The 115,343-nt window shown below is 37.4% G+C and carries 114 protein-coding genes, 1 other RNA gene and 1 pseudogene (2 of these 116 cut by a window edge); 45 read left to right on the top strand and 71 right to left on the bottom strand.

Translation table 11 applies throughout. From position 1 onward, the window contains the following. Both QLG01_RS12470 and pcaU read left to right on the top strand, forming a co-directional pair. Positions 1 to 333 carry the 3' end of a LysR family transcriptional regulator gene (locus QLG01_RS12470; protein ID WP_282496556.1) on the top strand. Its footprint begins 588 nt before the window's first position, so 333 of the gene's 921 nt are visible here — the last part of the coding sequence; its start codon lies off the left edge, out of view; the stop codon is at positions 331 to 333. Between the two features lie 42 nt (positions 334 to 375). Beyond that, on the top strand, positions 376 to 1,188 hold the full coding sequence (gene pcaU, locus QLG01_RS12465; protein ID WP_000030964.1) for an IclR family transcriptional regulator PcaU: 813 nt from the start codon (positions 376 to 378) through the stop codon (positions 1,186 to 1,188). Positions 1,189 to 1,241: 53 nt separating this feature from the next. Here pcaU and QLG01_RS12460 read toward each other — a convergent pair whose 3' ends face one another. The 21 genes from QLG01_RS12460 to QLG01_RS12360 all read right to left on the bottom strand — a co-directional run bounded on the left by QLG01_RS12460 (position 1,242) and on the right by QLG01_RS12360 (position 23,355). Beyond that, positions 1,242 to 2,108, bottom strand: a complete 867-nt coding sequence (locus QLG01_RS12460) for an MBL fold metallo-hydrolase (protein ID WP_282496555.1) — start codon at positions 2,106 to 2,108, stop codon at positions 1,242 to 1,244. A 4-nt stretch (positions 2,109 to 2,112) separates the two neighbouring features. Continuing rightward, a complete protein-coding gene (locus QLG01_RS12455; protein WP_282496554.1) occupies positions 2,113 to 2,526 on the bottom strand; it encodes a DUF6691 family protein in 414 nt (137 codons plus the stop codon). Between the two features lie 4 nt (positions 2,527 to 2,530). Continuing rightward, entirely contained in the window at positions 2,531 to 2,944 is a 414-nt protein-coding gene (locus QLG01_RS12450; protein ID WP_224970901.1) for a YeeE/YedE thiosulfate transporter family protein, read from the bottom strand. Between the two features lie 135 nt (positions 2,945 to 3,079). Continuing rightward, the gene (locus tag QLG01_RS12445; protein ID WP_081399304.1) at positions 3,080 to 3,538 is read right to left on the bottom strand and encodes a DUF6438 domain-containing protein; all 459 of its coding nucleotides are present in this window, start codon (positions 3,536 to 3,538) and stop codon (positions 3,080 to 3,082) included. A gap of 650 nt (positions 3,539 to 4,188) precedes the next feature. Next, positions 4,189 to 6,618, bottom strand: a complete 2,430-nt coding sequence (locus tag QLG01_RS12440; RefSeq protein ID WP_282496553.1) for a glucose/quinate/shikimate family membrane-bound PQQ-dependent dehydrogenase — start codon at positions 6,616 to 6,618, stop codon at positions 4,189 to 4,191. 81 nt (positions 6,619 to 6,699) lie between these two features. Then, positions 6,700 to 8,019 (bottom strand): carbohydrate porin, encoded by a 1,320-nt coding sequence (locus QLG01_RS12435; RefSeq protein ID WP_282496552.1) that lies wholly within the window; start codon positions 8,017 to 8,019, stop codon positions 6,700 to 6,702. A 69-nt stretch (positions 8,020 to 8,088) separates the two neighbouring features. Further along, entirely contained in the window at positions 8,089 to 9,543 is a 1,455-nt protein-coding gene (locus tag QLG01_RS12430; protein WP_005306035.1) for a right-handed parallel beta-helix repeat-containing protein, read from the bottom strand. A gap of 19 nt (positions 9,544 to 9,562) precedes the next feature. Next, positions 9,563 to 10,390, bottom strand: coding sequence for a type I 3-dehydroquinate dehydratase (gene aroD, locus QLG01_RS12425; RefSeq protein ID WP_081402266.1), 828 nt, complete (start codon positions 10,388 to 10,390; stop codon positions 9,563 to 9,565). A 75-nt stretch (positions 10,391 to 10,465) separates the two neighbouring features. After that, positions 10,466 to 11,095: a protocatechuate 3,4-dioxygenase subunit alpha gene (pcaG, locus tag QLG01_RS12420; RefSeq protein ID WP_005306041.1), complete on the bottom strand. Its 630-nt coding sequence runs from the start codon at positions 11,093 to 11,095 to the stop codon at positions 10,466 to 10,468. Between the two features lie 14 nt (positions 11,096 to 11,109). Then, entirely contained in the window at positions 11,110 to 11,835 is a 726-nt protein-coding gene (pcaH, locus tag QLG01_RS12415) for a protocatechuate 3,4-dioxygenase subunit beta (protein WP_016137964.1), read from the bottom strand. A 10-nt stretch (positions 11,836 to 11,845) separates the two neighbouring features. Continuing rightward, complete coding sequence (gene pcaC / locus QLG01_RS12410) at positions 11,846 to 12,259, bottom strand: 4-carboxymuconolactone decarboxylase (protein ID WP_005306044.1); 414 nt, start codon at positions 12,257 to 12,259, stop codon at positions 11,846 to 11,848. Between the two features lie 15 nt (positions 12,260 to 12,274). Beyond that, the gene (locus QLG01_RS12405) at positions 12,275 to 13,630 is read right to left on the bottom strand and encodes an MFS transporter (protein WP_005306047.1); all 1,356 of its coding nucleotides are present in this window, start codon (positions 13,628 to 13,630) and stop codon (positions 12,275 to 12,277) included. A 42-nt stretch (positions 13,631 to 13,672) separates the two neighbouring features. Next, positions 13,673 to 14,458: a 3-oxoadipate enol-lactonase gene (gene pcaD / locus QLG01_RS12400; protein ID WP_282496551.1), complete on the bottom strand. Its 786-nt coding sequence runs from the start codon at positions 14,456 to 14,458 to the stop codon at positions 13,673 to 13,675. Further along, entirely contained in the window at positions 14,455 to 15,813 is a 1,359-nt protein-coding gene (pcaB, locus tag QLG01_RS12395) for a 3-carboxy-cis,cis-muconate cycloisomerase (protein WP_282496549.1), read from the bottom strand. Before pcaB ends, pcaD begins: the two co-directional genes overlap by 4 nt. A gap of 2 nt (positions 15,814 to 15,815) precedes the next feature. Beyond that, positions 15,816 to 17,027: a 3-oxoadipyl-CoA thiolase gene (pcaF, locus tag QLG01_RS12390; RefSeq protein ID WP_282496547.1), complete on the bottom strand. Its 1,212-nt coding sequence runs from the start codon at positions 17,025 to 17,027 to the stop codon at positions 15,816 to 15,818. A 12-nt stretch (positions 17,028 to 17,039) separates the two neighbouring features. Further along, complete coding sequence (locus QLG01_RS12385) at positions 17,040 to 17,693, bottom strand: 3-oxoacid CoA-transferase subunit B (protein WP_107972798.1); 654 nt, start codon at positions 17,691 to 17,693, stop codon at positions 17,040 to 17,042. Positions 17,694 to 17,711: 18 nt separating this feature from the next. Next, positions 17,712 to 18,383, bottom strand: coding sequence for a 3-oxoacid CoA-transferase subunit A (locus QLG01_RS12380; protein WP_013197667.1), 672 nt, complete (start codon positions 18,381 to 18,383; stop codon positions 17,712 to 17,714). Positions 18,384 to 18,723: 340 nt separating this feature from the next. Further along, the gene (gene ispD, locus QLG01_RS12375) at positions 18,724 to 19,440 is read right to left on the bottom strand and encodes a 2-C-methyl-D-erythritol 4-phosphate cytidylyltransferase (protein ID WP_282496544.1); all 717 of its coding nucleotides are present in this window, start codon (positions 19,438 to 19,440) and stop codon (positions 18,724 to 18,726) included. Continuing rightward, a complete protein-coding gene (gene ftsB, locus QLG01_RS12370; RefSeq protein ID WP_004643028.1) occupies positions 19,406 to 19,795 on the bottom strand; it encodes a cell division protein FtsB in 390 nt (129 codons plus the stop codon). The genes ispD and ftsB overlap by 35 nt, the downstream gene beginning before the upstream one ends. Before the next feature lie 267 nt (positions 19,796 to 20,062). Beyond that, positions 20,063 to 21,016, bottom strand: coding sequence for a helix-turn-helix domain-containing GNAT family N-acetyltransferase (locus QLG01_RS12365; protein ID WP_282496911.1), 954 nt, complete (start codon positions 21,014 to 21,016; stop codon positions 20,063 to 20,065). Positions 21,017 to 21,162: 146 nt separating this feature from the next. Continuing rightward, positions 21,163 to 23,355, bottom strand: a complete 2,193-nt coding sequence (locus QLG01_RS12360) for a TonB-dependent siderophore receptor (RefSeq protein ID WP_348994503.1) — start codon at positions 23,353 to 23,355, stop codon at positions 21,163 to 21,165. 425 nt (positions 23,356 to 23,780) lie between these two features. Between QLG01_RS12360 and QLG01_RS12355 the strand changes: the two genes are divergently transcribed. Continuing rightward, entirely contained in the window at positions 23,781 to 24,461 is a 681-nt protein-coding gene (locus QLG01_RS12355) for a hypothetical protein (protein WP_282496543.1), read from the top strand. Positions 24,462 to 24,484: 23 nt separating this feature from the next. Here the strand turns inward: QLG01_RS12355 and QLG01_RS12350 are convergent, their stop codons facing one another. Then, positions 24,485 to 24,862: a hypothetical protein gene (locus QLG01_RS12350; protein WP_282496909.1), complete on the bottom strand. Its 378-nt coding sequence runs from the start codon at positions 24,860 to 24,862 to the stop codon at positions 24,485 to 24,487. A 339-nt stretch (positions 24,863 to 25,201) separates the two neighbouring features. On the opposite strand from QLG01_RS12350, the gene QLG01_RS12345 reads away from it, so the two are divergent. Next, positions 25,202 to 25,879 carry a YetF domain-containing protein gene (locus QLG01_RS12345; protein WP_049836844.1) on the top strand — a complete coding sequence of 226 codons (678 nt, stop codon included), beginning with the start codon at positions 25,202 to 25,204 and terminating at the stop codon, positions 25,877 to 25,879. Positions 25,880 to 25,955: 76 nt separating this feature from the next. Here QLG01_RS12345 and eno read toward each other — a convergent pair whose 3' ends face one another. From eno to QLG01_RS12330, 3 genes are all read right to left on the bottom strand, one after another. After that, positions 25,956 to 27,245, bottom strand: a complete 1,290-nt coding sequence (gene eno, locus QLG01_RS12340; RefSeq protein WP_013197659.1) for a phosphopyruvate hydratase — start codon at positions 27,243 to 27,245, stop codon at positions 25,956 to 25,958. A 61-nt stretch (positions 27,246 to 27,306) separates the two neighbouring features. Further along, complete coding sequence (gene kdsA / locus QLG01_RS12335) at positions 27,307 to 28,164, bottom strand: 3-deoxy-8-phosphooctulonate synthase (RefSeq protein ID WP_003652054.1); 858 nt, start codon at positions 28,162 to 28,164, stop codon at positions 27,307 to 27,309. Between the two features lie 30 nt (positions 28,165 to 28,194). Next, the gene (locus tag QLG01_RS12330) at positions 28,195 to 29,832 is read right to left on the bottom strand and encodes a CTP synthase (RefSeq protein ID WP_004792002.1); all 1,638 of its coding nucleotides are present in this window, start codon (positions 29,830 to 29,832) and stop codon (positions 28,195 to 28,197) included. Between the two features lie 223 nt (positions 29,833 to 30,055). Here QLG01_RS12330 and QLG01_RS12325 point away from each other — a divergent pair, with 223 nt between their 5' ends. Together QLG01_RS12325 and QLG01_RS12320 are read left to right on the top strand one after the other, a co-directional pair. Next, the gene (locus QLG01_RS12325; RefSeq protein WP_013197658.1) at positions 30,056 to 30,529 is read left to right on the top strand and encodes a hypothetical protein; all 474 of its coding nucleotides are present in this window, start codon (positions 30,056 to 30,058) and stop codon (positions 30,527 to 30,529) included. A gap of 244 nt (positions 30,530 to 30,773) precedes the next feature. Further along, positions 30,774 to 31,619, top strand: coding sequence for a metal-dependent hydrolase (locus QLG01_RS12320; RefSeq protein ID WP_192835686.1), 846 nt, complete (start codon positions 30,774 to 30,776; stop codon positions 31,617 to 31,619). A gap of 63 nt (positions 31,620 to 31,682) precedes the next feature. Here the strand turns inward: QLG01_RS12320 and QLG01_RS12315 are convergent, their stop codons facing one another. The 4 genes from QLG01_RS12315 to QLG01_RS12300 form a co-directional block, all read right to left on the bottom strand. Further along, positions 31,683 to 32,777 carry an alpha/beta fold hydrolase gene (locus tag QLG01_RS12315; RefSeq protein WP_282496542.1) on the bottom strand — a complete coding sequence of 365 codons (1,095 nt, stop codon included), beginning with the start codon at positions 32,775 to 32,777 and terminating at the stop codon, positions 31,683 to 31,685. 19 nt (positions 32,778 to 32,796) lie between these two features. After that, positions 32,797 to 33,513 carry an SGNH/GDSL hydrolase family protein gene (locus tag QLG01_RS12310; RefSeq protein WP_282496541.1) on the bottom strand — a complete coding sequence of 239 codons (717 nt, stop codon included), beginning with the start codon at positions 33,511 to 33,513 and terminating at the stop codon, positions 32,797 to 32,799. Between the two features lie 38 nt (positions 33,514 to 33,551). Beyond that, a complete protein-coding gene (locus tag QLG01_RS12305; protein ID WP_130172514.1) occupies positions 33,552 to 33,959 on the bottom strand; it encodes a nuclear transport factor 2 family protein in 408 nt (135 codons plus the stop codon). Between the two features lie 71 nt (positions 33,960 to 34,030). Next, positions 34,031 to 36,055, bottom strand: a complete 2,025-nt coding sequence (locus QLG01_RS12300) for an NADPH-dependent 2,4-dienoyl-CoA reductase (RefSeq protein WP_282496540.1) — start codon at positions 36,053 to 36,055, stop codon at positions 34,031 to 34,033. A gap of 135 nt (positions 36,056 to 36,190) precedes the next feature. Here QLG01_RS12300 and QLG01_RS12295 point away from each other — a divergent pair, with 135 nt between their 5' ends. Beyond that, a complete protein-coding gene (locus QLG01_RS12295; protein WP_005306103.1) occupies positions 36,191 to 36,751 on the top strand; it encodes a PadR family transcriptional regulator in 561 nt (186 codons plus the stop codon). A gap of 2 nt (positions 36,752 to 36,753) precedes the next feature. Beyond that, entirely contained in the window at positions 36,754 to 37,671 is a 918-nt protein-coding gene (locus QLG01_RS12290; protein ID WP_111854097.1) for an alpha/beta hydrolase, read from the top strand. Between the two features lie 47 nt (positions 37,672 to 37,718). Here the strand turns inward: QLG01_RS12290 and QLG01_RS12285 are convergent, their stop codons facing one another. The 6 genes from QLG01_RS12285 to argC form a co-directional block, all read right to left on the bottom strand. Beyond that, positions 37,719 to 38,774: a 3-deoxy-7-phosphoheptulonate synthase gene (locus QLG01_RS12285; protein ID WP_005306109.1), complete on the bottom strand. Its 1,056-nt coding sequence runs from the start codon at positions 38,772 to 38,774 to the stop codon at positions 37,719 to 37,721. A 425-nt stretch (positions 38,775 to 39,199) separates the two neighbouring features. After that, the gene (locus tag QLG01_RS12280; protein WP_282496538.1) at positions 39,200 to 39,562 is read right to left on the bottom strand and encodes a YnfA family protein; all 363 of its coding nucleotides are present in this window, start codon (positions 39,560 to 39,562) and stop codon (positions 39,200 to 39,202) included. 3 nt (positions 39,563 to 39,565) lie between these two features. Next, positions 39,566 to 41,842, bottom strand: coding sequence for an ATP-dependent Clp protease ATP-binding subunit ClpA (gene clpA / locus QLG01_RS12275; RefSeq protein ID WP_005306114.1), 2,277 nt, complete (start codon positions 41,840 to 41,842; stop codon positions 39,566 to 39,568). A 9-nt stretch (positions 41,843 to 41,851) separates the two neighbouring features. Continuing rightward, positions 41,852 to 42,265 carry an ATP-dependent Clp protease adapter ClpS gene (gene clpS / locus QLG01_RS12270; protein ID WP_002121129.1) on the bottom strand — a complete coding sequence of 138 codons (414 nt, stop codon included), beginning with the start codon at positions 42,263 to 42,265 and terminating at the stop codon, positions 41,852 to 41,854. A 9-nt stretch (positions 42,266 to 42,274) separates the two neighbouring features. Beyond that, positions 42,275 to 43,033, bottom strand: a complete 759-nt coding sequence (locus QLG01_RS12265) for a DUF6776 family protein (protein WP_080645537.1) — start codon at positions 43,031 to 43,033, stop codon at positions 42,275 to 42,277. A gap of 75 nt (positions 43,034 to 43,108) precedes the next feature. Next, positions 43,109 to 44,164, bottom strand: coding sequence for an N-acetyl-gamma-glutamyl-phosphate reductase (gene argC / locus QLG01_RS12260; protein WP_081402179.1), 1,056 nt, complete (start codon positions 44,162 to 44,164; stop codon positions 43,109 to 43,111). A 184-nt stretch (positions 44,165 to 44,348) separates the two neighbouring features. Between argC and QLG01_RS12255 the strand changes: the two genes are divergently transcribed. After that, the gene (locus tag QLG01_RS12255) at positions 44,349 to 45,872 is read left to right on the top strand and encodes a hypothetical protein (protein WP_282496537.1); all 1,524 of its coding nucleotides are present in this window, start codon (positions 44,349 to 44,351) and stop codon (positions 45,870 to 45,872) included. Here QLG01_RS12255 and QLG01_RS12250 read toward each other — a convergent pair. Together QLG01_RS12250 and rpiA are read right to left on the bottom strand one after the other, a co-directional pair. Continuing rightward, positions 45,869 to 46,549, bottom strand: a complete 681-nt coding sequence (locus QLG01_RS12250; protein WP_282496536.1) for a SprT family zinc-dependent metalloprotease — start codon at positions 46,547 to 46,549, stop codon at positions 45,869 to 45,871. The genes QLG01_RS12255 and QLG01_RS12250 overlap by 4 nt on opposite strands. Then, a complete protein-coding gene (rpiA, locus tag QLG01_RS12245; RefSeq protein WP_192835693.1) occupies positions 46,549 to 47,220 on the bottom strand; it encodes a ribose-5-phosphate isomerase RpiA in 672 nt (223 codons plus the stop codon). Before rpiA ends, QLG01_RS12250 begins: the two co-directional genes overlap by 1 nt. 101 nt (positions 47,221 to 47,321) lie before the next feature. On the opposite strand from rpiA, the gene ilvA reads away from it, so the two are divergent. From ilvA to QLG01_RS12230, 3 genes are all read left to right on the top strand, one after another. After that, on the top strand, positions 47,322 to 48,869 hold the full coding sequence (gene ilvA / locus QLG01_RS12240; RefSeq protein WP_282496535.1) for a threonine ammonia-lyase, biosynthetic: 1,548 nt from the start codon (positions 47,322 to 47,324) through the stop codon (positions 48,867 to 48,869). A gap of 145 nt (positions 48,870 to 49,014) precedes the next feature. After that, complete coding sequence (locus QLG01_RS12235; RefSeq protein ID WP_005306134.1) at positions 49,015 to 49,665, top strand: TrkA family potassium uptake protein; 651 nt, start codon at positions 49,015 to 49,017, stop codon at positions 49,663 to 49,665. Positions 49,666 to 49,682: 17 nt separating this feature from the next. Then, positions 49,683 to 51,020 carry a TrkH family potassium uptake protein gene (locus QLG01_RS12230; RefSeq protein WP_192835695.1) on the top strand — a complete coding sequence of 446 codons (1,338 nt, stop codon included), beginning with the start codon at positions 49,683 to 49,685 and terminating at the stop codon, positions 51,018 to 51,020. Between the two features lie 41 nt (positions 51,021 to 51,061). Here QLG01_RS12230 and QLG01_RS12225 read toward each other — a convergent pair whose 3' ends face one another. The 3 genes from QLG01_RS12225 to QLG01_RS12215 form a co-directional block, all read right to left on the bottom strand. Then, entirely contained in the window at positions 51,062 to 52,213 is a 1,152-nt protein-coding gene (locus tag QLG01_RS12225) for a phospholipase A (protein WP_005306142.1), read from the bottom strand. A gap of 20 nt (positions 52,214 to 52,233) precedes the next feature. After that, positions 52,234 to 55,173 carry an insulinase family protein gene (locus QLG01_RS12220; RefSeq protein ID WP_282496534.1) on the bottom strand — a complete coding sequence of 980 codons (2,940 nt, stop codon included), beginning with the start codon at positions 55,171 to 55,173 and terminating at the stop codon, positions 52,234 to 52,236. Between the two features lie 248 nt (positions 55,174 to 55,421). Next, positions 55,422 to 57,515 carry a TonB-dependent siderophore receptor gene (locus tag QLG01_RS12215; protein WP_282496533.1) on the bottom strand — a complete coding sequence of 698 codons (2,094 nt, stop codon included), beginning with the start codon at positions 57,513 to 57,515 and terminating at the stop codon, positions 55,422 to 55,424. A gap of 237 nt (positions 57,516 to 57,752) precedes the next feature. Between QLG01_RS12215 and QLG01_RS12210 the strand changes: the two genes are divergently transcribed. From QLG01_RS12210 to QLG01_RS12175, 8 genes are all read left to right on the top strand, one after another. Continuing rightward, positions 57,753 to 58,757 carry an adenosine kinase gene (locus tag QLG01_RS12210; RefSeq protein WP_282496532.1) on the top strand — a complete coding sequence of 335 codons (1,005 nt, stop codon included), beginning with the start codon at positions 57,753 to 57,755 and terminating at the stop codon, positions 58,755 to 58,757. A gap of 16 nt (positions 58,758 to 58,773) precedes the next feature. After that, positions 58,774 to 59,082, top strand: coding sequence for a Rieske (2Fe-2S) protein (locus QLG01_RS12205; protein ID WP_003652095.1), 309 nt, complete (start codon positions 58,774 to 58,776; stop codon positions 59,080 to 59,082). 25 nt (positions 59,083 to 59,107) lie between these two features. After that, on the top strand, positions 59,108 to 59,716 hold the full coding sequence (locus QLG01_RS12200; protein WP_005306154.1) for an OB-fold-containig protein: 609 nt from the start codon (positions 59,108 to 59,110) through the stop codon (positions 59,714 to 59,716). A gap of 375 nt (positions 59,717 to 60,091) precedes the next feature. Beyond that, complete coding sequence (cydP, locus tag QLG01_RS12195; RefSeq protein WP_005306157.1) at positions 60,092 to 60,286, top strand: cytochrome oxidase putative small subunit CydP; 195 nt, start codon at positions 60,092 to 60,094, stop codon at positions 60,284 to 60,286. Continuing rightward, positions 60,286 to 61,872: a cytochrome ubiquinol oxidase subunit I gene (locus QLG01_RS12190; RefSeq protein WP_151822785.1), complete on the top strand. Its 1,587-nt coding sequence runs from the start codon at positions 60,286 to 60,288 to the stop codon at positions 61,870 to 61,872. The genes cydP and QLG01_RS12190 overlap by 1 nt, the downstream gene beginning before the upstream one ends. After that, positions 61,869 to 63,014 (top strand): cytochrome d ubiquinol oxidase subunit II, encoded by a 1,146-nt coding sequence (gene cydB, locus QLG01_RS12185; protein WP_151822784.1) that lies wholly within the window; start codon positions 61,869 to 61,871, stop codon positions 63,012 to 63,014. Before QLG01_RS12190 ends, cydB begins: the two co-directional genes overlap by 4 nt. 10 nt (positions 63,015 to 63,024) lie before the next feature. Next, positions 63,025 to 63,126, top strand: a complete 102-nt coding sequence (gene cydX, locus QLG01_RS12180; RefSeq protein ID WP_000270276.1) for a cytochrome bd-I oxidase subunit CydX — start codon at positions 63,025 to 63,027, stop codon at positions 63,124 to 63,126. Further along, a complete protein-coding gene (locus tag QLG01_RS12175; protein WP_282496531.1) occupies positions 63,127 to 63,426 on the top strand; it encodes a cyd operon YbgE family protein in 300 nt (99 codons plus the stop codon). A 12-nt stretch (positions 63,427 to 63,438) separates the two neighbouring features. Here the strand turns inward: QLG01_RS12175 and QLG01_RS12170 are convergent, their stop codons facing one another. From QLG01_RS12170 to QLG01_RS12145, 6 genes are all read right to left on the bottom strand, one after another. Next, positions 63,439 to 63,963, bottom strand: coding sequence for a GNAT family N-acetyltransferase (locus tag QLG01_RS12170; protein WP_282496530.1), 525 nt, complete (start codon positions 63,961 to 63,963; stop codon positions 63,439 to 63,441). A 78-nt stretch (positions 63,964 to 64,041) separates the two neighbouring features. Then, entirely contained in the window at positions 64,042 to 64,713 is a 672-nt protein-coding gene (locus QLG01_RS12165; RefSeq protein WP_199987652.1) for a DUF2057 domain-containing protein, read from the bottom strand. Positions 64,714 to 64,932: 219 nt separating this feature from the next. Next, positions 64,933 to 65,529 carry a nitroreductase family protein gene (locus tag QLG01_RS12160; RefSeq protein ID WP_009392698.1) on the bottom strand — a complete coding sequence of 199 codons (597 nt, stop codon included), beginning with the start codon at positions 65,527 to 65,529 and terminating at the stop codon, positions 64,933 to 64,935. A 188-nt stretch (positions 65,530 to 65,717) separates the two neighbouring features. Next, positions 65,718 to 66,830, bottom strand: coding sequence for a signal recognition particle-docking protein FtsY (gene ftsY, locus QLG01_RS12155; protein WP_004791946.1), 1,113 nt, complete (start codon positions 66,828 to 66,830; stop codon positions 65,718 to 65,720). Between the two features lie 120 nt (positions 66,831 to 66,950). Beyond that, positions 66,951 to 67,277 carry a hypothetical protein gene (locus QLG01_RS12150; RefSeq protein WP_005306180.1) on the bottom strand — a complete coding sequence of 109 codons (327 nt, stop codon included), beginning with the start codon at positions 67,275 to 67,277 and terminating at the stop codon, positions 66,951 to 66,953. 104 nt (positions 67,278 to 67,381) lie between these two features. Then, positions 67,382 to 67,741 carry a hypothetical protein gene (locus tag QLG01_RS12145; RefSeq protein WP_004791942.1) on the bottom strand — a complete coding sequence of 120 codons (360 nt, stop codon included), beginning with the start codon at positions 67,739 to 67,741 and terminating at the stop codon, positions 67,382 to 67,384. A 216-nt stretch (positions 67,742 to 67,957) separates the two neighbouring features. Between QLG01_RS12145 and QLG01_RS12140 the strand changes: the two genes are divergently transcribed. The 3 genes from QLG01_RS12140 (at position 67,958) to QLG01_RS12130 (ending at position 69,556) form a co-directional block, all read left to right on the top strand. Then, positions 67,958 to 68,191 (top strand): hypothetical protein, encoded by a 234-nt coding sequence (locus tag QLG01_RS12140; RefSeq protein WP_002121063.1) that lies wholly within the window; start codon positions 67,958 to 67,960, stop codon positions 68,189 to 68,191. A gap of 414 nt (positions 68,192 to 68,605) precedes the next feature. After that, positions 68,606 to 68,980 (top strand): DUF2750 domain-containing protein, encoded by a 375-nt coding sequence (locus tag QLG01_RS12135; protein WP_005306184.1) that lies wholly within the window; start codon positions 68,606 to 68,608, stop codon positions 68,978 to 68,980. 144 nt (positions 68,981 to 69,124) lie between these two features. Further along, the gene (locus QLG01_RS12130; protein WP_004791938.1) at positions 69,125 to 69,556 is read left to right on the top strand and encodes a CBS domain-containing protein; all 432 of its coding nucleotides are present in this window, start codon (positions 69,125 to 69,127) and stop codon (positions 69,554 to 69,556) included. Between the two features lie 51 nt (positions 69,557 to 69,607). On the opposite strand, the gene QLG01_RS12125 is transcribed toward QLG01_RS12130, so the two are convergent. Continuing rightward, positions 69,608 to 70,816: an aspartate aminotransferase family protein gene (locus tag QLG01_RS12125; protein WP_004791935.1), complete on the bottom strand. Its 1,209-nt coding sequence runs from the start codon at positions 70,814 to 70,816 to the stop codon at positions 69,608 to 69,610. A gap of 227 nt (positions 70,817 to 71,043) precedes the next feature. On the opposite strand from QLG01_RS12125, the gene grxD reads away from it, so the two are divergent. Then, positions 71,044 to 71,385 carry a Grx4 family monothiol glutaredoxin gene (grxD, locus tag QLG01_RS12120; RefSeq protein WP_005306190.1) on the top strand — a complete coding sequence of 114 codons (342 nt, stop codon included), beginning with the start codon at positions 71,044 to 71,046 and terminating at the stop codon, positions 71,383 to 71,385. Between the two features lie 47 nt (positions 71,386 to 71,432). Here grxD and QLG01_RS12115 read toward each other — a convergent pair whose 3' ends face one another. Beyond that, positions 71,433 to 71,756: a hypothetical protein gene (locus QLG01_RS12115; protein WP_013197636.1), complete on the bottom strand. Its 324-nt coding sequence runs from the start codon at positions 71,754 to 71,756 to the stop codon at positions 71,433 to 71,435. A gap of 243 nt (positions 71,757 to 71,999) precedes the next feature. Here QLG01_RS12115 and QLG01_RS12110 point away from each other — a divergent pair, with 243 nt between their 5' ends. Next, positions 72,000 to 72,899, top strand: a complete 900-nt coding sequence (locus tag QLG01_RS12110) for a LysR family transcriptional regulator (protein ID WP_192453955.1) — start codon at positions 72,000 to 72,002, stop codon at positions 72,897 to 72,899. A gap of 43 nt (positions 72,900 to 72,942) precedes the next feature. Here the strand turns inward: QLG01_RS12110 and map are convergent, their stop codons facing one another. Next, positions 72,943 to 73,737, bottom strand: coding sequence for a type I methionyl aminopeptidase (map, locus tag QLG01_RS12105; RefSeq protein ID WP_282496529.1), 795 nt, complete (start codon positions 73,735 to 73,737; stop codon positions 72,943 to 72,945). A gap of 354 nt (positions 73,738 to 74,091) precedes the next feature. Between map and brnQ the strand changes: the two genes are divergently transcribed. The 3 genes from brnQ (at position 74,092) to QLG01_RS12090 (ending at position 76,525) form a co-directional block, all read left to right on the top strand. Further along, a complete protein-coding gene (gene brnQ, locus QLG01_RS12100; RefSeq protein ID WP_049836864.1) occupies positions 74,092 to 75,393 on the top strand; it encodes a branched-chain amino acid transport system II carrier protein in 1,302 nt (433 codons plus the stop codon). 190 nt (positions 75,394 to 75,583) lie between these two features. After that, positions 75,584 to 75,997 (top strand): heme-binding protein, encoded by a 414-nt coding sequence (locus QLG01_RS12095; protein ID WP_192835703.1) that lies wholly within the window; start codon positions 75,584 to 75,586, stop codon positions 75,995 to 75,997. Between the two features lie 273 nt (positions 75,998 to 76,270). Next, a complete protein-coding gene (locus QLG01_RS12090) occupies positions 76,271 to 76,525 on the top strand; it encodes a hypothetical protein (RefSeq protein WP_004791919.1) in 255 nt (84 codons plus the stop codon). 25 nt (positions 76,526 to 76,550) lie between these two features. On the opposite strand, the gene QLG01_RS12085 is transcribed toward QLG01_RS12090, so the two are convergent. Continuing rightward, positions 76,551 to 77,006, bottom strand: a complete 456-nt coding sequence (locus QLG01_RS12085) for a hypothetical protein (protein WP_282496528.1) — start codon at positions 77,004 to 77,006, stop codon at positions 76,551 to 76,553. Between the two features lie 141 nt (positions 77,007 to 77,147). Here QLG01_RS12085 and QLG01_RS12080 point away from each other — a divergent pair, with 141 nt between their 5' ends. The 4 genes from QLG01_RS12080 to QLG01_RS12065 all read left to right on the top strand — a co-directional run bounded on the left by QLG01_RS12080 (position 77,148) and on the right by QLG01_RS12065 (position 83,850). Then, entirely contained in the window at positions 77,148 to 78,005 is an 858-nt protein-coding gene (locus QLG01_RS12080; RefSeq protein ID WP_282496527.1) for an alpha/beta fold hydrolase, read from the top strand. A gap of 321 nt (positions 78,006 to 78,326) precedes the next feature. Next, positions 78,327 to 81,182 (top strand): phosphoenolpyruvate--protein phosphotransferase, encoded by a 2,856-nt coding sequence (gene ptsP, locus QLG01_RS12075; RefSeq protein ID WP_282496526.1) that lies wholly within the window; start codon positions 78,327 to 78,329, stop codon positions 81,180 to 81,182. A 15-nt stretch (positions 81,183 to 81,197) separates the two neighbouring features. Further along, positions 81,198 to 82,145, top strand: a complete 948-nt coding sequence (gene pfkB, locus QLG01_RS12070; RefSeq protein ID WP_282496525.1) for a 1-phosphofructokinase — start codon at positions 81,198 to 81,200, stop codon at positions 82,143 to 82,145. After that, a complete protein-coding gene (locus QLG01_RS12065) occupies positions 82,132 to 83,850 on the top strand; it encodes a fructose-specific PTS transporter subunit EIIC (protein WP_282496524.1) in 1,719 nt (572 codons plus the stop codon). Before pfkB ends, QLG01_RS12065 begins: the two co-directional genes overlap by 14 nt. Before the next feature lie 105 nt (positions 83,851 to 83,955). On the opposite strand, the gene QLG01_RS12060 is transcribed toward QLG01_RS12065, so the two are convergent. Continuing rightward, positions 83,956 to 84,459 carry a hypothetical protein gene (locus QLG01_RS12060; protein ID WP_013197626.1) on the bottom strand — a complete coding sequence of 168 codons (504 nt, stop codon included), beginning with the start codon at positions 84,457 to 84,459 and terminating at the stop codon, positions 83,956 to 83,958. Positions 84,460 to 85,218: 759 nt separating this feature from the next. On the opposite strand from QLG01_RS12060, the gene QLG01_RS12055 reads away from it, so the two are divergent. The 4 genes from QLG01_RS12055 (at position 85,219) to QLG01_RS12040 (ending at position 89,361) form a co-directional block, all read left to right on the top strand. After that, on the top strand, positions 85,219 to 85,683 hold the full coding sequence (locus tag QLG01_RS12055) for a MarR family transcriptional regulator (RefSeq protein WP_004791909.1): 465 nt from the start codon (positions 85,219 to 85,221) through the stop codon (positions 85,681 to 85,683). Positions 85,684 to 85,863: 180 nt separating this feature from the next. Continuing rightward, positions 85,864 to 86,079, top strand: a complete 216-nt coding sequence (locus QLG01_RS12050) for a hypothetical protein (protein ID WP_005306224.1) — start codon at positions 85,864 to 85,866, stop codon at positions 86,077 to 86,079. Between the two features lie 601 nt (positions 86,080 to 86,680). Continuing rightward, positions 86,681 to 88,777, top strand: coding sequence for an EAL domain-containing protein (locus QLG01_RS12045; RefSeq protein WP_282496523.1), 2,097 nt, complete (start codon positions 86,681 to 86,683; stop codon positions 88,775 to 88,777). A gap of 140 nt (positions 88,778 to 88,917) precedes the next feature. After that, positions 88,918 to 89,361, top strand: a complete 444-nt coding sequence (locus tag QLG01_RS12040) for a universal stress protein (RefSeq protein ID WP_004791904.1) — start codon at positions 88,918 to 88,920, stop codon at positions 89,359 to 89,361. A 56-nt stretch (positions 89,362 to 89,417) separates the two neighbouring features. Here the strand turns inward: QLG01_RS12040 and QLG01_RS12035 are convergent, their stop codons facing one another. Next, positions 89,418 to 90,857: a glucose/sorbosone family PQQ-dependent dehydrogenase gene (locus QLG01_RS12035; RefSeq protein WP_192835707.1), complete on the bottom strand. Its 1,440-nt coding sequence runs from the start codon at positions 90,855 to 90,857 to the stop codon at positions 89,418 to 89,420. Between the two features lie 393 nt (positions 90,858 to 91,250). Between QLG01_RS12035 and QLG01_RS12030 the strand changes: the two genes are divergently transcribed. Both QLG01_RS12030 and QLG01_RS12025 read left to right on the top strand, forming a co-directional pair. Next, the gene (locus tag QLG01_RS12030) at positions 91,251 to 91,883 is read left to right on the top strand and encodes an SOS response-associated peptidase family protein (RefSeq protein WP_192834556.1); all 633 of its coding nucleotides are present in this window, start codon (positions 91,251 to 91,253) and stop codon (positions 91,881 to 91,883) included. 225 nt (positions 91,884 to 92,108) lie between these two features. Next, positions 92,109 to 93,563 carry a SulP family inorganic anion transporter gene (locus QLG01_RS12025; protein ID WP_282496522.1) on the top strand — a complete coding sequence of 485 codons (1,455 nt, stop codon included), beginning with the start codon at positions 92,109 to 92,111 and terminating at the stop codon, positions 93,561 to 93,563. Positions 93,564 to 93,609: 46 nt separating this feature from the next. Here the strand turns inward: QLG01_RS12025 and QLG01_RS12020 are convergent. From QLG01_RS12020 to kynU, 6 genes and pseudogenes are all read right to left on the bottom strand, one after another. Further along, a pseudogene (locus QLG01_RS12020) lies at positions 93,610 to 93,726 on the bottom strand (peptidase, S8/S53 domain protein); the annotation flags it as partial. A 248-nt stretch (positions 93,727 to 93,974) separates the two neighbouring features. Then, positions 93,975 to 94,088 carry a hypothetical protein gene (locus QLG01_RS12015; protein WP_225623321.1) on the bottom strand — a complete coding sequence of 38 codons (114 nt, stop codon included), beginning with the start codon at positions 94,086 to 94,088 and terminating at the stop codon, positions 93,975 to 93,977. Positions 94,089 to 94,281: 193 nt separating this feature from the next. Further along, positions 94,282 to 94,566 (bottom strand): DUF6527 family protein, encoded by a 285-nt coding sequence (locus QLG01_RS12010; protein WP_111854118.1) that lies wholly within the window; start codon positions 94,564 to 94,566, stop codon positions 94,282 to 94,284. Positions 94,567 to 95,123: 557 nt separating this feature from the next. Continuing rightward, positions 95,124 to 95,870, bottom strand: coding sequence for an alpha/beta hydrolase (locus QLG01_RS12005; RefSeq protein ID WP_282496521.1), 747 nt, complete (start codon positions 95,868 to 95,870; stop codon positions 95,124 to 95,126). A 7-nt stretch (positions 95,871 to 95,877) separates the two neighbouring features. After that, positions 95,878 to 97,284, bottom strand: a complete 1,407-nt coding sequence (locus QLG01_RS12000; protein ID WP_282496520.1) for an amino acid permease — start codon at positions 97,282 to 97,284, stop codon at positions 95,878 to 95,880. A 40-nt stretch (positions 97,285 to 97,324) separates the two neighbouring features. Beyond that, positions 97,325 to 98,575: a kynureninase gene (gene kynU, locus QLG01_RS11995; protein ID WP_282496519.1), complete on the bottom strand. Its 1,251-nt coding sequence runs from the start codon at positions 98,573 to 98,575 to the stop codon at positions 97,325 to 97,327. Positions 98,576 to 98,722: 147 nt separating this feature from the next. On the opposite strand from kynU, the gene gigD reads away from it, so the two are divergent. Continuing rightward, positions 98,723 to 99,172 carry an Lrp/AsnC family transcriptional regulator GigD gene (gene gigD / locus QLG01_RS11990; RefSeq protein ID WP_004791887.1) on the top strand — a complete coding sequence of 150 codons (450 nt, stop codon included), beginning with the start codon at positions 98,723 to 98,725 and terminating at the stop codon, positions 99,170 to 99,172. 29 nt (positions 99,173 to 99,201) lie between these two features. Next, entirely contained in the window at positions 99,202 to 99,741 is a 540-nt protein-coding gene (locus QLG01_RS11985; RefSeq protein WP_282496518.1) for a GNAT family N-acetyltransferase, read from the top strand. Here the strand turns inward: QLG01_RS11985 and QLG01_RS11980 are convergent. After that, on the bottom strand, positions 99,723 to 100,016 hold the full coding sequence (locus QLG01_RS11980; protein ID WP_151768749.1) for a hypothetical protein: 294 nt from the start codon (positions 100,014 to 100,016) through the stop codon (positions 99,723 to 99,725). The two genes, QLG01_RS11985 and QLG01_RS11980, sit on opposite strands and share 19 nt — an antisense overlap. A 401-nt stretch (positions 100,017 to 100,417) precedes the next feature. Between QLG01_RS11980 and QLG01_RS11975 the strand changes: the two genes are divergently transcribed. From QLG01_RS11975 to QLG01_RS11960, 4 genes are all read left to right on the top strand, one after another. Beyond that, the gene (locus QLG01_RS11975) at positions 100,418 to 101,104 is read left to right on the top strand and encodes an HAD-IA family hydrolase (RefSeq protein WP_151989163.1); all 687 of its coding nucleotides are present in this window, start codon (positions 100,418 to 100,420) and stop codon (positions 101,102 to 101,104) included. Beyond that, a complete protein-coding gene (locus QLG01_RS11970; protein ID WP_282496517.1) occupies positions 101,088 to 101,516 on the top strand; it encodes a S4 domain-containing protein in 429 nt (142 codons plus the stop codon). Before QLG01_RS11975 ends, QLG01_RS11970 begins: the two co-directional genes overlap by 17 nt. 145 nt (positions 101,517 to 101,661) lie before the next feature. Continuing rightward, on the top strand, positions 101,662 to 102,708 hold the full coding sequence (recA, locus tag QLG01_RS11965) for a recombinase RecA (protein ID WP_049836882.1): 1,047 nt from the start codon (positions 101,662 to 101,664) through the stop codon (positions 102,706 to 102,708). Between the two features lie 59 nt (positions 102,709 to 102,767). After that, a complete protein-coding gene (locus tag QLG01_RS11960) occupies positions 102,768 to 103,250 on the top strand; it encodes a regulatory protein RecX (protein WP_005306262.1) in 483 nt (160 codons plus the stop codon). Positions 103,251 to 103,264: 14 nt separating this feature from the next. Here the strand turns inward: QLG01_RS11960 and ffs are convergent. Then, positions 103,265 to 103,361, bottom strand: an RNA gene (ffs, locus tag QLG01_RS11955) — signal recognition particle sRNA small type. Positions 103,362 to 103,678: 317 nt separating this feature from the next. Here ffs and QLG01_RS11950 point away from each other — a divergent pair. Further along, on the top strand, positions 103,679 to 104,542 hold the full coding sequence (locus tag QLG01_RS11950) for a YbgF trimerization domain-containing protein (RefSeq protein ID WP_282496516.1): 864 nt from the start codon (positions 103,679 to 103,681) through the stop codon (positions 104,540 to 104,542). Between the two features lie 57 nt (positions 104,543 to 104,599). On the opposite strand, the gene lpxA is transcribed toward QLG01_RS11950, so the two are convergent. The 11 genes from lpxA to pyrH form a co-directional block, all read right to left on the bottom strand. Further along, on the bottom strand, positions 104,600 to 105,388 hold the full coding sequence (gene lpxA, locus QLG01_RS11945; protein ID WP_003652175.1) for an acyl-ACP--UDP-N-acetylglucosamine O-acyltransferase: 789 nt from the start codon (positions 105,386 to 105,388) through the stop codon (positions 104,600 to 104,602). After that, positions 105,385 to 105,870, bottom strand: coding sequence for a 3-hydroxyacyl-ACP dehydratase FabZ (gene fabZ, locus QLG01_RS11940; protein WP_003652176.1), 486 nt, complete (start codon positions 105,868 to 105,870; stop codon positions 105,385 to 105,387). The genes lpxA and fabZ overlap by 4 nt, the downstream gene beginning before the upstream one ends. A gap of 6 nt (positions 105,871 to 105,876) precedes the next feature. Beyond that, positions 105,877 to 106,947, bottom strand: a complete 1,071-nt coding sequence (gene lpxD / locus QLG01_RS11935; RefSeq protein ID WP_049836884.1) for a UDP-3-O-(3-hydroxymyristoyl)glucosamine N-acyltransferase — start codon at positions 106,945 to 106,947, stop codon at positions 105,877 to 105,879. A 4-nt stretch (positions 106,948 to 106,951) separates the two neighbouring features. Beyond that, the gene (locus tag QLG01_RS11930; protein WP_049836885.1) at positions 106,952 to 107,452 is read right to left on the bottom strand and encodes an OmpH family outer membrane protein; all 501 of its coding nucleotides are present in this window, start codon (positions 107,450 to 107,452) and stop codon (positions 106,952 to 106,954) included. A gap of 40 nt (positions 107,453 to 107,492) precedes the next feature. After that, entirely contained in the window at positions 107,493 to 110,015 is a 2,523-nt protein-coding gene (bamA, locus tag QLG01_RS11925; RefSeq protein ID WP_174765175.1) for an outer membrane protein assembly factor BamA, read from the bottom strand. A gap of 36 nt (positions 110,016 to 110,051) precedes the next feature. Continuing rightward, positions 110,052 to 111,407 (bottom strand): RIP metalloprotease RseP, encoded by a 1,356-nt coding sequence (rseP, locus tag QLG01_RS11920; protein ID WP_282496514.1) that lies wholly within the window; start codon positions 111,405 to 111,407, stop codon positions 110,052 to 110,054. Between the two features lies 1 nt (position 111,408). Further along, the gene (gene ispC, locus QLG01_RS11915; protein ID WP_282496513.1) at positions 111,409 to 112,605 is read right to left on the bottom strand and encodes a 1-deoxy-D-xylulose-5-phosphate reductoisomerase; all 1,197 of its coding nucleotides are present in this window, start codon (positions 112,603 to 112,605) and stop codon (positions 111,409 to 111,411) included. Further along, a complete protein-coding gene (locus QLG01_RS11910) occupies positions 112,606 to 113,430 on the bottom strand; it encodes a phosphatidate cytidylyltransferase (RefSeq protein WP_013197487.1) in 825 nt (274 codons plus the stop codon). Next, a complete protein-coding gene (gene uppS, locus QLG01_RS11905; protein ID WP_004791854.1) occupies positions 113,430 to 114,182 on the bottom strand; it encodes a polyprenyl diphosphate synthase in 753 nt (250 codons plus the stop codon). Before uppS ends, QLG01_RS11910 begins: the two co-directional genes overlap by 1 nt. Positions 114,183 to 114,187: 5 nt before the next feature. Next, complete coding sequence (gene frr, locus QLG01_RS11900; protein WP_192836903.1) at positions 114,188 to 114,742, bottom strand: ribosome recycling factor; 555 nt, start codon at positions 114,740 to 114,742, stop codon at positions 114,188 to 114,190. An 85-nt stretch (positions 114,743 to 114,827) separates the two neighbouring features. Beyond that, on the bottom strand, positions 114,828 to 115,343 hold the 3' portion of the coding sequence (gene pyrH / locus QLG01_RS11895; RefSeq protein WP_004791851.1) for a UMP kinase. 213 nt of this gene lie beyond the right edge of the window; the window shows 516 of its 729 coding nt (coding positions 214-729); its start codon lies off the right edge, out of view; it ends in the stop codon at positions 114,828 to 114,830.

Genomic DNA, 115,343 nt, shown 5'->3' with positions numbered 1-115,343 from the left:
ATTAATGGACGACACATTGGTGTTTCATCACGCCGTACGGGCGCTTTGCTTGAAGATATTTATTTAAACCAGCATCAAAAAATTTCAAGAAATGTATTTATGCGCTGTCAAAACTACTCAACGGCATTACAAGTTCTGGCAGCTCAAGCCAACGCAATATTGACCATGCCTCGTATGATTTTGCAGCATTTGTCTTATAGTCCTGAAATTTACCTACATTCTCTGCCTTTTGAGATAACCAATATTAAAATGGGTATGTTTTGGCACGAAGATTTAAGGGATAATTTAAGACATCAATTTTTGCGACATGAAATTATTAAACTTTTTCAATAAAGCAAATTGATCTACTAAGCTTCTATCGTACAAGGACCAGTAATGAGTAAAGATGAACGGATAATCCAGAATCAGGACAACAAAAAAACGATTCGTCATGAAGATTACATTGCTGGCATTGGTAAAGGCATGGCGATTTTAGATAGCTTTAGCAGTAATCAACATCGTTTAAATATTTCTATGGCGGCTGAAAAAACCGGGCTCACCCGAGCGGCAGCAAGACGTCATTTATTAACTTTAGAATATTTAGGTTATCTTGAGTCAGATGGTCACTATTACTATTTAACCCCGAAAGTTCTTAAATTTTCAGGAGCTTATTTAGGTGCAGCTCAGCTTCCAAAAGTGTCTCAACCTTTATTAAATCTGTTAACGAACCAAACTTCACTTATTTATTCAGTGATGGTACTTGATGGTTATGAAGCCATTACCATTGCCCGTAGTGCTGCCCACCAACAAACTGACCGTGTAAATCCATACGGCTTACATTTGGGTAACCGCTTACCTGCACATGCGACATCGGCAGGTAAAATTTTACTGGCACATTTAAGCCAAGAAGAGCAATTAGATTGGCTTCAAAAATATCCTCTTCAGCGTCTAACTAAATATACGCATGTCGAAAATGATAAATTTTTAGAGTTACTACAAGAGATTCGAGAACAAGACTGGTGTTATTCACGTGAAGAACACGAATTAGGCGTTCATGCGCTCGCCGTACCAATTTATGGACAAGACTTTAAAGTTGTTGCAGCTTTAAATATTGTCTCTCCGACTATGAAAACAACTGAAGAATATTTAGTTCAACATATTTTGCCGCTATTGCAAGAGACTTCTCGGGACTTAAGACAAGTTCTTTAAATCTTGCTTAGGCTATTTTCATAAGATAATTTTATCATTTGCTTAGGCTATTTCTAGAAGTAGTTGAAAGGAATTTTTAAATAGCGGATGCCATTCGCTTCAGGTTCCGGAAAGTTTCCACCGTTCATATTAATTTGAATTGAAGGCAGAATTAATTTTGGCATTGTCAAAGTAGCATCTCGTTCTTGGCGCATTTTTATGAATGATTCTTTGGAAACTCGTCGATTTAAATGAATATTGCTTTGCTTTTGGGTTCTAATATCTGTTTGACAGACATATTCATCACGACCTTCGGGCTTATAGTCATGACATAAAAACATACGCATGTTGTCAGGAAGTGTATAAAGTTTTTGTACCGAATCATAAAGTGCAGCAGCACTTCCCTTAGGAAAGTCGCATCTGGCCGAACCATAATCAGGCATAAATAAAGTATCACCCACAAAAACAGCATCACCAATCACATAACTCAAGCAAGCGGGTGTATGCCCTGGTGTAGGAATGTTATAGGCTTCTATATCCCCTATTTTGAAATGTTCATGATCTTCAAATAAATAATCAAAAGGTTGATTTTCATTGAATTTCTTAAAATCAAAATTATAGATAGCAGAAAATGTTTCTTGTACGATTGAAATCTTCTGACTAATTGCAATGTCACCGCCCAATTTAGATTTTAAATATTGGGCAGCAGTCATATGGTCGGCGTGGACGTGGGTTTCTAAAATCCATTGCACTTTAAAGTTTTGAGCCAAGACATAATCGACAATCAGATCAGCATTAGTTGTTTTTGTAGTCGCCGAAGCTGCATCGTAGTCAAGCACACTATCAATAATCGCGCATTGACGAGTCGCTAAATCCGCAACAACATAGCTAAAAGTATTGGTATTTTCATCAAAAAAATCTTTTACTAGAGGTTGTTGCATAGGTTTAATTTCCTTTATTTAAGACTCGGTAAATAAACATTCCTACTAACATTGCCACAAGAAAATAAAGCGCTTCAAAATGTCCTAATCCAATAAGAGTTAAAGCGGGCGCTGGACATATCCCTGCTATTCCCCAGCCTATACCGAAAATAAAAGCACCAACAATTAATCTTTGGTCAATCTGTGTATTCATTGGTAATTGAATTTTCTCATTAAAAAGCGTTTTAGGACTTTTTATAGCCTTTTGAAATGGAATAAATGCCACAGCAATTGCGCCTAACATTACAAACATTAAGCTGATATCCCACTGCCCAAAGATATCTAAAAAACCTAATACCTTTTCAGGATTAGACATACCCGAAATCATTAAGCCTAATGAAAACAAACCACCAAATATAAAAGCAAAAATGTTTTTCATTGGATTACCCCAGCACATGACGAATAATATAAACGGTTAACATGCCAGCAAACATAAAAACTGCTGTCGCTATCATCGAGCGTTTTGATAGCCTGCTCATACCACAAATGCCATGGCCGCTTGTGCATCCAGAGCCTAGCCGTGTTCCAAAACCAACGAGTAAACCTGCTAAAATAAGTGCAAATGTATTGGCTTTAATTTCAATTTCAGGCTGATAAAAATAACCATATATGAAAGGTGTAATCACGAGTCCTGCAATGAACCAGAATGCAGAACTTTTAAAAGTATCTTTAGTAGGATTAATGATTTGAGCAAGCAATCCACTAATTCCGGCTATACGACCATTTATATATAAATATCCAACTGTTGCGATGCCGAGTAATAAACCACCCAAAAAGGCATAGACAATATTTGACATATAACCACTCTTGACAATATATGTTTTTATAATCTGTATTATACGCTGATTCTTTTAGAAATACTTAATATAAAACTTTTGAGTTTATAATTCTTCTTAACAAGAAAAAGCCCCAAAGTTTTGGGGCTTTTGTCATTAAATTAGATCTTTAATGCCTAATTGTTCAGGCAGTTTTTCCATGACCTTATTCAATCTAGTATTTGCCGGAGAGATACAACCTGTGTAATGGCTTAATTTTGTTTCCGTGCCATTTGGTTGAATCCATGAAATGTAATAGCTAGACATGTCAGTTGCCGTTTGCTGACAACCCGCAGTTTTAGATTGTGTACCTGTTTCAGGACGATAAGCTTTTAGATCATCTGCAAGTTTTTTATAGTCTTTTACGCTACCTTGAATTTCTTTAACACCGATAGCTTTAGTGTATTGCTTGCCTTCAAAACGAATTAGACCCGTAGGTGTTACTTCTACTGAATAGATCGGGCATGCGCCAAAGCATGGACTAGAAGCATAACGAATTGTCTCTTGTGTATTCGGTGCTTGCTGAACAGAAGCACAACCCATCAAAGCTAAACCAGATAAAGTTGCAAGAACCAAAAATCTCATCGTATCACCTATTATTATCAAGTGGCTTTAATTTATCAAATCATACACTTCTTGTCATTAAAGACTATTTTTTGTGATTGTTTTCATCAATTCATACAGCTTGCTGCTTAGGCTATTTTTATAATAATTAGATGTTATGATCGAAAGTGCATAAAAAAAGGCCCATCTTGCGATGAGCCTTAAGCCAATAAAAGCTTAAATTCCTGAAATACAAATTATTACTGGGTAGTAATAACCTGCGACGACCATTCTAACGTAATGCTATAAATTATATAAATATAATATAAATATATATTTACGCTTGTTTTTGCAGCAAAAAAATCCCACTTTTAAGGACTAAAAAGACAATAATGTTTATTTCTAATTAAAATTCACAACTTTAAGTTAAACAAAACTTAATAAACCAATCAGTTTTATTTATAGGTAAAACATTGTGAAAAATATCTAATCATTCGTCCACATCTATGGTTCAAGTATTCTCAATCTTAAGAATATTTTAGGTTTTGCAATGAGTTAAAGCAATTTTTTACTATTTGGTAAATCTATCTAATTAAAACAATAGAATTTACCACAGTACTTTAATATAAAAAACATATTAAAATTAAAGGCAAAAGAGAATTGCTCTCTTTTGCCTTATTTAATTATTGTTCTAAGCTATAAGCGATTACATAATCACCATGATCAGGTGATTGACGTGCTCCGCCTGCCGTAACAACCACAAATTGTTTACCTGTTTTCGGTGAAACATAGCTTATTGGAGTTCCTTGGCTACCCACTGGCATGCGTGATTTCCACAGTTCCTTACCTGTAGATGAATCAAATGCACGTAAATAGTAGTCCTGTGTTGCAGCAAAGAAAACCAAGCCACCTTGAGTTGCCATCGGCCCGCCAATTGTTGGCATACCGATTGGTGCTTTTAAGCCCATTTTGATGCCCATAGGTCCAGTGTCTTCAACCGTACCCAGTGGTACTTGCCATGCGACTTGACGAGTTTTCATGTCAATTGCAGTCATAGTACCAAATGGTGGTTTCTGACAAGGAATACTTAAAGCCGACATAAAGCGGTTTTTATTCACTTTATATGGTGTACCTTTCATTGGTACAGCACCCATACCTGTATTTACTTTTTCACCGCCACTCGCCTGAATCTTGATGTCTTCAGGTGTTTGTTCCATTAATTGAACCCATAAGCCAAGACGCATATCGTTCACGAACATATAACGATGAGTCGGATCAAAAGCAATGCTACCCCAGTTCATGCCACCCAAAGAACCTGGGAAGCTTAATGAAACGTCAGTACCCGGTGCAGTAAATAGACCTTCGTAACGCATTGACTTGAAGTTAATACGGCACATGAGCTGATCAAACGGCGTTGCACCCCACATATCTGATTCAGTTAAAGTCTGATTACCAATTTGAGGCATTTCAACTGAACGTGGTTGAGTTGCACTGTATTGCTCACCCGGAATATTGGCAGGCTTAACTGGCTGTTCAATTACTTTAGTCAGTGGTTTACCCGTTACACGGTCAAGCACAAAGAATTGACCTGATTTGGTTCCAATCACAACAGCAGGTTTAGTCGTACCATCTTTCAATGGGAAATCAACTAGACTTGGTTGCATTGGTAAGTCAAAGTCCCATAAGTCGTTATGAACAGTTTGATATACCCACTTTTCTTTACCTGTTGTCGCATCAAGTGCCAAAACAGAAGTATTGTATTTATGATCTAACGGATTACGGTTACCACCCCAAATGTCGACAGATGAGCTACCCATAGGTAAGAACACCGTATTCATTTGCGGGTCATATGACATTGCAGCCCAAGAGTTTGCCGAACTACGTTTATAAGTTTCACCTGGTTTAAGAACATAGTTAGGATCTGGATTACGTGCGTCAAATGCCCAACGAAGTTTACCAGTAATGACGTCATAACCACGGATAACACCACCCGGCATATCTGCTGCCACGTTATCGGCAATACGGCTACCCACTACAATGGTTGTTCCAGCAATAGTCGGAGCAGAAGTCACTTCAAAACGTGGAGCTTTAGTTCCAGCTCCCAGACCTTCTAACAGATCAACTGTTCCATTTACACCAAAATCAGCACAGCGCTGACCGTTATCTGCATTCACTGCAATTAAACGACCGTCAGGTGTATTTGTATATAAACGACGCGGACATGCTGTATTGGTTGCAACTGTGGTTACTGCATTTGCACCAGCCAAAGTTGGTTGTACAAGTGGTTTGGTCGAATCAAAGTATGCGACCCCACGGCAACGTTCCCAAGCATCAGCTTTAGAGTTCACTTCAGCTTTCCAGAGTTGTTTACCCGAGTCAGCATCTATCGCAAAAATGTTGTTATGTGGTGTACATAAAAAAACTTTGTTTCCAACTTGTAGTGGGGTCATTTGGTCTTCAGCACCATTACCACTACCTGTTGAAAAATCACCTGTTCTAAAACGCCAAGCTTCTTTTAATTTATGAACGTTATCTCGGTTAATTTGATCGAGAGCAACAAAGCGACTACCACCTGCATCATTTCCATAATTTTCCCAATTCACCTGTTTTTTAGCAGGGTCAACTGGTACTAAAGGTAGCTTTTCACCTGAACTTGCTACTGTTGGATGCGGTTGGAACATTTGATAAAACGCAATCAACATACCAACAACAACCAACCCACCCGCTGCATAGGATGAAGAAGCCAAGCTAGTTTGAAATTGGTAACGTCGAATTGAAGGCAAGGTAAATAACAGTGCAGCAAAAAGACCAGCAGGAAACATTAACCGCGAGAATAACGGCCAGAATTCCCATCCTGCATCAACAAATGACCAAATGACGGTGCCAACAAAAACAGCTGCAAAAATCCAGACACCAAGTGCCTTTTTACGAAAAATACTAAATGCAGACATGGTAATTAACAGTCCTGCGACTAGGAAATACCAAGATCCACCTAATGAAACTAGCTTGCCACCGCCTACGATGTAAAAAACACCAGTAGCCAATAAAACTAGGCCTAATAGAAAACACCATATTTTGAATAAGATATGAAACTTAGAATCTGACTCAGACATAGATCCTACTCCACATATACTGAACACAATAGTTCAAGCATTTGGGCCAGTTAAACTATGTCTAACCAGCCATCAACATTGTTAAAAATTGACTTTAACGCTTAAGCCTGCCACCCAAGCATCATCGACCGCTTTTACACCAGCAGGTTGATGGATATATTGAATGTTTGGACGTAACATAACGGCCGGAGACCATTGATAGGTATAGTTCAATTCGACATTTAGCTCGTCGTCTTGAATTGGAATATAGTCAGATGCAATCGCATCATAGCTATAATATCCACGGCTTTCGTTTGTTGCGATTTGCTTATCTTTAGCACGATCATTGACCAAATAATTGGCAATACCAAAGCCAATCGAATCATTTGGACGGCTATCAAATGGCCCTTTATACCAAAGAGCAAGTTGTTGGGTACTTTGAACAAAGGTCGTTGCCTTATCATTTACAACGCCATTAAAACTTACATATAAACCGCGTTTCGGATCTTGGCCGTTATTCGTCAGTTGTTGTTGTGCATTAATCCAGAAACTTTGTTTTCCCTCATGAACTTTACCCGCGGTTTTAATATCATTTGCTTCTGCGGTTGAATACAGCGCACCTACTTTATATTCACCCGGTAAACCATTAAAAGCAGCAAGTTTTGGTTTCCATGCGAGCTCAACTGGTATGGTTGCACCCTTCACGTTGTTCATATCCAGATTAAAACCATCACTATTTGATTCGGTTTTAATGTTGTCTGGATTTACTTCATAAACACCGACACCCAAAGTCCACTCAGGCGCAAATTGATATTTAACGTTTGCAGCCCAAACACCAACTGGTGAGTTGTACCAAATTGAACCGATTGATTTTCCTAACTGTCCACCGCAAAGTAATAAGTTTTGAAACTCACATTGAGAACTATTAAAGTCTTCTGACATGCCCATACGGCCAACTTTGGCCTGTATAGTATTATCAACAAAGCCTTTCTTTACCCATGCTTGAGACAGACGCCAGATTTTACCGCGACCATAAATCTCTTGAGCATTACCTAATTGGCTAGAACGCGGGTCTTTAATACGCTCCAAAGTAAGCGCATTCCCGTCACGTTTAGTCACGATCAGGCTCGCTGTTGTATCTTTCCACCCAGCAATCTTTTCTAAATCGAAGTTTGCACCTAAAGAAAGTTGCGCAGCATTTTCAAAAGTATTGCTGTCGTTGTAACCACCATCTAAATTTGTGGCACTTTGGCTCATGATAGAAGCTGTAAATTTATAGCCTTGTTGCTCTAGCTGTTGGCGCTCACCATTCCAGTCGCCTAGCAACCATTGACGATCTTGTGACCAAGGCTCATTAGCAAGCGCAAGTTGACTGCCTAATACAGCGATTGTTAACACACTCAGTTTCATTATATTTGGCATTTCAAGTCCCTTTTATCATTTCTATATTTCTATGCTGCGCCTCGGTTTGAGGCGCTTCCCTTATTGTTATTATTTAGTTTGTACGGCCGAACTAAGTTCAGACGTCGCGCCAAAACGATCAGTTACATTCGCTGTAATTGAAGCAACTTTGAGAGTTGGCTTCCAATTCGCTTTTGCATTGCCTTCAGCATCTGTGGCAACGGTAACCGCTCCTAAATATTGCTCAGCTTCTTTTGATGCCGCATTTTGATTTCCAAAGAACTCAACTTGATAGCGTTGGTTTGGTAATCCATTAATTTCTACAGCAACTGAACCTTTATTAACGGTTAACTTAGGTGCTTTAATGCCCTGATTCGGCTGAGCATTACAGTTTTGTTGATTTGGTTGAGTACATGTTTTTTGTTGCTTAGATGGATCAACCACTACGCCACCACCACGAGAACCGACAAAACCTTCGTGTTCAAGTGCAGGTACACCAAATACAATTGCACCTAAACGCTGATTTGGTACACATGAACCACCTGCTTCACAGCGTTTAATATCTTTACCATTGTCCCAAATCAGGTTTTTAGTCAATGTAATTTTTGCATTTGCATCTTTTTCCGAACGAATAGCAACACCAATACGGTTACCATGCACCCTATTGCTATCAAGAATGTTGCCATCGCCTGTCATGTTGAAGCCAATCGAGTTATTGGTCATTTCGTTGTAGGCAATATAGTTACGCTTGCCCCAGTTAATCTGTAAGCCATCCGAATAGTTTTCGAATTTATTACCGACTACGGCATTGTCATTACCCCATAAAATTTCAATACCTTGTGATGGCTCTGGGTTCGCTTTCGTTGAAACAAAATGGTTATTTGCAATTAAGTTAAACGCAGCACCACGTGTCAGTTCTAAACCATCACCATTGTCTTGGAAAATATTGTCTAAAACTTTGTTGTTATTGGTCGTGGTTGCCGTTGGGTTGCCTTGCCCGTCATCACCAGTAAGCATGACACCGGCACCACCATAGTTATTACTAATACGGTTATGTTGAATAAGGTTATTGCTTGAACGGTTTACCAAAACACCAATACAGAAACGATGAATGTCTAAACCTTTTAAAGTGACATTGTTGACGTCACGTAGTACCAATCCCGGTAAAGTCATAGTACGTACATTGGTGCCGTACTGCTCAGGGTTTGCACCGGGACAAGCTTTTGCACCTTCGCCTTTAATATAGTTTGAACCATCAATTGCGATGTATTCGCCAGTTTTATCCCACTGTGTACCAATAATTTTGATGGGTGCTTTAATTTCAGGAAGTGCACTATTTAATTTAATCGCATAAGGCGCTTTGCCTACCGCCTGAATCAAGATCTCGCTAGCTTCGCTTGGGTTTGCATTGGCTTGTTCAATTGCCCAGCGTAAAGAGCCTTTATTGCTATCGTCTTGATAACGATCAACAACATAAGTTTGTGCTGCAGTTATTCCTGAAACCATCAAACCTAATGCAAGAGTAGTTAAACGTAATGTATTCATTTCATCATATCCTTATGATTTATGGGTTTGTTGGTTGAACGGTTTTTAAAATCTGTTTGAGCTTAGTCACATCAATTTGTCCTGGTGCAGAAGCCTGCCCAATCATGCCAAAGCTATAACTTCCACCCATATTGGCAGTCGCAACACGAGAAATCGTACCAAGTTGTCCCATTGACATCGTTAACAATGGTTTAGTGGTTTGCTGACTTACTTTTAAAGTTGCGTTCATTAAAGTGAAAACGTCTTGTTTAGATTTTGGCATTACGGCAATTTTTAGAATATCTGCGCCCATTTGATCTTGTTTTAACAGGCGTTTTTCAATTTCATCTTGGCTTGGCGTTTTTTGGAAGTCATGATTAGACATCACAATCAGCACTTTCTTTTGATGTGCTTTTTGAACAATATCTGAAACTACTTTTTGATCACGGAACATTTCAACATCTAACCAGTCCATGAACGGATTTTTTAAATAAGCCTGATAAGTCTTACCATAATCAACATCGCTAATTTCAAGCTGACCACCTTCATTTTTAGTGCGAATTGTGGCGATTAGCGGCTTATTACCTAAAATCTTTTTTAATTCATGCCCCAATGCAATCACTTGTTTCGTATCACTCGCAAAACTGAGTAAGTCGATACGGAACTCTGCCAAATCAGCATCTGCTGTATTTGCAATCACTTGAGCTTGCGCTAAAGCTTGTTCTTTGGTCTTTGCTGTAATTGGAACAATTGTTTTAACTGCTGTAGTCGCAGGTTGTGTTTGAGTAGCTAAAGCAACAGGTTCAGCATTCACCTGTGCTGTAAAAAATGGGAGTGCAAGCAAACTTAAGCTTAATAATGTTTTCATTTTCATCTCTGTCATACCATCCTTTAAAAAGGCTACACGCATCCATGGACAATCATGTGTAGCCTTAGGTGTTTCTTAAATATCAAAAAATACTGTTTCGTTATCGCCTTGAATACGAATATCAAAGCGGTAAACAATTTCACCATTTTCTTCAAAACGTTTTGCAATAAGCGTTTGGCGACGCGGTGCCCACTCAATGCTATTTAAAATTGGGTCATTGCCATTTGCCTCGGCTTCATCTTCAAAATAAACACGTGTATGAAGACCTAAGTTAATACCGCGAGCGAAAATGACTAATGCAATATGCGGTGCTTGAGTTGAACCTTTACGACCGGCTGTAGCACCTGGCTTAATTGTATTAAAGCTCCAAACGCCTGTTTCAAAGTCAGCGCCAGTACGTCCCCAACCCTGAAATGCAGGATCAGCTTTTTGCTCACGCGTATCTGCCTGACTTGGGTAAATACCATTCGCATCAGCTTGCCAAATTTCGATCAGCACATCGCGCAGCGGTAAACCTAATCCGTCAAATACCTGACCTTCAAGACGAATACGCTCGCCTTTGGTTTGGTCTTGTACTAACTGGTTATTAAAGTTGTTTTCAAACACTTCAATATTTGCTTGTTGTGGCAATAAACCAATGTGGACGTAAGGACCACCTGTTTGAGATGGAGTTTCTTTTAATTCCTGAAAATTCCAGTTATTCATGCTCGTGCTCCCGATTAAGTCAAATCATTTTCGAAGTAAGTCGCTCGACGACCACGTAAAGTGATGTCAAAACGGTAACAACGGCTATCTGCTTCGATAAAGTTGTTTTTATCTTCTAGTGCAATCAATGCACGACGTTGATCTTCAGAAGGAATCGTTTTTAAAATCGGGCAAGTGTCAATGAGCGTATCGCCTTCAAAATAAAACTGCGAAATTAGGCGCTGAGCCCAACCATCAGCAATTAAAGAGAAGTGAATATGAGCTGGACGCCATTCATTGATACGGTTACGCCACGGATATGGACCTGGTTTAATGGTACGGAAAATATAAAAACCATTTTCGTCAGTTAATGTACGACCACAACCACCGAAGTTAGGGTCCATTGCACCAATAAATTTGTCGTTTGGATGGCGATAACGACCAGAAGCATTGGCTTGCCATACTTCTAAAAGTGCATTTTTTACAGGACGGCCAAACTGGTCACGGACATAACCATGAACGATGACACGCTCACCAATTGGTAAACCATCTTTGGCATAGTTCAAAATCAAATCGTTATCTTTTGGGCCAAACAAGTTTGAAGAAAAATGCGGTGAAGTAACTTCAGTTAAAGTCTCATTAATAGAAATCAATGCATTTTTTGGCGAACGTAAAACACTTGTCTTATAACCTTCTGCATATGCAGGTGGATGGTCTTCTGTATTACGTTGGGCGTAAGCACCCCAGCTATGTTGTGACATCTTTATCTCCTTAATCCTGTTCTTTTGCTGCAACTGAGTTGACTTCTATTCCCAACTCTTTAAAGACTTCTTCGGCCATATGCATTGCAGCATTTGCAGCAGGTAAACCTGCATAGAGCGAGCTATGTAAGATCAACTCTTTTAAATCTTCTTTAGTGACACCATTGTTGAAACAAGCACGTAAATGCATGCGTAGTTCATCTTCGCGGCCAAGCGCCAATAAAATTGCGATCGTCACTAAACTACGTGTATGACGCGGTAGGCCCGGACGAGACCACACCTCACCCCATGCGTAACGGCTAATAAAGTTTTGAAAATCTTGGTTAAAGTCATTTAAGTTTTGCAAAGACCGACCAACATGCTTTTCACCCAAAACTTCAGTCCGCACCTCAATGCCTTGTTTATAGCGTTGTTCATCATTCATTGTGATAGACCTCTATTAAGTTGCATCGGTATGCGCAACAAGTGATTTAACAAATACAGCAACAGCCGCAGCAGTCGCTGGAATTAGTAATAAACTGAGAATGGCAGTAAACGACCAATCATTACCAAGTAGTACGGCACCAATCCAAGCACCAAATACCGCACCGAAACGTCCAATACCTGTCATCCACGACACACCCGTTGCACGGCACTGCGTTGGATAAAAACGAGCACTTAAAGCTGGCATTGAAGATTGCGCACCATTAATCGCGATACCTGCGCAAAGAACCAATACAGCAAGTAATGTTGAGTTTCCTAAACTTTGACCAACAGCAATCGCAAATAGACCCGCAGCAAAGTAGAAAATGGCAATAACTCGGTTCGGGTTAAATTTATCCATCGCCCAACCAATGAATAATGCACTTACCACACCACCAAACTGGAACAATCCACCAATAAATGCAGCACGCTCCATTGAAGCACCTGTTTCACGCATCAGTGTTGGTAACCAGCTTGTAAGCAAGTAAACAACCACTAAGCCCATGAAATAGGTCAACCAAAGTAAAAGTGTTCCTTTTGCATATGGTTTAGAAAACATAATTCCAAAGACATTTTTCTTTTGAGCTGTTTCAGTTTTCTCTTCAGGTACGTGGAATGCGGTGGCATTTTGAACTTGAGTTGGCGCGATATAATTTAAGATCTTACGTACTTTTTCTGGGTTCTTACCTTTAACAATTAAAAAGCGGTAAGACTCAGGTAAGACAAAAATCACTAAAACCATTAAGATCAAAGGTGACCAGCCGCCAAGTAAAAATAGACTGTGCCAACCGTAGGTCGGGATGAGCCAGCTACTAATAAAGCCTCCTGTTGCCATACCTAGGTTGTAGCCACAGAACATGCATGTCACCAGCAGTGAACGAATACGTGTTGGACAGTATTCAGAGAATAATGTGGTGGCATTTGGCATCGCTGCACCCAAACCAATACCTGTCAAAAAGCGTAAAACGACAAGGCTATCTAAGTTAGTTGCATAAGCAGATGCTAAAGTAAAACCACCAAACACAAGCATCGAAAAAGCTAAAACGATTTTTCGACCAAAACGGTCAGCTGTTGGGCCAGAAACCAAAGCTCCAATAATCATTCCACCAAGTGCAGCACTCATCACTGGGCCTAACTGAGAGCGATCAACACCCCAGTCTTGAGCCAAAGCTGGAGCGATAAAACCCATTGCAGCAGTATCGATACCATCAGTAAAAATAATTAAGAAACAGATGATTGCAATCATCCATTGATACTTACTGAGTGGAGCATCATTAATTAATGCTTGAGCATCGATACTTTTATTTGGTGCAGCGTAATCCTGAGACGCCATATTTGCCTCCTTAAGGCCAATTCCTTTTAAACTACTAAGCTATTAGATTTGCTGAATAAACCTAGTCAATTCCTGAGTAAATCTTTGTGGTTGCTCAATATTAGAAAGATGAGATGCTTCCAATTTAGCAATTTGACTGTTCTTAATAGCATTCTGCATAAACTCAGCATCTGCTACTGTTGTCACAGGATCTGCCGTTCCTGCAATGAGCAATACCGGTACTTGGATTTGCGTAATTTCATTTCTTAAATCAGCATGTGCTAAAGCACGGCACGCATTGGCATAACCTTGTGCTGGTGTGTTTGCCAGACTTTGAATCGTCGTTTGTGCAACCACATTATGTTGATAGTCGAATTTTTCGCTAAACCAACGTGTGTGCGTGGTTTTAACCAATTCAGCCAGTCCATTTTGTTCTACTGATTCTGCGCGACTCAACCACGCCTCAGCCTGTCCAATTTTTGCCGCCGAATTTGCGACAGTAATACTTAGAAAGCGCTCTGGGTAATGGATAGCTAACCAAAGCCCTGTAATTCCGCCCATTGAAATGCCACAAAAATGAGCTTTTTCAATATCTAAGGCATCTAAAATATCAGCAACATCTTCACCTAAATTTTGTAAAGATGTTTCAGCGATCACATCACTTTCGCCATGACCACGTGTGTCGTATGTAATGACATTAAAATGACTTTTAAGCTCATCTACTTGCGGCTGCCACATTCCATGATCTGTTCCTAAGGAGTTAGATAACACAAGTGTTGGAGCATCTTTTAATCCGTCAGTGTATACAGCGAGCTGTTTACCTTGTCGATTGGTTATAAGCTGTTTCACTTTATGTCTCCTCCTTGTGCTTCTTGCAGAACAGCATCAATTTGAGCTTGAATGTTGCCCAAATAGTTTTCTGCTTTAAATATTTCCAAAATTTCTGTTTCACTAAAATGTTCTTTTACTTCATCTAACTGACTAACAACTTCAGATAAATGCTGCTTTTGAGCCACGGCTGTTTTACAAGCTGCTTCAACAACATGATGTGCATTTAAACGTCCAATTTTTGGAGCAAGCGCCATCATCACAGCTTCTGCCATAATCAGCCCGTTGGTACAGTCAAGGTTCTGCTGCATATGCTCAGCATTAACTTCAAAACCTTGTAAAACTTCACCAGTACGAGTTAATGCTCCAGCACAAAGCTGAAAAATTTCAGGGATTGCTAACCATTCTGCATGCCATGCACCTAAGCTACGCTCATGTTCCTGCACCATGCTTTGATAGATGCTAGACATAAGTGCTGGTACACGATTTGCTGCTGCAAGTACTGAAGCTGCTGCAACTGGATTCCGCTTATGAGGCATGGTTGATGAACCACCACGGCCCTTTGCAGTTGGTTCAAAAAATTCGGCAATTTCAGTTTGCATCATGAGTGACCAATCACGTGCCATCTTGCCCGTATTCCCAACAATCATGCCAAGCACACTTGCGATTTCTACAATACGGTCGCGCTCACCATGCCATGTGCTTGTCGGTACAGTCAGATTCAGCTGCTGAGCAAATGCACTGACCACAAGTGAACCTTGATCTTGCAAAGATGCTAATGAACCCACAGCGCCACCTAACTGAGCAGTAAATACACGTGATTTCATAGCTTGTATACGGTCTAAATCACGTTTAAACGCAGAAGCCCAGCGAGCGAGTTTATGCCCTAAAGTAATTGGCAAAGCTTGCTGTAACCATGTACGTCCAATCATGACTTGATAGCGATATTGCTTAGCTTGTTGTAATGCAGTGCTGTAGCACTGTTGAAGTTGTGCTTCGACAATATTTAACGCATCGCGGCATTGCAAAATGCAGGCTGTGTCTAAAATATCCTGACTCGTTGCACCCCAATGCACATAACGTGAAGCATCTTCATCTACATCTTTAACAATTGCCGTAAGCTGTTTTACAAATGGAATTGCGATATTTCCAGCTAAGCCTGTTGCTACAGCCAACGCTGGAAAATCAAACTTTTCTATTGCCTGCTCAGCTACTTGAGCAATGGTATTAGCCGCATTTTGAGGAATCACGCCAACTTTTGCCTGTGCTTGAGCTAACGCAACTTCAACCTGAATCATGTATTTGATTAAAGATGAGTCACTAAAGATGTCAGTGACGTCTTTTTGATAAAACAAGCTGGCATATAACTGGCTCATGATTAAACTCTCTCAATAATCAATGCGATGCCTTGACCTACACCAATACACATTGAACACAAAGCGTAACGACCATCTGTCTGTTCAAGCTGGTTTAGGGCTGTAGTCACTAAGCGTGCACCTGATGCACCAAGTGGATGACCCAAAGCAATTGCACCACCGTTTGGATTTACCTTGTCAGAATCGTCTGGTAAGCCTAAATCACGGGTCACGGCCAAAGCTTGTGCAGCAAAAGCTTCGTTAAGCTCAATCACATCCATCTGATCTAAAGTCAGGTTGGCTTGTTTAAGTAGTTTTTTAATGGCTGGTGCAGGAGCAAAACCCATAATGCGTGGTTCTACACCGACTGCTGTTGAAGCAATGATTTTGGCACGTGGTTTTAGATTGTAGGCCTGAACTGCCTCATCAGAAGCAATCAGTAGTGCCGCTGCACCATCGTTAATACCTGAAGCATTACCCGCAGTCACAGAACCATTCGCTTTGACAACCGGTTTAAGTTTGCTTAAAGCTTCAAGTGTGGTCGATGCACGTGGATGTTCATCGGTATCAATCACAACAGCATCACCCTTACGCTGAGGGATTTCAACTGCCACGATTTCTTTAGAAAAAAAGCCTTTGGCTTGCGCGCTTGCGGTGCGTTGTTGGCTCACCAAGGCAAACTGGTCCTGATCTGCACGATTAACGTTAAATTGTTCAGCTACGTTTTCGGCAGTCTGGGGCATGGTGTCTACACCATACAATTCTTTAAGTTTTGGGTTAATGAAGCGCCATCCCATGGTGGTATCTTCAATCTTCTGGCTACGGCCAAAAGCACTGTCAGACTTACCCATCACATAAGGTGCACGGCTCATGCTTTCTACACCACCTGCAATCACCAAGTTTGCTTCACCTGCTTTAATGGCACGAGCAGCAATGGCAATTGCATCGAGTGAAGAACCACACAAACGGTTAATGGTGGTTGCTGGTACTTGATACGGTAGACCTGCAAGCAGTGCTGACATACGGCCAACGTTACGGTTATCTTCCCCAGCTTGGTTGGCACAGCCATAGATCACATCATCGACCTGTTCCCAATCTACATTCGGGTTACGCTGCATGAGAGCTTTGATCGGCACAGCACCAAGGTCATCGGCACGGACAGGTGCAAGACCACCTGCATAACGGCCGAATGGAGTACGGATGGCATCGATGATATAAGCGTTTTTTAATGTCATTTCCCTACTTCCTTACCCTTGAGTCGCATCAATCAAAGTTGCACCCGTTAAAGCCTGTAACTCTTCAAAGCTAAGACCTTCCACTTTCTCAATCACCTTTAAACCATCTTTGGTTACATCAATTACGCACAAGTCGGTGTAAATACGATCAACACAGTGTTTACCCGTAACCGGATAGCTCAGCTCAGCCACAATCTTTGGTTCACCTTGCTTGGTCACATGATCTGTGGTGATAAATACTTTTTTAGCACCTACAGCCAAATCCATCGCACCACCCACCGCAGGAATCGCATCCGGTGCACCCGTGTGCCAGTTGGCCAAGTCACCATTGGCTGCAACCTGAAATGCGCCAAGCACCGCTATATCAAGGTGACCACCACGCATCATGGCAAATGAGTCGCCATGGTGGAAAAAGCTGCCGCCTTCAAGCATGGTCACAAATTCTTTACCCGCATTAATCAGTTCAGGGTCTTCTTCACCTGCCGCTGGTGGTGGACCAAATGCCAATAGGCCATTTTCAGAATGAAGGAAAATATCTTTATCGTTAGGTAAGTAGCTTGCAATCTTGGTCGGTAAGCCAATACCTAGGTTCACATAGGCACCATCTGGAATATCTTGTGCCACACGTTTTGCAATCTGGTCACGGCTGAGTTTCTGATAGCTCATGTTATTTCTCCTTATTGCTTACTGTGCGGGCTGTACTTGTACAACGTGCTGTACAAAAATACCTGGGGTGATGATGTGCTCTGGATCTAATCCACCTAGCTCAACCACTTCAGAAACCTGAACAATCGTGACATCCGCCGCCATGGCCATAATCGGGCCAAAGTTACGGGCAGATTTACGGTAAACGAGATTGCCCCAGCGATCGCCCTTGTAAGCTTTAATCAAGGCAAAGTCAGCCTTGATTGGATACTCAAGCACATAATCTTTCCCATCAATCTCACGGGTTTCTTTGCCTTCGGCTAAAAGTGTTCCAAAGCCTGTTGGGGTAAACACAGCGCCTAGGCCCATACCAGCTGCCTGAATACGGCAAGCCAGATTACCTTGCGGAACGACTTCAAGCTCGACCTTTCCAGCACGATACAACTCATCAAAAACATAAGAGTCTGATTGGCGTGGGAAAGAGCAGATTACTTTTTTAACTGAACCAGCTTTAAGCAGTTTAGCCAGACCATAATCGCCATTACCGGCGTTATTACTAACAATCGTTAAATCTTTAACACCGAGTTCAATAAGACCATCAATGAGTTCAGCGGGTTGTCCTGCGGTACCAAAACCACCAATCAGAATGGTCGCGCCATCTTTAATCTGCGATAGTACCTCGCTTAGAGAGGACTTACTTTTGTCAATCATTAGACAACTCCATTGTGCTCATTCAGGAAGGAATAGATAAGAGATTTAGGCACACAGAGGCAGAATGAACAGATAGATATTTCACTCAATCCCGAGTGTTTCCCTTAGATTTCCTTTTAAACATTCTTGATAATTTTTGTAATTTGATCTAGTTATCAAACCATGGTTTTGTTCGGTATAAATATTTTTTGTTCGATGATCGAACATTATCTAGTATAGTTGTACGATCTTGATAAATCCTAAAACTTATCAATGTAAAAGAATATGAGTGCTTATAAATAGATATGTAGAAAACTTACTTAGATGGGCAAATTATCCAAGCAAGTTAAAAATAATAGAATTAAGACTGAGATTGCAGAATCAAACGTGCAAGTTCTAAATCATCAGGATAGGTAATTTTTATATTATCCGAACGACCCATTACGACCTGTACAGTTTCACCCATATACTCGAGTGCACTTGCCTCATCGGTAATAATGACATCATTTTCTAAAGCATGTTCAATTGCTTTTTTTAGTTTACCGATTTTAGTAATTTGAGGCGTTTGAGCTTGCCATAATAAATCTCGGCTGACTGTTTTATCAATTTGATTGCCTGACTTAACCTGCTTTAAAGTATCACGAACAGGAATTGCTAAAATAGCGCTCTCATTTGATTCAATTGCATTTGCCACAAGTGCATTTAAACAATCAATGGTTACACAAGGGCGAGCCGCATCATGCACAAGGACCCAATCATTTTCATCGGCAAAATTTAAAAGATGATTTAAAGCATTTAAAACTGAATGAACTCGCTCAGCTCCACCAATGCAAAAATGCGCCTTATCTATATTTTGAAATGCTAGAGTCTGGGCAAAGGTATCTTGTGTACCAATTGCCAAAACATAACCATTTAATGGAAGTTGGCTTATACGGCCAATCGTATGTTCTAAAACAGTCCTATTCTGAATATATTGATACTGCTTCAATTCAGTTTTAGAAAAACGACTTCCTGATCCTGCAGCTGGAATCACTGCCCACAATTTAGTCTGGGATATCTGGGGATGCCGGTGTCTCATTCGTTTCCAAATCAACTTTAGCGTTCGGGTCAATATAAATAGGTTTGTAATGGGTACTGATCGTACTCATTTGAACAAATGTCTCGTGAGGTTTAACCAAACCAAGATCAAGGCGGGCATGTTCTTCTATTGCTTCTGTACCATTTTTCAGGTCAAAAACCTCTGCTGCCAAAATACGGTTTCGTTCTTTAAGCTCTTCATTTACCTCAGCTTGTTGCTGAATTTGTTGCATGAGAGCTTGATGAGGGATATAGCCACCCTCACCTAACCAAAATTGATATTGCAGGATAGCTACTAAAACAATAACAAGTAGCAATATCAGTTTGCTTGAAGTGGATCGAAATACTTCTAACATATCATTAAGATTTTTAATTAAAAACTTTCGTTAAGAGATTGTATTGTATAGTAATTAACAAGTAGCATGCGCAATTCCTGCAAAAATTTAAGCAAAATTATTAATGGGCATATTACTTTAATTGACCATTGTGACATGTTTCATTTTGTCAAAAATGAATAGAATTTGAAAGGGAAATAATATTTATAAGTACAACTGTTTATAAATCAATCTACCCACAAAAAATCATTCTAAGTATAAGAAATTTATGTCGAGAAAAGCTTATGGTTAATTTCCATTATTTACCCGTGTAAATTGTTGCTCTAACATGGTGTTGCCCCATTGGTCTCCTTCCCATTCATTCGTCAGCTTAAAACCAAAAGTTTCATAAAGTTTTCTTGCGGCGCTAAGGCCACTAAACGTCCATAATTGAACAGCAGAGAATTGCTTTTGATCACAAAAGTTTATTGCTTCTTTTAATAGCTTTTTGCCGATTCCCTGTCCTCGACAATCGTCACTTAAAATAAACCACCGAAGATGAGCCTCGTTATTTCCTAAATCTTCACCATCAATCGCAACAGAACCCACAATCTTATTATTTTTTATTGCCAACCAAATATTATTAGAGTCTTTATAAAGACGGTTAGAGAACTCAGCTAAATTGGTAGCCACTTTTCCTTCAAAAAAAGGTCCAAAATTATAATTTTCATAATAATAAGTACCATGCATTTCTGCGATTCTGCCAATCATACCTGCGCGGTAGCCACTCACAATTTCAATAGTATTGTTATCTATAAGATCTTTATTACCTCGACAGTCTACTAAAGATTCAGCATAGGCTGTCAAACCTTGAGCAATAATAAGTTGTTCAGAAGAGTTTAACTTTTCAATGGCTTGAATAACTCGCATTTCTCCATAATTATTAATTTTTCTTACAGTATCCACTCCTTTCGGTGTAAGTTTAATCACTTTTAGTCTGGCATCATTCTTATCTTGTTCCTCTTTAATCTCACCAGCCTTAATGAGTTTAAGCAACATTCTACTCACACTCGATTTCTCTAGACCTAAAAGCTGTCCTAATTGTACAGCGGTTAAAGAACCTCTATTTTCAAGCTCAAGTAAAGAATGAACAGCTGACGGAGAATAATCAGTAGCAGCAAGAGTTGAACTCATAAAACCTAATTCACGAACCATGATTCGAGATGAACTACGGATTTCATCAATAATTTTTTGGTCAATCATCACTGCACACTCAAAATATAGTTGTATAATACAACCATATTTATAAAAAAGAAGTCAAGATTTTCTTCTCTTTTAAAACCAGCTTAAAAAGAATAAAAGCCCTCTTTCGAGGACTTTTATAAATCGTTTTCTTATGTGAGTTTAAATCAGAAATTATAACGAACACTCAACGTTGCATTCCGTGGTATGCCCCAATTCATTGAGTTAGCACCAATACCTTCATAATATTTTTCATCAAAAATATTATCGATATTCAATTGAAGTTTGATATTTTTATCCACTTGATAGCCAAGCATCGCACTTGCTAAAACATATGCATCTTGCTCAATACGAGAGCTTCCACTACCCGTATAGTATTTACTCTTATAATTTAAACCAAGCCCTGCACTCCATTGATTAAGTTTGTACTTAATAAATAGATTCGAGGTTGTTCGAGAGTTTGTCGTATTAACCTTTGTGCCTTGTGCATCTTTTGCTTCAAAATTAGCAATACCAAAGTTAATACCCCAATTGTCATTAATCTCGCCATCAGCTTCAAACTCAAAACCTTTACTTTCAACCCCATCTACAGCACGATAGGCCTGCTCTGTGGTTTTTATACCATTGCGAATAATAAACGTGTCGGGTATCGATTCAGCAAAATTAGATTGTTCTATTCGGAATACTGACAATGCTGTATTTAAACGCCCTCCAAACCATTCGCTCTTTAAGCCAGCCTCATAACTCTTACCAGTAATCGGATCTATATATTGATCATTTATATCTTTACGTTCTTGAGGTTTAAAAATTTCTGTATAACTTGCATACACAGAATGATCTTGAGCAAAATCATAAATAGCGCCAACATATGGTGCTAATTCATTGTTAAATTCACGGTTACCTTTATCATTTTCAGACTTATACTCCCAGTTAGATAAACGTGCCCCAGCAATAATTTTCAAAGGATCCAAAATTTGAAATTTACCAGCAACATAAGCAGCAGTTTGTGTGGTTTTATTCAGCGCATTTTTACCATTTAAAACAACAGGCTGAAGCAACTCTTGAGCCATATTATTATAGTTAAGTGGTCCACCTAAATACTTTTCAATGTCTTGGTTTGTGTTAGATCCACCAAAAATATCCCTTGTTTTCTCATTTTTATTCCACGATCCACCAATAATGATTTCTTGTGGACGATTAAAAATCGTAAATGGAGCATTGATAAAAACATCAATATTGTTTTCTTCATTTGCAGCTTTTGCACCATATACAGAAACATAATCAGGTTTATTCTCCTGATTATCATTTTGATTTTCTAATGGACTTGTATTGGTTGCCTTGTCTACTTTTCCAGCTGTATATAGCAACATAGAAGCTGTATCCTCTTTACGGAAGGTATAAGCAATATTTAAATTAACGTCATTAAATAAATTCTGTTTTAAATTTGCAAATACTGCCGCTGTATTCACATCCCAATAAGTCCAAGGTGCACTTACTGTTAAGCCTCTGGAAAAATTGGTACGAGTCCCATCAGTATAAAAAGCAGGTGTACCGCCCCAACGAATACCATCGCGATGTAACTCTTGATAAGTTGCACCAAGCGACATGCTTGTTTTATCACTCAAATCATAATCAACCGCACCATAAAATACATTACGTTCTTTCTCATAGAAATCCATAAATGATTTTTCATCAGAATGTTTTACAAACATTCGGCCACGCAATGATCCATCTGCATTAAGTGGCGTGGAAACATCTGCTGAGCTACTCCAAGAGTTCCACGAGCCTAAAGATGTACTGACATTACCAGTGAGTTCTTTTGAATTTGCATGTTTCCGAATCATGTTCAGCGCCATCGCTGGGTTTCCCGCACCTATGGTTAGTCCATTGGCACCCTTTACGACTTCGACACGATCATAAATATCTAAATCTAAATCTCCAGTACCTAAGTTTGTAGTACTAGGTATCCCATCAATTAAGTAATAATCCACCTCAAAACCACGTGCATAAACTCTTTGACGTTCATCGGTACGTGAGGTTGAAACACCCGTAATATTATTCATTAAATCTTGAAAGGAATCGATTTTTCGATCATCTAAATATTCACGGGTTAATACTTTGACCGATTGAGGAGTTTCACGAAGAGATAAATTTAATTTTGTAGAAGTATTTGTGCTTTTTGCTGTATAGCTCCCTGAACCTTCTGTAACGGCCGGATTTTCTTGTTCTGCTTGTACTTTTATCGTTGCTAAAGTGGTTGTTTCGGTTTGTTCTGCATAAACAAATGAAGGTACCGTTAAAGCCATAGAAATTGCTAAAGGGTGAACTCTAAATGCTTTTCTAAAGGGCGGATTGTACATAAGAAAATTCCATAATAACCAATGTGCTGAACTATATTTTTAGCCTTCCACTACCTTGTTCCTTGTTACACAGTAGTAAAAGTTCGGCACAAAAATTAACACGAATGATAATTGTTATCAACTTTAAGTTAATAATTATTCTTATTTATTTAATTTAAATTGCTAATGCATCATTGCCTTAAAAAATCACTATCCACGCATCAAAATTTGGATTTCTAACAGATTGAATGTTGATCTTGTTGAAGCATAATGCTGAAACCACAGGCTTTATATTATTGATTCAAAAATATATAAACCAATTTTCAAATTCAAATTGACTGTCGAACTGCTCAAGAACATGAGAAATAAAAAACTACACAGTATTTTCTTTTATATTTTATTATTCTTCATAAATCTCATGAAAGAGAATAAAGGTATAAACTGTAGTGCACAAAATTTTAGCGTTTTCTTTAGTAAGCTTAGGTTTAAGTGCTTGTGATCACCCTACTGATGATAGCCCTTCAAAAATAATTAATATGGAGAGAAATCATAAACAATATACACCTTCTAACCCTTATATATTTGAGTATAATGATATTGTTTACAGTCTAAAAGCTGGGCAACCCCAAGATACTTCCTATATAAAATTTAAGAACTTATTAAAAAAAATTCCCTCTAATGATAATAATTTAGATATTTTAAAAACCAAACGCAAGGTGCTTATTCACTTAGGTTGCCTTAAAGAGGCATATATAGTTACCGAAAAAATTTTAAATAAAACAGATAGTTCACAACTACAAGAGATGCAATGTATTTTCTTAAGAAAAATGAAAAAAGATGCTCATGAAATAAAAGAATGTTATGAAAAAACGGCTCATAGCTATTTAAACGAAATAAATTTAATTCCAAAGGCAGCCATACGATATCAATATGCACTGTGGGGCCATTATGCAGCGATGTTTCATGCGGGACATATAGAATATAAAGATAAACTTCAAGAAATCGTTGATTATCATCATATTGAGGATCATAAACGAACATATCAACAAATGTATGAAAATATACTGAATCCAAATGTTTTTCAAAAACGTTTAGACGCTATTCCCTACAGTCCTGATTGCCACTGAATCATATTCGCAATTATTTATAATTAATCATCGTAGCTCAGTTCATCCTCCTCAACATTAATATAATCTGGTTGAGGGTCTTTATCAAATCGTACAGCACATATTTTAACCTTACCTAAAATTTTTGCTTTCCCTACCCTATGCATACCATCCATTATTCTTTCCTGTGAACATAGTATTATTGGATAAGACAAATCTGTTTCTTGAATTAATATCATATGATCAATGATATCTTGAGTGGTGGGATAAGAATCTGGATACCAGTAGGGTTCATTTAATTCTTTTATTTCTGATAGCAAAATTTCTTTTACTTTAAAATTTCTAGTTAATGCTACTAAATTATCTACATCCCAAATATAAGTATCATTTTTAACTTTTCTAAAATGATATTGCTTTCTCATCATATGAAATTCTCTTAAAAAACAATAATATTAAAATATATCATATACATATTAAGACCAAATATTATAAAAATAGAGAGGCTAAATTTAGCCAATACAGATCAAAATTTTTTATTTTATTTGATAATTTTAACAATCATTTTTCTTGCTGTTTCATATACAACTGAAGCTCCAACTATATGTTTATTTTATTAAATATTTTAAATAGTGGAATTTATACAAAATCACATAAAGTTCGAATTTTTAACCAACAACAACTTAAAAAGTATATTTTTTCTATTTTTAATTTGCTAAGAATTTTAGAAAGACTTCCTCTACCTATTAAAAAGGGAGAAAAAAATGGATTTTTTTAATATTTTCATAGGTGATACGACTTGGCCCTTTATTTTGGAAATTTTGGTTCGATGTTTCGTCATGTTTATCATTATTATTAGTTTTTTAAGACTATCAGGTAAACGGGGTATTCGCCAACTTTCCCTTTTTGAACTCGCAATTATTTTATGTTTAGGTTCCGCAGCTGGCGATCCCATGTTTACTAAGGATTTACCTATTGCACATGCTTTTGTCGCATTTATTGTTATTCTTTTTCTCTATCGCCTTGTAACTTGGGCGATGGTGAAGCATAAGAAAATTGAAGACCTATTGGAAGGAAGAGCTCTCTGTGTAGTCAAAGATGGACTTTTGGTTTACAAAGATTTCCAGAAACAATCATATTCACATGATGAGTTTTTCTCAGAGATGCGCCAACAAAATGTTGAACATTTAGGTCAAGTAAGAACAGCTTTATTAGAGTCTGACGGTATCCTGAGTTTACTTTACTATGAAGATGAAGAGGTAAAATGGGGACTCCCCCTATTCCCAGATGCTTATTGCAAAGCTGACGTACTTAAAATCAATACTTTTTATTCATGTATGAAATGTGGTGAAACGAAAATTCTAAATACACTCGATCAAGAATGTTCTCGTTGCAAACACCATAGTTGGGCTAAGTCGTTAAAAACCCGTCGTCTAGGATAATAAAAAAGGTGCTATTTTTTATTAAAAATAGCACCTTAAAATGTTAAAAAACTAATTTTAACTTTTTATTTAAAGATTAGTTTAAACCTTTAAACTCAGCTTTACCGCGGTAAGCAGCTTTAGTCAATTCTTCAATACGAAGCAATTGGTTGTACTTAGAAACACGGTCAGAACGGCAAAGTGAACCAGTCTTAATTTGACCAGCCGCTGTCCCTACTGCTAAGTCAGCAATAGTTGAATCTTCAGTTTCGCCAGAACGGTGAGAAATTACAGTTGTATAACCATTTTCTTTAGCAAGGTAAATTGCATCAAGAGTTTCAGTCAACGTACCAATTTGGTTGTATTTGATTAAGATAGAGTTACCTACTTTCTCATTAATACCACGTTGTAAAATCTTAGGGTTTGTAACGAACAAGTCATCACCAACCAATTGGATTTTGTCACCAAGGATAGATGTCAAGTAAGACCAACCTTCCCAATCTGACTCATCTAAACCATCTTCAATTGAGATAATTGGATATTGGTTTACAAGGCCTGCTAAATAGTCAGAGAACTGGTTGCTTGTGAATGCTTTATTGCCTTCACCCGCAAGAACATATTGACCATTTTTGTAGAATTCTGAAGATGCACAGTCAAGCGCCAACATAATATCAGAACCAGCTTTGTAACCAGTTTGACCGATAGCTTCAAGAATAACAGTGATTGCTTCTTCATTTGAACGCAAGTTTGGTGCAAAACCACCTTCATCACCTACAGCAGTGTTTAAACCTTTTTTGTTTAAGACTGATTTTAGTGAATGGAAGATTTCAGCACCAGCACGTAATGCTTCAGCAAATGAAGTAAAGCCTACTGGCTCAATCATAAACTCTTGAATATCAACGTTGTTGTCTGCATGTGAACCACCATTGATGATGTTCATCATTGGTACAGGCATAGTCAAAATCTTTTGACCACGTAAGTCAGCGATGTATTGGAAAAGAGGAATTTTCTTTTCATCAGCAGCAGCGCGCGCAACAGCTAGTGACACAGCCAAAGTTGCATTTGCACCCAATTTTTCTTTGTTTTCAGTACCATCAAGTTCGATCATCGCATTATCGATGTCTTTTTGTTCAAATACTGATTTGCCCACTAAAGCGTCACGGATAATCGTGTTTACGTTGTTAACCGCAGTTTTAACGCCTTTACCTAAGTAACGTGATTTATCACCGTCACGTAGTTCTAAAGCTTCACGAGAACCAGTTGAAGCACCAGATGGTGCACATGCACGACCAACAACCCCAGATTCTAAAATTACGTCTGCTTCGATGGTTGGGTTACCACGAGAGTCCAAAATTTCACGTGCACGGATGTCAACGATTTGGCTCATGAACAATTCCTCTGTTGAATGAATATGAGCTGCGATTAAAGCAGCGTAAATGAGTAAAAACTCAATGGGTGTCTAACTTTTTGAATCCTTTAACCAAAGTATCCAATTCTTTTATTTGTGCCAAGAATGGCTCAAGCTGTGACATGCGTAATGCACAAGGTCCATCGCATTTTGCATGTTCTGGGTCTGGATGACCTTCCAAGAACAATCCAGCCAAGCCTGTTGCCATTCCAGCGCGTGCTAAAGTTGTAATTTGAGCACGACGACCACCTGCCGAGTCAGCACGACCACCAGGAGTTTGCAACGCATGTGTTACATCGAAGAAAACAGGAACATTCATTTCTTTCATGATGTCAAAGCCAAGCATGTCTACAACAAGGTTGTTATAGCCAAATGCTGAACCGCGCTCACAAAGAATTAGTTTATCGTTTCCTGCTTCTAAACATTTATTCAGGATATGGCGCATTTCATGAGGTGCCAAAAACTGAGCTTTCTTAATGTTAATAATAGCCTGTGTTTTTGCCATCGCTTCAACAAGATCAGTTTGGCGACTTAAGAAAGCCGGTAACTGAATAATATCAGCTACTTCTGCAACTGCTTCAGCTTGGTGCGGCTCATGGACATCGGTAATGATAGGAACATTAAAATGTTTTTTAATATCGCCTAACCATTCAATACCTTTTTCAAGTCCAGGACCACGGAACGAATGCAGACTAGAACGATTTGCCTTATCGAAACTCGCTTTAAATACATAAGGAATGTCTAAGCGTTTGCAGATATCAACATAAGTTTCTGCAATTTCGAAAGCTAAATCTTTTGATTCAAGTACGTTCATTCCGCCAAATAATACAAATGGCAAATGATTTGCCATTTGTATATCGCCTAAACGTACAACTTCTTGTGGTTTTAATTGTGACATTTAAACTTTCCCAGTTTATTTAAAATCGCATTATTTACTTTTTTGATGCTGTGTTTTCGCAGCGTCAATAAAACTAGCAAATAATGGATGTCCATCACGTGGTGAACTTGTAAATTCCGGGTGGAATTGTACAGCAATAAACCAAGGATGTTCAGGAATTTCTACAGTTTCAACCAAATGTTGAGCCGAAGAGTAACCAGAAATCTTCATACCAGCTTGTTCAATCGCCTCAATGAAACGGTTATTCATTTCATAACGGTGACGATGACGCTCAGTAATTTCTGCTTTACCATAAACTTCACGTGTTTTAGTGCCTTCAACCAATTCAGATTTTTGTGCACCCAAACGCATAGTTCCGCCTAAATCAGACTCAACGCTACGTTGTTGTAACTCGCCACGCTCATCTAACCATTCAGTAATTAAACCAATCAATGGATACTTCGTAGAACGGTTAAACTCTGTAGAAGATGCTTCTGGCATTGCTGCAACATGACGTGCATATTCGATTACAGCCAATTGCATGCCTAAACAAATACCCAAGAATGGAACTTTGTTTTCACGTGCATATTGAATAGCTTTCATTTTGCCTTCAGTACCACGCTCACCAAAGCCACCTGGGACTAAGATTGCGTCAGCTGTTTGCAAAATAGAAACGTCTTGGCTTTCAAGCTCTTCAGCATTGACATAGTCAATCTGTACTTTCACACGGTTTTTGATGCCTGCATGTAATAATGCTTCATTAACAGATTTATAAGCATCTGGTAATTCAACATATTTACCAACCATAGCTACACGTAAAGTGTATTCAGGATTGAGTAATGCTTCTACTACATTGTCCCAATCTTCTAGGTTTGCTTCTGGAAGATCATTAAATCCAAAACGCTCACAGATCAAGTCATCAACGTTTTGTTCATAGAAAGTACGTGGAATTTGATAAATCGTTTTCGCATCTTTACATACCACAACGGCACGCGCTTCCACGTTAGTGAACAATGCAATTTTGCGTTTAGTATCAACATCTACATCATATTCAGTACGGCAGATTAAAATATCTGGCTGAATACCAATTGAAAGTAATTCTTTTACAGAATGCTGAGTTGGTTTCGTCTTAAGCTCTGCTGCCGATTTAATATATGGCAACAAAGTTAAATGCATAAGCATGGTACGTTTATGACCAAGCTCAACCATTAACTGACGAACTGATTCCATAAATGGAAGTGATTCGATATCACCTACCGTGCCACCAATCTCAACGATTGCAACGTCGTAACCTTCACCAGCGCGAAGTACACGTTCTTTAATATTATCAGTAATATGCGGAATAACTTGAACCGTACCACCTAAGTAGTCACCACGACGTTCTTTATTTAGAACATCTTGATAAACACGGCCACTCGTAAAGTTATTCAGTTTGGTCATTTTCGCACGACGTAAGAAACGTTCGTAATAACCCAAGTCTAGATCAGTTTCGGCACCATCCTCTGTGACAAAAACTTCACCATGTTGGAAAGGACTCATTGTCCCCGGATCGACATTAATGTAAGGATCCATTTTAACCATTGTGACTTTTAAGCCACGGGCTTCCAAAAGTGCAGCAACTGAAGCAGCAGAAATACCTTTACCTAGCGATGAAACCACACCACCAGTAACAAAAATAAAATGGGTCATTAAGTTTCTCGTACAATCAAGCCGAAATCGGCCTACAATGTTGGGCAATTTTACTGTACTCTGCCCCTATAAAGCAAAGTCAAACCGCACCAATTCAAAGATCATTAAACAACTGGCTATTCTATCAGCATTTTTAATAAAAAATTAGGTCAATCTCACATGATTTTTTCATTCTCTTTTGCTGTTATAATGCGAGCTCCTCAATTAAATGTTGTTTAGGACAATGGCAAATAAAAAACTTTTAATCTGTGCTGCTATTGCGGCTGGACTATTGTTAACCGCATGCGTCAAAAAAGAAACACCAGAAGAAGAGCAAGAAAAGGTTGAAACAGCTGTTTCGGAACCTAAACCTGCTGAACCTGCAAAATTTGAGTCTTTAGAAAGTGTTAAAACTGAAGAAGCTCAAACTCAGGAACCAACGCAAGTCGAAGTTCATCACGAAGAAACAGCGAATACTACAACTGAAATTCGCCGTGAAACTCGTCCTGCCCATTCTGAGCAAAATTCACAAACAACTGTTTCTGAACAACCTAAAGCAGAGCCGAAGCCTAAGCCAGAACCTAAACCTGAGCCAAAAGCAGAACCTAAGCCTGAGAAAGCTCAGTCTAAACCTGCTAAGCCAGCAGAACCATCTCAAACTGAAGATGATGCTGTTGCCGCTGCAATTGCTGCTGCTACACCAGCGCTTAAAAACTAAGTTCTCGTATGAATATGCCCAAATTAAACACTTGATTTGGGCTTTTTAATTATTATTAAAATTATCAACTCACTCATCAGTTTTACTTTTTTTATTCCAATTTGTCTTTAAAGTTTTTCTAGATATCAATTTAGGACAACCTACCCCTTTCACTTGAAAAAGCATTGACGTTCCCTATTCTGAGATGTAATTTTTAATCAAGTTCCTTTTTGGAACTTTAATTAAAAGAAGATTGGAGCTTAAAATGAATACCGTATCAAATCGCGTGCCTGCCTCATTTCCAGTCCGTCGTATGGACTATAATTTTGAAAATGTACCTCGCTATTGGTGTAATAACGAACCCACTTTTACACATTATTTTACGGGTTTATCTACATTGTTCCCCGAGGGTGAATCATATTTTGTTCGTTCAGTTCGAGCATTACGTGCAAAAGCAAAGTCAAATGAACTTCTAGATCGTGAAATTAGTGCTTTTATTGGTCAAGAAGCAATGCATTCTAAAGAACATCATGCTTTTCATGTGAGTGCACAACAACATGGTTTAGATCCAGAATCTTTAGAAAAAGTAACGGGTATTGTTTTAAAGAGTATTGAAAAAGTTTTTAGTAAAAAATGGAACCTACTTGTAACGGTAGGCCTTGAACACTACACCGCTGTACTTGTAGTAAGCATGATGCAGTCTGTTAATGAACTGATGACGGACTCAACTATTCGTAACTTATGGTTATGGCATAGTATTGAAGAAACTGAGCATAAAGCTGTGGCCTTTGATCTTTATGAACACTTGTATGGAAGTGGGCTAAGCGCATATCTGCCACGTATCACCGTCTTCACTTTAAGTTTATTTTTAATTACGGGCTTCTCAACAATCTATCAATTCGTTCTTATGAACCGAGATCGCCAACTACTTAATTTTAAATCTTGGCGTAAGTTCTTTAGTTTTGCTAATAAGCAATACAGAACATTGATTCCTAAATTTTTTGACTATTATCGATTTGATTTTCACCCTAACCAAACAGATGAAAAAGACCTCGTTGCTAGTACCAAAATCAAAATTGAACTGAAAGATCCGAAATTGCTTTTATCCTGATCCAATAAAACCATAAAGCCCATCTATTGAATGGGCTTTATGTAATCAATTACGGCAATACCGTCACTTTTTATGATCAACCATAAAATAATTCGATATTAATTTGGCTGCCCATGAAGTACTTTTCCAACCTTCGTAAAAACCACAATGACTTCCCTTTTTAGTGGTTACCACTGCAATATTACTCATTTGCTGAATAGTTTCTTTATAAGGCTCTAAATTTTTAATAGAGCATACTGGATCATCTTCAGCATTAAGAATCATTAATGGAATTTTGACATTTTCAAATACATAAATTGGATTAATTGCCTGACAATAACTTTGATAGTCCTGAAAGCCTGCCATTTCAAAGTATTCTTTTTCAAACTCTTCGAGACTCGTCGTTGCAAGAACTTTTTCTAAAGAAGCAATCTGATTCCAAGTACTTTGATAAGGATGAATAAAATATTTAAATAACTTTTTGGTCATCATTTTGCTATAAAACGGGTGAACATTTTTAAAGCCAATCTCCGTGTTGTAGCCTGGGCACATTGCAAAAGCAGCTTTAAATGGTGTGTCAGTGCCTTGCTCACCCAAATAACGAACTAACAATCCTGTGCCAGCAGAAGAACCAACTGCATACAAATCCGATTCAGGAAACAAACTTTGAATATGCGTAAGCTGCTCTTTAAGATCACTTGTTGATCCGAAAAGAGAAATCTGTGGTACAGGCATAGGTAAACCCGCATGCCCACGGCGTAAGCATAGTGCTATTCTCCATCCCGTATATTGATGAATATCTCTCACCAATTCACGCATACTTTCAGGTGTTCCTGTAATGGTGTGCATGATAACCACCGTGGGAGTATCTTTCGGAAGATTATAGCCATACCATGCAATTGCAGTTACGCCACCATCTTTCATGCTGAGTTGCTCAATACGGTCATATTCAAGCTTGATGGTTTTTTTTCTAATAATATCGAAATATAAAAGATGGACATGATTGTTAGTTAACCATGGTGTAGGACGATATTTCTGCTTAAGTTGGGGCAACTTATCCAAAACATCTTTAATTTTCCCTTGTGGGTCATAATAGATTTTTGGCTGTTCAGCACCGAGTACTGAGTCAAACAATTCCGAACCGAAAGCTTTAATTTTATTTAAAGTAGATATGCCCATATCCAATCACGACCTCTGATTATGAGTTAAATGATTGCCGCACTAATGCTGCAACCTGCTGTCCCCAAATTGCATAAATTTCTTTGCTTGGATGAAAGCCATCACTTGCCATAGGCAGATTCAAAGCTTGAAAACTTTCAATATCATATTGAATGAATCTAAATTGATTTTGTGCTTCTACCCATTTATATAATACTTGATTCATTTGCTCCGCGTATTTTCCAAACAACCAAGCCAATGGATTGGGTAAAGCTGGAAAATGTTGCATGGGCGGAACGCCTGAAACAATAATGAGTTTAGGCTGAAAACGTGCTTGTATATATTCAAATAATTGCTTTTGTTGTTTTATCCATGAGTTCGCCGACGTCAATTTTGTCACATCATTAACACCAATAGATGTAACAACAACATCATAATTTTGCGGCTCTAAATACTGTAAAGCTTGAAAAACCTGCTTAGTAGTATCACCTGTTTTTGCATGAAGTTTCCAATTTATCAAATATTGATCTTGTAACTCAGAAATAATTGCACCAGATAAAGCGTCTTGTTGTGTTTCAACGCCAACTCCCGCTGCGGCAGAGTCTCCTACAATAAGCAGAGACAATGGTCTGCCCTTACCAACCGTGCCTTCTCTTTCACCACTGGCCTCTAGCAAGCGTGGTGTATTCTTACGAACCTTTGTTCCCTGCACAAAAAGTACAGGTAACAATGCTAAAGTTGAAAGTTTTAACCACATTCTATTAATCTCTATCTTACTTAGGCTATTTACTAAAATTATTGTGGTTGAAACTTGGCAATTCTTATACCCATTTGTTCAGCCAGCGCAGCTAAGCCACTCATTGGACGAATCATTACTTCAAAATCAACAATTTTGCCTTGTTCATTAAAACGAATCATATCAATACCTTTTAATGATTTACCACTGACATTAGCGCTGAACTCAAGCACTACATTCTCGCCATCTTCAGTATAAAACTCACGATGATAAGTAAAGTTTTCGAACACTTGGATGACATTGGTAAGAATGAAGAAAACGACCTGCTTTCCTTCATAAGGTTTATAGGCAACTGGTGAACGAAAAACTACGTCATCTGCCAGTAAATCATTTAGATCGGACAAGTTACCTGCCTGAACCATGTGATGCCATTTTTCTAAAGACTGTTTTGTAGTTTCAAGTGTCATTGTTATTTTATCCTGTAATTTAACCAATAAAGTTAGGGGCATTTCTGTATAAAGAAATGCCCCCACAAAACTTATAGTAATGCTGCTAGTTCAGCACCTTGACGTATTGCACGTTTTGCATCTAGCTCCCCTGCCTCTTTAGCACCACCAATTAAATGAACATTTTTACCTTCTGTTTTTAATTGGTCATACATTGCAGTGAAAGATTCTTGACCCGCACAAATCACAACATGATCAACTTCAAGCACACTCGGTTGCCCATCTATAGTGATATGTAAGCCCTGATCATCTACTTTGTCGTATTGAACGCCTGCAAGCATTTTAACTTGGCGATTTTTAAGGCCTGCACGGTGAATCCATCCTGTAGTTTTACCTAAACCAGCACCAACAACAGCGGTCTTACGTTGCAATAAATAGATTTCTCGTTCACAAGTCTCAACTTTTGGCTGTTTTAAACCACCTACATGCTCATATTGAGTGTCAATTCCCCATTCTTCATAAAACTTTTCTGGGTTTAAACTGCCACTTTCACCTTCGTGAGTGAGATATTCAGCCGTATCAAAACCAATACCACCTGCCCCAATAATGGCTACACGTTGTCCCACTGGCACACGTTCTTTTAAAACTTGTAAGTAGCTAAGTACTTTAGGATGATCAATACCTTCAAATTGTAATTGACGAGGCGTTACACCAGTTGCAACCACAATTTCATCAAAATTTGCTTGGCTCAACTCTTCATAAGTTGCTTTATGGTTCAAAATCAACTCAATGTTTGGTCGTAACTCAATTTGGCGAGCAAAGTAACGTAAGGTTTCATAGAATTCTTCTTTTCCAGGAACAGTCTTTGCAATATTAAATTGGCCACCAATTTGATGACTAGCCTCAAAAATTTTAACTTGATGTCCACGGTCAGCTGCATATACAGCAAAACTTAAACCCGCAGGTCCTGCACCAATAACAGCAATATTCTTTTGAACTTGTGCATCTTTAAAAATAAGTTCAGTTTCATAACATGCACGCGGGTTCACTAAACAAGTTGCGATTTTCATTGAGAAAATATGATCTAAACAAGCTTGGTTACAGCCAATACATGTATTAATTTCATCACTACGGCCTTCACTTGCTTTTAAAACAAATTCAGCATCCGCTAGCATTGGGCGTGCCATAGACACCATATCAGCATGACCAGATGCCAACACATGCTCAGCCATTTCTGGTGTATTAATTCGGTTAGAAGTAACTAAAGGAATAGAGACTTCACCTTTAAGTTTTTCAGTAACCCATGTAAACGCAGCGCGAGGAACTTTGGTCGCAATTGTTGGGATACGAGCTTCATGCCAGCCAATCCCTGTATTAATAATAGTTGCACCTGCTTTTTCAATTTCTTTTGCAAGCTGAATCACTTCTTCAATACTTGAACCACCTTCAACTAAATCAAGCATCGATAGACGATAAATAATGATAAAGTTTTCACCCACTAAAGCACGTGTACGTTTTACAATTTCAATAGGAAAACGAATACGGTTTTCGTAACTACCGCCCCATTCATCATCACGATGATTCGTACGTGCGGCAATGAACTCATTAATTAAATAACCTTCAGAACCCATGATTTCCACACCATCATAACCTGCATACTGAGCAAGTTTGGCGCAGTTTGCAAAGTCATCAATGGTCTGCTGCACTTCGGCAGAACTTAAAGCTTTTGGCTTAATTGGGTTAATCGGTGCTTGAATTGCTGAAGGAGCAACGTTATTTGCCTGATAAGAATAACGCCCAGTATGTAAAATCTGCATAGCAATTTTACCCCCAGCTTCATGAACAGCTTGGGTAATCACTTTATGTTTTTCAGCTTCTTCAACTGTATCTAACTTCGTACCATGGCTAAATACAACACCATCATCATTCGGAGAAACACCGCCAGTTACAATTAAACCCACATCACCTTTTGCACGCTCAGCATAAAACGCAGCCATGCGTTCATATCCTTGTGGTGCTTCTTCTAAACCAATATGCATAGACCCCATAAGCACACGGTTTTTTAAAGTAGTAAAGCCTAAATCAAGTGGCTTCAATAAATGCGGATAAGCTGACATATTTTCTCCTTTGGCTAGCAATAAGCTTGCTAATGCAACTTGTTGCATTAATTTATAATCAAATTTTGACTTTTATGCAACATGTTGCATAATCTCATCAGTCACACTTTACTTTTGCTTACAAACCGGATTGCTATGTCACTTCCTCATGTTTTATTAACCAGTTTGCTTGAACGACCAAGTACAGGGTTCGAACTTGCCCGCCGGTTTGATCGTTCAATCGGTTTTTTCTGGAATGCTACCCATCAGCAAATTTATCGTGAACTCAACCACATGCTAAAAAAAGGTTGGGTTTCAACGTTAGAAAATGAAATGGAAAATAGTCGGAAAAAAACCTATCAAGTTGAGCAATTGGGGCGTATTGAACTAGCTTCATGGATGACACAACAAAGTGAACCCGCGCAGCTTCGTGATGATTTAATGGTTAGATTGCGTGCTGAAGCACAATTGAGCAATAATCAGATATTACCTGAGCTGTTAAGGCATCTTGGTTTACATCAAGAGAAACTAAAACTTTATCAAAGTATTTATGATAAGGATTTTAAAGATAACGATGATCTAGATAACCGTGTGTTATACATTCACAAAATGATCTTAGAACTTGGGATTACGATGGAAAGTGAATGGATCAAATGGTTGGAACAAGTCATCCCTCAATTAAAACGCTTTGCTCAAGATAGCGTAGCCGGAGAATAGTCATGCCATATTACACCATGCCCGATCGGGAAAATTTATTTGTTCGTCGTGTTGGTCGTGGTGAACCAGTTTTGGTTTTATCTGGTCTTGGCATGCAAAGTTGGCAATGGCTCCCTTTTATTTATGCAAACCGTAAAGATTATGAGTTTATCATTCCAGATTGGCGTGGTTTCGGTGGATCAAAGAACTGTGCAATCCCTGAACAAGATGCAATTTCTAGCCACTGGCAAGATGTCGCCCATTTAATAGAACAATTAAAACTCGATAACTTTATCTTAATGGGTTATTCAATGGGTGCTACAACGGCCATGCATGGTATGAAGCATGCTCATCTGGCACAGCAATTAAAAGCCTATTTGCATATCGATCAAACACCAAAAATATCTGTGGATTCAACATGGGAATATGGCCTATTCGGCCCTCTACACCCTCAGTTCAAACAATTATTAAATGATATCTATCAATTATTATCAAAGCATAAAAATGCCAAATATCTTTATGAATTAGCGCTTCCAGATCGACAAGAACTGGTTCGTCTTTGGGTAGATTTTATTGAGTTACAAAGTAGCAATCCATTTAGCCCTTTAGTTTTTAAAACAGCGCTCAAACAGCCTTTTCTACAAAAATACTTATTACCAATTCAGCGTTTAGATTATTTGTTTTGGTATGTCGAAAATTATCTTTATCACAATGAAGATTATCGTGAAGCCATTCAACAATTACAGTGCCCAACAACCTTCTTTATTGGTCGCAACTCGACGCTTTATCCAGAAACTGGACAGACTCTTATTGCTCATAGTGTTGAACACGCAAAAGCAATATATTTTGAACGCTCAGGCCATACCCCCTTATTAACCGAGCCGAAAAAATTTGGGCATGAAATCACTACATTCTTATCAGAACTAAAACATGCTTCTTAAAAAATAAAGGGATCTATTCGTAGATCCCTTTTTAAGTCGAAAAATGATTAAGCAGAATGAGCTAACTCTTTCACTTTTAATTGCTCAGAAACACTTAACAAAAGTTGCTCTGTTTTTTCCCAACCTAAACAACCATCAGTTACTGACTGCCCATAAGTCATATCACAAGAAATCTTTTGGCTACCATCAACCAAATGACTTTCAATCATGACACCCTTTACTTGTGTTTTTAAACGTTCAGCAACAATTTGCTGTAAAACTTCTGGCTGACGCAACGGATCTTTACTGCTGTTGCCATGACTACAGTCAATAACTAACGCAGGGAGATTTTGTTTGTGTTTTTCTCTTATTGCCTGAATTGAAGCTAAATCATAATTTGGTCCATGATTCGCTCCACGCAAGATCAAGTGTGGTAATGGATTGCCAGCGCTCTGAATCACTGAAGGCAAACCTTGTTGATTCATTCCTAAAAATTGATGCTCATTTTGTGCTGACTGAATTGCATCTAATGCAATCTGAATTGAACCGTCCGTACCATTCTTGAAACCAATACTGTATGGCATGTGGCTTGAGATTTCACGGTGAATCTGAGACTCGCTGGTACGAGCACCAATTGCACCCCAAGCCAATAAATCATCAAAATAACCAGTTGCCATTGGGCTTAAAATTTCACTCGCAATGGGCAAACCCTTTTCAATAATTTGCAGGTAAAGTTCGCGAGACTTTTCTAAACCAAGTTGTAAATTTGATGAACCATCTAAATTTGGATCGTACATGAAACCTTTCCAACCCACAGTTGTACGAGGTTTTTCAATGTATGCACGCATCACGATAAAAATCTGATCTTTTACTTTTTCTTGTAATTTTTGCAATCTTTCAGCGTATTCAAGTACTGCAACCGGATCATGAATTGAGCAAGGCCCTGTAATTACCATTAACCGAGGATCGTTGCCGTTAAGAATATTTTGAATAGTTTGGCGATGTTCGGCAATTTGACGCACGAAAGAGTGTGCAAGCGGATATTTTGCTTTTAACTGGACAGGTAAACTAACTGGTGTTTCTTTTGTATTGCTTTGTGTCAATAAAGTATTTAGGGCATTCATTGGTTTTTCCTTGGGACTGCAATCTATTCAGTCCGATCATTTATTTGAGCGTTTTGGATCTATTCGTTGGTAAAGGTAAGCAAAAGTAAAACCAATAAAAGTTGCTAAAATACGAATAAGTCATGTTGTTCATTTTAAGTTCCTCGATTCAAAAAAGATAAAGCATAAAAAAACCTGATCGGGGTTGCCGATCAGGTATTAACTGTGATGGGCAACTTTCTCATGCCCGAATACGCTCAGGCAACTATCTAAATTGCCAAAAGTAATAGTAAGCGTTAGTGTTCACAGATAGATTTAACATCTTTATCTCAAATATTAAAAAATGTTCCTTAAATCTAAAATACGCATTGTTGAGAGCTTTGACAAGTCTTTTTTTAGAAAAAACTTCTTATTTTCACCCTTTAAGATTTGATTCACTCATTGTATTAACGAATCAGCGCTTGAGGTTGTAAAATAATTAAGCCAGCTCCACAAAGCACGATTAGACCACCCAATATATCCCATCTTGTTAATCCGACCTGATCCACAAAACGCAACCACATCAGAGCAGTAAAAATATAAATACCGCCATATGCAGCATAAATGCGGCCAGAAGCTGCTGGATGTAGAGTCAGCAGCCAGACAAAGACAGCCAGACTTAAAGCTGTAGGTAGCCACAGCCAAGCAGACTTGCCTTCTCTTAAAATCAGATAAGGGAAATAACAACCAAGAATTTCAGCAATTGCTGTGATAATAAATAACCCGAATACACTCAGTATTCGGGTTATAGCAAGACTATCAATTAACATAAGTTACGCTGGTTCTGCCGTATGATGATCTTCAAAAACTTCAAGTTTTAAGCCTACAGCTTTGCCATCTTCATTTTTCACTGATACAGCCACATTACCACCATGATCTGCAAGTTCGCCAAACAGAATCATTTCAGCTAGTGGTTTCTTCAAGTGTTCTTGAATGAGACGTTGCATTGGACGTGCGCCCATCAAGCGGTCATAACCATTTGTTGCCAACCAATCACGAGCACTTTGATCTACATCAAGTACAACTTGTTTGTCATCTAGTTGTGCTTGCAATTCTGTTAAGAATTTATCAACCACAGACTCAATCACAGTTGTTGGTAATGACTTAAATTGGATAACACTATCTAGACGGTTACGGAACTCTGGTGAGAAAGCACGTTTCATTGCTTCTTGGTTATCAGAACTATGATCTTGTTCAGTAAAACCAATACTCGCACGAGAAATACTTTCTGCTCCAATATTCGTAGTCAGGACAATAATAACGTTTCTAAAGTCTGACTTACGTCCGTTGTTATCCGTTAAAGCACCATGATCCATGATTTGTAGCAACAGATTAAACACATCTGGATGTGCTTTCTCAATTTCATCTAGCAATAAAACACAGTGTGGGTTTTTATGAATCGCATCAGTTAATAGCCCACCTTGGTCATAACCCACATAACCCGGAGGTGCACCAATCAAACGTGAAACTGCATGACGTTCCATATATTCAGACATATCGAAACGCACAAGCTCAACACCTAACAGCTTCGCAAGTTGCTTAGTCACTTCGGTTTTACCGACACCTGTTGGGCCAGCAAAAACAAAACTACCTACTGGCTTATCTGGTGATTTCAATCCAGCACGAGACAACTTGATCGCTGAGCCTAAAGCAGTAATCGCCTCATCTTGACCAAACACAACGCGTTTTAAATCACGCTCAAGATTTTCAAGCACAGACTTATCGTCTTTAGAAACAGTTTTAGGCGGAATACGAGCAATCTTAGAAACGATATCTTCGATATTCTCTACCGTAATCAAACTATCATCGCTTTCAGCTTTCAAACGACGCTGAGCACCAGCTTCGTCAATCACATCAATTGCCTTATCTGGCAAGAAACGATCATTAATGAATTTAGCAGAAAGCTCTACCGCTGATACCAATGCCTTATCGTCATATTGTACGTGGTGGAAATCTTCAAATTTAGATTTTAAACCACGCAAAATATCAATTGTTTCAGCAATACTTGGCTCATTGACGTCAATTTTCTGGAAACGACGTGATAACGCATGATCTTTTTCAAAAACCTGACGATATTCTTGGAACGTCGTTGAACCGATACAACGTAAAGTACCATTAGCCAAAGCCGGTTTGATCAAATTCGAAGCATCCATTGTGCTACCCATACTTGAGCCTGCGCCAATGATCATATGAATTTCATCAATGAATAGAATCGCATTTGGATTTTTCTTCAAAGCATTAAGCAACTGTTTTAAACGTTTTTCAAAGTCACCGCGATATTTGGTCCCAGCAACTAATGCACCAATATCTAAGCTATAGACTTCAGCCTGACTTAAAGGTTTAGGCGCCTTACCATTCACAATTAACCATGCTAAACCTTCAGCAATCGAGGTTTTACCAACGCCCGGATCACCGACAAGCAATGGGTTATTTTTGCGACGGCGGCACAGAATTTGAGCTGTACGTTCAATTTCTTTTTCACGGCCAATGAGTGGATCAGTTTTGCCTTTTTGCGCTTCAACATTTAAGTTCAGCGTATAAAGCTCTAATGGTCCTGCATTGCCCGCGCTAGTTTCACCCTCAATATCTTCAACTTCTTCTTCAACTTGCACTTCATCTTTACGTGTCCCATGAGACAAGTATTGAGTCAATGTCAATCGATTGATTTGATGACGTTTAAGCAAATACACAGCAAAAGAATCACGCTCTGAATACATTGCGACCAAAACATCTGCGCCTTCAACAGTACGATCGCCGCCACTTGATTGCACGTGGAAAATAGCACGTTGCAAAATGCGGTCGAAACTTTCTGTTGGATGAGGCGCTTGCTCGCTATTTTCGCCAAGCTTAGGAGTATGCTGTTCTACATATTCTTCTAATTCTTTACGTAAAGAAACTATATCGGCCCCACATGCTTTTAAAGCATTCACGGCCGAATCGTTGTCGAGTAGTGCTAATAATAAATGTTCAACTGTAAGAAACTCATGTCTCTTTTGACGAGCCATGCTAACAGCCAAACGTAATGATACTTCTAATTGACGACTGAGCATGTAACCCCCTTATGCTTTAGGCTCAATCTGGCAAAGTAATGGATGACCTTGCGATCGAGCGTAATTATTAACAAGGTTTGCTTTGGTCTCCGCGATGTCTCTTGGATATACCCCAGCAATACCTTTACCTTCATAGTGTACTGTTAGCATTACTTGAGTTGCTTGGTCAAGATTCATTGCAAAGTATTGTTGTAAAATTTCAATTACAAAGTCCATCGGCGTGTAATCGTCATTCATTAATACGACTGCATACAATGGCGGACGCTTGAGTTCAGGAGGTGCTGTTTGTACAACAACCTCTCCGTCATGATCTTCGTTTTGCGAATCACTTAAGCGTGGATGGAAGTGCCAATCGACATAACCAGACTGCTGAAAAGAAGCCTTAATATCTTTTAAGTTTGTTTGACGCTTATTTGTTCGCATAGGATGTTACTATTGTGAATTTGCTTCAGCTTGAGGAATTTCTGCCACGAAAGCAGAAGATGTTTCGACAGGTTTACCGCGCTGCCAACTAAAACGTTTAATAACTGGTGTATCAGAGCCGCCTGTTAAACGTACCTCAATAAATTGAGGTGTAAAACCTTTAGGCATCGTCCAACGACCTGTTAAGCGCTCGAAGTCAGTAAAGTTAAAGCTTTTAGCTTCAAGTGGTACAACTAAAACTTCTGTATCTTTAATGAGTCTTATCTCAATTGATCCTGAAGCACGGCGCTTACTTGGGCTTACCTGTACTAGATCCAACTGATATTCATAAGCATTTTCAGGCAAAGGTTTGATTGCCAAATTTTGAATGGTCAAACTTAAACCACCACGCTGCCTCAAGATATCTCGGTAGATATTACTCATACCTTCTTGCTGCGTTTTATCAGCGTTGGCCTGATTAAGAGCTTCAAACAGATCATTTGCATTTGTTACAGCAACATCACGCTCTTGTACCGCAGCGTTCAGGCTTTTATTAACCGCATCTAAAGCTGTTTTCTGCTTTTGCACCACTTCAACCAATTGCTCTGCATCTGCATCGTAACCTACAACAGTTAAACCTTGACGGTGCCCAATTGTATAGCCGAGCGCAAGACAACCACTCATTAAAATAGCCGCACCAATAAACAAAGGTTTATTAGTATTTAAAAAATTTTTCTTTTGCAACGAACTTTCTGCTGAAGTCGTCTGTCCAGAGTTTTGCATCGTCATCTCAGTGTTTAAGATCAGAGTCAAGACACACATTTAAATCGAAATTTAAATGTGTGTGAAGCAAAAAAGAGTTTTTTATGGTAATAAACCAATCCCTTGTAAGCCTTCATCTTCATCAAAGCCGAACATAAGGTTCATATTTTGTACAGCTTGACCAGATGCACCCTTCACAAGGTTATCTTGTACCGCAAGAATAATAAGTTTATTCGGCTGCGGCTTATATAAAGCAATACGAAGCTCATTCGCACCGCGCACACTACGTGTTTCAGGCGAACTGTTAGCAGGCATCACATCAACAAATTTTTCATTTGCGTAAAATTGCTCATACAATGCCTGAATATCAGTTTGTTTTCCAGTTTCTGTCAAATCGACATAAATTGTGCTGAGCATACCGCGAATCATTGGAACTAAATGAGGAACAAATAAGAGCCCTTCGAAGCCACCTTTTTGTCCAGAAATATTTTCTAATGCTTCAACAATTTCCGGATGGTGACGGTGACCCGCAACGCCATAAGCCTTGAAGTTATCAGCATTTTCACTATAGATCATGCCTAAGCTTGCTTTACGGCCAGCTCCTGAAACACCTGATTTCGCATCAATAATAATATTTTTTGTTTCAATCAATGCTTGCGCTGATTTCAAAAGTGGCGCCAAACCTAATTGGACTGTAGTCGGGTAGCAACCAGGGTTACCAATAACTTGCGCCTGTTTAATTTTTTCGCGGTTTAATTCAGCCAAACCATATACTGAGTTTTCTAGAACGTCTGGGCACGCATGCTCCATGCCATACCATTTCTCAAACTGCTCAAGATTTTGCAAACGAAAATCAGCTGCCAAATCAATCACTTTAGTGCCTGCCGCAATCAATTCTTTTGCATGCTGCATCGCAACACCATGCGGTGTAGCAAAAAATACAACATCACACTTTTTTAAATCATCAATATTTAAATCAGAAAATTGAAGATCAGTATGTCCACGTAAATTAGGGAACATATCTGCAACTGGTTTGCCCGCTTCTGTACGTGAAGTAAGAACTCGAACCTGCGCTTTAGGATGTCGTAATAAAATACGTAATAGTTCAACGCCTGTATAACCCGTTCCACCAACAATTCCGACAGAAATCACGTGCATTACCTCAATTTTTGAATCTATACTTGTGCTGTAGTATGACAGGATGTCCAAGCTTACAAAACCATTTCATGCTTGGTAATTTTAATTTTTTTAATTTTAGCGACAATTAGATAGCACTTATTCAACTGTCAGAACTAAACAAATATCAGCAAATAAATATCAGATTTAATTTTGGAGAGCTAGGATGCTTCATCAATCAAAAGAAACAAAATTACGCACTTACCTTGGTTTAAGCACATTAATTTTAAGTGCTGCTCTTGTTGGTTGCGGAGGTGGAGGTAGTAGTAGTGGTAGTTCACCAAGCACTCCAACACCTGTTGATCCTACTCCAGAGGCAACAACTGATGTTACTGTTAAATCTCCCGTAGAAATTCGTAATATCCAACTCAAAGTATATGACAACACCACCAACTCTGTTTTAGTCGACACTTCAATTGCGAGTTTAAACAGCTTTAATGTCAAAATTCCTACTGCTAAATTAAGCCGTTTATATCGCGTAGAAATTACGACTCAAAATTCATCTCAAGTATTTGATCCGATTACTTCAACATACCAAAATTTCTCTGGCGTTTATCATGCGTTTATTACACCAAACAGTGTAAGTGGCAGAACCCTATTCATCAGCCCAAGCAGTGAAGCAGTCTACCAACGGGCTGTGATACGCTCGGGACAACTCCCTCAAGAAACGATTGACCCAACCCGCATTGAGCAATTGCATGTAGATTTAGCTTCTCAAGATGTTTATAGATCACTTCTTAATGCATTCAAAGATGCCGATATTCCAAGTTTAAGTCCAGCCAATCCTCTTACAGTTTTAAATTTATTGCAGTATTCAACTAAAAAACCTAGTACATATGTGGATAGCTATCTTAGCTTTGGCTACTTACAATATTGGTCAACTTTTCATGGTGGAACAACCACATACCAAGAGCTTATTAAAAGTTTGGCAACCGATTTAAAAGATGGCTTTTTAGATGGGAAAAAACTTCAAGGTGATCAAACAACATTTACCCCTATTTTCGCATCTGCTCCAGATAATATTGATCCAGTTAAAAATACACTGTTAGATATCGCAGCTAATCAAAAAGCTACACGCGATAATTTTGCAACCAATTTAAGAACTGCTACTTTTAAATTAGCAGATGCCCAAAGCCAATCCTCTCTAGATCAAACAGGTTATGATCTACTGGATAAAAAACAATATTCAGGGATCGTACCTGTCGGAAATACGACTGACTTTTTCCGCATAGATGGTGCTGGTGATTATCGTCGTGCTGTAGGTTTTAGTGGCATTACAGCCACCTGCAACGGTTCTGCGTATCCTTGCAAACAAGGTTTGACCAGCATTAATCTTTCCGACCCAAAACTGCCTGCTACAGACTATCTAGTGGGTCATTACGAAGACACTGCAACAGGTTGCCAGCTTAATTTCCGTGCGAATGGACAAATCGAACTTATTAAAGGATCACAGACTTATCGCTCTGCATTAAGTGCGGATAGTACAGATAATTTATTGCAAACAGATGCTGCAAGCTCAAGTTATTTACTCAACTCAAGTTCCGCCGAACCCAACAACTCAACGCAGCAATACAACTTTATACAACTATCAATTAAAGCAAATAAAATCGTGAGTGCTAAAGCAGGTTTAGATAGCCGAAAAGCACCAGATAACTTACAAACACCACAACTAGAATGTAGTTTTAGTTAATTTGAGACATACCACCATGCAGGCAACGGATTTGATTTAAGTTGTCTGCGGTGTTTTTGAAAATATGGATCGTATTTTTCAACTTCAGCCCAAAAAGCTGGGCTATGGTCAAAATGTTTAGTATGAGCTAATTCATGAATAGCCACATAACGAGCAATGTCGTGTGGCATCAATACTAATCCTGCATGTAGCATAATATTATGCTGACTGCTACAACTTCCCCAACGAGTTTTCGGACGGCGAATTGTGCATTCCCTATAAGCCAAATGAGTGTGTTCACTTAACTCTTTTAAAAGTTTTGGCAATTCTTGTTTTGCAAACGCAATCACTGCACTTTGTAATGCCAAATATGGCTGCGTATCTTTAATAAATAGACAGTTATTTTCCCAATCAAATTGGAAAACTCGATGCTGCTTTTGAACAATAACCTGAAATGGTTGCTCTTTATTAAAAAAATAAATCTCGGAAGGAATATCAATCGATGCCGATTGGACGTTTTGTTGCTTATTCCACGTCTCGGTCAACCATTGTTCAGACTGAGCCAAAAATTGCTGAATTTGTTTTTTACTACAAAACAAAGGAACTGTGAGACGGATTGAAGCAGGCTCAACACGTAAGCGCAATTTTCTTGCTCTTACGTGTCGAACGATTTTAATTTCTGGCATTTCCGCAGACATTACTGTGCAGTACGCTCTTCAATACCATTATTTGTTGCAACAATTGCAATTGTTGCAGGGTTTAACGCAAAAATACCGTTAGTCACAACACCTGGGATATTGTTGATGGTCTTTTCCAAATCAATTGCATTTAAAATATTAAGATTAAATACATCTAAAATCACATTCCCGTTATCTGTTACTACACCTTCACGATAAACTGGGTCACCACCTAAAGCCACTAGTTTACGAGCAACTGCCGAACGGGCCATTGGAATAACTTCTACTGGGAGTGGAAAATCACGACCAAGTTGATCAACCCACTTTGAATCATCAACAATACAAACAAATTTCTTAGCAATTGAAGCTACAATTTTTTCACGTGTTAATGCAGCACCACCGCCTTTAATCATATGCATATGACGGTCAATCTCATCTGCACCATCAACATAGGCATCTAAACCACCTACATGGTTCATATCTACAACTTCAATGCCTAATTTTTTAAGGCGATCAGCAGTTGCTTGAGAACTTGCCACAGCAGCTTCTAATTGCAATTCAGGCAATAAATCAATTAGAAAGTTTACTGTACTTCCAGTCCCAACCCCCAAAATGCCACCTTTGGGTAAGTGTTTTAAAGCAGCTTTCGCAGCAGCTTGTTTCTTTTCATCTTGGGTTGCGTATAGACTCATGACATCACTCAACTATTTTTTGACATTTATGCACCAATAATCGGCGCAAATGCACAAGGGTTTGCTACAATAATTTCCTATTTTAAACTGTTATAGGGAAGATGAACATGCTGTCTCGTGTGGTACGACAAATTTTACAAGCAACGGTTTATGATGTTGCAATTGAAACGCCTCTCGAAGCAGCTCCACGAATTAGTCAAAAATTAAATAATACAATTCGTTTTAAGCGCGAAGATTTACAGCCTGTTTTTTCTTTTAAATTACGTGGTGCCTATAACCGTATTAGCCAGCTACCTAAAGAACAACTCGAACGTGGGGTAATTTGTGCCTCTGCTGGCAACCATGCTCAAGGTGTAGCATTATCTGGTCAACGCTTAGGAATTCCAGCAATTATTGTTATGCCAAGTACAACGCCTGACATTAAAGTTCAAGCAGTTAAACGCTTGGGCGGTCAAGTTGTGTTACATGGCGATAGTTTTGATGTAGCAAATAAATATGCACAACAACGTGCCGAAGTTGAAGGCCTTGTATTCATTCCACCCTACGACGATGAACTTGTTATTGCTGGCCAAGGCACAATTGCAAATGAAATCTTACGTCAGTGGCGTGATGTAGAATATGTGTTTGTTGCTGTAGGTGGCGGTGGCCTAATTTCAGGCGTAGCAGCTTACCTTGGTGAAGTTGCACCCCATGTAAAAATTATTGGGGTTGAATATGAAGAGTCTGCATGTTTAAAAGCAGCCTTAGAAGCAAACGAGCGCGTAATCTTGCCACATGTAGGCTTGTTTGCAGATGGTACCGCTGTTGCACAAATTGGTGCTTTACCATTTGATATTATTCGTCTGCGCAAATCTGATAACTCAGGTCCAATTGTTGATCCAGATATTGTGACGGTAAATACAGATGAAATCTGTGCTGCTATTAAAGATACGTTTGACGAAAATCGCAGCATTGTTGAACCATCTGGTGCAATGGCCCTTGCTGGTATCAAGAAATATATTACCGAACATAAAATCAGCAATAAAAATATGGTATCAATTGTATGCGGTGCCAATATGAACTTCGACCGCCTACGTTATATTGCTGAGCGCACTGAGTTAGGTGAGCAACGTGAAGCGATCTATGCGGTTACTTTATCTGAAGAAAAAGGCGCATTCTTAGGCTTCTGCCGTGCTTTACAAGGTCGTAATATTACCGAGTTTAACTACCGAGCAAACAATACAGATGAAGCGCAAGTATTTGTGGGTATTAGCCTAAAAGGTGGTGATGCAGAACGTCATGAAATTTTAGAACAATTAAAGCAACAAAATTATGTAGTAGATGACCTATCTGATGATGAGGTTGCCAAACTACATATCCGTTATTTAATTGGTGGTCATGCAAATCTAGATGATGAAAGATTGTTCCGCGTTGAATTCCCAGAACGTCCAGGTGCCCTATTAACCTTCTTAACTCGTTTAGGCCCAACCCATAATATTACGTTGTTCCATTACCGCAATCATGGCGCAGCAGAAGGACGTGTTTTAGTCGGTTTACAAGCAACCGATGCGAAGCAGAACCCTGATGGTCTAATTGAAACTCTTGAGCAGATTAGTTATCCGTATGCAGAAATTACGAATAATGTTGGCTACAAACGTTTCTTGAAATAATCTTCAATTTTGATGAATAAGCCGACAAATTTGTCGGCTTATTCATATAATTCTTTTAATATTCCCCTCATATTTACATTGCCTCTCTTTATCTCAAAGAAAATATCCTTAAAAATAAACGTCTAATCAGGAAACAAGGATCAATATGGCACAGTTTGCAGTCATTGGCTTAGGAAGTTTTGGAGCAACTGTTGCTCAAGAGCTCACAAAATTAAATCATGATGTTATTGGCATTGATACGGTAAAAAAGAATGTTGAAAATCTTGCCGACGTTTTAACTCATGCCGTCATTGCCGATGCGACTGACGAACACGTACTTGATGAACTTAACATTCAAAATTGTGATGCAGTTGTAGTCGCAATTGGTGAAGATATTGAAGCAAGTATCTTATGTGTACTCAATTTAAAAAATTTAGGTATAGACAAGATTTGGGTAAAGGCGAAAACCAAAGCACATCACACCATTTTGTCTCACCTCAATATCAATAAAATTATTCATCCTGAAGAAGATATGGGGGTACGAGTTGCCCAAGCACTGAACTATCCAATGGTTAGTCGCTATATGTCTTTAGAAGACGATCACTACATTATAAAAATTGAAATTCCTGACAAGCTTAATGGCATTAACTTATATGGCATTATGCAGCAAGCGCCACAGGTTAAAACATTGCTCGTAAAAAGACAGCAGCAAATTTTGTTTGAAACCGAAGAAAATTTCACCTTGCAGACGCATGACATTCTTATTTTAGAAGGTCATTTACCGCAATTAAAGAAACTTTCTCATTGCTTCACATAAGAGGCGAAATCTAGAATATGTCTATATATCCCAAGCCCAATAAAACATTAAATTTAAGCCCTCCTTCACTCTTGGCACTGGGTTTTTTGGGCTTTATTATTTTTGGTACTTTATTATTAAAACTGCCATTTGCCAATACAGGTCATGTGAGCTGGATGGATGCACTCTTTACAGCCACCTCAGCAGTCACAATTACTGGTTTATCTGTTTTAAATATTCATGAGTCTTTTACCTTGTTCGGACAAACCATTATTCTATTGCTGATTCAATCAGGTGGTTTGGGTTTCATGACTTTTGCCATATTGGCTGCATTAAGTTTGTCACCCAAAGTTGGCCTTAAACAGCAAATGATGGCACAAGATAGTTTAGGTCAAACGAGCCTCTCAAAAGTTACTTTTGTTGCTAAAGGAGTTGTTACTTACACTCTTATTTTTGAGCTTATTGGTGCAATTATTCTCACTACTGCTTTTACACCGACTTACGGCTTTGCACGTGGATTGTACTATGCGATTTTTTATAGCATTTCGTCATTTAACAATGCTGGTTTTTCATTATTTTCTAACAGCTTAATCAGTTTTCAAAGCAATTATATGATTTGTATAACTGTTAGCATACTTTACACGTTGGGTGGCCTTGGCTTTTTAGTTCTCATGGACATTAAGCAAAATAAAAAATGGAAAAAACTCACCCCGAATAGCAAGCTGATTCTTACAACTATTACAGTGATTAACCTGATTGCCTTTATTTTAATTTGGGCTTTAGAAGCTCAAAATCCTCATACCCTAGGAATGCTCAGTGTAGGTGATCAAGCATTAAATGCTTGGTTTCAAGCCACTGTTCCGCGCTCATCAGGATTTAATACCATTGATACAGGTGCAATGACCAACAGCAGCTCGTTACTCATGATGTTGCTTATGTTTATTGGTGGTGGCTCACTCAGTACAGCTGGTGGAATTAAAGTTGGGACCTTTGTTATTTTAGTGCTCAGTGTAATTTCATTTTTACGTCGCACAGATGAAATCCGAATATTTAATCATTCAGTCGCACACGAAACTACTTATAAAGCTTTAGCTGTAACTGCAATTACAAGCATACTCATTTTCATGGGATTCTTTATTATTTTGCTTTTAGAGCCTAAAGCAGACTTTATGAACTTGCTTTTTGAAGTTGTTTCCGCAGCTTGTACAGTGGGGCTTTCTCGTGGAATCACGCCAGAGCTGCATAATGGCAGTTTATTCATTTTAAGCCTGCTCATGTTTGCTGGACGACTCGGTCCATTAACACTGGCTTATTTAATTGCAACACCGAAAAAAAGTCGGCTCAAACATCCCCAAGCCAACATTCAAATTGGATAATAAAAAAGCCGCGTTTAAAGCGGCTTTTTTACTTATAAAACTTAGTACCAGTTCATGAGTGAAACACCCAAGCCCGCGTAGGTTGCTCGGTGGTTATAGTCGATTAAGCTTTCACCATAACCATTAAACAACTGGAAGTGACCACGCAGTTTGCCACTGATTGGAAAAGCCCAATCAAATTGAACTGCGCCATGAGAATCATCACCGCCTTTCAATGAATGACGCAGCATTAGAGAGAAATCATTCTGCTTCCACTTATAAAATGCTGTTAAATCACCACGACCAACGTAATCTTCAATATCTGGGTTATTATCATCTTTGCTGTCTTCTTCCAGACGAATCCATGGACGAAGCATTACAGCAAAGTTACCGCGCTCTAACCCAACGTTAAAAATCACACGGTTCCAGCTACGAGATAATGGATCTGAACGACCATTTGATTGGTGGTTTAAAGTAACCCCAAGCAGACGACCATCTAAACCAAGCAATTCATAGTTTGTTCTAAACATTAAACTTGCTTCAGGCTCATAATTCGTTTCACGGAAAGGACGAGACTCTTCAGCATTAAATGTCTGCCAACGTGAAGATTGGGTATAACCTACCCACAAATCACCATTATTACCAAAAATATTTTCCCAAGCTTTGGTCTTTAAAGAAATCTGAAATTTACTTTCTGTTGATTTCAGATTTTGATCTTCTGTCACCGTATTATTTGGGTTTGGACTATGTGGCAACTCATTTTTGTCACTGGTCCAGAATACAGGTAGTAAATAGACGGGCTGATAAGCACGAATATTCCAAACCCCTAGTTTACTTTTTTCAGACAACTCCCAACGTTGATCTAGCAAAGAAGTAGTAGGTTCAATTTTCGGTGCTTTACCAATTATTTTGATATTACTCACTGTGTCTACCACCTTCTCTTTAAAGGTTTCAGGTGGAACAGCAGGTGCATCAATTTTTTTAACAGGCTCTGGTACAGCCGCAGCTTGAATAACTGGTAAAGCTGACGGTTTAAATACAGAGTCATAACAAGCCAGACGATCGGCATTCGAAGCAAGAGCAACACATGCATCTACTGTCGCGGGGGTTACAGGTGCCAAGGTGTCAGCATATGTCACAGACGCACACAAACAGCTAAGCACGATTCCCATGCTTAGCTGTAAAGATGTGCGTTCAAATTGTCTGAACGCCATGTTCATCTCCAATTTTTATTTTAATTAACTTGTTGAATCGTAAAACCTAATTGCTGCAATTCATCACGTTTAGCAAATGGTGCAACTACAGCTTTTACAGGAGTTTGCTCAACCAAATATTGACGAGCAACACGTTGTAAATCATCTAAAGTTACATGCAACAATCTCTCACGCAAAAGACGGCGGAAAGCTGGCGTTCTTGCATGTAACAAGGCATAACACGCAGTAATCGCCTCGCCCGCTGGTGAACCTGGCTTATCCATACTTGCAACTAGTCCAAGAATCGCTTCTTCAAGCTGATGAGGCTGTTGTTCCGTATTTAATAACCATTGCACACTTGCTTCAAAGTCTTTAAAAGTTTCTGCTAAACGTGGGTCACGGTAACTATAGAAACGGAATGAACATGCATTCCCATCATAACTTGCTCCACCACCGTACGCACCGCCTTTCTCACGAATGGCACTGTGTAAGAACCCATTACGTAAATAAGCTGCCAATACCATTAACGGAGCTGCATCTGGATGCGACACGTCCACCGCCTGATAAGCTGAAGCACAGAACTGAACATTTGCCTGAATTAACCATGCTTCATGATTATTGTCATTTGCTTGTTCTACGTGAGTTAATTCTGTTGCAGTTGCATCAACATTTAGTTTATCCCAAACATTTTGAACTTCTTCAACCAAACGCTCAGACTGATGTTCTTCACATACAAGCAAGAACTGTTTAGGTGCTTGCAATAATTTACGATGAATACGCTTTAATTCTGCAATCAAATCATCATATGCAGCAGAATCTTGAGTAATCTTATTAACAAGCTCACCTAACCAGTTTAATGCACCTAAACCAGTGTTTTGATAGTCGCGTTGAGCCAATGCACTCATATTACGTGACGCGATTTGCATTGCGTAGCTATGACCTGCTCCAGATAAGCGAGATTGCCAACGTGTTTTACGTTGTTGCAACAATTCAATAATTCGTTCTTTCTCATCAAATCGAAGCTGTTCAAATGCTAATTTTAATAAATGAATTGCATCGAACTTCTGAGTTAATGATTTAGTCGTTAACGTTAGCCAAGCACTAATTTTATCTTTGTCATCAACTTTACTACGTAATGAAGCGCCCATTCCTAAACCACCACTTACAGCTGTTTGTAAGTTTTGTAGTTCAAGATAGTCATATTCACCTGCACCCACTTCGCCCATTAAGATAGAAAGCAAATTGAAGTAAGGTGACTTTACAATATCATCAGGAATCTGAATGAGTACTTGTTGATAGTAAATACCGTTCGTACCAGCATGGTACAAATTCAACGGCGTGTCCATACGATTACAAAGAATTTCACGTAACTGCCCCTGCACAATATGCAAGTCAGCAGGTACATCTTCCAAACCTACTTTTGGTAATAGTTCAAGGTTGTCTGGAGTATCCTGACGTTCCTCTAGTGCCTTGGTATTAGCGATAATTTCAGCCTTATCAGCATCTGTTAACTTTTCACCAATAGCAGCTAAACGTGCTTTTTCTGCTTCTTGCTCTTTTACAGACTTAGTTGGGTCTGGAACTAGAGTCATCTGCACACGATGTGGGTTATCGAGCAAATGTGTTTGAATCAGATTTGATAACCACATTGGGTCTTTCAACTCTTCTTTAACTTGTGCAATTGCGCTATCAACATCCCAAATTTGAATTGGGTCATTATGGTGAATCGCACCACTTAAGCCATTTAAAATTAAACTTAAGCCATAAGGTGTACCGTCACCATTAATTTCACGCTGATGCAACTCAATCTGATGCAAGATTGCATCGACTAAATTACTGTCAATTGGTTTTGCAGCAACATCACGCAGAATATTTAAAACACCTTCTCTAAAGCTTTGTGCATGTTCTGGGTTTGAACCTTGAACACCGCAGTAGAAAGTCATTTCAAAATTGCTATCGTCTACGCCCATTAATGGACCTGTTGATTGAGCATAACCACAAGTTTCTAGGTAATGACGCAGTGGTGAAGCTGAATTTTCCAACAAAATCCCTTCAACCAAACGCATTCCCAAACGCAATTTCACATCATTTGCTTCTGGTAATAACCAAGATAGAACATGATAAGTTTTATCTTTTAAATCATCACTATCAACACCATAATTTTCTGTTACTCCAATTGGTGCTGCTAAACGTTTTTCGGGCTTAGAATATAGAGTTTTTCCAGCAGAAAACTTATGTAGAGCTAGTTTTTCAAATTGCTCTTGCAGTTCATATGCTGTTTGATTACCAAAAGTCATGAATACAGCATTACTTGGATGGTAATGTACTTTATAAAAATCGACTAACTGCTCATAGGTTAAATCAGGAATATCTTTCGGGTCACCGCCTGAGTTGTAATGATAGGTCGTTTCAGGAAATAAATGATGAGCCAACTGATGATAAAGTTGGTCAGACGGTGCACTCATCGCACCTTTCATTTCATTGAAAACAACACCCTTATAAACAGGTTGCCCATTTTCTAGTTCAATACGAATACCTTCTTGAGCAAAATCAAGCGGATTCAAATTAGCAGCAAATGCCGCATCAAGATAAACAGAGAGTAAGTTTTGGAAATCTTTTTTGTTTTGAGTAGCAAATGGATACGCAGTCCAATCTGCTGCTGTAAATGCGTTCATGAACGTATTTAAAGAACGGCGAATCATTAAAAAGAACGGATCACGTACCGGAAACTTTTCAGATCCACACAAAGCGGTATGTTCTAAAATATGTGCCGTGCCTTTAGAGTCCATGGGCTGTGTTCTAAAAGCAACAAGAAATACATTTTCATCATAATCAGTTGCCAAGTGATAATGCACCGCGCCTGTGACTTTATGCTTATATTCAGACACTAAAATATCTAATGCTTCTACATGGTGCTGACGTAGCAACTGAAACGCAGGGTGAACAGTTTGAGAAATGGTTTCAGTGACATCTACAGTCATGTGATCTCCTAACATATCGGATAAGTGAATAAGTCTCATTATAGCCTGAGTCAGCTTGAGATTGGCGAACAAAAGCCAAGTAAAATACTATGTTTTTGTTGAGTATTAGTTTTCACTGGCAGGGCTTTGATATCAAGCACATAGCCATGAACGTTTTATCCTACCAGAACAAAAGCTTTTAATTCTATTTATATTAACCAATAAATAAAAAAGCCCATCAAGTCGATGAGCTTTTGAAAAACTTTTACTTAAAAGCGATAACGAAGTGCAATTTGAGCATTCAGTGGATCGCCCATCATGTTTGAATCATTGGCCCCACTATGTCCTGAAACAAAGTAATCACGATCAAACAGGTTATTTAAGTTGAAGTTCACATCGTAACGTTCACTTTGATAACCTAATGCTGCACTTACAACAGCATAGCCTGGTAAAACATTCTTGTTGTCTGGCGCACTAAAACGTGATGATTCACCACGTCCGCCTACAGCCGCATACCAATGATCATTAATTTGATATTTTAACCACAAGTTAGCCGTGTTATTTGGCGTAAGCGCAGAATGATTACCTGTAAATCCAATGGTCGATTTTTCAATCTTACCATCCATATATGAATAGCCAGCTAATACTGATAATTGATCAGTTAATTGTCCTGTTAATGAAAGCTCAACACCCTTGGTTTTTTGCTCACCTGCTAATACTGCTAGTGTTGAATCTGTAGGGTCTTGATTTTGAATATTTGTTTGGCTCATTTCAAACAAAGCCAAAGTTACATTCAATTGATCATTTACATCCCATTTTGCACCAACTTCAATATTTTCGGTTTTTGTTGGACTCAAATCATCACTGTTTTTATATAAAACAAATGAATCAGCCAAAGGCTGGAAAGATCGATTATAAGAAGTGTAGAGTGAAATATTGTTTACTGGCTGATAAACCACCCCGATTCTTGGAGAATAGGTGTTATCAGTTCTATTTAATATTTGAGACTTTACTTTATCATTACGATCTTGTGACAAATTATCATAGCGCAGACCAACTAAAACTTTCAGCTGATCTGTAACTGTCATTAAGTCTTGTAAATAGATACCGTAGTTTTCAAAGGTATTACTATTATTATTACTTGCAACTGTTGTCCCTGTATTAATAGGCGCCCAATATTCTAATTTAGGGTTATACAAATCAGTGATTGTTTTAGCACCTTGCCAAAGTATTTCATCTTTGTGCTGCTTACTATACTCCGCACCAATTAAGGTATTGTGCTTTAAGAAACCAGTATTAAATAAGCTACTTAATTCTTGCTGAACATATACGCCATCTTCATTACGCAAACGTTTATTTTGAGTCAATTGGATTTTATCAGCTGGTAATTTTTGATGTGAATCAACACTATATTGGCGGTCTAATGAATAGTTATAGTGACGAACTGCGCCATGATATTTTAGATTATCGTTAAACTCATGATCTAAGCTTATGGTTTGGCTTGAAATTTCAGTATCAACATCACCAACCTCTTTACCGTTTAATGCACCATAAAAAGTTTTAGGGTTTGTTTTAACGGGTTTACCTGTAATTGGATCTGTCGGAAAACCTTGATCTGCTAAACGGTCATCATGCAAATAGTCAGCCTGAATTAAAAGCTTCGTCTTGTCTGAAATATCCCATTGTAAAGATGGAGCAATGGCTTGGCGTTTTAAAAAAGCCTGATCACGATAACCATCTGAATCTTCAACTGCGCCAGTTAAACGAACCTTAACATTCTCTGCTACTTTTTCATTCACATCGACTTCTGCACGGCGTTGCCCTGTTGTACCACCAATAAGACTGACTTCATGCAAAGATTCGTCCATTGGTTTTTTATTAATTTTATTAACTAATCCACCCGCAGAACCACGTCCATATAATACAGAAGCAGGCCCTTTTAATACTTCAATACGCTCAACATTCGACATATCGCGAAAATACAATGCATCATCACGAATACCATCTACATAGTTATCTGTGATTGCAGAGAAACCACGAATCATAACCTGATCACGTTGCCCATCACCCACACTAAAGCTTAGACCAGCAACGTTTTGCAAGGCACCTTGCATAGAGGTCACAGTCTGTTCTCTTAAAACTTGTTTAGGCACCACATTTACGATTTGAGGAACATCTTTTAATTGCATAAGTCCTTTAGTTGCAGTTGATGCTTGTCCCACTTCTTGTTTTAAGCTTTTTTCCTTTTCAGCTTTTACTGAAATTGTTGGAAGATTCGTTACAGCCTGTTGCTCTGCCTCGACGGCATATACATGGCTCGTCATAACCCCAACTGATGAAATAAATAAAATTGAACGCTTCATGTAAGTTCGCTATGAAAAATTTCATGCGAAGTTTCAATGAAGTACACTGTATTTGTAAATATTAGCAAGAATCATTATTAATTGATAATATTTATTAAAAGTAGCATTTCAATAGCTTAGTTAAACAATAATTTTCCATTAATCGCTGAATTAACTGAATTTTATTCAACAAACTACAGCAAATCCAAGCAATGGTGTAAACTTAGCAACCTGATTTTTTTATTTGTGACAACACATATGGCAACTGTAGATCTTTTTGCAATTGGTAATGCATTAATCGACCAAGAATTTAAAGTGTCTGATGATTTTCTGAATCAACAAAGCTTGCAAAAAGGGACAATGCAGTTGTCCGATGGTGACACTCAATCTGCTCTTTATGCAGAGTTAAAACAGCACCAAGACTACAAAGGTCAAGCGAGTGGTGGTTCAGCAGCAAATACGACCGTGGCTTTTAGTGCATTAGGTGGAACTGCTTTCTATGGTTGCCGTGTTGGTAACGATGATTTAGGTTCAATCTATCTGCAAGGTCTAAATGAAGCTGGCATTAAGACTACTCCAAAATCGATCAGTGAAGGTGTGACAGGTACTTGTATGGTACTCATTAGCCCTGACTCTGAACGCACAATGCACACCTATTTAGGTATCACTGCTGAACTCTCTCAAGATCAAATCGATTTTGAACCATTAAAAACAGCAAAATGGCTTTATATTGAAGGCTATCTTTCTACAAGTGAAACAGCGCGTAAAGCTGTAAAACAAGCAAGAGAAATTGCAAAAGCAAATGGTGTTAAAATTGCCCTGTCTCTTTCAGATCCTGCGATGGTGCAATACGCTCGCGAAGGCTTGGAAGAACTTATGGATGATGGCGTAGATTTACTATTTTGTAATGAACAAGAAGCCTTAATGTATACCAATACAACATCTGTAGAAGATGCTCTTGCTCAATTACGTTTTAAAAATCATACAGTAGTCATTACACAAAGTGCTAAAGGTGCTTTAGTTTCTAACCCTACCCAACATTTCCATGTGGCAGGCCGTCATGTAGAAGCCGTTGATACAAATGGTGCAGGCGATGCATTTGCAGGCGCATTCCTTTATGCCCTCAATCATCATCAAGATTTAAATGCTGCTGCACAGTTAGCTGTCTTAATTTCGAGTGAAGTTGTTTCTCAATTTGGCCCACGTTTAGCAATTAATGATTATGCTAAACTTCTTGAAAATTTTCAGAAGGAATGTGCTTGAAATGGAAAGGATCTGTATGACGGAAGAAGTTCCTGAGCGTGAAGCTAGAGCTTTTGACACTTTACAAGGAACGACTATTTTCGTTACGCAACGTGACGGCGCATTCTATGCTTATCAGAATTTATGCCCTCATTTGCAAACTGAGCTTGAATATTTAGAAAATCAATTTCTTGACCAAGATCAAGAATACATCCAATGCTCTACTCATGGTGCTTTATTTACCGTGGAAACAGGTGAATGTATTTCTGGACCATGTTTAGGCGATTTTTTAAATAAAGTTGAGCTTAAAGTACATTCAGATGGCGGTATCTATATCGTAGACTGAAGCTATAAACATTAGAGTTTCTGCCATGGCTGATTTCTTTTTCAATTATTATCTTATGCCATTTCACTTAAGTGTAGTGGCTTTGATATTGCTCAGCGTGGTAGAAACCATTGGTATGTATATTGGACTCCGTCCAAGTCAATTACTCAAAAAAATTGCACCCGATTGGCTTTCTAATTCGCCGCTACTTAATGTTAAATTTTCTAAAGCTCTAATTTTCGTTTTTTTACTCATCAATTTCAGTTATGCAGGTTACTTTTTACAACTCTCTTTCTTCGCAATTCAGCATTATTTTATTTCCCCATTTTATTTAATCGTCCCTGCACTTGTGATCGCAATCTTTTTTACTGTGTTCATGATTCACTGCCTTGACCAAGTGATTAAGCCCAAGCTCACTCATACCAACTATAACCTTTTAGGCCGATTAGCAACCATTTCTAGTGGTAATGCCAGACCTGGATTTTCTGCCCAAGCCCGCGTGCGTGATGAATTTGGTCAGCTACATTACGTTCAAGTAGAACCAGAGTACGGCGAACTCGAATTATACTCTCAAGTTATTCTTGTCAGAGTTCATAAAAGTCATTATGTAGCTAAGAAAATTTCTGTATCTAACGATCTTTTTGCACCCGATTAACTCTTAATTATTCTTGTAGTTTCCTATCACTTTTTGCAGGCTTCATTACGCCTGCATTTTATTATTTTTCTTTTTAATTAATTATTATTCCGAGCACCTTAGTTGGAAATAAAGTTAATAAATATTATATACAACCATTTTAGTTGGTATTAAATAAAAACAAACTATTTTAATAAACTTTATATTTTTATTTACAAGTGTTTTAGTAGGAATTAATAATCAATTCAAACTATTTTAGTATGATATTTATTTTAAAATAACAAGCTATTGTTTTATATGAACTAATTATTTAAATATTCATTTTAAATATATTTAATGTTTATTTTTATTATGTTTTGATTAATAATAAAATTATTATCAAATGAGGTTTAATATATGAGCCTTTATTTTAAAAATCTTAATAGTCGTTTAATTAAAGAAATCACTATTATTCTAATAATAAAAATAGTGCTTCTTTTAACGATTAAACATATTTGGTTTGATGCTCCCACCATCCCCAAAAATTTCGACAATCAGGTCGCTGAGCATATTGCTGGCGATAACATTTCCAACATTAAGGAGACACGTTGATGATTTCTGAAAGCGTGGTTGATCTTTCGCGGTTTCAATTTGCAATGACCGCAATGTATCACTTTCTTTTCGTCCCTTTAACTTTAGGTTTGGCATTTATTCTTGCCATCATGGAAACCACTTATGTCATTTCTGGTAAAGAAATTTACAAAGATATGACTAAATTTTGGGGAAAATTATTTGGTATTAACTTTGCTTTAGGGGTTACGACTGGCCTAACAATGGAGTTCCAGTTTGGAACAAACTGGGCTTATTACTCACACTATGTAGGTGATATTTTCGGTGCACCATTAGCAATTGAAGGCCTTATGGCATTCTTCCTTGAATCGACATTTATAGGTCTATTTTTCTTTGGATGGGACCGGTTAACTAAGGTTCAGCATCTAGGCGTAACATGGTTAGTCGCTCTAGGTTCCAACATGTCAGCGCTCTGGATTTTAGTGGCGAATGGTTGGATGCAAAACCCTGTAGGTGCTGCATTTAACTTTGAAACGATGCGTATGGAATTAGTTGATTTCGGCGCGCTTATCTTTAACCCTGTAGCTCAGGTTAAATTTGTACACACTGTATCTGCGGGATATGTAACTGGTGCAATTTTTGTACTTGCTATCTCAAGCTACTACTTGCTTAAAAAACGTGATCTACCTTTTGCACGTCGTTCATTTGCAATTGCTGCAATTTTCGGTCTTGCATCTACACTTTCAGTGATTTTGTTAGGCGATGAATCTGGCTATGAGCTAGGTGATGTTCAAAAAACTAAACTCGCTGCAATTGAAGCCGAATGGGATACTCACCCTGCTCCAGCTCCATTTACCTTGTTTGGCGTACCAAATCATGAAGAAATGCGGACAGATTATGCAGTTAAAATTCCATATGCATTAGGTTTAATTGCAACTCGCTCAACAACCAAAGAAGTTACTGGTCTTAAAGACCTCATGCAGCAGCACGAAGTTCGTATTCGTAACGGTATGCTTGCCTATGCTGAACTTGAAAAATTACGTGCAGGCGATCGCTCACCAGAGTTATTGGCTTCTTTTGAGAAAAATCAAAAAGATCTAGGTTATGGCCTACTTCTTAAGAAATATGCACCAAATGTAATTGATGCAAGCGAGCAAAATATTAAAGCTGCTGTAAAAGATACTGTTCCAAATGTTACAGCGCTATTTTTCTCTTTCCGCGCCATGGTTGCCTCTGGCTTCTTAATGCTATTACTTTTCATTTTAGCGACTTGGGCGGTAGCAAAAAGAAATGCTGAAAACAAACCTTGGCTACTTAAATACGCATTGTTTGCTCTGCCGCTTCCTTGGATTGCTGCACAAACTGGTTGGTATGTAGCAGAAGGCGGTCGTCAACCATGGTCTATTGGTGAAATCTTACCAACCCACCTCTCTACTTCTAGTTTAAGTACTGGTGATGTATGGGGTTCGATTCTTGCCTTAGCAGCGTTCTATACAGCTCTTTTAATTATTGAAATGTATTTAATGATCAAGTTTGCTCGTTTAGGGCCAAGCTCTCTGCACACTGGCAAATATCATTTTGAAAAGCAAGAACCAAAAGCAGCTGTTAATGGGGAGGCCTTATCATGATTGAATATGAATTATTAAAAATCATTTGGTGGGTGTTAGTTGGCGTACTACTGATCGGCTTTGCTCTGACTGATGGCTTCGATATGGGTTCTATGGCTCTCATGCCTTTCGTTGGAAAAACTGATAGCGAACGCCGTGCTGCAATCAACACGATTGCACCACACTGGGATGGTAATCAGGTCTGGTTTATTACGGCGGGCGGTGCCCTATTTGCTGCTTGGCCAATGGTCTATTCAGTTGCCTTCTCTGGCATGTACTGGGCACTGTTATTAGTTTTATTCGCCCTCTTCTTAAGACCGGTTGGCTTCGATTATCGTTCTAAACTAGATAATACCAAGTGGCGTAATTCTTGGGATTGGGGCCTGTGCATTGGTGGTGCCGTTCCAGCGCTTGTGTTTGGTGTAGCGTTCGGCAACTTATTTCTGGGCTTACCATTTAGTTTAGATGACACGTTACGCTCTGAATATACTGGCAGTTTTTTTGCTCTTCTCAACCCCTTTGCCCTAGTTTGTGGTGTTGTGAGTTTATCTATGCTTTGTGCACATGGTGGTGCATGGCTCATGTTGCGTACAGATGAAGCTTTAAAACAACGCTCTGCCAAAGCCACTCAAATTATGGCAATTATATTTTTAATTTGTTTCCTTGTGATTGGAGCGTGGCTCTATTTCGGGCAAGTGCCAGGTTATAGCTATGCTGTTGCCATAGATCCAAATGCTGCACTCAACCCTTTAGCTAAAGAAGTGGTGACTAATAGCAATCCTGGTTGGATGAATAATTACAGCACCTATCCAGTGACTAAAGTTGCTCCAGTTCTTGCAATATTAGGCGCTATCATTGCAATTTTTGCATCTTCAAAAGCAAAAGCGGGCTTAAGTTTTACTGGCACAAGTTTAATGATTGTTGGAGCAATTTTAACTGCTGGCTTTGCCTTATTTCCGTTCCTGCTTCCATCTAGTATCAATCCAAACTCGAGCTTGACGATGTGGGATGCTGTATCAAGTCACCTTACGTTAGGCGTTATGACTGTCGCAGCTTGTATTTTTGTTCCTCTTATTTTGATCTATACCAGTTGGTCTTATTACAAAATGTGGGGAGTCATTACCAACAAACACATCGAGTCAAACTCGCATAGCTTGTATTAAGGAGAACACAATGTGGTATTTCGCATGGATCCTAGGCATTTTGATGGCATGTTTTGCGGGTGTACTCAGTGCACTTTATATCGAACATCATCAAAATTTAGATGAGGAATAAATGATGGCAAAAGCAATGACAGCATCAAATCATCGAAAAGCTCAAGCATTTGCAATGGCCCTTTCTTTTCTGTTGGCATTGCCTCTTGCTGCAATTTTGTTGGTTTATCCTTCACTCATGCTAGATGCTAACGGACACTACAATCATAGTCAGCTCATGCTGGTGATGATTGGTATTTCTGGTGGCTTTATTTATGGAGTGGGTTTCGTACCCAACTTCTGGCTATGGAAATGGCTATTTTGCCCATGGGTGGCTTGGCCTCTCATGCTTTTAGGCTATTACATCTGGTTTCTAACCTAAATCAAAAAGACCTCAAATGAGGTCTTTTTTCATTTCAACTAACTTAATAGGCACCCTTGGCACACCTACATTTGCATCAACTGGATATGACTGTTCATTTCCCGTTTTCACATATCCACGTCTTTCATAATAAGCTATCAACTCAGAACGGACATCAAGTACATACATTACAGCGTTAGTCAGATGTGGATCTTCTTTCAATGCATATTGCTCTGCATATTCTAAAACAGACCGACCTACTCTCATATTTTGAACTTGGGGATCCGTACAGAATGTTCCAATCTCAACCTGACTATTTTCAAATGTGAGCCCAACACATGCAACAATTTTAGAAAATTCAGTTTCCGCTACCAATAATGTTGAATTCCCAAGTTGTAGTTGTTCTTCTAATTGATGCTCTGTGATACGTAGTCCTTTTACCCACCCGAGCTCTGTTGTCCAACTTCGACCCTGCTGTTCTCGATAAGACTTATTAATTAAATCTACAAGCTGTGGAATATCCGCAAATGAAGATAAACGAAATTTTAAATTATTCATAAAGTATACTTAGGCTATTTATAAAAATTCTAAAAATAAAGCCGATATTAAATCGGCTTTATTTCAAATAGCAATTAATTAATTTGATTGTTCAGCTAACCATGCCATGAATTTTTGACGCTCAGCTTTAGAAGCCTTCTGCCAAGTTTCAACTAAACGTTGATCATTCGTTTGCGCTCCACCTGTTACTGCCATAGACGTTGCAGTTGGCACAACAACTTGAGCGGAAGTAGGTTTAGCCGATGCATATACTGCTTCAGGCTGTGGTTTAGATGATCTAGTTGTAAAGTCAGTTACTTTACCCAACAAGCCAGTTGCAAACCATGGTTTTGCTTCATTGTTTGCGCCCGTTTGTTTCACAATTAATTCATTATTTGCACTGTACAAAGCAACTGTTGGTTGTTCAGCATATTTTTTCGCATTTTCATAATCTTTAGGTACATCTACCATCGAAAGCTTATAAGTTTTCCCATCTTGCAATGCAGGCGTTTGAATTGTAACTACGCCAGATTTAACAATGTCATGTTCACCATTTAAATGTTCAAAATATTCTTGATAGCGCACGCTTAAGCTAGTTTCACCCGCATCAACTTTATAATTATTTTTAGATGAACGAAATAACCCAGAATTGACTTCTTGACCATTCACAGCAAGGATTACAATTTCCTCTGGCGCTGTAATTGTAACTGCTGAAAATACCGAACTACTGAGTAATAAACCAATTGCAGCAACACCTAATCTTAAAGTCATCTGTCTATTTCTCTATATTTGATAAGCTATTAAATCATGAGCAATATGCAATATGATTGTGACTATTTTATGACAGTGCAGTGATCCATTAATTTTTCGATTTATTATTATTAAATATACATTTGAATTTTATCAATTTGTGTTGGTTTAACCTTTTTATTAATTCAAAAAACACATAAAAAAAGAGTACCTAAATAGGTACTCTTTTTTAGCTTTCAATTAGTTGAAAGTTTTGAAACGATCAGCATCATTAATAAATGCTTTTTCGCCTGCTGGTGCTTCAACTGAACCAAATACTAATTGAGCACGTAGTTTCCAAGTTGCAGGAACATCAAAAGCTTCAGCAGCTTCTGCATCAACAATCGGGTTATAGTGCTGTAAAGATGCACCTAAACCAAGCTCTGAAAGCGCAGTCCAAGTTGCAAATTGAGCAATCGCACTTGAGTGTTCAGACCATACTGGGAAGTTATCTGCATATAATTCGAATTGCTCTTGTAAGCTTTTAACAACTGCTTGGTCTTCATAAAATAAAACCGTACCAACGCCAGCTACAAAGCTATCAATTTTTGTGTTTGTACCAGCAAAAGCTTCAGCAGGAACAATTTTACGTAATGCTTCACGAACCAAATTCCAGAATTTAGCATGTGATTCACCGTATAGTGTCACCACACGTGAAGATTGCGAGTTAAAAGCTGAAGGACTATGTTTAACCGCTTCACGAATAGTTTCTTCGATTTTTGTGCGATCTAATGCAACATTTTTACCAATTGCATAAATAGTACGACGATTTTTAATTTTATCTAAGAAAGTAGACATTTTGTTATTTCCTACCTATTGATTGACCAAGGGCCGTTGTTTGGGAATGAATACAGTGTATTAAAGTCATTTTTCATAATCAGCATTAAAAATATGACAGTTCGTTTTATTTTCGCAACAATAAAAAAAGATATACATATAAAAAAAGCTTCACGTTTTAGTGAAGCTTTTGAATGCTAACAACCGTTTTACTTATCAGTTTCAAACAGCGCCGCAACAAATGATTTAGCCGAGAATGGTCTTAAATCATCAATTTTTTCACCAACACCAATAAAACGAATTGGCACATGGGTACGACTTGCAATATTAAAGAGCACACCGCCTTTTGCAGTCCCATCCAGTTTGGTAATGGTAATCCCAGTTAAACCTACAGCTTGGTCAAACTCTTGCACTTGGTTAATCGCATTTTGCCCTGTACCCGCATCTACTACCAACATAATTTCATGGGGTGCAGTTGCATCAATTTTTTGCATCACACGTTTAACTTTTTTGAGTTCTTCCATCAAGTTACTCTTATTATGTAAACGACCTGCCGTATCTGCGATTAATACGTCAATTCCTTTAGCACGAGCACTTTCAAAAGCATCAAAAATAACAGAAGCACTATCAGCTCCGTGACCTTGAGCTACCACAGAGATATCATTACGTTCACCCCAGATCTGTAATTGTTCTGTCGCTGCGGCACGGAACGTATCCCCTGCAGCCAACATCACTTTTTTACCTTCACCTTGCAAACGTTTCGCTAATTTACCAATCGTTGTGGTTTTACCAACACCATTTACCCCAACCATTAAAATCACATAAGGCGATTTGTTAGGATCAATATGTAAAGGTTTAACACGTGGGGCCAACAAAGCAACCAACTCTTCTTGCAACGCTTTATATAAAGAGTGGGAATAGATCAAATCACCACGAGCTGTACGCTCTGTTAAATTGGTAATAATCGTTTTAGTAGCTTCAACACCAATATCTGCAACTAATAATTGCTCTTCGACTTCTTCGAGTAACTCATCGTCAATTTCTTTTCCGCCAATCAAGATATTGACCATACCATCAGCGAAATTACGACGAGTTTTGGTTAAACCTTCTTTCATCCGGCCAAAAAAACCAGTTTTTGGTTGTTCAACCGCAGTTTCTGTAGAAGCTAATTCAACTTTGGCTGCTTCAATATTTTCTTGCGATTTAACAGGAGATTCAACGATGGGAACATCGATAGCAGGTAAATTAGGTAATGTGACATCGTCATCACCGATCTCAGCATCTATCAAGAATTTATTTTGCATATTCGATTGTTGCTCCATGCGGATTCCTTGAAAAGCAGCGCGTTTAAAAAGATAAAGTTTAGCATAAATTCAAAATTTTGCCTGCCACAATAGTGCTCAAAAAGCTTTGGAAACCAAGATTTAGCCTGATTAATCCAATTACTGGGTATCTTCCTGAGCGAGTGCCGGATATTGCTTAATATGAGCACCCTCAAATTGGTAAGCATGCATTAACTTTAAATAATCTGCTCGATGAATTTCTGACTGAGCTATAAGCAACTCAGCCATGTCTTGAGTTCTTGGATAAGTAGCCTGATGAGAAAGTTGTATAATTCGTTGATATTGATCCGGACTAATAGGCCGAAGTAATGCTAAATATGACAGCACAAAAATACAGCCAATGACAATAACCACAAATAGGTTAAAACATTGATCAACTTTTAACTCAGACTTTAATTTAAGAAAATTTTGTTTGAATATGAGCATGACCTACCTCGAATTAGTGTAGTGTAGGGTTCAATACTCATAAGTACAAGATCAAACATCCAGTAAGGTTAATAATCATACCTTACTGGATAGTATGAATATGCTTAACTTATTAGTGAACGAATGACGGAAAAGTATAAAATTGCCGCAATAATCACTAAGACTAAAAACATAGCAAAAATACTTAACCCTTCTTCTGCATCTGCTGGATGCAATTCGTCTTCATCAGCAATTTTTCGAAGTTCCCCATCATAAACTTGATAAAACCAGTTTTTTTGGGCGGGTTCCAAATGACCAGCAAAATCAAACACCCTTTTGCGCTGTGCAAGACAGTAATCCCCTAAATGGATTTCCTCATGAAAAATAGCTTCATCTAATAATTTACGGTGATAATGGGCCAGTTCTATGATTTGTTCCTCTTTAGGAGGCGTGTCAAAAACAAAGCCGTCGATTGTATTTGTCATATTTTATTCTCCTTGTCTTTTATTCTCATATTGATTTTAATCAAAATTATTTGTGAATAATGTTTAATCATGTATCCTAATAGTGAACTAAACGAAATGACAAATAGTTGACAAATCCATCAATTTGTAATATTAGTTTAATAATTCTAAGTTAAATTAATTTAAAGGCACTAGCCTTTATAAAAAAGTAATCATAATTACAATAAGGAGTTTTCTATGATTCAACGTATCTCTCATCATGATTTAGAACATGTATATGCAACTGCAGTAAACACAATTCACTCTCAAATGAATTTCCAAGATGCGGTTGCACAGTTAGAAGAAGTTGCTCGCGCTGGGCATGGTAAAGCCGCTCTATTCTTAGCAGAATTGTATTATCAAGGTTTCCGTGTTGAACGTGACTCACTTAAAGCACAATATTGGCAAAAGTTAGCCACAATGCAAGCATAAAAAGACGTCACTTAGGTGGCGTTTTTTTATGTCCGTAAAAATTTGATATAAACCAATTCATCCCTATCTCTTCTTACGCTTTACTAAAGCTTTAATCGCTTTGTTTTGCTCAGGTAGCGTTTTTTGTACCCGTAAAGACCCCAAAGTTATCAATTTATCTAAAGCCTTACTTCGCCACTTCAGTCATGGCTCAGGTGGCGTTTTTTTTACATCCGTAAAAATATTCTATAAATATAATTCGCTATGCACTTCATTTGTCTTACGCTAATGTCAACGCCTTAATCATATTGACGTTCTCAAGTGACATTTTTTATAGCTGGGAATATTTGTTTACGATTTGATACCTGTTTAAACTGAAATGTCATCTGATTTTTCTATAATAAGCAAGATAAGTTAAGAACCATTAAATTGACAATGAATAGTTTAAGCAATCTGCAACCGGTTTCAAAAGACTTGATGATTAAAATTTATATTTTAAGAACTATGATGTATTGCGGAGTTCTCTGGGGATTATTTCATCAGGGCTGGGCAATTAAATCAGATCAAGAAGACTTTATTTTTCCTTTTTGGCTCAATGGATTGCAAGCTCACCGCTACGCTAAAGAACATTGGCCACATTACAAACCTAGAAGAATTACTCCTAAAGATTTTCACGAGTCTTTATTACCAACTTTAACTCGACTCAACGTTACACCAGCTTTGTTTAATTCTTCTCATCGCAAGTTGAAATTATCTACACAACAAATGCAACATTTCTTTTTTAAACAGCCGCACTGGCAAGGAGCCTAAAGTTTTCTTTAGGTTCTTAATCTCTATTAGAATGCTTTTTGAACGCTTGAGTGTAAAACTTGTATTTGAATGACTATCAAGTCTTTGCATTTTTATAAAATCAAGCTAATTTAAAACAAAATGATAAAACACAGGACAGAAGAAATGACAATCGTTGCACAAGTAATCAAAAACAAATCAGAGCAAGATATTTTTACAATTTCTCCTGAAGCCACTGTCCTTGAAGCAATTAAGATCATGGCTGATAAAGGAATTGGTGCGTTAGTGGTAGCCGAAGGTGAAAAAGTTGTCGGAATTTTATCTGAACGTGACTACACACGAAAAGTGACACTGATGGAACGTTCTTCATACAGCACTACAGTTGCTGAAATTATGACATCTAAGGTGCTTACAGTAAGTCTAAACAACACAGTTGAAGAGTGCTTACAGCTTATGACAGATCGCCACTTACGTCACTTACCTGTATTAGACAATGAAAAATTAGTTGGTTTTATCTCTATTGGTGACTTGGTAAAAGCAGCAATGGAAGACCAGAAAAATTTAATTGAACAGTTAAAGCAGTATATTTCTGGTTAATCATTCGAAATAAAAAATGGGCATATAGATGCCCATTTTTAATACTGAAACTTAAAGATAATTATTAATCAAAGCGACTAAACGTTCTAATAAGTCATCAGCCTGTGCTTGAGTCATATTAATAGGTGGTAAAAGACGAACTACAGAACCTGCTGTAACGTTGATAATAAGCTTGTGTTGATCACGAGCAATGGCAACGAGTTCAGCACAGTCTTTAGGTAATTGAATACCAATCATCATACCAAAACCACGCACCTGAACATTCTTGTCAGCTAACTGTGTGCGAAGTTGATCAACAATATAGCGTCCTACTACTGCCGCATTTTCTACAGCATTTTCTTTTTGAATTGTATCGATTACCGTATAAACCACACGAGAACCTAATACAGTACCGCCATAGGTAGAACCATGGCTACCAGGTCCTAATAGACCAACAGCTTTGCCTTGTGTCATTACTGCTCCTACTGGAAAGCCATTTCCAAGTCCTTTCGCAGTCGTCAAAACATCAGGCACAATGTTGGTATGCTGATATGCAAAATATTTACCTGTACGACCATTCCCTGTTTGAATTTCATCCAACATCATTAGCCAGTTGTGCTGATTACAAATATTACGGACTTCTTCAAGATAGCTAAAGCCTTGAGGAGCAGTATTAATACCACCCTCACCTTGAATTGGTTCAATCAAAATTGCAACAATATCTGGATGCTGCAATGCAGCTTCTTGAATTGCTTCTACATCACCAAATGGCACACGAATAAAATCATTGGTTAAAGGAGCAAAACCATCTTGTACTTTCTTATTACCAGTTGCTGAAAGTGTTGCTAAAGTACGACCATGAAAAGATTGTTCTGCCACAATAATCTTTGGTAAACGTACGCCTTGTTGAGTACCAAATTTACGAGCAATCTTAATCGCACCTTCATTTGACTCAGCACCACTATTTGAAAAGAAGATTTCTTCCATACCAGAAACCTCTGCAAGCTTCTGGGCAGCAGCAGTTTGCCAAGGAATTTCAAATAGATTACTGGTATGCACAAGGGTTGCAGCTTGTTCAGCAATTGCTTCTGCAATAACTGGGTGTGCATGACCTAAACCACATACAGCAATACCCGTTAAAGCATCTAGATATTCTGTACCATCTTCAGTATATAGATATGCCCCTCGGCCTCGTACAAAACTGATCGCTTGGCGACCATAAGTAGCCATTAAGTGTGATGGTTGATCAGGTTGTATTGGAGCTAGGGTAATATCAGTCATAACGAACTCTGTCTGTATGAGGTTTTTAGAAGGGTTTATATAAACAAAAACTGGCTCTGATGAAAAGTCTCATCAATCATTTATCTAAAATTTCGTCCGCTTTTCGCTATCACTTCGGTTTATACAATAAAATATTGAATATTCAATGCAACTTTAAGCATTAAGGTGGTTTGCAAAGCAACATAAACACCCCCTATAATGCTGCTAGATTAGTTGAGGATCTATTTATGACTGAACAAGCACGTGATACTGAAGCGTTAATCCGCGATCAAATTGCGAAGCATCCCGTTTTACTTTACATGAAAGGCACTCCACAGTTTCCACAATGTGGTTTCTCTGCACGTGCTGTAGAGGCGCTCAGTCAAATTGGTCGTCCATTTGCATATGTAAATATTCTGGAAAATCCTGATATTCGTGCAACTTTACCAGCAATTGCGAATTGGCCTACATTCCCGCAACTTTGGGTAAATGGCGAACTTATTGGCGGTAGCGATATCATGCTTGAAATGTTCCAAAATGGCGAATTAAAACCATTAGTTGAACAATATAGCGCTGCACCAGAAGCGTAAATAATAAAAAAGCCAATCAATAGATTGGCTTTTTTATGTTCTTAATTTTAAAGATCGCTTACCCCAACATAGCGGAATAAACCTTCCACACCTAAATCAGATTTTAAAACAATCAAATTTTCATAAGCTGTTGTAGTCAAAGCTTCAAAAATATTCATGTTTGGATCTTCGTGTAACTCATCCACGCTCTGGCTCATACACTCTTCAAATCGATCTGCAACAAATTCAAAGCCCAAGTCCATCGCAATAAATAAAGTATGTTCGCATGGCTGAACATACTGTTCTTGTGCCCAGTCAATTATCGCTTGTTTGCAAAATGGACACTCAATATTTGCAGAGGCATCGTTAAGTTCTATCAGTTGATAAGGCATCAGATTTGAAAAGTAGAGAAAAATATAGTGTAGAAGAAAATGATGAATACTTCTATAACAATGTCTAAAGCTACTTGAAATACATACGTTAAAATTACAACGTAATTACAATATAATTTCAAAAAGCTATTTCTAGCAATGAGTAATGAATTTATTCCCCACTTACAAAAAATTTAGTTTAAGAATTATCGTTGCAAAAATAATAATGTAAAATCATGGTTGTTGCAGAAATAGGATATTTTAATGCTCACCGATCTTGATGATTTTTATTGTTTTGCTCTTGTTGTTGAGCATGGTGGCTTTAGTGCTGCTGAGCGTGTAACGGATATACCAAAATCAAAATTAAGTCGCCGCGTTTACAGCTTAGAGGAAAACTTGGGGGTCCGCTTAATCCAACGTAGTTCTCGTCATTTTGCTGTTACAGATATTGGGATGGATATTTACAGACATGCTCAAGTCATGATGAATGCCGCTCAAGCTGCCCATGATTTGGTTGATCATTTAAGCATTCAACCTAGAGGTGTAGTGAAGGTTAGCGTTCCTGTTGATATTGCTCAAAATCAACTTCCAAAAATCCTACCTGCTTTCTTAAAAAAATATCCAGAAATTCGTTTGCAACTTATGGTCAGCAACCGTCGAGTTGATGTGATTAATGAAGGGATTGATATCGCTTTACGTATTCGCTCAAAACTTGATGACGATCCAAGTTTAGTTCTTAGACAGTTTGCCCTTATACAACAAAGCCTATTCGCAAGTCAGGCATATCTAAATGAGTTTGGAGATATAAAAAATCCAGAACAACTTAGCGAACATCGCATTTTAAGTTTATCTGAAGAGCATCTTGATCAACAATTCATCCTGCATGGACCTGACAATCAACAGAAAAAAGTGAAAGTTAGCCCAACAGTAATGGGCACAAATATTCACATGTTAGCGCAATTGGCTAGTCAAAGCTGTGGTATCGCTTTATTACCTGAGAGCGCAGCACAAGATTTCGTAAAATCTGGGCAACTCCTACCAATCTTACCCGAATGGAAAGCACCACATGGTGTATTCCATGCAGTTTATCCATCACGCCGAGGGTTACTACCTGCTGTTCGAGTATTTATTGATTATTTAGTAGAAAATCTTTCTGAGCGTTAAAATAAAAAAGTTCGATAATTTATCGAACTTTTTTTTATATTTTTCAAATTGCAGGATAGCTTCCCACACCTTCAGGCCATGGGGTTAATAGTTCAAAACCAGTATCTGTTACTGCAACCATATGTTCCCATTGAGCAGATAATGAATGATCTTGAGTAATGACGGTCCACCCATCATTTAACTCTTTCACTTGCGGTCTACCTGCATTTACCATTGGCTCAATGGTAAAAACCATTCCTTTCTTTAAGACCAAACCTTGCCCACGCTGCCCATAATGCAAAACATTAGGTTGTTCATGATAGACCTTACCAATCCCATGTCCACAATATTCTCGAACAATACTATAGCCTTCTCGATGAGCAACCGACTGAATAGCATAACCAATGTCACCTAATGTAGCTCCTGGCTTAACAGTGTGAATACCTGCAACCATGGCCTCATAAGTTGTATCAACTAATTTTTTTGCTTGTGGATTTACATTACCCACAAAATACATGCGGCTCGTATCACCAAAATAACCATCTTTAATAATTGCGACATCAATATTAATAATATCGCCATCTTTTAAAATTTTATCCGGCGATGGTATGCCATGGCAAACAACTTCATTGACTGAAGTACATATCGTTTTTGTAAAACCGTGATATCCCACATTAGCAGGAATAACTTTTAAATTATTTACAATATAGTCATTACAGAGGTTATCTAAATACTCAGTAGATACGCCCGGTTTTATATAGGCCTCTATCATTTCTAAAACTTGTGCAGCCAAGCGTCCAGAAACTCTTAACTTTTCCAGATCTTGTTCAGTTTTAATGGTAACAGTAGAAGCTCTCATTCAATTCTATCCTCGCAGACAAGAAACATGCCCTTCCCTACAAAAACCTAAGGTAATTCAAAATATTTTAGGATGAATATAAGTCAGACCAAAAGCCTAAAATGCTTAAATATTCGGCATTCACAATAAAAATTTATGTTTTTATTCTTACATATTTTTTATAAAAAGTCAGAACTTAAAAAGAAGTTCTTTTCTCCTTTTTATGGCTTTTCAAGTACATACTTTAACCAAACAAACGCTTATAACACTATATATGGTTTTAACCACCTGAAAAAAAGCTTTTTCACTTAAATTAGCCCTTGAACATGATTACTTTTGCTCTAAAATTCCTTCTTTTTTTATTAACTTTAATTTATGCAACATCTTCGTACCGGAGATATTATTGCCTTAGGTTTTATGACCTTTGCCCTTTTTATTGGGGCTGGCAATATTATCTTTCCTCCCATCGTTGCTCAACAAGCTGGTGAGCATGTATGGTTAGCTGCACTAGGCTTTTTAATTACGGCTGTCGGCTTACCTGTAATTACCATCATGGCACTCTCTCGTATGCAGGGTTCCATTGAAATTATTAGCTCTCCCTTAGGTCGAGTAGCAAGTCTGATTTTAACTGTTGTTTGTTATTTATCAGTCGGCCCTCTATTTGCTACCCCACGTACAGCTACTGTTTCTTATGAAATTGGTTTTTCCTCTTATTTTGGAACCTCAAGTAGCAGTCTTTTAATCTATAGCGCAATTTATTTTTCATTTGTAACTGTAGTTTCACTTTATCCAAACAAGTTATTGGATACTGTAGGACATGTACTTGCCCCGCTAAAAATTATTGCTTTAGCAATTTTAGGTATTGCAGCAGTGATGATTCCAGCAGGTTATGTACCAGCTCCGATCAATCATTACGTCACATCTCCGGTTTCAGAGGGTTTCGTAAACGGTTATCTCACTATGGATACGTTAGGTGCACTAGTATTTGGTATCGTTATTATTCAAGCGATTTACTCTCGCGGCGTTACTGATAAAAAGTTAGTCACCAAATATGCAATTATTGCCAGTCTCATTTCAGGTGTTGGCCTTACTTTAGTTTATTTAAGCTTATTCAAATTAGGTTTAGGTAGCCATGAAGTAGCACCAAATGCAGCAAATGGCGCAGTAATTTTACATGCATATGTACAACATGCTTTTGGAAATATGGGTTCATTATTCTTAACTGGACTAATCTTTTTAGCATGTATGGTTACAGCAATTGGCTTAACTTGTGCGTGTGGTGAGTACTTTGCTCAGTTAACGAAATTACCATATAAGCTTTTAGTGTTTATTTTAGTTGGTTTCTCTTTCATTATTTCGAATCTTGGCCTAACTAAACTGATTGCTATTTCAGTACCTGTCTTAAGTGCAATCTATCCACCAGCAATTGTAGTGATTATGCTGAGCTTCTTCTGGAAATTTTGGCATAAGCCTTCTTTTATTGTCGGTTCAGTAACAAGTATTGCTTTAATTTTCGGTATTATCGATGGTCTTAAAGTTGCAGGCTTCAGCAATTATTTACCTGAATTCCTTCAACATTTACCATTAAATGAACAAAACTTAGCTTGGTTGATCCCATCTTTAGTTGTTCTTGCAGTTACCGTAATTATCGACAAAGTTAAATTCAAAAGCATTTAATCTAGTGACTTTTTTGAAATCGAGTTTTATCCAAACATGATTTTATATATTGAATAGAATGCTGTGTTTACCCAACCAGCATTTTATTTCCACACTAGTTTTTGATGACAAATCAACTATAGATATAATTAATTTTTACTGTAAAATTACACTAAAATAATTTTTAGCTACTCAGGAAAGAAGAGCAACAATGAAAACTAAATATTACCTAACATTAGCAGATGCAGAGTTTTTAATGGAAGAAGCTCAAAAATATGCAATTGAACACAACTTTAAAGTCAGCATTGCGATTGTTGATGAAACAAGCTCTCTATTATTCATGAAACGATTAGATGGTGCTTCTCCTCTAACTACACATCTATGCCTAGAAAAAGCAAAATGCGCTGCAATATCAGGTAGACCTTCAAAATTTTACGAAGAACTTCTAAAAAGTGGGCGTCTTGGTTTCTTAAGTATGCCTAGTGCTCAAGGGATGTTAGAAGGTGGAATACCGATTATTTATGAAGGTGAAATTTTAGGTGCTATTGGTGTATCGGGTGTCCAATCTTTTGAAGATGCAGAAATTGCTCAACATGCAATCGATATTTTTTTAAAAAAAATATAATAGCTAAAGCAAAATCACAGGAAAGAGAAATTAATACACTTTTCATTTAAATAATTTCTCTTTTCTAAAAGAATAAGTATTTCATACAAAAATATTAAACATTTACTTTTTTAATACCTTAAACCTTTATAAATATAGAGGTTTTTATAAAACTGCTCAAAAAATTTTCTATTTGCTATTGAACTGAATCAAAAATAGCAGTACAACATTAAACTTAAAACTTATTCTTGACTAAAACATTAGGTTTTAGCGCAACCACAAGGAGGGATGGAGATGTTATCATTACATTTCAACAAACAAGTCTTCATTAACACTCTGAACAGCAAAGATTCAGTTGTTTATGGAGTAACACCGCTTGCTCTTATGCTGACTTTACTGTTTCAAGGTATGATTAAAGGAAATCTGAAACCCGAATACTTTATGTATGCGATGGTCGTTTCTTTCATATTTTGTGTGTGGGCCTTTGTCGATCATAAGATGCGAAAACTAGCTAAAAGACGTCTTAGTCAACAAAATTTGAATTCTTAAAAAATGGATGAGTAATCATCCATTTTTATACACCTATAAATAAAAAAATTGTTCCAATAACTAAAATAGCTGTAGCCAATAATTCAGTCACAATTAATCCCACCATCATTAAAGACATTATCCACGAAGGTAAATTAAATCTGCCCAACCGATGGGGAGTTTTGAATTGATTTGTCGTGTCCTGTAAACATCCATGTATGATATAAACCAATATTGAAAAGCTAAAAAAGAAAATATTCGCTAACACACACCACAAAGCAATATTTTCATTTAAAACAGTAAAATAGCTCAATACAGCAAGAATGAGACTAGCAGCCGCATACAGCAAGCTACTACGATGAGCAATGTCAACATAATAGTGAGCACGATGTAACTCTGAACGGCGTATTTGCCAATACTTCCAAACCCCTGTGAACATTCCTATCCATAAAAATATGCCACTAAACACAATTGCTAACTGTACAGCTTTCGATAAATCCATCTTTTTTCCAATTATTCGTTTTATTAAAATTTAATGAGCTGTATAGCACAAATCTTGACTTTATAGTCACATTTTAATCAAGTTTCGTTTTGGAACTCATGTAAATTAAAGTCATTAATAAGCTAATCATTACGTAATATTATGGATAACACTTTTGAATCATTTTGGATGACCTGCGAAGACGGTTATCAACTTGCTGCACAATTTTATCCAACTCAATCAAAGAAATCGGTACATCCTGTTTTGATTTGTCCAGCAACAGGTATTACCAAAAACTTTTATCATTCTTTTGCTACATGGTTAAGCCAGCAAGGCTATGATGTATTAAGCTTTGATTTCCGTGGAATTGGAGATTCATTGCATGGGCCGTTAAAGCAAAGTACAGCGAGTATTAATGATTGGGGAATGCTTGATATCCCTTGCGCAATTGAAACTTTATTAGAAAAAACCCAAGCAGAAAAAGTTACTCTTCTTGGCCATAGTGCGGGTGGGCAACTGCTAGGGATTGTGCCAAATTTTCATAAAGTAGCAAAAGTTGTTGCAGTAGCAGGTTCTACAGGCCATGTAAAAGGACTTAAAGGTAAAACAAAATTTCTAGCCCCTGTCATGTTTAACGTTATCTTTCCAATTTCGAGTACTTTAAAAGGCTATGGTGCTACTCAATTTATTGGAATGGGTGAAAACTTACCTAAGAAAGTCGCACAACAATGGAGAGAGTTTTGTAGTCACCCAGGCTATGTGAAAAATGCTATTGGTAAAACTATTTTTCATGACTTTCATAGTGAAATTATTTGCCCTATTACTTCAATTTGGGCAAGTGATGATGAAATTGCCACTCAACACAACGTTGCAGATTTATTAAGTTTATACCCGAATGCATCTACTAAAATGCTAGAACTGAACCCGAAAAAACTCGGCTATAAATCAATTGGGCATATGTTAATGTTTAAAAAATCACATCAAAAGCTGTGGTCAGTCTTAGAGCAAGAAATTCAATAGTAATTTAAATTCTATCCTTTAGTTTTTGCCTCTATGCCCGTAATCCGGTGTAGAGGTTTTTTTATTATTAGCAGTCCCCTTTTATAAAATAACTTTATTAAATTTATAGTTACTATAAGAAACTAAAATATATTAAGTCGTGATTCCTTTGTATTTTTAATAAGCATTATTTACGTAAATACGTCGATATAAACTTAAAGTTCTGCTATGGTAATTTGTCTGAAGCTGTTGTTTAAAAACAGGTAAACCAACCTATTTTAATACAAACAGCTTCTTTTTTTCTGTTTTAGTTAAAACCTAAGAAATTGTTCAAGGATAAGTATGCTAGCACTCGAGCCTCGACATATTCATATGAATCAACATGCTGTTGATAAAAAGCATGCATTACAGTGTCTAGTAGATATATTAGTAAAAGATGGGTTAGTTACGCCTGAATATATAACAGGACTCATCAATCGTGAACAACAAAGCGCTACCTATTTAGGCCAAGGTATTGCTATTCCGCATGGTACGCCACAATCTCGTGAATTTATTTTAGAAACAGGTATTCGGTTAGCTCACTTCCCTGAAGGAATAATCTGGGATGGGGAAAACACGATTTATTTAGCTGTTGTTATTGCAGCAAAATCTGATGAGCATTTACAAGTACTACAAATATTAACTAGAGCGTTAATGCAGGATGTAAGCGAACAAGTAAAAAATGCGACGCAACCTGAGCAAATTATTGAACTATTACAAGCTCAACCTCTATCCTTAACTCTGCACGAAAATTTAATTCAAACTGAAATTGAATCTCAAGATATCGAAGACTTATTGTGGTCAGCCTCTCAAATTCTCAAAAAACATAATTTCGTAAAATGTGGTTTTTTAAGCTCACTTGAACCAGATCAAGTTATCCAGTTACAAGACCAGATCTGGTCTATTTCTAGTAGTAAGTTTGTTCAACAGCCAGCAATCAGTATTGTAAAGCCACGCCATGCTTTAGATGTAGGTGGGCAAAAACTGAATACACTCGTCTGTATTGCTGCCAATGAGCAGTTAGATAGCCAAAGATTTAACCGACTTATTGATATTTTATTTAACCCAGAACAAGTCGCACAGCTAGATCAAACACAAGCACCAAATGAGATTGCTAAAATTATTGGTGCAGATGTTATTCCAGATTGGCCTCATCGTTCGGTTGTATTAGCCAATGCCCATGGATTACATGCTCGACCAGCGACTCATTTGGTGAACTTAACTAAAAGTTTTAAAGGTGATATTCAGGTCGCAGTAGACGATGGTAATTTTGTTTCGGCCAAAAGTTTAACGCGCCTCTTGGCTTTAGGATGTAAACGTGGCCAGACTTTACGTTTTATTGCCGAGCCAGAAACAGATGCTGTTGAAGGTTTAGATAAAGTTATTCAGGCCGTGCAACAAGGCTTAGGAGAAGAAGTTGAACCTATTCAATCTTCAGATACCCAAGAAGCTCAATCACTTCAAACAGTAAAGTCATTACCGAAAACATTGAGTACAAATACAGGTATTCCAGCTTCTAGTGGTCTAGCTTTTGGCCCCGTGCATGTCATCAAACCTAAGGTTTATCAATATGAACGTATGGGTTTAAGCGTTAAAGCAGAAAAAGAAAAACTTGATATTGCTCTTCACGCAGTTAAAAACAATATTCACCAAGTTATTGCAAAATCTGAAGTAGCTGAAATTAAGCAAATTTTCCAAGCGCATTTGGAAATGCTAGACGACCCAGATCTTATTAATGGTGTTTATCAAAAGATTAACTTAAACCTTTCTGCTCCTGCTGCTTGGCATGAACATATTGAAGCAGCAGCTAAAGAGCAAGCAGCTTTACCAGACCGATTACTGGCTGAGCGTGCTACAGACTTACGTGATATTGGCGATCGGGTTTTAGCACAGCTCTGTGGTGAAGTTATTATCGAAGAGCCTAAAGAGCCTTATATTTTGATCATGTATGATGTGGGCCCTAGTGATGTGGCTCGCCTTAATAAAGATCGAGTAGCGGGCATTTTGACAGCTGTAGGCGGTGCAAGTGCACATAGTGCTATTGTTGCTCGTGCTTTAGGTATTCCTGCAGTTGTTGGTGCTGGTGAGCAAGTACTAGAGATTGAACAAAAGAGTTCTCTTTTAATTAATGGAGACACAGGAACTTTTGTATTAAACCCTAACACTCAGCAAATCGAACAAGCAAAACAAGAACGAGAGCTTCAACAAAAAATTCGTGAAGAGGCTGAACGTCACAGCCAAGAACCTGCGATTACCGTAGATCAACACCAAATCGAAGTTGCTGCAAATTTAGGAAAAGTTCAAGCTACAGCTCATGCAGTTGAATGTGGCGCAGAAGCAATTGGCTTACTTAGAACAGAGCTTGTTTTTATGGCTCATAGCAGTGCTCCAAATGAAGCTACCCAAGAAGCAGATTATCGTGTTGTGCTAGATGCCCTCGCTGGTCGCCCACTTGTAGTACGTACTCTTGATGTAGGTGGTGACAAACCACTTCCTTACCTTCCAATTGCTGAAGAAGAAAATCCATTTTTAGGCCTAAGAGGTATCCGTTTGACACTAAGACAGCCAGAGCTGTTACGTCAACAACTTATCGCTTTGCTTAAAGCCGCAGATGATCGTCCTTTACGAATCATGTTTCCAATGGTTGGCCGTGTGGAAGAATGGCGTGCTGCCAAAGCTATTCTTGACGAAGTTAAAACTGTACATCCATGCGCCAACTTACAAGTTGGTATTATGATAGAAGTTCCTTCTGCTGCTTTACTTGCTCCTATTCTTGCTCAAGAAGTGGACTTTTTCAGTATAGGAACAAATGACTTAACCCAATATACTTTAGCTATTGACCGTGGTCACCCTATCCTATCGGCTGAAGCAGACGGCCTTCACCCTAGTATTTTGCAATTGATTGATCACACTGTAAAAGCTGCACACAAACATGGCAAATGGGTGGGTATATGCGGAGAACTCGCAGCTGATCCAAAAGCTGTACCGATTCTTATGGGATTAGGCGTAGATGAGCTCAGCATGTCTCCAAATAGTATTCCTTTAGTAAAAGCCCAAATTCGTACACTTAACTACAGCCAAGCTCAAGCGCTTGCAAAACGCGCACTAGAATGTGAGAGCGCCACTGCTGTACGTCAGTTATCCGAACAAGAAATCTAAAGATTAGGAACAGTAATGGCTAAAGTTCTAACAATTACTTTAAATCCTGCAATTGATGTAACGATACAACTCAATGAGTTACAGGTTGGTGAGGTAAATCGCCAAGAATCTGTAGAGATACATGCAGCAGGCAAAGGATTAAATATTGCACAAGTTTTAAAAGATTTGGGGCATGAAATTATCGTTTCTGGCTTTCTAGGAACAATGAACAAACAAATTTTTGATGATCATTTTAAAGAAGCTCAATTCCAACCTGAGTTTATTTATATTGAAGGCGAGACTCGTCAAAATATAAAAATTGCTGAACATTCTGGACGTATGACAGATTTAAATGGAAAAGGTTTCTTAGTTTCTGGACTAGATAAAAAGAACCTCTTTCAAAAAATTGAAATGATTTTGCCACAGGTAGATGTAGTTGCAATTGCTGGGAGCCTTCCACAAGGTTTTAGTGTTGATGAATTACAGCAACTTATTAAGCTCATTCAGCAGCAAGGGAAAAAAGTTGCACTTGATACAAGTGGTAAAGCATTGGTCGCTGCAATTGAATGTCAACCATGGATGATTAAGCCAAATACAGATGAGTTAGTAGAAAGTTATCAACTTCCTGCAGAGACTTATGCTGAACAAAAAAAGCTTTTTGAAAACTTAGCTAAAATTGAGCATGTCGTTATTTCGATGGGCGAAGACGGTGTAAACTGGCTACACGACACTCATCCACTTCATGCCAAAGCCCCTAAAGTAGTAGTTAAAAGTACTGTTGGTGCAGGTGACTCTCTTTTAGCAGGTATGATTCATGGCTTAATAAATGGCTTCTCTGATGAAGAAACATTAAAAACTGCTACCGCAATCGCAAGCCATGCCGTCACACAAATTGGCTTTCGTATTCCCAATGCTGAAACGCTAGACCAGTTAAAAGCCCAAACTACAATCAATTCATTGAGTGAATCTGATGCTAACTGCTAAACATTTATTATTTGTCATTAATAGTCCGCAACAGCAAGTCAATGCTTTGATTTTAGCTCGAAAACTTGCACAAGTCGCATCCCAACAGGGTTATCCAAATAACATTATTTCGCTTGATGAATTCGAAATAAGTGAAAACTTTGATCAAGTCATTGTTGTTGGACAACGCCCGAAAGATCTTAATAGTTTTGGTACACATCCATTATCTTTCATTAGCATTGAAGAGATAAAAAATGATGCTCACACAGCTTTCCAAACTGCCTTAGATCACTTTAAGCTAGCTCAAGATTGGCTAAGTGATAATAGCTTGGCAGTAACTACTACTAAAAAGTTTGTAGCAATCACTGCGTGTCCTACGGGTGTTGCCCATACTTTTATGGCTGCCGAAGCTTTACAACAAGGTGCAGAAAAGCTTGGGTATGAGATTGAAGTAGAAACACAAGGTTCTGTTGGTGCAAAAAATATTTTATCAGCTCAAGCTATTACTGAAGCGGACATTGTGATTCTTGCTACTGACATTGAAGTTAACACAGACCGTTTTGTAGGTAAGCGTGTCTATCGGTGTGGTACTGGCTTTGCTCTAAAGCAAACAGATAAAGCCTTTGCTGAAGCAATCAGCAATGCACAAGTTTTAGAACAAAGTAAGCAACAAGCATCGACAGAAAATAAAGATAAAACCGAAAAAGTTGGCGTATATAAACATCTCTTAACTGGTGTTTCTTTTATGCTACCTATGGTGGTGGCTGGAGGTCTGTTAATTGCTCTCTCCTTATGCTTTGGCTTAAATGCTGCTGAGCAAGCTGGAAGTTTACCAGCCATATTAAAACAAATTGGTGCTGCGGCATTTATGCTCATGGTTCCGATGTTATCGGGCTATATCGCCTACTCAATTGCTGATCGCCCTGGTCTTGCACCTGGTTTAATTGGAGGGTTACTCGCCTCTCAGCTACAAGCAGGTTTTTTAGGCGGTATTGTTTCAGGTTTTCTTGCAGGTTATATCGCACTATTTATTGCTAAAAAACTTAAACTTCCTAAAAGTTTAGAGGCACTTAAACCGATTTTAATTATTCCATTATTAGGTACATTATTTGTCGGTCTGATTATGTTCTACGTGGTTGGACAACCTGTAGCACATATTTTCGAGCTAATGAAAGACTTCTTAAATAACATGGGTACAACAAATGCTGTGTTAATGGGAATTATATTAGCCAGCATGATGTGTATCGATTTAGGCGGTCCAATCAATAAGGCAGCCTACGCTTTTACTGTCGGATTGTTGACAACAAATACCTATATGCCAATGGCAGCAACAATGGCGGGTGGTATGGTCCCTGCAATTGGTATGGCCATTGCGACTTTCATTGCTAAAAATAAATTTAGTACAGGAGAGAAAGATGCAGGTAAGGCTGCTTTCGTATTAGGTTTATGTTTTATTTCAGAAGGTGCTATTCCCTTTGCGGCTAAAGACCCAATGCGTGTTATTCCAACTTGCATTTTAGGTGGCGCTGTAACTGGAGCACTTGTTGCATTATTCCATTGCGAATTAGTTACTCCTCACGGCGGTGTATTTGTTCTTTTAATTCCTAATGCGATTAATCATGCTTGGTTATATCTTGCTGCCATTGCAGCAGGTAGTATTGTTACAGGCATAAGCTATGCCATTGTTAAGAAAAAAATAGAAGAAAAAATTGTGACCACTGCATAATTAAAAAAGGGAGAATATAAATTCTCCCTTTTTTATAAGTTTTATATGCTTAATTAAAAATCTTAAATTGAAGAGTATTCAATAATCAATTTTATATTATTCATATCACTTAATTTGAATAGCTCTTGCCATAATCTGTGTTGGCATGTCCTCTGCCAACATTACAGTTAAAGTAGGCTCTTTTTGCGATTTAGAAGATAAATTCTGAGACTCTAAAACTGTATTTACATCTTTTGGAGCTAATTTAAACATTGCACCCGTTACAGGATCTACAATTAAAATTCCAATTAAACCGCCAAAAAGAATATTACCAAAATACCAACCACTTAATGTCCCAGTAACCTCTACAGTTTTACTTTGATAACCTGCTTTACTAAAACTCACCTGATAGCTTTCAGGTTTAAAATAACCAGCTCCTTTTTTCAAGCTTACAGTGGCTGGAGTTTGACCAGTATGGATTTTTACTCCTTTACGATTTTTAATCTCAATTGTTGCAGACTCTGGAACACTAGTGAAAGTGACTGTTTGTGAAGAACCAGAAACAATAGTTGCACAACCATTAATTCCCAAAGTTAAAGCAATCAACGAAGTAAGTAATAATTTTTTCATGATTAAGCCAAAAGTTTTATCAGTATTTATTGGAATGCGCACTATAGTAAATGAAACAAAAAATAACAATTAAAATACAATTTATTAGAGTAACAATTAAGCAATCATCTAAAGTAAGAGTTATTAAAAATATAATTTATAGACAAAAAAGCTAAAATATATAAGGTTCCCATTCCACCAGATATTTAATTTTATATATAACAATCAATAAGTTAATAAATAAATCAAATTTATTTCACTAAATAATAGATGATTCATGTTAAATGTATGGTAAATTCCACACACCATAAAACAAAATAAGTTATTGATATTTGTAAATATTTATTATTTAAATATCTTGATTTTTCATAATTATGACTTTAGAGACAAAAACTATCTCGTTCAATGCCACGTTCAAATCATAATTTTTTTTCTACGATGCGCTTGTAAGCCAATATCGTTCAATTAACGATCAAGCAAGCCTAGATGCAATCTTGTATATCTGTTCAAAGATTTTAAGGAATTAATGACTATGACTCATCAAGTCACATTAACTTTCAACAAACTTTGACTATAGAAGAAGAGTATTTTTAGTTTATGCAAAGTATAGAGAAACTTATCAATATAAGGTCCTTTAAACCATGTCATTGTTAAATTTAGCTATATAAATTTTGCTCACCAAGTAAAGTCCTGATATAACTTGCTTGATGAAACTATATTTTTCAACTATTAACGATAGTTCACCAGAAATGCGATCCACCAAGGTATGGGGAAAAGTCAATGACAAAGAAGTATGCGCGTTTTTTACCTACAACAGAATCTTTTACTCTTGAAGATTTTCCATATTATTGGATTACTCAAGTACATGCTCAGTATGTACAAAATATTGATAATGCTTTGAAAAAATATGGTTTAGATAACTCACGTCGACGCATTATGTTGGCTTTAAGTAGTAAGCCCCATGCGAGTGTTTCTGAACTTTCGGATATGATTATTTCAAAAATGTCGACGACCACCAAGATTGTTTATCGTTTAAAAGATGAAGGTTTGGTGGAAACTTATTCTTGTCAGACCGATGGTCGAATCACCCGCGTAGTACTTACAGACAAAGGTACTGAAATGATCAATAAGATTAATGATTTAACCAGCGTAGTACTCGAACAATCTTTCGAAGGTATCACCCCTTTGCAATTAGAAAAAATGATGGAAAGTTTAAAATTACTTTTAAAGAATCTTTCTCGTTAAAAATAGCATAGATATCTTATTAAGCTCTCTTAGGAGAGCTTTTCTATTTTAAGCTCTCGTCTGGGTATTGATAGAAACAACACATCACATAAAATAAGCAATTAACTTCTCATCTGTTGACTTGAGTCCTTAACTCCAGTAGAAATTCTCTTTCAATAACTGCATAGCAAATTTTTGAAAATGGCTAAAAGAAAATACAAAAGTGACAAGTTTCAAGTGCGTCGTATTAACCGTCAATGGTGGGTACTTGAAAAAGACCTTGAATCAAACTGCTATTTAAAACATGAACAAGTGGCAACAAAGACCTTAGCAAACAACTATGCTGATGATTATATTGAACAATATTATATGAATCTTTATATTCAACAAGAGTTGAAAAAACCTGAAACTGCATAAAAAAGCCATTTGGCTTTTTTTTATTTTTAATATTTAAAGATTATAAAGTCAAAAATTAAGGATAAAAAAAACCTACATCTTGGGGAAAATGTAGGCTATAAAATGCACAAAAAGGAAATATATATCCTTCTTGATGGAAAGAATTTTACGATAATATAAGCCTTTATTTTATATTACTTTTGTAAACTTAATAGTGGTTATTGTATTTATTTAGACTTTTAAAAACCTCCCAGTCTTTATATATAGTGGTTAAATTTTGGCTTATTAAGATTTTAATCCTCACAATTTAATCCTTCTCATTTTTATAATTTATTTTCATGGCTTTTATTAAAATAGTTCTGCAGAGACAAATATAAGCTTCTGTTTTAATAAGTTTTTTACAAAAATAAGCATAAATCTTTTTTTAACTTAAGACAGATAAAAATCAATAAATAACAAAAACATAAATTAAATATTAAGTATATAATTTATTTAAGATCTCAAATTTAGTTCAAAAAAAAGACAGTTAGAATTTATTTATTACTGTTTTGATTACTACAGAAAGATTACAATAATGAGTAATAATTAGATTACCCGCCCATACAATCTTTCTAGGCATGTTATGACTTCAATGTCGAACAACACCCAAAAGCATTTTATTGTTGAGCAGATTCCACTACCGACTTGGGTCAGTGATGAAAATGGCTTGATATTATATTGCAATGTAGAGTGTACAGAATATTGGCAGGATACTTTTTCTCCATTACCTCAGCAATGGTTAGATTTTATATCTCCTGTCGATTTAGACGAAGTCAAAAATAGATGGCTCGAGGCAATTCGCCTGCAAAAAAGAATAGAATTAAAATGTCGACTTTTACAAAGAGACAATCAATATAGATGGTGCAAACTTTCCATTCAAGCATCCAAATATCGCGGCTCTTCTTTAGCCAGCGAATGGTATGTCAGCTTTTTAGATATTGATCACGATATTCAAGAGCAACAAAACCTGCAAAAGAATATTGAAATACAAAATCAAATGTTAGACATCAGTGTAGATTGCATTAAAGTATTAAATGTAGACGGCACCGTTTCTCATATGAATAAATCAGGATGCCTCGCTCTAGGTGTTCCTGTCGATGAAACAAAATTTGGGATGAAATGGCTTGAGCTATTGCCACCTCATATTCGTAAACGTGGACGTGTCGCTTTAAAAAAAGCCCTTCAAGGCAAAGTTGCCAGATTCGCTGGAATGAGTTGTTTACCAGATCAGGACCCCGAATATTGGGATAATATGTTGACCCCGATTCATCGGGAAAATGGTGAAATCATACAAATACTGTGTGTATCACGTAACGTCACTCAACAGCATCTGGCAGAAAACCAACTTAGAAATATGAGTGAAAGAGATGAACTGACTGGATTATGTAATCGGCGTTCATTTAAATTTCAGCTTAAACGGACTCTTGCATATTCAAAAGATAGCCAAACAAGTGTAGGTTTACTATTAATTGACCTTGATCATTTTAAGCATATTAATGACACATTAGGGCATAGCGCAGGCGACCATCTTTTAAAAGTTTTATCCAAACGTTTTAGTCATTGTGTTGATGATGAAAGATGCTTTGTCGCAAGACTGGGTGGAGATGAATTTGCGGTTATTATTAATAACCTTAAATCTGAAAGTGATGTGCGTGACTTAGCCGCAATCTTACTTCAGCAGCTGAATCAACCTATTACCTATTTAGGCAATGTTCTAAATGGTGGTATGAGTATTGGTTGTGCGATTTATCCTCAAGATGCCATCGACCAATCAGGTTTACTCAGTTGTGCAGATATGGCATTGCATGATTTAAAAGCACGTGGTCGTGGTGGTATTCGCATGTATGACCCATGCATGATGCAAATAACCGAAACAGTCGCTTCTCAGCTTAATTTAGCACGTCAGCTTATTCGTCATCATACTATTCAGCCCTACTATCAACCTAAAGTAGATTTAAAAACTCATCGTGTTGTAGGTTTTGAAGCGTTATTACGATGGCATACAACTTCCGCTCAAAGAGGCTATCCTTCTCAAATTGCAGAAGCTTTTAAAGATTATAATTTAGCGAGTAAAATCGGTGAAACGATGCAACATCAAGTTTTACGCGACATCGCAAAATGGATAGATCTTGGTATTAAACCCCTTCCTGTTTCACTCAATGCTGCTCCAGTTGAGTTTTTAAGAGACAACTATGCTGAACGGCTTTTGAAAAAGATCAATCAATTTCAAATTCCAACACATTATATTGAAGTAGAAGTCACTGAACACATGCTGGGTGATCGAGGTTCAGAATATGTGATCCGTGCCCTTAATAAATTAAAACAACATGGCGTACATATTGCTCTAGATGACTTTGGTACAGGTTTCTCATCGCTCACCCATATTCGTGACTATCCAATTGATAGTTTAAAAGTAGATTGTAGTTTTATACAAAAGATGCAACATGACCCATCAATTTATGCGATTGTTCAAGCAATTGGATTACTCGCTCCAAATTTATCACTGGGGCTCATTGCAGAAGGAATTGAAACCCCTGAACAAGAAGAACTACTGCGACAATTTGGATATAGTATAGGCCAAGGATTCTTGTTTGAATCTGCTATAGATGCCAATCAAGTCATTTCAATACTTAAGCAGAATCAACCTTACTTAGAAAGTCATTATCATGCTTTAAGATAAAATTTATAATAAAATCTCTCATCTTTCTCCATACTAAAAATAAACAATAATCTTTCAAAAATTGTTCATAATATAAGCATAAAGATAATAAATCGGTGTTTTGGCACCATACATTGTCACAGGACAATAAGGAGCAATATATGAGTTATCACCATATCTTGGTTCCAGTCGATGGTTCTCCTACTTCACTCATTGCTGTCAATCATGCAGCAACACTTGCTAAGGCCTTTGGTAGTAAAGTGACTCTAGTATATGCGCTTACTATAGATCCTTTTATTTCTGTAGAATTCATTGATAGTACAGAATTAGCACAGGATTACTTTAATAAAGCTAGAGCATCTATTCAGGGTATTTTAGACCAAGCGAAAGAACAATTTAGCCAACATGGAATTTCTGTTGAAACAAAAATTGTTGAGGGTCAAACAATTCACACAGAAATTATTAAAGCCGCCACTGAACTCAAAGCAGACCTATTAGTGATTGGTTCTCATGGTCGAAAAGGGTTTAAAAAGTTCTTCTTAGGAAGTGTGACTCAAGCTCTTTTAGGAGAAATTCATTTACCGGTATTAGTCGTAACTGAATAATTTTTCTTAAGTTAACAAAACCGATCTTATGTAGATCGGTTTTTTAATGGCCTGTGTTACTGAGCTTTATATGTAAATTTAATCAAAGACCCAGGGTTTTCTAGTGTATTCGTTACAGAGCCATCATCTTTTTGGACATTTCCGGCAGTATCAGTCAACACGTATAAAACATTTCCATCTGGACTAGCAATCACGTCACGATAACGGTTGTTGCTCTTAAACATTGGTACCGCATCATCATAAGTCGCACTATACGTTGGATCTAACTTAATACGGAAAATAACTCCGCGTTTTAAAGATGGAACCAACAATGTATTTTCCCAACCAGCAATTGCTTTTTTGCCGCCCTTATAGACATAAGCAGATGACGGCGCAACGGTTGGCCAGCAAATGTAGGTCATATCCCCACACGTTGGGTCATTATAGTTATAGGTATCCTGCACGGTATATAAAGTTTTTAACGGCGGTACAAAGTTTTTACCAGTCCATTCAGATTCTTTCGTCACAGGTACACCTGCAGCTACTTTTACTCCGTTTTGCCCTAAATCTTTAATTTGTGACTTATTGGTTGCTGCCGAATAATTTGCATAGGCATAACCACTGTCATCTTTGTAACCCGCTACATTTGGCCAACCATAGTTACCACCTTTAACTATGAGGTTAATTTCATCGTCAGAGTTTGGACCTTGTTCAGATTGCAACAATTTACCATTTGGAGTAAATGCTAAGCCCTGTGGATTACGATGTCCGAGCGTATAAATATGGCTAACCACCCCGTTAAAACTTGGATTATCTTTTGGAATACTTCCATCAAGATTTAAGCGTAGTACTTTACCCATATAGGTATGATAGTCTTTGCCATTCAACTCTTGTTGAGTCGGCGTATGTTGTGCCTGATTTGGCAAGAATAAATAAGCAAGCTGGTTACGCCCTTGGTCACCAATCGTATAGTAAATCTTTTGGTCTGGACCAATAACAAGACGACCTGATTGATGGTCTTTCGATGAAGGTAATCCTGCTAATAAATCGACTGGCTTCTCAAGCGTATCAGTTGACTTGTTATAGGTATATCGACGAATAATCGTTTGATTCGGTAGTTCTTTATCTGTAGATTTCGGATTTTTAAATGTACCTGAAATATAGATATAAGGATTATTTTTAAAATCAGGATGGAAAGCAAAGCCTAATAAACCATTTTGTCCATCAGCATCATTTACAATCTCAGGCACCTGAAAAACTGTTTTTACACTGCCCGACTCTGGATTCACTCTTAGAATCTTACCTGTTGCGCGCTCTGTTAACCAAATTTGATTATCAGGTCCCCACAACAAAGCATGTGGCTTATTTAAATTAGATAGAATAACTTTCTTGTCAAAGTTTTCTGATTTCGCTTTAGCAAATTGAGATGGAGTTAGAGGAACATCAGCAAATGCTGAGAGTGTAACTAGCTGAGCAGCGCCTAATAAAGCAATTTTAGCCAATAAATGTTTATTCATGTGTCCACCTTATAAATTGTCAAAATTTTCCGAGAATTTTTAAACCTCTAATAAAGGGTTTGTACGAGTTCTCTATATGATTTGTATTATGATGAATAACGAATCTATTAAAATCTAAATTTCTGAAAGGCTCTGTTGCATAAAAGTAGCTATCAAAAATGAACAAACTCTCTTTAAGATGAGCAACTTAACTATACGATTTATCTATTCAATTCATTTTATATCTGAAACTTTTTTGAAATGGCCATTATTTAAATAAATATTTATTAACGAAGTAATTGATAGTTAAAAATTAATACTCAAAGAGACAATTCTAATTATAAAAATATACATCACTAAAGACTAAAAGTTAGAAGCTGTAATTGAGAGCTATTTTTACAACGAAGGTGTCTTATGTGTGCAAACTTTAAACCTATTAAGAAAATACATGCCAATCAATTAGAGTTATTTGAACCCACTTTTGAATATAAGATGGATATTTTCCCAAGTGATGATTGCCCACTCATTTTATCGAATGAAAATGAGCTTGAGTGGAGAAAAGCTAAATTTGGAATGCTTCCCCCTTATGCCAAAGAAATTGCTTTCAAATATGCAACTTATAATGCCAGAACAGAGACAGTACAACAAAAGCGCTCTTTTAAACATGCTTGGTTAAATGACCAATTTGCGCTTATTCCTGTTGAAGCCATTTATGAACCTAAATATATCAATGGAAAAGCACATTGGTATGGTATTTTCCGGCAAGATGGGCAACCTTTTACACTGGCTGCGATCTTTGAGGAAACACTTATTGATGAACAGAAAGTGAGGTCAATGTCGCTATTAACAATCAATGCTGATCATCACCCTTTTATGAAACAATTTCATAAACCGGATGATGAAAAACGCTCAGTTATTGTAATACCAGACGATCTTAGAAATGATTGGTTCAACTGCACTCATTCTGAAGCAAAAGACTTTTTCTTAGATATGCCTGCGAATGAATTTGCCTCAATGCCAAAAGCTGAAATGAAGAATTATGATTAAATCGGTTTAGTCGACTTAGGTTAGTCAGCCTTAAAAACTTATGCTATTCTTCGGGCACTTTTAAATGCCTCAAATCCTCTATACCTATGACCCTTACGCCACCTTAAGTTTATTTACCCTTATCCATTGTAAATAACTCATCACTGTTTAGTGATGTGGTGTAATCGCTTGTGTTGGTATATCACATCACTAGCCTTTCAAAATTTAGAACTTAGGCTATTTCTCATGTTATCGAATGTCCGAGAACAATGGTTCTCTAATGTCCGCGCAGATATTCTTTCCGGTCTTGTTGTGGGTCTTGCTTTAATTCCAGAAGCAATTGCATTTTCAATTATTGCGGGTGTAGATCCCAAAGTCGGTTTATATGCATCCTTTTGTATTGCCGTTATTATTTCTTTCGTAGGCGGTCGTCCCGCTATGATTTCGGCAGCTACAGGCGCAATGGCTTTGGTTATGACAACGCTCGTAAAGGACCATGGGCTTCAGTACCTATTTGCAGCAACAGTATTAACTGGCGTCATACAGATTTTGGCAGGATATTTCAAACTCGCCAAACTCATGCGTTTTGTTTCTAAATCGGTGGTTATTGGATTCGTGAATGCTCTCGCCATACTTATCTTTATGGCTCAATTACCAGAATTGGTAAATGTGACGTGGCATGTCTACTTATTAGTAGCAATCGGCTTAGGAATTATTTATCTATTCCCCTATATTCCAAAAATTGGAAAGTTCTTTCCCTCACCTCTTATTTGTATTGTAGTGGTCACATTACTCGCTATTTTTTTAGGTTTTGATGTTCGAACAGTGGGTGATATGGGATCATTACCAGATACGTTACCTATATTTCTAATTCCGAATATTCCTTTAAATTTAGAAACCCTCCTTATTATTCTTCCATACTCGTTAGCCCTTGCCGCAGTTGGCTTACTTGAATCAATGATGACTGCAACAATCGTTGATGAAATGACAGATACATCTAGTGATAAATTTCAAGAATGTAAAGGTCAAGGTATCGCAAATATTGCTTCAGGTTTCATGGGCGGCATGGCTGGTTGTGCCATGATTGGTCAATCAATGATTAATGTAAAATCGGGTGGTCGCACTCGTTTATCCACTTTCTGCGCAGGCATATTCTTACTTATTTTAGTTGTATTTTTAAGTGATTGGTTAAAGGTGATTCCTATGGCTGCTCTGGTTGCGGTCATGATTATGGTATCGATCAGTACTTTTGAGTGGAACTCTCTCACTCAATTTAAAAATAATCCTAAAAGTAGTAATGTCGTAATGATCGCTACCGTTATTGTAGTGGTTGCTACCCATAACTTAGCGCTAGGTGTGTTGACTGGTGTATTACTTTCAGCACTTTTCTTAGCAAATAAACTTGAAAATGATATTCGTATTGAAACTTCATTCGAGGGTCAAGCTCGTCTATACGAATTAAGAGGTCAAATATTTTTTAGTTCATCTGAAAAATTTATGCAAAGTTTTAACTTTAAAGAAGAAATTAAAGAGGTCATTATTGATCTTACCCACTCTCATATTTGGGATGTGACTTCAGTTGCTATGCTAGATTCAGTAGTAAATAAATTTCAAAAGAACGGTATTCAGGTAACGGTTCGCGGTTTAAATGAAGCCAGTTCAATCATGATTGATAAATATGGTACTCATGCAAAAATCTGAAAAAAGGTCCTTCGGGACCTTTTCCAATTTCAAGACATACTTCTTATTAAGGTGATTTATATAACAATCGATTTGGGCTACCAGAAGGATTTTTTACCACATTACTACTTGCTTGATTTAAAAGATTAGTTGAGATTGTCTGAGGTGTTGCTGTAGGTGTACTCAACATTTCATAAAAAATCTCCATATTTTTACTTCAGACATCGTTGTTATGATCAGTACAGTCTTTATATTTACAGGTTAAAATTTTTTAGAAAGGAATTTTTATTATATTCCCCATGGATTATAACCAAGTCATATTTTTATAAAACTTGAGTCTATACAATACTTTTATCTTTTTCTATTAAAAGTGAGAACCAATTCAAATAAATTAAAAAATCGAAGATTATTTTACTCTATTAATAATTTAGATTAGCTGGGATGTATAATGTAAAAATATATAATCATTAAAAACAATATAAATGTAGAAATAATGAGGTATGTTCCAATGGTGTTAAAACTTCTTAAAAATTTCCAGATATCCATAAATAAAATATAAAACAGTAAGTTATATAAATTTTTGCAAATTTCAATCCTAGCTTCAACCAAAATAAATTTACAATTTTTTTAACTATACATATTCAGTATTAAAAATGTAAAGATATATTACTCAAGTATCTATTACTTACCGATTCTATAAATTTTTAAATGATCTTAAATATATAGACAAATACTAAAATTAATAAAATCTATCATTTTTTAATTTTAATTCTGGCAACTCAACCGTACATCCTGCTAAATGATGTCTACAGTTAACACTATATTCAATAAATCCACCTTTAATAAAGTAATTACAATGCCCATACATAATTATGAGCTGATCAAAAGTTGGTTTTTCCAAATTATTATTAAAAGTCCATTGGTTACCATTAGAAAAAGGATAATGTACAGGAATATAGTGAAGATACCCGCAACCTGGACACATATGTTTATACATGCCACCTTCAAAATATTGTACTTTCATAAAGGCTCCTTTATAAATAAAAAACCAACTCATGAGAGCCGACTAAATCAATTACTTTCAAATGCTATATATATTATTTAATTATTCTTATAACTTTTATTTTCTTATAATTTATCAAGCCTATATGACAAATTCATGAATGATAAGTCAGCTTATATTTTAATTAATCTACTTATTAAATGATAATTCGAGTTAAATCATGAAAAAATCCTAATTTATTTCTTATTTATGACAGGTCTATCTTATTCATTCATATTAATCTTTGGATAGATATTATAGCTATATTACCCTTTATCTTATTGTTTTTAAAAGTCAAATAAAAAAGTCCGCATCTTGGGAAGCTACGGACTTAAAAACTCAACTAAACAACAGCTAAACAATTTATTGTCTAGTGAGAAAGCACTATCTTTTTAATCTAATTAAGTTCCACTGTTAGGTCAACAACAATAAATAATTTCTATAAAAAAACAGGTTAAGATGTGATTCACCTCACACTTTATCTTTCTATAAAATTAATTACTCATACAATCACATTGCATATATTGTAATTCGACTGCTTAAACTAATATCGACTTAAAATAGTGTTCTAAAATAGAGTAATGATTAATTTTAGGAATAAGCTTAAAAGAAACAAAATCCTGATCTTGCTCTTTTTTAATATCAAAATAATTTTGGCTTTGCCATTTCAGCTCTTCGAGCTCAAGTTCACCACAGAAAATTGAACATGGAATAGTGACTCGATCACTGTGATGAATAGGACTATATTTTAAGATATCTTCACTTGAAAGATTGAGAGCATAGTTTAAATGAGTGCTTTGTATAGGCCTTAAGTCATAAATTCCACTTAACAACACCATCTCAGATATGAGTGGATGGCCTAATGACAAAGCAGCCAGATGCGCCCCTGCTGAATGCCCCACCAGAACCATCTCATCGGTTCTCCAGTCTTGCTCTCGAATAAAATCGAGAGCTTGATTAACTTGAGAAACAATATCTGAAATTTTGCTTTGTGGGGCTAGATCATATTCTAGAAGAACACACTGGGCTCCTTTTGCTAGAACATACGGTACGATTAATGCAAAATCTGATTTATCACACCATTGCCAATAGCCACCATGAATAAAAATAACAGTCTTTTTGGTTTGGTCTAATGGGAATAAATCTAAAGTTGACCTTGGGTGCGTCCCATATTGAATATCTGCAATATGAATAAACTCTTGGTAGCTCAGTAAACTTGTCCGTTGAAATTCTGCCAATAGCTCATGTTCATTAGCCACAGTTCTAGCATTGCCATAGAGTCTCATAGGTCTCTCACTTCAACGATTCTTCATGAGCATTTAAAGCAAGCTTGGCTGATGATCGTTTTAAATAATAGAAAACAGTAAGCACAACAACTAATGGAACTCCAAATTGTAAAGTTGACTTAAACTCATTGGTAAACCATGTGGTGACTGTGATACTTAAAATTGCGATTAACCCCAACAGTGAAATTAACTGGCTTGCTGGAACCTTAAACTTTAATTGATGGCCTTGTTGTGCCATTTTTTTCCTAAAAAACATATGGGTAATGAAAATACTGCCCCAAGTGAACAATGCACCAAACATAGATAAAGCAATCATGATCGGAAAAGCAGAAGCTGGATTAATCGTATAAACAATACTCGCGATCCCAATACCGACCGCTGACAATAGCAACGCGTTGATTGGTACGCCATTATGACTAATGCGACCAAATAATTTCGGTGCATCACCTGCGCGTGACAAGCTAAATAGCATACGTGTTGAGATATACAACATACTATTCATGGCGGATAGGGCTGCGACAATTACAATAAAATTTAAAATACTGTCCGCATATGGAATACCTACAATTTTCATTACCATCACAAAAGGACTGGTCGCATCGGCTCCAATTAAAGTTGTCCATGGAACAAGCGCCACAATGAGAAATAAAGACAGTAAATAAAATAGGATTAAGCGAATTGCAGTACTTTTAAAAGCTTTCTTAACGGCTCTTTCCGGATCTTTAGCCTCACCAGCCGCAACAGCGATCATTTCTATACTTAAATAACTAAATATTGAAATGATTACTCCGATCCAGACTCCACTAAAACCATGAGGAAAAAAGCCACCATGCTCGGTTAAATTAGAGAGAACCTGTTCTGTTCCTCCATGACTTTGAGTCAAAATACCAATTGCTAAAAGAATAAATACAATAATTGCAAAGACTTTTATTGTCGAAAACCAATATTCAACCAATCCAAAAGCTTTAACGCTATATGCATTAACCACAAGCAAAGTCAGCGAGAAAAAAGCGATCCAGACCCAAGAGCCTACATCTGGAAACCATAATTTCATATAGTCAGCAACTGCTGTAATTTCTGTACCGACCGCTAATACAATACATGCCCAATAACAATAACGGACTAAAAACCCAGCAAGAGGACTTACATAATGCTCAGTATATGCTCCAAATGAGCCTGACGTAGGATGTTGAACTGTCATCTCAGCCAAACAAGCCATAATAGCAAATGCAATTAAGCCGCCAATGGCATAGCTCACGATGACAGCTGGTCCAGCAAAGCTAATTGCAAACTTGCTTCCCATGAACAGTCCTGTACCAATCGCTCCACCAATTGCAATCATTCCCATCTGTTTTGCGGATAATTTCTTATGTAAACCCGCTTCTCGATTTTGTATTTCATCAAAACTGCTCATAGGCCCTCCTAGCCATTCTTCTGATATTAACCGTTAACGATCAGGTCACTTCGCTACGCACCAGATAACGCTCATTTTTCCATTCACTATTCAACATAATCTGCTTAAGTTGCTGTACGGCATTCCAAATATCTTCGAAACCTAAATATAGAGGTGTAATTCCAAAACGTAATACTTCCGGCTCTCGGTAATCCCCAATCACACCACGGGCAATAAGCGCCTGAATAATTTCATAACCAAACTCATGTCTATAACTGACATGGCTGCCACGATATTTATGGTTTAAAGGTGTAATCAGCTCAAAACCAAACTGAGGACATTCTTGTTGAACAAGTTGAATAAACAAATCAGTTAATTTGAGAGATTTCTCGCGTATTTGTTGCATATCAGCTTGTAAGAAAATATCGATACCACATTCGATTAGACTCATCGAAATGATAGGTTGTGTTCCACACAAATAACGACGAATACTGTTAGCTGGTTCATAGTGCTGAGCCATATCAAATGGTTTTTTGTGCCCCCACCAGCCTGATAAAGGTTGCCAGAACTGATCACGATGCTTTCGATTTATCCATAACAATGCTGGAGAACCTGGGCCGCCATTTAAATATTTATAAGTACAACCAATCGCAAAATCACTGTTGCTCTGATTAAGATCCATAGGCACCGCACCAACTGAGTGACATAAATCCCAAATAATCAAAGCATCTTTAGCGTGAATTTGTTGATTAATAGACTCCATATCATAGAAATATCCAGTCCGATAATTCACATGAGAAAGAACAACGACAGCCACATTTTTTGCCAAAACACGAGACAAATCATCGGCTCCATCAATTAACTCAACTTGATAACCTTGATTAATCAAGTCTATAAAGCCTTCAATAATATAAATATCGGTTGGGAAGGCATCTTTTTCCGCAACAATAATTTTACGTTCCGGAAATTTTTCGGCTTGAATTTTTACCGCTGCTGATAAAACTTTAAATAAATTTAAGGTCGTTGAATCTGAAATAACCACTTCCCCTTTTTCGGCACCAATAAGCTGTGCGACTTTATCTCCGAGCCTAGTCGGTAGCCCCCACCAATCTGCTTTATTCCAACTATTAATGAGGTCCTCGCCCCACTCTTTTGAAATAATATGCTGAGCAACCTCTAATGATTTCTTTGGTCTTGCACCTAAAGAATTACCATCTAAATAAATGACATTTTTTGGCAGTGCAAATTCATCTTTAAACTTTTTGAGCTCATCTTCCTGATCCCAATAGAGGCATTGTTCGCGAGTAATCATTTGTTATTTCACCTATTTTCAACATTTCCTATGTATTTGAATTTTATCACGCCAATTCTTTCGATTTATTCGATAATATTTGATTAAAATTTGCTATTTTCGTATAAAATTCGAATTAAAATTAAAAAACATGGATGAAATTCGAAAATGAATGTAGATGCAATAGACCTAAAAATCCTGAAGTATTTACAAGATAATGCTCGGTTAAGTAACCAAGAACTGGCCGATCTCGTTAACCTTTCGGCTTCAGCTTGTCATCGGCGTGTTAAAATTTTAGAAAGCAATGGTGTAATTGAAAAATATCAAGCGAAAGTTAACTATGAAAAACTAGGAATAAAAATTGAGGCAATCGTCGAAATAAAACTTGCCCAGCTAACAGAAAATGATCACAACTTCTTTTTAAGTCAGATCAAAAATTTTGATGAAGTCATTAATGCATATATTATTACTGGTGAATCTAATTATGTTTTACACGTTGCGACCAAAGATTTGAGTTCTTTTTCTCATTTCGTCATTAACACCTTAAATAAAATAAAAGGTGTAGTGAGCATCAATTCCAAGATCATTTTACAGAAGATTGTGCAAAAACCACTTTGACCCCTCATTTTTAATTAAAGAGTCATCTCATGATCGAAACAAAGCGTTTAATTTTAAGACAGTGGAAAGAAAGTGATTTTGAGCCATTTATAACAATGGGCTTAGATCAAGATGTTATGCAATTTTTCCCAAATCTTTTAACACCCCAAGAAAGCCTTAATTTAATCCAAAAAATTTCATCTCTCATTCATGAAAATGGTTGGGGCTTTTGGGCAGTAGAATTAAAAGAAACCCATCAATTTATCGGATTTATTGGTCTACACAGCCAACCTGAACAATTTGACTTCTCTCCATGTGTGGAAATTGGGTGGCGACTTGCAAAAGAATTTTGGAAACAAGGTTATGCAACAGAAGGAGCAAAAGCAGTTTTAGATTATGGTTTTAATATACTGAATTTAGATAAGATCGTTTCATTTACCGCTACAATTAATACACCCTCTCAAGCTGTCATGAAAAAACTTGGAATGCAAAAAGTTAAAAACTTCGAACATCCTAAAGTTCCTCTTCATCACGAATTAAGAGAACATGTGTTATATGAAATCACGAATGCTTACTCATCAAAGTCATAACCGACAGAGGTTGAACATTCCCAATATTCATGAAGCTTATCTGCTATTTCTTCTTTTTCCATAGTAGTAAGCACATAAAAAAGTTTAGCCTCTTTATTCTTTCTTAGAATTAATAAATTGTAATAATCATACTCAGGTCCATTCAGCCCTAAGTTAAGCTGTGACTCACAATGTTTTTCTGCTTTGTAGTGCCACTCAAGTTTATAAGTATCAAGGCCATCGGCAGCATTGATTACGATACCGTCATTGGTTCCACCAATAAATCCAATTTTCATTGCTTTCTCTAAATTCTTATATGAATAATTTTAAATATAACTTTAAATAAGTATCCTTCAATTTATAAAATGTTTGTCAATACGTATCCTATGTAAGCAAACTTAATCCTAGGGGCTAAAAATCTTAAATAAATTTTAAATATTTTTAATTTAAAGGAGGAATTTTCTACTAAAACTGCTTCATTATTATTTTTTGTTTTACCAAATTCCACGTTATAATTTCAAACCATTTATCTTTCCTATCCGTCCTATGAAGCTATGTAAATTTTAGAAAATTATTGGATGGAGTTTTAAATTAGTTTGAGTATTTATAAGTTTATTTAATTTATGATTTTAAAAGGATATATGGTAAATGTGTCTTAAAAATTTTGCTATGAATGATTTTGGAGATATTTAAAAAAATGTCTAAAATCATAATGTTTGACATGGATGGTACACTCTTAGATCTCGCTTTTGATGATTTCATATGGAATGAATGTCTTCCTGAACGACATGCAAAAATACATCAACTTCCCCTCTCCAAGAGCAAAGAAAAGCTATATCAATTTTATCAATCACATCGCCATACGCTTGTTTGGTATTCATCAACCTATTGGACTAAAACTGTAGGCGTTGATGTACTCAAATTACAACAAGAATTTCAATCTAAGATTCAAGCTCGTTCTGGCTGTATTGAGCTTTTGCAACAACTTAAAGAGCAAGGATACATGTGTTGGCTAGTGACGAATGCTGACCGCGCGAGCTTACGCTTAAAACTCGATAATATTGCGATTGAACATTTCTTCGATGTCATCATATCAAGTGAACAAGTAGGTTATGCCAAAGAAGATATTAATTTTTGGCAAGAACTCCAAAGATTACATCCATTCAATCCAGATGAAACGATTTTTATTGATGATACGGCTCCCGTATTAAAGACAGCAGAAAAATTTGGTATTCAACACTTGTTTACTATCTCGCAGCCCTCAAGTCTAAAGGATATAAAACAGCATCAAGATTTAGAATTTAAAGCACTAGATCGACTTACAGAATTGCTGTCTATATTGAATGAAATTGATAGAAAGGATAATGATGTCAAAATTGCCTGAAAACGATGCTGTAGAGACCATGCGTGTCGACAAATGGTTATGGGTTGCTCGTTTTTTTAAAACTCGTTCAATTGCTAAAGGAGCGATTGAGGGAGGTAAAGTACATCACAATAATGAGCGTGTAAAAGTTTCCAAAGAAATTCGAGTTGGAATGGAACTTGTTATTCAGCAAGGGTTTGATAAGAAAACTATTGTGATAAAAGCTCTTTCGAACACACGTGGTCCAGCTCCAATCGCACAGCAACTTTATGAAGAAACCGAAGTAAGTATTGCTAGACGGGAGTTGATTGCATCCCAACGAAAATTGCATAATCTAGCTCGACCTGACCATAGACCGGGTAAAAAGGATCGTCGTCAAATTATTCGGTTTAAACAGGAGAATGATCAAAATTGGTCATACGGTGATGAATAAAAACGTCGAGTTGTGTCGCACACACACATACAACACATAGAAGCTATAGAAAAAATCTGTCACTATTACCCTAGTGAAACAAGTTGAGATTCAATGCATCCACTTGGGTTAAACGTGATGAACATAGAGTATTGAGGTTTTTGAGATGGATGAGAATAAAAGCAAAGCATTACAAGCCGCGCTAAGTCAAATTGAGAAACAATTTGGCAAAAATACGGTGATGCGTCTCGGTGACAACACTGTTCAAGCTGTTGAAGCTGTATCTACAGGCTCTTTGACTTTAGATATTGCATTGGGGATTGGCGGTTTACCAAAAGGTCGTATTGTAGAGATTTATGGTCCAGAATCTTCTGGTAAAACCACAATGACTCTACAAGCAATTGCACAATGTCAAAAAACTGGTGGTACTTGTGCCTTTATCGATGCAGAGCATGCATTAGATCCACAATATGCGCGTAAGCTTGGTGTAGACATTGATAATCTGCTTGTATCGCAACCTGATAACGGTGAACAAGCACTCGAAATTGCAGATATGCTCGTTCGTTCTGGTGCAATTGACTTAATCGTTGTCGACTCAGTCGCTGCACTTACTCCTAAAGCAGAAATTGAAGGTGAGATGGGTGACTCTCATATGGGCTTGCAAGCTCGTCTAATGAGTCAGGCACTTCGTAAAATTACGGGTAATGCTAAACGTTCAAACTGTATGGTTATCTTTATTAACCAGATCCGTATGAAGATTGGGGTAATGTTTGGTAGTCCAGAAACTACAACTGGTGGTAACGCATTGAAGTTCTACGCTTCTGTACGTTTAGATATCCGTCGTATTGGTCAAGTAAAAGAAGGCGATGAAATCGTTGGCTCTGAAACCCGAGTTAAAGTGGTTAAAAACAAAATGGCTCCTCCTTTCAGAGAGGCTATTTTCCAAATCCTATATGGTAAAGGCACAAACCAGCTAGGTGAACTTGTAGATTTAGCTGTACAACAAGATATCGTACAAAAAGCAGGTGCTTGGTATTCATATCAAGGTAATAAAATTGGTCAAGGTAAGAACAATGTTATTCGCCACTTTGAAGAAAATCCTCAAATGGCTGGAGAGATTGAACGTAATATCCGCGAACAGTTGTTAACAACAGGTACTAATACTGCTCAAGTTGAAGATGAAGAAGAAGCTGATCTTCTACTAGAATCTTAATTATTCATGAGCCTTAAAACGCCCTTCGGGGCGTTTTTTTACAAGGGAACCCTAATACTATGTTCAAAAGAACTGAAGAACAGTCTCAACAAAGAGCTTTGCTTACAGGTCAACGTTTACGCTCTTATGCTTTTGCTTTATTGACTCGTCGAGATTACTCCAAAGCAGAGCTTACTGAAAAATTAACTCGTTATGCACAAAACCCTGAAGAGGTTAAGCGACTTGTTGAAGAATTATCTGAACAAAACTATCAAAGTGATCAACGCGTTGCCGAATTAACATTAGCTAGCCAGATTCGTAAAGGCAAAGGTCCAAAACGTATTAAGCAAGCTTTAAAAACAAAACAAATCGAAAATGATTTAATTGCTGATGAAATTCATAATATTGATTGGGTAGAACAGGCTTATCAACTGAAAGTGAAGAAATTCGGTGAAGAAGTAGAAAAAGATCCTAAACTTAAAGCAAAACAGATGAGGTTTTTACAATATAGAGGATTTGATTTAGATGTAATTATGAAGGCAATCCAACGGAGAGTGGATTAAAAGAATGGTGGCAGCCCCACTAGCAAAACTTCGGCACATCATAGATCTGCTACCGTTGCTACCTTCCGGTCCTGGCGGGGTTCACAGAGTACAATTGCGAAGCCACCAGCGGGGCTACCATTGCAAAACAGAGTATAGAGATTTTTAAAATAGTTGCAAGCCTTCTTCACAGTTTTAAGCAAGTTTATGTTTCGATTGATTAATTCATCAGCAAAAAGCCTTAAATTCCTATACTTCTCTCCCCTATATTCTTTCTTGTATCTAATTTTGGATAAAATATGCTTGAAGATTGTAAACTATTCTTGCATTTATATTGTTAGCTGTTTTAATTGCATTGACCAATTAAAATCTTAGTTAGATAGTTAAGTGAATAGTTTATATATTCCTTTTTTAAGTTGGCTTTTACATAAAATTATGGACCTATACTCATGCGATTGATGAAGCATTCTTTCTTATTTATTGCCTTAATGAGCACTACCTCTCTCTATGCCAACATTCCAATTGAGTCTCGCGGTTTAAGCCAAAGTGGTGGTAGCGCAACTAATACTTCTTCTAATAATGTTTCGGTACCTAGTAATTTAAACTGGGAATTAATGCAAAAAAATCAACAATTAGAAAATGATATACGTACCCTGCGTGGGCAATTAGAAGAACAATCAAACGATATTGAACAATTGAAAAAAGATCTATCCAATCGCTACACAGACCTAGATCAACGCCTAGAACTCCTTAATCAGAAAGTTGATCCTGAAAGTGCACAATCAGATAATCCAACGAACAGTGATACTCCTGCTACGGCAAGCACAGAAACTCCTGCAGTTGAAAACAAAGTAGTCAATACTGCCCCAACAAGCAGCCCATCCACTACTCCTCCACCTCAACCGGAAGCCTCACAACCACCTTCACAAAACCAATCAAACCCTATAGAGCTTGAAAAGGCAGCTTACACGGTCGCTTTAGATGCCTATAAACAAGGTGGAGCAAAAAAAGCGATTGCTCCAATGCAGAACTTTATCAAAAATCATCCTAATAGCGTCTATACAGGGAATGCCTATTTTTGGTTAGCTGAGTTTAATTTAGCAACTGATCCAGTGAATTATAATGAAGCTAAAAAGAACTACAATGTAGTAGCAACTCGATATCCAAATTCGAGTAAAGCTCCTCGCGCCCTTTATCAACTCTATAGCATTGCTAAAGATGTCGATAAAAATACAGCTTCAGCAAACCAATATAAAACTAAAATTTTAAGTCAGTATCCAAAATCTGAAGAAGCCAAATTTTTTAATAAATAATAATTTTAAGAAAAAAAAGACACTGCAAAATGCAGTGTCTTTTTTTAATATATTTTCTTAACGCACAATACCACGTTCTGACTGTTCAACAGAGTCAATTAGTAATTGAGCTTCAGGAACATTCGGAAGAATATCATTTTTAATCTGCTCAACAGCTTGAACAGAAGTAAGGCCTGATTTAAAAATTAATTTATAAGCCTCTCTGAGACCTTGAATTGTATTCTTAGACCAACCCTTTCTACGCATTCCTTCGATATTAATACCGAATGCATGAGCTGGGTTACCAGAAGCCATAACGTAAGCTGGTACATCTTTTAAAATTAGTGATGCTCCACCCACCATACTGTAAGAATCAATTTTACAGAATTGATGAATACCAGAATTACCACCAATAATGATGTGATCACCTATGTGTACGTGCCCAGCGACACCAACGTTATTCGCAAAAATATTGTGATCACCAACAATACAATCATGTGCAATATGTGTATTAACCATCAATAGGTTATGACTTCCTATTTTAGTTAAAGCATTATCTTGCACAGTTCCTCTATGTAAACTGCAATGTTCACGAATTAAATTATGATCACCAATCTCTAACCAGGTTTCTTCACCTTGATATTTCAAATCTTGGCAAACCTCACCAACACTTGCGAACTGGAAAATCTCATTATTTTGACCAATTTTGGTAAAACCACCCACTACTACATGAGAATGAAGTTTAGTACCCGCACCAATCGTCACATTTGGACCGATAACGCAATAAGGTCCTATCTGGACATCTGGAGCAATCACTGCAGATGGATCAATAATGGCCGTAGAATGAATTAAGTCGTGATTGCTCATGCCTGCTCTGTTTTTTGGTGTGAAATCATAATTTCAGCGGTTGTTGCTACAATACCATCCACGGTAGCCGTACAATTATATTTGTAGATACCGCGTTTTTGCATTACTAATTCAGATTTTAATACAAGTTGGTCACCAGCAACTACTTGTTTTTTAAATCTAACTCTTTCCGCACCAGCAAAAAGGAATAAAGAACCAGGTTTTGGCGTTTCATTGTTCATAATAAACCCTAGAACACCTGAAACTTGAGCTAATGCTTCAACAATTAGAACACCAGGCATAATTGGATATTCTGGGAAATGTCCCTGTAGGAACTCTTCATTGATAGAAACATTTTTATAACCAACAATACTATTGTCAGTAACTTCAGTCACACGATCAACCAATAAGAAAGGATAACGATGCGGCAAATATTGACGAATCGTTTGAATCTGCATTGGTAATTCAGGGATGGCAAATTTAGGTGTAGTTGACTCGGTCATAATATTCTATTTACGCAAATTAAAGGTTGATTCAAGAGACTCTATTTGAGCTTGTATATGATCAAGTCGTTTAGTGATTTGGGTCAATGGCACATCTGCTAATTGTCGCAAGCGTACAATTGTCTTTTTCCAATGGCTATTTTCAAATAATCCAATTCCCGAAGAGTAAGTACCAGGTTCAGAAATATTTTTTGTGACCATTGACATTCCGGTCAAAGTCACGTTATCGGTAATAGAAAGGTGGCCTGATACACCGCAAGCCCCAGCTAGAATACAGTTTTTGCCAATTTTAACACTACCAGCAATTCCGCATTTAGCAGCGATAGCTGTATTTGAACCAATATGAACGTTATGCGCGATTTGCACAAGGTTATCAATAATTACCCCATCTTCCAAAATGGTGTTGTCGAGTGCACCTCGATCAATACTACAATTTGAACCAATGCGAACATCATTACCAATAACAACTGAACCCAATTGGGCAATACGATGCCACTTTCCTTGATATGGCGCAAAGCCAAAACCCTCACTACCAATTACAGTGCTTGCATGAACTCGCACACGATCAAATAACTTAGATCCACCCGTAATGGTGACATGAGCATCAATAAAACAATCTTTTCCAACTTCCACATTATCATCCAGTCGAGTATGAGACTGAATAATTGTGTTATCACCAACTACACAATTTTCGCCAATAACGACGTAATGACCAATATATGCTGTTTCAGAAATGATCGCAGAAGGATGAATTTGAGCAGTACTTTCTATACCCACCGATGTGATTTTTTTATCGAAAACATGTGTAAGGATAGCAAAAGCTAAATATGGATTATCAACAATAATAAAATTTTGTTTGTCAGGAAGCTGTTCTTTAATAAGGCTTGTAACAATGTACGCACCCGCACGGCTAGCCTTTGCTTGATCAATATACTTTTCGCCATTCACGAAAGCAATTTGATGAGTTTCAGCATTTTCTAAACTTGCTAAGTTTATAAATTGAAGACTACCCGTACCTACTAGCTCACCATTTACTAGGTGAGCTAGTTCATCTAAACGATAATGTTGCACTTTCATTAATTTATTTCATTGAATTAACCTTTTGTATCATTTTATCAGTTAAATCATATTTAGCGTCATAGGCAACAGTTGAATTTTTATTCAAAATAAAGTCAAGATTATTTTCTTTTCGTAATTGTTCAGCTGCTTGCTTCACACGAGTCTCAAAAGTTGAGTTCATTCCTTGCAAACTAGTTTGAACTTTTGACTGCAAACCTTGTTGAGTAGAATTAAATTCATTGAGTTTTGTTTGATATTGCGCCTGAAGCTTTTTGATATCATCTTCTTTCATTTTTTGCCCTTGAGTTTGGGCTTGACGTTGAAGACCTTCTAACTCTTTACCTAACTGCTCAAGACGAGTTGTGGTTGGCTTAACTGATTGATTTAAACTTGCGTTTTGTTGTTTCAAATAAGTACTGCTTTCAACAACTTTAGCAAGATCAATGACACCATAACCGGCAGCATTAGTCATGGCAGAAACTGTCAAACCTAGTCCTAACATTAATATATTTAATTTTTTCATTTAAATTTGTGTCCTTATTGCATGTTTATTCAAGTCGTACTTAGAAAGTACGACCGATTTCAAACTGGATCTCTTTAGTTTCATCACCAGGCTTATCATTTAGAGGGAATGCATAGCTAAGAGATAATGGTCCGATCATGGTGATCCATGTGAAGCCAACACCAACGCTATAACGCATATTACCTAAGTCGAAGCCATAGTTATCTTCACAGTATTTTTTAGCATCTGCAATTTGCTGACCATTCATAATCATAGAATAAGAACCAACGTCACACTTGGTATCGAATACCTGACCACCTTCAGCAAAAAGAACTGGTCGTACTTGACGAGTCCAATCTCCTTTGAATGGCAATGGTAAAGCAAGCTCTGTACCAAATTGCACAAGAGCGTTACCACCTACTTCCTCTGGAGAAGAGTCATTTTTACCTTCTTCTTGTAAATTTACACTTGAATATTTCGGACCCAAGGTACTGTTATCATAACCACGGACAGAACCATAACCACCCGCATAGAAGTTTTTATAGAATGGCAAATCATTACCATAGCCTAACTTACCATAGCCACGAAGTACAAAACCTGTAGTACCAATAGGGAAGAATGCCTGAGCGTCATAAGTTGCTTTTTGATAGTCGACATCACTACCTGGTAAACCAATTTCCAAACCTACACGATGTGACATACCTGATGTTGGGAAAATTGGGCGGTTTAATGTGTTATATGACCAACCTAAATTCAGGTTATAGGTAAAGAACTCACCTTCAAATGCATTTTCATAAGTTCTTTGGCCACCCTCCTTACATTCAGTACCAGTGATAACACCATCTTTATCTTTTATAGGAATTTGATTATCAATTGGACAGTAGGTCTCTGTGCCTGTCGCTTTACCACCATTAGCCTTCAAGTAGTCACGGACATAGGTAGAAACAAAGGGACCTGTGGTTACTTTAGTATTATCAATACCAACTGAGGCACTTAAACTTTGATTTTCATCAATTGGATAACCAAAACTTAAACTACCACCAAAACTATCTGTTACATAGTTATTAACGTTATAATCATCATTTAGCTTTGTTTTACGATAGTAAACGTTATAACCTCGGCTCACCCCATCAATTGTAAAGTAAGGGTCGGTAACACTTAAGTTATAGTAATCTTGAGTTTCAGAACGAGATAAATCAATCGCAACACGGTTACCCGTTCCCATAAAGTTAGTTTGGCTCAAACCTGCCTGGAATGTGATACCACCACTTTGTGAGTAACCTACCGCTAATGTTGTAGTTCCCGAGTGCTGTTCTTCAACATTTACGTTTAAATCCACCTGATCTGGTGAGTTTGGAATACGAGCCGGTTTAATATCAACAGTCTTGAAGAATCCTGTACGCTCTAAACGAACCTTCGATAAATCGATTTTTTCATTACTCGCTAAAGCGCCTTCCATTTGACGCATTTCACGACGTAATACTTCATCGGCAGTTTTACTATTACCTGTAAAATTAATACGACGCACAGTAACTTGCTGACCTGGATTTACATAGTAATTTAAGTCAACAACACCTGTATCATTATTAATTTGTGGAACAATATTCACATCTGCAAAGTAATAACCAGCATTACCGTATTTACGCAATAATAATTGCTTAACGGCATTTACTTTTTCTTGCGAATAAGTGTCACCATCTTTATAGATTTTTAAAGCTTGTAACTCTTCAGGTTTATAAAGTGCATCACCTAAAAATTTGGTTTGTCCAAATTTAAATTGACTACCTTCCTCTACAGCAACTTCAATAAAGATGTTCTTCTTATCTTCACTAATATTAAGCTGTGAGTTATTGATATGAAAATTGATATAACCCTTATTCAGATACATCGCACGCAAAGCTTCAAGGCTCGCTGCCATTTTCTCTCTAGCATAACGGTCATTACGAGTTACAATTGAAGCCCAACCGCTTTCTTTAACTGCGAAAGCTTGCTTAATCTCACTGTCTTTAAAAACTGTATTACCAATAATATTGATATTAAAAACTTTAGCCGCTGTACCTTCATTAAAATTTAATTTAAGTTCAACACGGTTATTTGGACGAGCTATCGTATCAACAGTTACATCAGCATCATAACGGCCTTGCTGGGTATATTGCTGCTCTAATTCAGTTTCAATTGTTTGTAAAGCTGACTTCTTAAAAACCTCGCCTTCAGCAATGCCCATTTTTTTGAGGCCTTGCTCTAAAGCCTCTTTAGGAATAAGTTTATTACCCTTAAATTCAAGTTTTGAAATAATTGGGCGCTCTACGACATTAAAAACTAAAGTATCGTTGTCTCTTGATGCTTTAATATCGTCAAAAAGTCCAGTGGCATACAATGTTCGAATTGCTTCTGCGATCATCGGTTCATTAACGCGATCGCCACTGTTGATTGGCAACATGGTAGAAACATTTGCAGGAGTAAGACGGACCAAACCATCTACACGAATATCTCGAACGACGAAATCATCAGCTGCATATGCTTGTTGTACCGCTGCCATAGCGCTAACAAGTGCCAAAGGCATTAAAAAATGTGTGTGCCGCATGCCAGTTTTTCCAGTAAGTTATAAATCCATATACGTTTACAAACGCATAAAATCGTTAAATAAAGCTAAAAGCATCATACTACCGAGCAGTACCATACCAATTTTTAGACCAAACATTTGTATTTGTTCAGAAACAGGCTTACCACGAATAGCTTCAATAATGTAATAAACGAGATGTCCACCATCTAGCATTGGAATTGGCAATAAATTTAAAATTCCAAGACTTACACTCATTAAAGCCATAAATGAGATAAAAGTCTGCCATCCCATTTCCGCACTTTGTCCCGCTACTTTCGCGATTGTAATTGGTCCAGAAAGATTCTCTAAACCAATTAAACCCTTAACCATTTTTACTATCGAACTCAATATCATGCTAGAGATTTGAGCAGTTTTCTCTAGTGACATCTCGAAAGCTTGTATTGGAGTATATTGAATTGTTTGCTTATATTCGTCAGGAATTGTAATTTTTCCTGCATCACTTTTCACACCCAAAACACCACTCACTTGCCCCATGTTATCTCGTTTCCCTTGAGGCATGACTTGCAAATGGACTAATTTACTATTACGCAAAACATCAATATTGAGTAATTTTTCTGGAGAATGTTGTACGACCTCGACAACATCAAACCAGTCTTTCATTGCTTGACCATTAATTGAAACAATACGATCACCCACTTTCATTCCTTGACGAATTGCAGCTCCATCTTGAGTCAATTCAGTAACAACAGCAGGAATAACAGGACGATATGGTAAAAAACCTAACACATCTAAAGCTGATTCATTCTGGTTTTTTAAGAAGTCTTTAATTGGTAAAACAATGTTCTTTTCAGTACCTGCACGGTCTACATCAACATTTACACTACCAGTTTCACCTACACGATCAATCAAAGCAAAGTTAAGCTTTTCCCAAGTTTGCGTTTCTTTTCCATCAACAGCAATAATCTTGTCACCAACTTGCATTTGTGCAGTTGCTGCTGGTGAGTTTGGTATAACTTTACCGACTCTAGTGTTCAGTTGTTCTTGTGCTGGTAAAAACAAGATCCAGAAAAGTAAGACAGCAAAAATCAGATTAATTAATGGACCAGCTGCAACAATTGCTATACGTTTCCATGGCTTTTGACGGTTAAATGCATAAGGTAAATCTTGCTCTGCAACATTACCTTCACGCTCATCAAGCATTTTTACATAGCCGCCCAATGGTAAAGCTGAAAGTTGATATTTGATTCCAGATTTTTTTGATGTCCACTTGAGTAATGTAGGCCCAAAACCAATCGAATACACTAAAACTTTAACACCCAGTTTTCGTGCTACCCAATAATGACCAAACTCATGAATTGCAATTAAAGGACCAAGTAAAAGAGCCGCTGCTGCAATCATAAATAATGCACTCATTTCAGCCTCCTATACTTGATATATATTGCTGTGCTACATGTCGTGCTATTTCATCTTTAGCTAAAATACACTCAATATTTTCAGCAACTGAATTTTCCAATTTTTGCAAAGTATGCTCTACCACTTGTGGGATATTTGTAAATCCAATCTGTTCCTTTAAAAATGCAGCCACAGCAACTTCATTTGCAGCATTTAAAATAGTAGGTGCCAAACCTCCCGCACGCATTGCCTGACGAGCCAAATCAAGTGCTGGGAATTTCTGAATATCTGGCGCTTGGAAATTAAGTTGAGAAAATTCAAACAAATCTAAAGCAGGAACACTCGTCTGTAAACGCTCAGGCCATGCTAGAGCATGTGCAATTGGCGTACACATATCCGGATTACCCATTTGCGCCAACGTTGAACCATCCACATATTGCACCATAGAATGAATAATACTTTGTGGATGAACAACAACTGTAACAAAATGTTCAGATATTGAAAACAAATGACATGCCTCGATCAACTCCAATCCTTTATTCATAAGAGTAGCTGAGTCAACTGAGATTTTCTGTCCCATAGACCAGTTGGGATGCTTACAAGCCTGTGCAGGAGTAACTTTTTCTAATTGTTCTAACGAATGGTTTAAAAATGGTCCACCTGAAGCGGTCAATAAGATTCTTGATACACCCTGTTGCGGTTGTCCATTTCTTTCAGCTTCTAAATAGTTATGAGGCAATGACTGAAAAATAGCGTTGTGTTCAGAATCTACCGGCAATAATAATGCCTGATGATCACGTGCTGCTTGCATCATGATTTCACCAGACATGACCAAAGCTTCTTTATTAGCAAGCAATACGCGTTTACCAGCTTTCACAGCAGCTAGAGTCGGTAACAAACCTGCAGCACCAACAATTGCAGCCATAACAACATCAACATCTGGATGTGAAGCAATGCTTATCAGGCCTTCCTCACCAACCAAAATTTCAATATTTTGTAATTTATTATATGCAAATAGAGCTGTTAATTCGGCAACTTTCCGCTCAGGAACGACCACAACTTTTGGTTGGAAATGTTTGCAAATTTCAACCAACTCAGAAATTCGACTATGAGCTGAAACCGCAAACACTGAATACTTATCAGGATGTTGATTTAAAATTTTTAAGGTACTTTGACCAATGGAACCGGTTACACCTAATATGCAAACAGATTGTGTCATCTATAAATCTACACCAATAAGTTTTAATATATACATTCCCGTTGCAAAGATCGGGGCTGCAGCAAGTAAAGAATCAATACGATCTAACACACCACCATGACCTGGTAAAACACGACCAGAATCTTTAATACCGGCACGACGTTTAATCATTGATTCAAATAAGTCACCTAAAACTGAACCAAATACCGTAATTAACGACAATATAAGAAACAGAATTTGCTGAATTAAATTTAAATTTAGATAATGATATTGCACAACCACCATTATTACTACGGTTGTAATAATACCACCATACAAACCTTCTACTGATTTATTAGGACTTACAGTCGGAGCTAATTTTCTTTTTCCAAATTTACGACCAACAAAGTAAGCACCACTATCCGCACCCCAAACGAGCAAGAACAGATACATTAACCACCATGGTGAACTTTGCCATACTACAAAAATTGATGTTACCGCAGCGCAGACTAAAATTATGCCAATTACATACAAGGTTGCGTTATACCAGCCATCAAATTCAGGAAATGACTTAACCCAATATACACTGACAATCCAAGTCAAAATTGAAGCAGACCACAAAAGTAATGCAATATCGTGGAAAAATAGGGCGACACCTGAAACAAATGCAACAAGCAGACCGTAACACCAAGCTTTAGGTTTTACAGCATTTGCAGTTTCGCGAGGCATTAATTTATACCACTCATACCCCGCTACCCCTGCTGCAACAATCATAAGAACCAACATTGGATAATGTGATTGCGTAGCAAACATACAGCCTAAAACAACTGCAACAAGTACCAATGCGGTAACAATCCGCTCTAACATTATAAATTCTCTATTTTCTCTTGCTGAATTTGTTCAGATGTTTTGCCAAAACGACGTTCACGCCCTGAAAAAACATTCAATGCATGATCGAACTCTTTTACTGTAAATTCTGGCCATAAAGCTTCGGTAAAATACAGTTCCGCATAAGCTGCTTGCCACAACAAGAAATTAGATATGCGATAATCTCCGCCTGTGCGGATTAGCAAGTCCACAGCCGGCAGATCGTTTAGACTGACATATTTTTCGAACAAATCAACATTTATTTGATCAGCACTAAATTCACCACGGGAAACGGCCTCTGCAACCTGTTTTGCTGCATTAGCAATGTCCCACATCCCACCATAGCTTATTGCAATGGTTAAGGTCATAGTGTCATGGTGTGCTGTCTGTTGCTCTGCATCTTCCATTAAGGCAACTAAGTGTGAGGATAATCGAGAACGATCACCGATAAAACGCAAAGCAATATTAAATTTCTTCATGCGAGGTATTTGCTCATGAATACTTTCTTCCAGAAGCTTCATAAGCAGATCGACTTCATACTGCGGTCGATTCCAATTTTCACTTGAAAATGCAAAAACAGTTAAAGCACGAATACCAGTTTTTTTACAATGTTCAACGATAGGATCAAGAACATTTTTACCTTCCCGATGCCCATCACCTTTTTGCATTTGATTTTTTTTTGCAAAGCGGTTGTTGCCATCCATAATGATGGCAACATGCTTGGGAAGATGATACTCTTCAGAATCGGTCATAAAAATTAGACCTTCATCAATTCTGCTTCTTTCGCTGCAAGACGCTTGTCTACTTCTGCAACATATTTGTCAGTAATTTTCTGAATATCATCACCTGCACGGCGCTCATCATCTTCAGAAATCTCTTTTTCTTTCAACAATGCTTTGATATCACCTAAAACATCACGACGAATATTACGAATCGCAACTTTTGCATTTTCAGCTTCGTTACGCGCAACTTTTTGCATATCACGACGTGTTTCTTCAGTTAATGCTGGTAAAGGTACACGAATTGCATCTGCTGTAATCGGGTTTAAACCAAGATCACTTTCACGGATTGCCTTATCAATAGCTGAAACCATTGTACGCTCAAATGGCTGAACAATAAGTGTACGAGAGTCTTCAACACCCACGTTTGCTACTTGATTTAATGGCACATCAGAACCGTAGTAAGGAACCATCACACCATTTAAGATTGATGGGTGTGCACGGCCGGTACGAACTTTAGCAAACCCGAGTTCTAAAGACTCTAGAGTTTTTAACATACGCTGTTCGCTGTCTTTTTTCAGATCGTTAATCATATGATCTACCTTACTTATTTATTCAAAGATATATTTAACAAATTTAATTTAGCGCTAGTATAAAGAGCTTTCAGTAACACGTACATTACTTAGTAACGCGCGTTCCTTCTTTTTCACCCATTACTACTGACAATAACGCACCTGATTTATTCATATCAAAAACTTGCAATGGCACATTATGGTCGCGACACAAACAAATAGCAGTCAAATCCATAACACCAAGCTTTTCATCTAACACTTGATCAAAAGTTAAATGATCGTATTTAACAGCATCATCATATTTACTTGGATCTTTATTATAAACGCCATCAACTTTAGTCGCTTTTAAAATCAAATTCGCTTCAATTTCGATACCGCGTAAACATGCTGCTGTATCCGTCGTGAAAAATGGATTTCCTGTACCCGCAACGAAAACACAAACTTCACCTTGACTCAAATGACGAATCGCATCACGACTTGAATAAGACTCTACCACTGTACCAATTGGTAATGCAGACATAAGACGAGTTCTGATATTACGACGAACTAGAGCATCACGCATAGCTAAGCCATTCATCACAGTTGCAAGCATACCCATTTGATCGCCTGTTACACGACCAAC

Source organism: Acinetobacter sp. V89_4, assembly GCF_029967875.1.
Classification (GTDB): Bacteria; Pseudomonadota; Gammaproteobacteria; order Pseudomonadales; family Moraxellaceae; genus Acinetobacter; species Acinetobacter oleivorans.
This window is presented reverse-complemented; position numbering and strand designations above follow the sequence as displayed.

Bases quoted from the DNA above. Each gene is read 5' to 3' on its own strand.
- pcaU (WP_000030964.1), top strand. From the start codon at position 376: ATGAGTAAAGATGAACGGATAATCCAGAATCAGGACAACAAAAAAACG.
- QLG01_RS12460 (WP_282496555.1), bottom strand. From the start codon at position 2,108: ATGCAACAACCTCTAGTAAAAGATTTTTTTGATGAAAATACCAATACT.
- QLG01_RS12455 (WP_282496554.1), bottom strand. From the start codon at position 2,526: ATGAAAAACATTTTTGCTTTTATATTTGGTGGTTTGTTTTCATTAGGC.
- QLG01_RS12450 (WP_224970901.1), bottom strand. From the start codon at position 2,944: ATGTCAAATATTGTCTATGCCTTTTTGGGTGGTTTATTACTCGGCATC.
- QLG01_RS12440 (WP_282496553.1), bottom strand. From the start codon at position 6,618: ATGTCTGAGTCAGATTCTAAGTTTCATATCTTATTCAAAATATGGTGT.
- QLG01_RS12435 (WP_282496552.1), bottom strand. From the start codon at position 8,019: ATGCCAAATATAATGAAACTGAGTGTGTTAACAATCGCTGTATTAGGC.
- QLG01_RS12430 (WP_005306035.1), bottom strand. From the start codon at position 9,543: ATGAATACATTACGTTTAACTACTCTTGCATTAGGTTTGATGGTTTCA.
- aroD (WP_081402266.1), bottom strand. From the start codon at position 10,390: ATGAAAACATTATTAAGCTTAAGTTTGCTTGCACTCCCATTTTTTACA.
- pcaG (WP_005306041.1), bottom strand. From the start codon at position 11,095: ATGAATAACTGGAATTTTCAGGAATTAAAAGAAACTCCATCTCAAACA.
- pcaH (WP_016137964.1), bottom strand. From the start codon at position 11,835: ATGTCACAACATAGCTGGGGTGCTTACGCCCAACGTAATACAGAAGAC.
- pcaC (WP_005306044.1), bottom strand. From the start codon at position 12,259: ATGAATGATGAACAACGCTATAAACAAGGCATTGAGGTGCGGACTGAA.
- QLG01_RS12405 (WP_005306047.1), bottom strand. From the start codon at position 13,630: ATGGCGTCTCAGGATTACGCTGCACCAAATAAAAGTATCGATGCTCAA.
- pcaB (WP_282496549.1), bottom strand. From the start codon at position 15,813: ATGAGCCAGTTATATGCCAGCTTGTTTTATCAAAAAGACGTCACTGAC.
- pcaF (WP_282496547.1), bottom strand. From the start codon at position 17,027: ATGACATTAAAAAACGCTTATATCATCGATGCCATCCGTACTCCATTC.
- QLG01_RS12385 (WP_107972798.1), bottom strand. From the start codon at position 17,693: ATGAGCTATCAGAAACTCAGCCGTGACCAGATTGCAAAACGTGTGGCA.
- QLG01_RS12380 (WP_013197667.1), bottom strand. From the start codon at position 18,383: ATGATTGACAAAAGTAAGTCCTCTCTAAGCGAGGTACTATCGCAGATT.
- ispD (WP_282496544.1), bottom strand. From the start codon at position 19,440: ATGAGACACCGGCATCCCCAGATATCCCAGACTAAATTGTGGGCAGTG.
- ftsB (WP_004643028.1), bottom strand. From the start codon at position 19,795: ATGTTAGAAGTATTTCGATCCACTTCAAGCAAACTGATATTGCTACTT.
- QLG01_RS12365 (WP_282496911.1), bottom strand. From the start codon at position 21,016: ATGATTGACCAAAAAATTATTGATGAAATCCGTAGTTCATCTCGAATC.
- QLG01_RS12360 (WP_348994503.1), bottom strand. From the start codon at position 23,355: ATGTACAATCCGCCCTTTAGAAAAGCATTTAGAGTTCACCCTTTAGCA.
- QLG01_RS12350 (WP_282496909.1), bottom strand. From the start codon at position 24,862: ATGAGAAAGCAATATCATTTTAGAAAAGTTAAAAATGATACTTATATT.
- QLG01_RS12345 (WP_049836844.1), top strand. From the start codon at position 25,202: ATGGATTTTTTTAATATTTTCATAGGTGATACGACTTGGCCCTTTATT.
- eno (WP_013197659.1), bottom strand. From the start codon at position 27,245: ATGAGCCAAATCGTTGACATCCGTGCACGTGAAATTTTGGACTCTCGT.
- kdsA (WP_003652054.1), bottom strand. From the start codon at position 28,164: ATGTCACAATTAAAACCACAAGAAGTTGTACGTTTAGGCGATATACAA.
- QLG01_RS12330 (WP_004792002.1), bottom strand. From the start codon at position 29,832: ATGACCCATTTTATTTTTGTTACTGGTGGTGTGGTTTCATCGCTAGGT.
- QLG01_RS12325 (WP_013197658.1), top strand. From the start codon at position 30,056: ATGGCAAATAAAAAACTTTTAATCTGTGCTGCTATTGCGGCTGGACTA.
- QLG01_RS12320 (WP_192835686.1), top strand. From the start codon at position 30,774: ATGAATACCGTATCAAATCGCGTGCCTGCCTCATTTCCAGTCCGTCGT.
- QLG01_RS12315 (WP_282496542.1), bottom strand. From the start codon at position 32,777: ATGGGCATATCTACTTTAAATAAAATTAAAGCTTTCGGTTCGGAATTG.
- QLG01_RS12310 (WP_282496541.1), bottom strand. From the start codon at position 33,513: ATGTGGTTAAAACTTTCAACTTTAGCATTGTTACCTGTACTTTTTGTG.
- QLG01_RS12305 (WP_130172514.1), bottom strand. From the start codon at position 33,959: ATGACACTTGAAACTACAAAACAGTCTTTAGAAAAATGGCATCACATG.
- QLG01_RS12300 (WP_282496540.1), bottom strand. From the start codon at position 36,055: ATGTCAGCTTATCCGCATTTATTGAAGCCACTTGATTTAGGCTTTACT.
- QLG01_RS12295 (WP_005306103.1), top strand. From the start codon at position 36,191: ATGTCACTTCCTCATGTTTTATTAACCAGTTTGCTTGAACGACCAAGT.
- QLG01_RS12290 (WP_111854097.1), top strand. From the start codon at position 36,754: ATGCCATATTACACCATGCCCGATCGGGAAAATTTATTTGTTCGTCGT.
- QLG01_RS12285 (WP_005306109.1), bottom strand. From the start codon at position 38,774: ATGAATGCCCTAAATACTTTATTGACACAAAGCAATACAAAAGAAACA.
- QLG01_RS12280 (WP_282496538.1), bottom strand. From the start codon at position 39,562: ATGTTAATTGATAGTCTTGCTATAACCCGAATACTGAGTGTATTCGGG.
- clpA (WP_005306114.1), bottom strand. From the start codon at position 41,842: ATGCTCAGTCGTCAATTAGAAGTATCATTACGTTTGGCTGTTAGCATG.
- clpS (WP_002121129.1), bottom strand. From the start codon at position 42,265: ATGCGAACAAATAAGCGTCAAACAAACTTAAAAGATATTAAGGCTTCT.
- QLG01_RS12265 (WP_080645537.1), bottom strand. From the start codon at position 43,033: ATGACGATGCAAAACTCTGGACAGACGACTTCAGCAGAAAGTTCGTTG.
- argC (WP_081402179.1), bottom strand. From the start codon at position 44,164: ATGCACGTGATTTCTGTCGGAATTGTTGGTGGAACGGGTTATACAGGC.
- QLG01_RS12255 (WP_282496537.1), top strand. From the start codon at position 44,349: ATGCTTCATCAATCAAAAGAAACAAAATTACGCACTTACCTTGGTTTA.
- QLG01_RS12250 (WP_282496536.1), bottom strand. From the start codon at position 46,549: ATGTCTGCGGAAATGCCAGAAATTAAAATCGTTCGACACGTAAGAGCA.
- rpiA (WP_192835693.1), bottom strand. From the start codon at position 47,220: ATGAGTCTATACGCAACCCAAGATGAAAAGAAACAAGCTGCTGCGAAA.
- ilvA (WP_282496535.1), top strand. From the start codon at position 47,322: ATGAACATGCTGTCTCGTGTGGTACGACAAATTTTACAAGCAACGGTT.
- QLG01_RS12235 (WP_005306134.1), top strand. From the start codon at position 49,015: ATGGCACAGTTTGCAGTCATTGGCTTAGGAAGTTTTGGAGCAACTGTT.
- QLG01_RS12230 (WP_192835695.1), top strand. From the start codon at position 49,683: ATGTCTATATATCCCAAGCCCAATAAAACATTAAATTTAAGCCCTCCT.
- QLG01_RS12225 (WP_005306142.1), bottom strand. From the start codon at position 52,213: ATGGCGTTCAGACAATTTGAACGCACATCTTTACAGCTAAGCATGGGA.
- QLG01_RS12220 (WP_282496534.1), bottom strand. From the start codon at position 55,173: ATGACTGTAGATGTCACTGAAACCATTTCTCAAACTGTTCACCCTGCG.
- QLG01_RS12215 (WP_282496533.1), bottom strand. From the start codon at position 57,515: ATGAAGCGTTCAATTTTATTTATTTCATCAGTTGGGGTTATGACGAGC.
- QLG01_RS12210 (WP_282496532.1), top strand. From the start codon at position 57,753: ATGGCAACTGTAGATCTTTTTGCAATTGGTAATGCATTAATCGACCAA.
- QLG01_RS12205 (WP_003652095.1), top strand. From the start codon at position 58,774: ATGACGGAAGAAGTTCCTGAGCGTGAAGCTAGAGCTTTTGACACTTTA.
- QLG01_RS12200 (WP_005306154.1), top strand. From the start codon at position 59,108: ATGGCTGATTTCTTTTTCAATTATTATCTTATGCCATTTCACTTAAGT.
- cydP (WP_005306157.1), top strand. From the start codon at position 60,092: ATGAGCCTTTATTTTAAAAATCTTAATAGTCGTTTAATTAAAGAAATC.
- QLG01_RS12190 (WP_151822785.1), top strand. From the start codon at position 60,286: ATGATTTCTGAAAGCGTGGTTGATCTTTCGCGGTTTCAATTTGCAATG.
- cydB (WP_151822784.1), top strand. From the start codon at position 61,869: ATGATTGAATATGAATTATTAAAAATCATTTGGTGGGTGTTAGTTGGC.
- cydX (WP_000270276.1), top strand. From the start codon at position 63,025: ATGTGGTATTTCGCATGGATCCTAGGCATTTTGATGGCATGTTTTGCG.
- QLG01_RS12175 (WP_282496531.1), top strand. From the start codon at position 63,127: ATGATGGCAAAAGCAATGACAGCATCAAATCATCGAAAAGCTCAAGCA.
- QLG01_RS12170 (WP_282496530.1), bottom strand. From the start codon at position 63,963: ATGAATAATTTAAAATTTCGTTTATCTTCATTTGCGGATATTCCACAG.
- QLG01_RS12165 (WP_199987652.1), bottom strand. From the start codon at position 64,713: ATGACTTTAAGATTAGGTGTTGCTGCAATTGGTTTATTACTCAGTAGT.
- QLG01_RS12160 (WP_009392698.1), bottom strand. From the start codon at position 65,529: ATGTCTACTTTCTTAGATAAAATTAAAAATCGTCGTACTATTTATGCA.
- ftsY (WP_004791946.1), bottom strand. From the start codon at position 66,830: ATGGAGCAACAATCGAATATGCAAAATAAATTCTTGATAGATGCTGAG.
- QLG01_RS12150 (WP_005306180.1), bottom strand. From the start codon at position 67,277: ATGCTCATATTCAAACAAAATTTTCTTAAATTAAAGTCTGAGTTAAAA.
- QLG01_RS12145 (WP_004791942.1), bottom strand. From the start codon at position 67,741: ATGACAAATACAATCGACGGCTTTGTTTTTGACACGCCTCCTAAAGAG.
- QLG01_RS12140 (WP_002121063.1), top strand. From the start codon at position 67,958: ATGATTCAACGTATCTCTCATCATGATTTAGAACATGTATATGCAACT.
- QLG01_RS12135 (WP_005306184.1), top strand. From the start codon at position 68,606: ATGAATAGTTTAAGCAATCTGCAACCGGTTTCAAAAGACTTGATGATT.
- QLG01_RS12130 (WP_004791938.1), top strand. From the start codon at position 69,125: ATGACAATCGTTGCACAAGTAATCAAAAACAAATCAGAGCAAGATATT.
- QLG01_RS12125 (WP_004791935.1), bottom strand. From the start codon at position 70,816: ATGACTGATATTACCCTAGCTCCAATACAACCTGATCAACCATCACAC.
- grxD (WP_005306190.1), top strand. From the start codon at position 71,044: ATGACTGAACAAGCACGTGATACTGAAGCGTTAATCCGCGATCAAATT.
- QLG01_RS12115 (WP_013197636.1), bottom strand. From the start codon at position 71,756: ATGCCTTATCAACTGATAGAACTTAACGATGCCTCTGCAAATATTGAG.
- QLG01_RS12110 (WP_192453955.1), top strand. From the start codon at position 72,000: ATGCTCACCGATCTTGATGATTTTTATTGTTTTGCTCTTGTTGTTGAG.
- map (WP_282496529.1), bottom strand. From the start codon at position 73,737: ATGAGAGCTTCTACTGTTACCATTAAAACTGAACAAGATCTGGAAAAG.
- brnQ (WP_049836864.1), top strand. From the start codon at position 74,092: ATGCAACATCTTCGTACCGGAGATATTATTGCCTTAGGTTTTATGACC.
- QLG01_RS12095 (WP_192835703.1), top strand. From the start codon at position 75,584: ATGAAAACTAAATATTACCTAACATTAGCAGATGCAGAGTTTTTAATG.
- QLG01_RS12090 (WP_004791919.1), top strand. From the start codon at position 76,271: ATGTTATCATTACATTTCAACAAACAAGTCTTCATTAACACTCTGAAC.
- QLG01_RS12085 (WP_282496528.1), bottom strand. From the start codon at position 77,006: ATGGATTTATCGAAAGCTGTACAGTTAGCAATTGTGTTTAGTGGCATA.
- QLG01_RS12080 (WP_282496527.1), top strand. From the start codon at position 77,148: ATGGATAACACTTTTGAATCATTTTGGATGACCTGCGAAGACGGTTAT.
- ptsP (WP_282496526.1), top strand. From the start codon at position 78,327: ATGCTAGCACTCGAGCCTCGACATATTCATATGAATCAACATGCTGTT.
- pfkB (WP_282496525.1), top strand. From the start codon at position 81,198: ATGGCTAAAGTTCTAACAATTACTTTAAATCCTGCAATTGATGTAACG.
- QLG01_RS12065 (WP_282496524.1), top strand. From the start codon at position 82,132: ATGCTAACTGCTAAACATTTATTATTTGTCATTAATAGTCCGCAACAG.
- QLG01_RS12060 (WP_013197626.1), bottom strand. From the start codon at position 84,459: ATGAAAAAATTATTACTTACTTCGTTGATTGCTTTAACTTTGGGAATT.
- QLG01_RS12055 (WP_004791909.1), top strand. From the start codon at position 85,219: ATGACAAAGAAGTATGCGCGTTTTTTACCTACAACAGAATCTTTTACT.
- QLG01_RS12050 (WP_005306224.1), top strand. From the start codon at position 85,864: ATGGCTAAAAGAAAATACAAAAGTGACAAGTTTCAAGTGCGTCGTATT.
- QLG01_RS12045 (WP_282496523.1), top strand. From the start codon at position 86,681: ATGACTTCAATGTCGAACAACACCCAAAAGCATTTTATTGTTGAGCAG.
- QLG01_RS12040 (WP_004791904.1), top strand. From the start codon at position 88,918: ATGAGTTATCACCATATCTTGGTTCCAGTCGATGGTTCTCCTACTTCA.
- QLG01_RS12035 (WP_192835707.1), bottom strand. From the start codon at position 90,857: ATGAATAAACATTTATTGGCTAAAATTGCTTTATTAGGCGCTGCTCAG.
- QLG01_RS12030 (WP_192834556.1), top strand. From the start codon at position 91,251: ATGTGTGCAAACTTTAAACCTATTAAGAAAATACATGCCAATCAATTA.
- QLG01_RS12025 (WP_282496522.1), top strand. From the start codon at position 92,109: ATGTTATCGAATGTCCGAGAACAATGGTTCTCTAATGTCCGCGCAGAT.
- QLG01_RS12015 (WP_225623321.1), bottom strand. From the start codon at position 94,088: ATGGATATCTGGAAATTTTTAAGAAGTTTTAACACCATTGGAACATAC.
- QLG01_RS12010 (WP_111854118.1), bottom strand. From the start codon at position 94,566: ATGAAAGTACAATATTTTGAAGGTGGCATGTATAAACATATGTGTCCA.
- QLG01_RS12005 (WP_282496521.1), bottom strand. From the start codon at position 95,870: ATGAGACTCTATGGCAATGCTAGAACTGTGGCTAATGAACATGAGCTA.
- QLG01_RS12000 (WP_282496520.1), bottom strand. From the start codon at position 97,284: ATGAGCAGTTTTGATGAAATACAAAATCGAGAAGCGGGTTTACATAAG.
- kynU (WP_282496519.1), bottom strand. From the start codon at position 98,575: ATGATTACTCGCGAACAATGCCTCTATTGGGATCAGGAAGATGAGCTC.
- gigD (WP_004791887.1), top strand. From the start codon at position 98,723: ATGAATGTAGATGCAATAGACCTAAAAATCCTGAAGTATTTACAAGAT.
- QLG01_RS11985 (WP_282496518.1), top strand. From the start codon at position 99,202: ATGATCGAAACAAAGCGTTTAATTTTAAGACAGTGGAAAGAAAGTGAT.
- QLG01_RS11980 (WP_151768749.1), bottom strand. From the start codon at position 100,016: ATGAAAATTGGATTTATTGGTGGAACCAATGACGGTATCGTAATCAAT.
- QLG01_RS11975 (WP_151989163.1), top strand. From the start codon at position 100,418: ATGTCTAAAATCATAATGTTTGACATGGATGGTACACTCTTAGATCTC.
- QLG01_RS11970 (WP_282496517.1), top strand. From the start codon at position 101,088: ATGTCAAAATTGCCTGAAAACGATGCTGTAGAGACCATGCGTGTCGAC.
- recA (WP_049836882.1), top strand. From the start codon at position 101,662: ATGGATGAGAATAAAAGCAAAGCATTACAAGCCGCGCTAAGTCAAATT.
- QLG01_RS11960 (WP_005306262.1), top strand. From the start codon at position 102,768: ATGTTCAAAAGAACTGAAGAACAGTCTCAACAAAGAGCTTTGCTTACA.
- QLG01_RS11950 (WP_282496516.1), top strand. From the start codon at position 103,679: ATGCGATTGATGAAGCATTCTTTCTTATTTATTGCCTTAATGAGCACT.
- lpxA (WP_003652175.1), bottom strand. From the start codon at position 105,388: ATGAGCAATCACGACTTAATTCATTCTACGGCCATTATTGATCCATCT.
- fabZ (WP_003652176.1), bottom strand. From the start codon at position 105,870: ATGACCGAGTCAACTACACCTAAATTTGCCATCCCTGAATTACCAATG.
- lpxD (WP_049836884.1), bottom strand. From the start codon at position 106,947: ATGAAAGTGCAACATTATCGTTTAGATGAACTAGCTCACCTAGTAAAT.
- QLG01_RS11930 (WP_049836885.1), bottom strand. From the start codon at position 107,452: ATGAAAAAATTAAATATATTAATGTTAGGACTAGGTTTGACAGTTTCT.
- bamA (WP_174765175.1), bottom strand. From the start codon at position 110,015: ATGCGGCACACACATTTTTTAATGCCTTTGGCACTTGTTAGCGCTATG.
- rseP (WP_282496514.1), bottom strand. From the start codon at position 111,407: ATGAGTGCATTATTTATGATTGCAGCAGCGGCTCTTTTACTTGGTCCT.
- ispC (WP_282496513.1), bottom strand. From the start codon at position 112,605: ATGACACAATCTGTTTGCATATTAGGTGTAACCGGTTCCATTGGTCAA.
- QLG01_RS11910 (WP_013197487.1), bottom strand. From the start codon at position 113,430: ATGTTAGAGCGGATTGTTACCGCATTGGTACTTGTTGCAGTTGTTTTA.
- uppS (WP_004791854.1), bottom strand. From the start codon at position 114,182: ATGACCGATTCTGAAGAGTATCATCTTCCCAAGCATGTTGCCATCATT.
- frr (WP_192836903.1), bottom strand. From the start codon at position 114,742: ATGATTAACGATCTGAAAAAAGACAGCGAACAGCGTATGTTAAAAACT.